Source organism: Corynebacterium sp. HMSC08C04 (assembly GCF_001807495.1).
Taxonomy (GTDB): Bacteria; Actinomycetota; Actinomycetes; order Mycobacteriales; family Mycobacteriaceae; genus Corynebacterium; species Corynebacterium simulans.
The window spans coordinates 1-99,121 of the sequence record NZ_KV789231.1; the positions used below are offsets into that span (position 1 = coordinate 1).

At 59.4% G+C, this 99,121-nt stretch carries 106 protein-coding genes, 4 tRNA genes and 1 riboswitch; of the genes, 78 read left to right on the top strand and 32 right to left on the bottom strand.

Annotated elements, in window-relative coordinates; genetic code table 11:
• The coding region (locus HMPREF3169_RS13290) for a hypothetical protein (RefSeq protein ID WP_210387504.1) at window positions 1-260 on the top strand (260 nt) is incomplete at its 5' end.
• 266 nt (window positions 261-526) lie between these two features.
• Here the strand turns inward: HMPREF3169_RS13290 and HMPREF3169_RS12015 are convergent.
• The gene (locus HMPREF3169_RS12015) at window positions 527-1,417 is read right to left on the bottom strand and encodes a 1,4-dihydroxy-2-naphthoate polyprenyltransferase (protein WP_070456836.1); all 891 of its coding nucleotides are present in this window, start codon (window positions 1,415-1,417) and stop codon (window positions 527-529) included.
• A gap of 215 nt (window positions 1,418-1,632) precedes the next feature.
• Here HMPREF3169_RS12015 and HMPREF3169_RS12020 point away from each other — a divergent pair, with 215 nt between their 5' ends.
• The gene (locus HMPREF3169_RS12020) at window positions 1,633-2,304 is read left to right on the top strand and encodes a metal-dependent transcriptional regulator (protein ID WP_062039180.1); all 672 of its coding nucleotides are present in this window, start codon (window positions 1,633-1,635) and stop codon (window positions 2,302-2,304) included.
• On the opposite strand, the gene menE is transcribed toward HMPREF3169_RS12020, so the two are convergent.
• The 8 genes from menE to HMPREF3169_RS12055 form a co-directional block, all read right to left on the bottom strand.
• On the bottom strand, window positions 2,305-3,438 hold the full coding sequence (gene menE, locus HMPREF3169_RS12025; protein WP_070456838.1) for an o-succinylbenzoate--CoA ligase: 1,134 nt from the start codon (window positions 3,436-3,438) through the stop codon (window positions 2,305-2,307).
• Between the two features lie 56 nt (window positions 3,439-3,494).
• Entirely contained in the window at window positions 3,495-4,322 is an 828-nt protein-coding gene (locus HMPREF3169_RS12030; protein ID WP_023020499.1) for a metal ABC transporter permease, read from the bottom strand.
• Window positions 4,322-5,155, bottom strand: a complete 834-nt coding sequence (locus HMPREF3169_RS12035) for a metal ABC transporter permease (RefSeq protein WP_023020500.1) — start codon at window positions 5,153-5,155, stop codon at window positions 4,322-4,324. The genes HMPREF3169_RS12030 and HMPREF3169_RS12035 overlap by 1 nt, the downstream gene beginning before the upstream one ends.
• Complete coding sequence (locus tag HMPREF3169_RS12040) at window positions 5,152-5,838, bottom strand: metal ABC transporter ATP-binding protein (RefSeq protein ID WP_023020501.1); 687 nt, start codon at window positions 5,836-5,838, stop codon at window positions 5,152-5,154. Before HMPREF3169_RS12040 ends, HMPREF3169_RS12035 begins: the two co-directional genes overlap by 4 nt.
• A gap of 6 nt (window positions 5,839-5,844) precedes the next feature.
• The gene (locus HMPREF3169_RS12045) at window positions 5,845-7,011 is read right to left on the bottom strand and encodes a metal ABC transporter substrate-binding protein (protein WP_062035962.1); all 1,167 of its coding nucleotides are present in this window, start codon (window positions 7,009-7,011) and stop codon (window positions 5,845-5,847) included.
• Between the two features lie 376 nt (window positions 7,012-7,387).
• Complete coding sequence (locus tag HMPREF3169_RS13200) at window positions 7,388-7,537, bottom strand: hypothetical protein (protein WP_162839570.1); 150 nt, start codon at window positions 7,535-7,537, stop codon at window positions 7,388-7,390.
• Between the two features lie 15 nt (window positions 7,538-7,552).
• On the bottom strand, window positions 7,553-8,521 hold the full coding sequence (locus tag HMPREF3169_RS12050) for a 1,4-dihydroxy-2-naphthoyl-CoA synthase (protein ID WP_070456914.1): 969 nt from the start codon (window positions 8,519-8,521) through the stop codon (window positions 7,553-7,555).
• Between the two features lie 294 nt (window positions 8,522-8,815).
• Window positions 8,816-9,277: a DIP1984 family protein gene (locus HMPREF3169_RS12055; protein WP_070456840.1), complete on the bottom strand. Its 462-nt coding sequence runs from the start codon at window positions 9,275-9,277 to the stop codon at window positions 8,816-8,818.
• A gap of 76 nt (window positions 9,278-9,353) precedes the next feature.
• Here HMPREF3169_RS12055 and HMPREF3169_RS12060 point away from each other — a divergent pair, with 76 nt between their 5' ends.
• From HMPREF3169_RS12060 to HMPREF3169_RS12090, 7 genes are all read left to right on the top strand, one after another.
• Window positions 9,354-10,373, top strand: a complete 1,020-nt coding sequence (locus HMPREF3169_RS12060) for an o-succinylbenzoate synthase (RefSeq protein ID WP_070456843.1) — start codon at window positions 9,354-9,356, stop codon at window positions 10,371-10,373.
• A 148-nt stretch (window positions 10,374-10,521) separates the two neighbouring features.
• Complete coding sequence (locus HMPREF3169_RS12065; protein ID WP_070456846.1) at window positions 10,522-12,951, top strand: excinuclease ABC subunit UvrA; 2,430 nt, start codon at window positions 10,522-10,524, stop codon at window positions 12,949-12,951.
• Between the two features lie 60 nt (window positions 12,952-13,011).
• Window positions 13,012-13,677, top strand: a complete 666-nt coding sequence (locus tag HMPREF3169_RS12070; RefSeq protein WP_070456848.1) for a hypothetical protein — start codon at window positions 13,012-13,014, stop codon at window positions 13,675-13,677.
• Between the two features lie 33 nt (window positions 13,678-13,710).
• Window positions 13,711-15,336, top strand: a complete 1,626-nt coding sequence (gene menD, locus HMPREF3169_RS12075; RefSeq protein ID WP_070456851.1) for a 2-succinyl-5-enolpyruvyl-6-hydroxy-3-cyclohexene-1-carboxylic-acid synthase — start codon at window positions 13,711-13,713, stop codon at window positions 15,334-15,336.
• A gap of 15 nt (window positions 15,337-15,351) precedes the next feature.
• Window positions 15,352-15,876 (top strand): DUF3592 domain-containing protein, encoded by a 525-nt coding sequence (locus HMPREF3169_RS12080; protein ID WP_246815643.1) that lies wholly within the window; start codon window positions 15,352-15,354, stop codon window positions 15,874-15,876.
• 23 nt (window positions 15,877-15,899) lie between these two features.
• Complete coding sequence (locus HMPREF3169_RS12085) at window positions 15,900-17,096, top strand: glycosyltransferase family 4 protein (protein ID WP_061920433.1); 1,197 nt, start codon at window positions 15,900-15,902, stop codon at window positions 17,094-17,096.
• A gap of 11 nt (window positions 17,097-17,107) precedes the next feature.
• A complete protein-coding gene (locus tag HMPREF3169_RS12090; protein WP_061920436.1) occupies window positions 17,108-17,800 on the top strand; it encodes a demethylmenaquinone methyltransferase in 693 nt (230 codons plus the stop codon).
• Window positions 17,801-17,903: 103 nt separating this feature from the next.
• On the opposite strand, the gene HMPREF3169_RS12095 is transcribed toward HMPREF3169_RS12090, so the two are convergent.
• Window positions 17,904-19,163 carry a geranylgeranyl reductase family protein gene (locus tag HMPREF3169_RS12095; protein WP_061920438.1) on the bottom strand — a complete coding sequence of 420 codons (1,260 nt, stop codon included), beginning with the start codon at window positions 19,161-19,163 and terminating at the stop codon, window positions 17,904-17,906.
• Window positions 19,164-19,262: 99 nt separating this feature from the next.
• Between HMPREF3169_RS12095 and HMPREF3169_RS12100 the strand changes: the two genes are divergently transcribed.
• The 9 genes from HMPREF3169_RS12100 to rplA all read left to right on the top strand — a co-directional run bounded on the left by HMPREF3169_RS12100 (window position 19,263) and on the right by rplA (window position 23,998).
• Entirely contained in the window at window positions 19,263-20,267 is a 1,005-nt protein-coding gene (locus HMPREF3169_RS12100; RefSeq protein WP_062035937.1) for a polyprenyl synthetase family protein, read from the top strand.
• 86 nt (window positions 20,268-20,353) lie between these two features.
• A tRNA-Tyr gene (locus HMPREF3169_RS12105) sits at window positions 20,354-20,435 on the top strand.
• A gap of 251 nt (window positions 20,436-20,686) precedes the next feature.
• Window positions 20,687-20,762 (top strand) — tRNA-Thr (locus HMPREF3169_RS12110).
• A gap of 30 nt (window positions 20,763-20,792) precedes the next feature.
• Window positions 20,793-20,864: transfer RNA gene (locus HMPREF3169_RS12115), tRNA-Met, on the top strand.
• A 129-nt stretch (window positions 20,865-20,993) separates the two neighbouring features.
• Window positions 20,994-21,069, top strand: a tRNA-Trp gene (locus HMPREF3169_RS12120).
• A gap of 25 nt (window positions 21,070-21,094) precedes the next feature.
• On the top strand, window positions 21,095-21,427 hold the full coding sequence (secE, locus tag HMPREF3169_RS12125) for a preprotein translocase subunit SecE (RefSeq protein WP_062035935.1): 333 nt from the start codon (window positions 21,095-21,097) through the stop codon (window positions 21,425-21,427).
• A 195-nt stretch (window positions 21,428-21,622) separates the two neighbouring features.
• Complete coding sequence (nusG, locus tag HMPREF3169_RS12130) at window positions 21,623-22,537, top strand: transcription termination/antitermination protein NusG (RefSeq protein ID WP_062042342.1); 915 nt, start codon at window positions 21,623-21,625, stop codon at window positions 22,535-22,537.
• Between the two features lie 209 nt (window positions 22,538-22,746).
• Window positions 22,747-23,190 (top strand): 50S ribosomal protein L11, encoded by a 444-nt coding sequence (gene rplK, locus HMPREF3169_RS12135; protein WP_061920442.1) that lies wholly within the window; start codon window positions 22,747-22,749, stop codon window positions 23,188-23,190.
• A 103-nt stretch (window positions 23,191-23,293) separates the two neighbouring features.
• Window positions 23,294-23,998, top strand: coding sequence for a 50S ribosomal protein L1 (rplA, locus tag HMPREF3169_RS12140; protein WP_070456854.1), 705 nt, complete (start codon window positions 23,294-23,296; stop codon window positions 23,996-23,998).
• 377 nt (window positions 23,999-24,375) lie between these two features.
• Here rplA and HMPREF3169_RS12145 read toward each other — a convergent pair whose 3' ends face one another.
• Together HMPREF3169_RS12145 and HMPREF3169_RS12150 are read right to left on the bottom strand one after the other, a co-directional pair.
• A complete protein-coding gene (locus HMPREF3169_RS12145) occupies window positions 24,376-25,713 on the bottom strand; it encodes a cryptochrome/photolyase family protein (protein ID WP_070456857.1) in 1,338 nt (445 codons plus the stop codon).
• Between the two features lie 72 nt (window positions 25,714-25,785).
• Window positions 25,786-26,628 carry a siderophore-interacting protein gene (locus HMPREF3169_RS12150; protein WP_371441023.1) on the bottom strand — a complete coding sequence of 281 codons (843 nt, stop codon included), beginning with the start codon at window positions 26,626-26,628 and terminating at the stop codon, window positions 25,786-25,788.
• A 73-nt stretch (window positions 26,629-26,701) separates the two neighbouring features.
• On the opposite strand from HMPREF3169_RS12150, the gene HMPREF3169_RS12155 reads away from it, so the two are divergent.
• From HMPREF3169_RS12155 to HMPREF3169_RS12215, 13 genes are all read left to right on the top strand, one after another.
• Window positions 26,702-27,646 (top strand): ABC transporter substrate-binding protein, encoded by a 945-nt coding sequence (locus HMPREF3169_RS12155; protein WP_062042331.1) that lies wholly within the window; start codon window positions 26,702-26,704, stop codon window positions 27,644-27,646.
• The gene (locus HMPREF3169_RS12160) at window positions 27,647-28,714 is read left to right on the top strand and encodes a FecCD family ABC transporter permease (protein ID WP_083286131.1); all 1,068 of its coding nucleotides are present in this window, start codon (window positions 27,647-27,649) and stop codon (window positions 28,712-28,714) included.
• Window positions 28,711-29,763 (top strand): FecCD family ABC transporter permease, encoded by a 1,053-nt coding sequence (locus HMPREF3169_RS12165; protein WP_070456860.1) that lies wholly within the window; start codon window positions 28,711-28,713, stop codon window positions 29,761-29,763. Before HMPREF3169_RS12160 ends, HMPREF3169_RS12165 begins: the two co-directional genes overlap by 4 nt.
• Before the next feature lie 6 nt (window positions 29,764-29,769).
• Window positions 29,770-30,564: an ABC transporter ATP-binding protein gene (locus HMPREF3169_RS12170; RefSeq protein WP_061920452.1), complete on the top strand. Its 795-nt coding sequence runs from the start codon at window positions 29,770-29,772 to the stop codon at window positions 30,562-30,564.
• Window positions 30,565-30,882: 318 nt separating this feature from the next.
• Complete coding sequence (gene rplJ, locus HMPREF3169_RS12175; protein ID WP_061920454.1) at window positions 30,883-31,404, top strand: 50S ribosomal protein L10; 522 nt, start codon at window positions 30,883-30,885, stop codon at window positions 31,402-31,404.
• 79 nt (window positions 31,405-31,483) lie between these two features.
• On the top strand, window positions 31,484-31,870 hold the full coding sequence (gene rplL, locus HMPREF3169_RS12180; protein WP_061920813.1) for a 50S ribosomal protein L7/L12: 387 nt from the start codon (window positions 31,484-31,486) through the stop codon (window positions 31,868-31,870).
• A gap of 128 nt (window positions 31,871-31,998) precedes the next feature.
• Window positions 31,999-32,955, top strand: a complete 957-nt coding sequence (locus HMPREF3169_RS12185) for a cell envelope lipid trafficking protein PgfA (protein WP_070456863.1) — start codon at window positions 31,999-32,001, stop codon at window positions 32,953-32,955.
• Window positions 32,956-33,183: 228 nt separating this feature from the next.
• Window positions 33,184-36,678, top strand: a complete 3,495-nt coding sequence (locus HMPREF3169_RS12190; protein ID WP_070456866.1) for a DNA-directed RNA polymerase subunit beta — start codon at window positions 33,184-33,186, stop codon at window positions 36,676-36,678.
• 136 nt (window positions 36,679-36,814) lie between these two features.
• Window positions 36,815-40,807: a DNA-directed RNA polymerase subunit beta' gene (locus HMPREF3169_RS12195; protein WP_070432540.1), complete on the top strand. Its 3,993-nt coding sequence runs from the start codon at window positions 36,815-36,817 to the stop codon at window positions 40,805-40,807.
• 189 nt (window positions 40,808-40,996) lie between these two features.
• Window positions 40,997-41,094, top strand: a riboswitch (TPP riboswitch).
• Window positions 41,083-41,706: an ECF transporter S component gene (locus HMPREF3169_RS12200; protein WP_070456869.1), complete on the top strand. Its 624-nt coding sequence runs from the start codon at window positions 41,083-41,085 to the stop codon at window positions 41,704-41,706. Its footprint overlaps the riboswitch before it by 12 nt.
• A gap of 15 nt (window positions 41,707-41,721) precedes the next feature.
• Window positions 41,722-43,134 carry an ABC transporter ATP-binding protein gene (locus HMPREF3169_RS12205; RefSeq protein ID WP_070456872.1) on the top strand — a complete coding sequence of 471 codons (1,413 nt, stop codon included), beginning with the start codon at window positions 41,722-41,724 and terminating at the stop codon, window positions 43,132-43,134.
• Window positions 43,127-43,897, top strand: coding sequence for an energy-coupling factor transporter transmembrane component T family protein (locus tag HMPREF3169_RS12210; RefSeq protein WP_070456875.1), 771 nt, complete (start codon window positions 43,127-43,129; stop codon window positions 43,895-43,897). The genes HMPREF3169_RS12205 and HMPREF3169_RS12210 overlap by 8 nt, the downstream gene beginning before the upstream one ends.
• 19 nt (window positions 43,898-43,916) lie before the next feature.
• Window positions 43,917-44,468, top strand: a complete 552-nt coding sequence (locus HMPREF3169_RS12215) for a nucleoside/nucleotide kinase family protein (RefSeq protein WP_062042310.1) — start codon at window positions 43,917-43,919, stop codon at window positions 44,466-44,468.
• Here the strand turns inward: HMPREF3169_RS12215 and HMPREF3169_RS12220 are convergent.
• Together HMPREF3169_RS12220 and HMPREF3169_RS12225 are read right to left on the bottom strand one after the other, a co-directional pair.
• Window positions 44,449-45,189 carry an anaerobic ribonucleoside-triphosphate reductase activating protein gene (locus HMPREF3169_RS12220; protein ID WP_179294251.1) on the bottom strand — a complete coding sequence of 247 codons (741 nt, stop codon included), beginning with the start codon at window positions 45,187-45,189 and terminating at the stop codon, window positions 44,449-44,451. The genes HMPREF3169_RS12215 and HMPREF3169_RS12220 overlap by 20 nt on opposite strands.
• Window positions 45,146-46,939 (bottom strand): ribonucleoside triphosphate reductase, encoded by a 1,794-nt coding sequence (locus HMPREF3169_RS12225; protein WP_070456878.1) that lies wholly within the window; start codon window positions 46,937-46,939, stop codon window positions 45,146-45,148. Before HMPREF3169_RS12225 ends, HMPREF3169_RS12220 begins: the two co-directional genes overlap by 44 nt.
• A 672-nt stretch (window positions 46,940-47,611) precedes the next feature.
• Here HMPREF3169_RS12225 and rpsL point away from each other — a divergent pair.
• The 5 genes from rpsL (at window position 47,612) to HMPREF3169_RS12250 (ending at window position 53,376) form a co-directional block, all read left to right on the top strand.
• Complete coding sequence (gene rpsL, locus HMPREF3169_RS12230) at window positions 47,612-47,983, top strand: 30S ribosomal protein S12 (protein WP_046646811.1); 372 nt, start codon at window positions 47,612-47,614, stop codon at window positions 47,981-47,983.
• 6 nt (window positions 47,984-47,989) lie between these two features.
• Window positions 47,990-48,457 (top strand): 30S ribosomal protein S7, encoded by a 468-nt coding sequence (rpsG, locus tag HMPREF3169_RS12235; RefSeq protein WP_042529270.1) that lies wholly within the window; start codon window positions 47,990-47,992, stop codon window positions 48,455-48,457.
• Window positions 48,458-48,805: 348 nt separating this feature from the next.
• Window positions 48,806-50,935, top strand: a complete 2,130-nt coding sequence (gene fusA / locus HMPREF3169_RS12240; protein ID WP_062035900.1) for an elongation factor G — start codon at window positions 48,806-48,808, stop codon at window positions 50,933-50,935.
• Between the two features lie 418 nt (window positions 50,936-51,353).
• On the top strand, window positions 51,354-52,544 hold the full coding sequence (gene tuf / locus HMPREF3169_RS12245; RefSeq protein ID WP_070456879.1) for an elongation factor Tu: 1,191 nt from the start codon (window positions 51,354-51,356) through the stop codon (window positions 52,542-52,544).
• A gap of 112 nt (window positions 52,545-52,656) precedes the next feature.
• Window positions 52,657-53,376: a hypothetical protein gene (locus HMPREF3169_RS12250; protein WP_070456882.1), complete on the top strand. Its 720-nt coding sequence runs from the start codon at window positions 52,657-52,659 to the stop codon at window positions 53,374-53,376.
• Here HMPREF3169_RS12250 and HMPREF3169_RS12255 read toward each other — a convergent pair.
• Genes HMPREF3169_RS12255 through HMPREF3169_RS12280 form a run of 6 tightly spaced genes read right to left on the bottom strand, consistent with a single transcriptional unit; the run spans window position 53,373 to window position 56,437 of the window.
• On the bottom strand, window positions 53,373-53,939 hold the full coding sequence (locus HMPREF3169_RS12255) for an Asp23/Gls24 family envelope stress response protein (protein ID WP_070456885.1): 567 nt from the start codon (window positions 53,937-53,939) through the stop codon (window positions 53,373-53,375). The genes HMPREF3169_RS12250 and HMPREF3169_RS12255 overlap by 4 nt on opposite strands.
• A complete protein-coding gene (locus tag HMPREF3169_RS12260) occupies window positions 53,932-54,507 on the bottom strand; it encodes a DUF6286 domain-containing protein (protein ID WP_070456886.1) in 576 nt (191 codons plus the stop codon). Before HMPREF3169_RS12260 ends, HMPREF3169_RS12255 begins: the two co-directional genes overlap by 8 nt.
• Window positions 54,500-55,336: an Asp23/Gls24 family envelope stress response protein gene (locus tag HMPREF3169_RS12265; protein ID WP_070456889.1), complete on the bottom strand. Its 837-nt coding sequence runs from the start codon at window positions 55,334-55,336 to the stop codon at window positions 54,500-54,502. The genes HMPREF3169_RS12260 and HMPREF3169_RS12265 overlap by 8 nt, the downstream gene beginning before the upstream one ends.
• Window positions 55,336-55,530: a DUF2273 domain-containing protein gene (locus HMPREF3169_RS12270; RefSeq protein ID WP_061920486.1), complete on the bottom strand. Its 195-nt coding sequence runs from the start codon at window positions 55,528-55,530 to the stop codon at window positions 55,336-55,338. Before HMPREF3169_RS12270 ends, HMPREF3169_RS12265 begins: the two co-directional genes overlap by 1 nt.
• A gap of 11 nt (window positions 55,531-55,541) precedes the next feature.
• A complete protein-coding gene (locus tag HMPREF3169_RS12275; RefSeq protein WP_235590995.1) occupies window positions 55,542-55,880 on the bottom strand; it encodes a hypothetical protein in 339 nt (112 codons plus the stop codon).
• A 29-nt stretch (window positions 55,881-55,909) separates the two neighbouring features.
• Window positions 55,910-56,437, bottom strand: coding sequence for an Asp23/Gls24 family envelope stress response protein (locus HMPREF3169_RS12280; protein WP_061920488.1), 528 nt, complete (start codon window positions 56,435-56,437; stop codon window positions 55,910-55,912).
• A gap of 678 nt (window positions 56,438-57,115) precedes the next feature.
• Between HMPREF3169_RS12280 and rpsJ the strand changes: the two genes are divergently transcribed.
• Genes rpsJ through rpsQ form a run of 11 tightly spaced genes read left to right on the top strand, consistent with a single transcriptional unit; the run spans window position 57,116 to window position 62,294 of the window.
• On the top strand, window positions 57,116-57,421 hold the full coding sequence (rpsJ, locus tag HMPREF3169_RS12285; RefSeq protein ID WP_003848085.1) for a 30S ribosomal protein S10: 306 nt from the start codon (window positions 57,116-57,118) through the stop codon (window positions 57,419-57,421).
• A gap of 42 nt (window positions 57,422-57,463) precedes the next feature.
• Window positions 57,464-58,120 (top strand): 50S ribosomal protein L3, encoded by a 657-nt coding sequence (gene rplC, locus HMPREF3169_RS12290; RefSeq protein WP_061920490.1) that lies wholly within the window; start codon window positions 57,464-57,466, stop codon window positions 58,118-58,120.
• Window positions 58,117-58,779 (top strand): 50S ribosomal protein L4, encoded by a 663-nt coding sequence (rplD, locus tag HMPREF3169_RS12295; protein WP_061920492.1) that lies wholly within the window; start codon window positions 58,117-58,119, stop codon window positions 58,777-58,779. Before rplC ends, rplD begins: the two co-directional genes overlap by 4 nt.
• Window positions 58,779-59,081, top strand: coding sequence for a 50S ribosomal protein L23 (gene rplW / locus HMPREF3169_RS12300; RefSeq protein ID WP_061920494.1), 303 nt, complete (start codon window positions 58,779-58,781; stop codon window positions 59,079-59,081). The genes rplD and rplW overlap by 1 nt, the downstream gene beginning before the upstream one ends.
• 35 nt (window positions 59,082-59,116) lie before the next feature.
• Entirely contained in the window at window positions 59,117-59,953 is an 837-nt protein-coding gene (gene rplB / locus HMPREF3169_RS12305) for a 50S ribosomal protein L2 (RefSeq protein WP_061920496.1), read from the top strand.
• Between the two features lie 13 nt (window positions 59,954-59,966).
• Window positions 59,967-60,245 carry a 30S ribosomal protein S19 gene (gene rpsS, locus HMPREF3169_RS12310; protein WP_005527741.1) on the top strand — a complete coding sequence of 93 codons (279 nt, stop codon included), beginning with the start codon at window positions 59,967-59,969 and terminating at the stop codon, window positions 60,243-60,245.
• Between the two features lie 3 nt (window positions 60,246-60,248).
• Window positions 60,249-60,611, top strand: a complete 363-nt coding sequence (rplV, locus tag HMPREF3169_RS12315) for a 50S ribosomal protein L22 (protein ID WP_061920498.1) — start codon at window positions 60,249-60,251, stop codon at window positions 60,609-60,611.
• The gene (rpsC, locus tag HMPREF3169_RS12320; RefSeq protein WP_061920500.1) at window positions 60,611-61,357 is read left to right on the top strand and encodes a 30S ribosomal protein S3; all 747 of its coding nucleotides are present in this window, start codon (window positions 60,611-60,613) and stop codon (window positions 61,355-61,357) included. The genes rplV and rpsC overlap by 1 nt, the downstream gene beginning before the upstream one ends.
• A 3-nt stretch (window positions 61,358-61,360) precedes the next feature.
• A complete protein-coding gene (gene rplP, locus HMPREF3169_RS12325; protein ID WP_061920502.1) occupies window positions 61,361-61,777 on the top strand; it encodes a 50S ribosomal protein L16 in 417 nt (138 codons plus the stop codon).
• Window positions 61,777-62,007: a 50S ribosomal protein L29 gene (gene rpmC / locus HMPREF3169_RS12330; protein ID WP_061920505.1), complete on the top strand. Its 231-nt coding sequence runs from the start codon at window positions 61,777-61,779 to the stop codon at window positions 62,005-62,007. The genes rplP and rpmC overlap by 1 nt, the downstream gene beginning before the upstream one ends.
• Before the next feature lie 2 nt (window positions 62,008-62,009).
• Entirely contained in the window at window positions 62,010-62,294 is a 285-nt protein-coding gene (gene rpsQ, locus HMPREF3169_RS12335) for a 30S ribosomal protein S17 (protein ID WP_061920507.1), read from the top strand.
• Between the two features lie 18 nt (window positions 62,295-62,312).
• On the opposite strand, the gene HMPREF3169_RS12340 is transcribed toward rpsQ, so the two are convergent.
• Complete coding sequence (locus HMPREF3169_RS12340) at window positions 62,313-62,924, bottom strand: GNAT family N-acetyltransferase (protein WP_061920509.1); 612 nt, start codon at window positions 62,922-62,924, stop codon at window positions 62,313-62,315.
• A 43-nt stretch (window positions 62,925-62,967) separates the two neighbouring features.
• Between HMPREF3169_RS12340 and HMPREF3169_RS12345 the strand changes: the two genes are divergently transcribed.
• Window positions 62,968-64,350 carry an MFS transporter gene (locus HMPREF3169_RS12345; RefSeq protein ID WP_061920511.1) on the top strand — a complete coding sequence of 461 codons (1,383 nt, stop codon included), beginning with the start codon at window positions 62,968-62,970 and terminating at the stop codon, window positions 64,348-64,350.
• An 81-nt stretch (window positions 64,351-64,431) separates the two neighbouring features.
• A complete protein-coding gene (locus tag HMPREF3169_RS12350; protein ID WP_235590996.1) occupies window positions 64,432-64,965 on the top strand; it encodes a TetR/AcrR family transcriptional regulator in 534 nt (177 codons plus the stop codon).
• A 48-nt stretch (window positions 64,966-65,013) separates the two neighbouring features.
• Here HMPREF3169_RS12350 and HMPREF3169_RS12355 read toward each other — a convergent pair whose 3' ends face one another.
• Together HMPREF3169_RS12355 and HMPREF3169_RS13470 are read right to left on the bottom strand one after the other, a co-directional pair.
• Window positions 65,014-65,436 carry a metallophosphoesterase family protein gene (locus HMPREF3169_RS12355; protein ID WP_162492721.1) on the bottom strand — a complete coding sequence of 141 codons (423 nt, stop codon included), beginning with the start codon at window positions 65,434-65,436 and terminating at the stop codon, window positions 65,014-65,016.
• 54 nt (window positions 65,437-65,490) lie between these two features.
• Window positions 65,491-65,715, bottom strand: a complete 225-nt coding sequence (locus HMPREF3169_RS13470) for an ABC transporter permease subunit (RefSeq protein ID WP_235590997.1) — start codon at window positions 65,713-65,715, stop codon at window positions 65,491-65,493.
• Window positions 65,716-65,786: 71 nt separating this feature from the next.
• Between HMPREF3169_RS13470 and HMPREF3169_RS12360 the strand changes: the two genes are divergently transcribed.
• Entirely contained in the window at window positions 65,787-66,344 is a 558-nt protein-coding gene (locus tag HMPREF3169_RS12360) for a hypothetical protein (protein WP_141741016.1), read from the top strand.
• A 79-nt stretch (window positions 66,345-66,423) separates the two neighbouring features.
• Here the strand turns inward: HMPREF3169_RS12360 and HMPREF3169_RS12365 are convergent, their stop codons facing one another.
• Window positions 66,424-66,843, bottom strand: a complete 420-nt coding sequence (locus HMPREF3169_RS12365) for a hypothetical protein (RefSeq protein WP_061920519.1) — start codon at window positions 66,841-66,843, stop codon at window positions 66,424-66,426.
• Window positions 66,844-67,752, bottom strand: coding sequence for a carbohydrate kinase family protein (locus HMPREF3169_RS12370; protein ID WP_070456892.1), 909 nt, complete (start codon window positions 67,750-67,752; stop codon window positions 66,844-66,846). It abuts the gene before it with no gap.
• 21 nt (window positions 67,753-67,773) lie between these two features.
• Here HMPREF3169_RS12370 and HMPREF3169_RS12375 point away from each other — a divergent pair, with 21 nt between their 5' ends.
• Together HMPREF3169_RS12375 and HMPREF3169_RS12380 are read left to right on the top strand one after the other, a co-directional pair.
• Window positions 67,774-69,099 carry a glycoside hydrolase family 32 protein gene (locus HMPREF3169_RS12375; RefSeq protein WP_070456895.1) on the top strand — a complete coding sequence of 442 codons (1,326 nt, stop codon included), beginning with the start codon at window positions 67,774-67,776 and terminating at the stop codon, window positions 69,097-69,099.
• Between the two features lie 130 nt (window positions 69,100-69,229).
• Window positions 69,230-71,281 (top strand): sucrose-specific PTS transporter subunit IIBC, encoded by a 2,052-nt coding sequence (locus HMPREF3169_RS12380; RefSeq protein ID WP_070432548.1) that lies wholly within the window; start codon window positions 69,230-69,232, stop codon window positions 71,279-71,281.
• A 218-nt stretch (window positions 71,282-71,499) separates the two neighbouring features.
• Here the strand turns inward: HMPREF3169_RS12380 and HMPREF3169_RS12385 are convergent, their stop codons facing one another.
• Window positions 71,500-72,429, bottom strand: coding sequence for a hypothetical protein (locus HMPREF3169_RS12385; protein ID WP_070456898.1), 930 nt, complete (start codon window positions 72,427-72,429; stop codon window positions 71,500-71,502).
• Between the two features lie 531 nt (window positions 72,430-72,960).
• Here HMPREF3169_RS12385 and rplN point away from each other — a divergent pair.
• The 3 genes from rplN to rplE are packed head-to-tail and all read left to right on the top strand — an operon-like array spanning window position 72,961 to window position 74,202.
• Window positions 72,961-73,329 carry a 50S ribosomal protein L14 gene (rplN, locus tag HMPREF3169_RS12390; protein ID WP_061920530.1) on the top strand — a complete coding sequence of 123 codons (369 nt, stop codon included), beginning with the start codon at window positions 72,961-72,963 and terminating at the stop codon, window positions 73,327-73,329.
• A 4-nt stretch (window positions 73,330-73,333) separates the two neighbouring features.
• Window positions 73,334-73,648, top strand: a complete 315-nt coding sequence (rplX, locus tag HMPREF3169_RS12395) for a 50S ribosomal protein L24 (RefSeq protein WP_005527724.1) — start codon at window positions 73,334-73,336, stop codon at window positions 73,646-73,648.
• A 2-nt stretch (window positions 73,649-73,650) separates the two neighbouring features.
• Window positions 73,651-74,202, top strand: coding sequence for a 50S ribosomal protein L5 (gene rplE, locus HMPREF3169_RS12400; protein WP_046646792.1), 552 nt, complete (start codon window positions 73,651-73,653; stop codon window positions 74,200-74,202).
• A gap of 57 nt (window positions 74,203-74,259) precedes the next feature.
• Here the strand turns inward: rplE and HMPREF3169_RS13475 are convergent, their stop codons facing one another.
• Complete coding sequence (locus HMPREF3169_RS13475; RefSeq protein ID WP_246815644.1) at window positions 74,260-75,282, bottom strand: sortase family protein; 1,023 nt, start codon at window positions 75,280-75,282, stop codon at window positions 74,260-74,262.
• 194 nt (window positions 75,283-75,476) lie between these two features.
• On the opposite strand from HMPREF3169_RS13475, the gene HMPREF3169_RS12410 reads away from it, so the two are divergent.
• Entirely contained in the window at window positions 75,477-76,262 is a 786-nt protein-coding gene (locus HMPREF3169_RS12410; RefSeq protein ID WP_062035873.1) for a formate/nitrite transporter family protein, read from the top strand.
• On the opposite strand, the gene HMPREF3169_RS12415 is transcribed toward HMPREF3169_RS12410, so the two are convergent.
• From HMPREF3169_RS12415 to HMPREF3169_RS12425, 3 genes are read right to left on the bottom strand one after another with little or no spacing between them, the layout of a single operon-like run.
• The gene (locus HMPREF3169_RS12415) at window positions 76,259-77,011 is read right to left on the bottom strand and encodes a B3/B4 domain-containing protein (RefSeq protein WP_070456901.1); all 753 of its coding nucleotides are present in this window, start codon (window positions 77,009-77,011) and stop codon (window positions 76,259-76,261) included. The genes HMPREF3169_RS12410 and HMPREF3169_RS12415 overlap by 4 nt on opposite strands.
• Window positions 77,008-77,850: a formate dehydrogenase accessory sulfurtransferase FdhD gene (fdhD, locus tag HMPREF3169_RS12420; protein ID WP_061920540.1), complete on the bottom strand. Its 843-nt coding sequence runs from the start codon at window positions 77,848-77,850 to the stop codon at window positions 77,008-77,010. The genes HMPREF3169_RS12415 and fdhD overlap by 4 nt, the downstream gene beginning before the upstream one ends.
• Complete coding sequence (locus HMPREF3169_RS12425) at window positions 77,850-78,095, bottom strand: DUF6457 domain-containing protein (protein WP_061920542.1); 246 nt, start codon at window positions 78,093-78,095, stop codon at window positions 77,850-77,852. Before HMPREF3169_RS12425 ends, fdhD begins: the two co-directional genes overlap by 1 nt.
• A 353-nt stretch (window positions 78,096-78,448) precedes the next feature.
• Between HMPREF3169_RS12425 and rpsH the strand changes: the two genes are divergently transcribed.
• The 19 genes from rpsH (at window position 78,449) to eccB (ending at window position 91,901) form a co-directional block, all read left to right on the top strand.
• Window positions 78,449-78,832 (top strand): 30S ribosomal protein S8, encoded by a 384-nt coding sequence (gene rpsH, locus HMPREF3169_RS12430; protein ID WP_061920544.1) that lies wholly within the window; start codon window positions 78,449-78,451, stop codon window positions 78,830-78,832.
• Window positions 78,833-78,846: 14 nt separating this feature from the next.
• Window positions 78,847-79,383, top strand: coding sequence for a 50S ribosomal protein L6 (gene rplF, locus HMPREF3169_RS12435; RefSeq protein ID WP_061920547.1), 537 nt, complete (start codon window positions 78,847-78,849; stop codon window positions 79,381-79,383).
• Window positions 79,384-79,386: 3 nt separating this feature from the next.
• A complete protein-coding gene (gene rplR / locus HMPREF3169_RS12440) occupies window positions 79,387-79,788 on the top strand; it encodes a 50S ribosomal protein L18 (RefSeq protein ID WP_061920549.1) in 402 nt (133 codons plus the stop codon).
• 40 nt (window positions 79,789-79,828) lie between these two features.
• Entirely contained in the window at window positions 79,829-80,455 is a 627-nt protein-coding gene (gene rpsE / locus HMPREF3169_RS12445) for a 30S ribosomal protein S5 (RefSeq protein WP_005527787.1), read from the top strand.
• 3 nt (window positions 80,456-80,458) lie between these two features.
• Window positions 80,459-80,644, top strand: a complete 186-nt coding sequence (gene rpmD, locus HMPREF3169_RS12450) for a 50S ribosomal protein L30 (RefSeq protein WP_061920551.1) — start codon at window positions 80,459-80,461, stop codon at window positions 80,642-80,644.
• Between the two features lie 3 nt (window positions 80,645-80,647).
• On the top strand, window positions 80,648-81,097 hold the full coding sequence (gene rplO / locus HMPREF3169_RS12455) for a 50S ribosomal protein L15 (RefSeq protein WP_061920553.1): 450 nt from the start codon (window positions 80,648-80,650) through the stop codon (window positions 81,095-81,097).
• A 247-nt stretch (window positions 81,098-81,344) separates the two neighbouring features.
• Complete coding sequence (gene secY, locus HMPREF3169_RS12460; RefSeq protein ID WP_061920555.1) at window positions 81,345-82,670, top strand: preprotein translocase subunit SecY; 1,326 nt, start codon at window positions 81,345-81,347, stop codon at window positions 82,668-82,670.
• Window positions 82,670-83,215 carry an adenylate kinase gene (locus HMPREF3169_RS12465; protein ID WP_061920557.1) on the top strand — a complete coding sequence of 182 codons (546 nt, stop codon included), beginning with the start codon at window positions 82,670-82,672 and terminating at the stop codon, window positions 83,213-83,215. Before secY ends, HMPREF3169_RS12465 begins: the two co-directional genes overlap by 1 nt.
• Before the next feature lie 6 nt (window positions 83,216-83,221).
• A complete protein-coding gene (map, locus tag HMPREF3169_RS12470; protein ID WP_061920561.1) occupies window positions 83,222-84,016 on the top strand; it encodes a type I methionyl aminopeptidase in 795 nt (264 codons plus the stop codon).
• Window positions 84,017-84,088: 72 nt separating this feature from the next.
• Window positions 84,089-84,925 (top strand): L,D-transpeptidase, encoded by an 837-nt coding sequence (locus tag HMPREF3169_RS12475; RefSeq protein ID WP_070456904.1) that lies wholly within the window; start codon window positions 84,089-84,091, stop codon window positions 84,923-84,925.
• 266 nt (window positions 84,926-85,191) lie between these two features.
• Complete coding sequence (infA, locus tag HMPREF3169_RS12480; RefSeq protein ID WP_004566852.1) at window positions 85,192-85,410, top strand: translation initiation factor IF-1; 219 nt, start codon at window positions 85,192-85,194, stop codon at window positions 85,408-85,410.
• A gap of 181 nt (window positions 85,411-85,591) precedes the next feature.
• Entirely contained in the window at window positions 85,592-85,960 is a 369-nt protein-coding gene (gene rpsM / locus HMPREF3169_RS12485; RefSeq protein ID WP_034656519.1) for a 30S ribosomal protein S13, read from the top strand.
• Window positions 85,961-85,963: 3 nt separating this feature from the next.
• Window positions 85,964-86,368 carry a 30S ribosomal protein S11 gene (gene rpsK / locus HMPREF3169_RS12490; protein WP_034656521.1) on the top strand — a complete coding sequence of 135 codons (405 nt, stop codon included), beginning with the start codon at window positions 85,964-85,966 and terminating at the stop codon, window positions 86,366-86,368.
• A gap of 21 nt (window positions 86,369-86,389) precedes the next feature.
• On the top strand, window positions 86,390-86,995 hold the full coding sequence (gene rpsD, locus HMPREF3169_RS12495; protein ID WP_061920567.1) for a 30S ribosomal protein S4: 606 nt from the start codon (window positions 86,390-86,392) through the stop codon (window positions 86,993-86,995).
• Between the two features lie 114 nt (window positions 86,996-87,109).
• Window positions 87,110-88,120 carry a DNA-directed RNA polymerase subunit alpha gene (locus HMPREF3169_RS12500; protein WP_061920569.1) on the top strand — a complete coding sequence of 337 codons (1,011 nt, stop codon included), beginning with the start codon at window positions 87,110-87,112 and terminating at the stop codon, window positions 88,118-88,120.
• A gap of 73 nt (window positions 88,121-88,193) precedes the next feature.
• Complete coding sequence (rplQ, locus tag HMPREF3169_RS12505) at window positions 88,194-88,679, top strand: 50S ribosomal protein L17 (protein WP_061920571.1); 486 nt, start codon at window positions 88,194-88,196, stop codon at window positions 88,677-88,679.
• Window positions 88,680-88,857: 178 nt separating this feature from the next.
• Window positions 88,858-89,670 carry a trimeric intracellular cation channel family protein gene (locus HMPREF3169_RS12510; RefSeq protein ID WP_061920572.1) on the top strand — a complete coding sequence of 271 codons (813 nt, stop codon included), beginning with the start codon at window positions 88,858-88,860 and terminating at the stop codon, window positions 89,668-89,670.
• Between the two features lie 6 nt (window positions 89,671-89,676).
• On the top strand, window positions 89,677-90,525 hold the full coding sequence (gene truA, locus HMPREF3169_RS12515; protein ID WP_070456907.1) for a tRNA pseudouridine(38-40) synthase TruA: 849 nt from the start codon (window positions 89,677-89,679) through the stop codon (window positions 90,523-90,525).
• Between the two features lie 65 nt (window positions 90,526-90,590).
• The gene (gene eccB, locus HMPREF3169_RS12520) at window positions 90,591-91,901 is read left to right on the top strand and encodes a type VII secretion protein EccB (RefSeq protein WP_070432557.1); all 1,311 of its coding nucleotides are present in this window, start codon (window positions 90,591-90,593) and stop codon (window positions 91,899-91,901) included.
• An 18-nt stretch (window positions 91,902-91,919) separates the two neighbouring features.
• Here eccB and HMPREF3169_RS12525 read toward each other — a convergent pair whose 3' ends face one another.
• Window positions 91,920-93,134, bottom strand: coding sequence for a S8 family serine peptidase (locus HMPREF3169_RS12525; protein WP_062035851.1), 1,215 nt, complete (start codon window positions 93,132-93,134; stop codon window positions 91,920-91,922).
• Window positions 93,135-93,141: 7 nt separating this feature from the next.
• The gene (gene eccD, locus HMPREF3169_RS12530; protein WP_070432571.1) at window positions 93,142-94,545 is read right to left on the bottom strand and encodes a type VII secretion integral membrane protein EccD; all 1,404 of its coding nucleotides are present in this window, start codon (window positions 94,543-94,545) and stop codon (window positions 93,142-93,144) included.
• Window positions 94,546-94,780: 235 nt separating this feature from the next.
• Here eccD and HMPREF3169_RS12535 point away from each other — a divergent pair, with 235 nt between their 5' ends.
• From HMPREF3169_RS12535 to HMPREF3169_RS12545, 3 genes are all read left to right on the top strand, one after another.
• Complete coding sequence (locus tag HMPREF3169_RS12535; protein ID WP_246815645.1) at window positions 94,781-96,154, top strand: cell division protein FtsK; 1,374 nt, start codon at window positions 94,781-94,783, stop codon at window positions 96,152-96,154.
• Entirely contained in the window at window positions 96,133-97,635 is a 1,503-nt protein-coding gene (locus tag HMPREF3169_RS12540) for a recombinase family protein (RefSeq protein WP_070432559.1), read from the top strand. The genes HMPREF3169_RS12535 and HMPREF3169_RS12540 overlap by 22 nt, the downstream gene beginning before the upstream one ends.
• 224 nt (window positions 97,636-97,859) lie before the next feature.
• Entirely contained in the window at window positions 97,860-99,104 is a 1,245-nt protein-coding gene (locus HMPREF3169_RS12545) for a hypothetical protein (protein WP_246815646.1), read from the top strand.
• Window positions 99,105-99,121 lie beyond the last annotated feature (17 nt).

The window sequence follows — 99,121 nt, forward strand, 5'->3', positions numbered from 1 at the left end:
GCAACACCCCTACCAACAAGCCGCTCTCAGCAGGTTGTCGCGGAAACTGTCTTTCTTTTCTAAGAAAAATTCCAAGTCATACCAAGAAACGCCAAAGTGAACACATGCGCTACCGTCGTCGAATGACTCGCTTAAAACGAATTGCCAATCGTAGGGGCCGCCTGGTCTATTCGGGCCCATTTTTGCAAGTCTTTGGTCAGAAATTTCAAGCTGTCGGAGACACTTTTCCAGACTTACGGCATTGGGCAGTTGGATTGTGACCTTACTCTCGGCCACAGCCTCTCGCCCTCTTACCCGTGATGGGGTAGACCCCCAACAGATTCGATTTTTGGAATCTCATCGAAAATAAACAACTTTCGACCTTTCTGTGCGGACAGATAAAACGAAGTGAGTGAAGTGTATCACTCTGAGTAATGTTTGTGATTTAAATTTCAGAAAATTTTAAATCGGCAACTTTTAACTTCGCTTGGAGGTCTTGCCCTTCGGCGTACGTTTTCCCTACGGGGAAGGCTGACAGTAAGAATTTTTAGACGAGAAAAAGAGCAATCGCGCTGACCAGCGCCCATACCAGCATTGCGCGGCCAGTGATGCCGAGCACCGGGATGAGCTGGGGGCCGCGGGCGCCGCGGTTGACGGTGCGCACCGCCTGTAGTGCGAACGGGAAGTAAACCAACGCCGCGAGCGCTAGCCAGGAATCGAATGCGATGACAATGGTCAGCAGGACCGGGATGAGCAGCAGCCACATGAACAGGTTGCGTGACTTTTTATCGCCCAAGCGCACGGCCAAGGTAATCTTGCCGGCCTCAGTGTCGGAGGGGATGTCGCGAATGTTGTTGGCTAAGTTGACCGCAGAGCTCATTCCACCAATACCCACTGCGAGCGCAAGACCCGTCAGCGTGATGTGGCCTGCCTGTGTGAATTGGGTACCCAGTACCGCCACCAATCCGAAGAAGATGAAGATAGCGACCTCACCGAGGCCACGGTAACCGTACGGATTCTTGCCACCGGTATAAAACCATGCGCCAGCAATACAAAGCGCGCCTACCAAGATGAACCACGCGGCGTTCGCTACCAAAGACAACGCAATGCCAGCCATGGCAGCAACTGCGAACGAAGCAAAGGCCGCGTACTTCACGTGCTGCGGCTTCGCCAGCCCACCGCCGGTTAGACGCTGCGGGCCGGTGCGGTCGTCGTCGGTGCCGCGGATGCCGTCGGAGTAGTCATTGGCGTAATTGACGCCGATGATGAGCGCCCACGCCACAATGAGTGCGAGAAAGGCGCGGCCCCAGTGCGCGCCGTCGGCAGCCGCGGCGGCGCCAGTACCAGCGATGACTGGGGCGAAAGCATTTGCCCATGTATGCGGGCGAGCGCCTTGGAACCAGTCTTTGGCAGTTGCGGGATAGGCAGAAAGTGACATGTCAGTTATTGTGCCACGCCACCGCGGACATGCTGTGCACAAGGGACGCACACGGCGGACATATAAAAGCCACGGGTATGGCAAAAGCGCGTCGTACATACCCAAGAAAGGACGGCTGTGGGCCACACCCGTGACAAAAGTTCAACGCGTTGAACTTTCCTAAAAGTTATCATGTGAATCGCTCGCGGGGCAAGGCCTTTACTACGATGAATGTCATGCACTTAAGCGATCTCCCTGAACGTACCCAGGACTACCTCAAAGCCCTGTGGGACCTCTCCGAGCACTCTGGCGGCGCGCCCATCGCGCTCAAAGAACTGGCGGGGCGATTGAACCAAAAGGTGCCCACGGCGTCCGAAGCCGTAAAGCGTCTCGTTGCCCAAGGGCTGGTGGAACACGAGCGCTACGCTGGCGTTTCGCTGACCCCAGAGGGGCAGGCACTGTCCATGGGCATGGTCCGCCGCCATCGTCTCCTCGAGACCTTCCTGGTTAAAGAACTGGGGTACACCTGGGACGAGGTTCACGAGGACGCCGATCTCCTCGAGCATGCATGCTCCGATCGCTTCATCGATCGCCTCGATCAGCACCTGGGCCATCCTCAGCGCGATCCCCACGGCGATCCCATCCCCGATGCGCAGGGCAGCATCGAGGACCTTGGCACGCTCACGCTTGACGACGTCCCCCTTCACACCCCTGTCACCATCGAGCGGGTATGCGACGGGGACACCGAGCTGTTGCGCTACCTCGACAGCCACGGCGTCGGCTTGGGCGTCGAGGTCGTAGTTGATTCCCGCGTTGCGGGCCTGCTCAACCTGCACGCAGGGGACAAGGAGTTCTCCCTTGCGGAAGTCGCGGCCGCCGACGTGACAGTGCGCGCTAACGAAACCTAATCAGTTCTTAAAGAGCCCTGCGACACCACGACGGTCCACCTTGCCGGGGCCGGTCAGCGGCATCTCAGCAATGCGGATAATCTCGCGCGGAATCTGCCACCGAGGCAGGTCATCGAGCGCTTCGAGGATGTCGGTGCGCGAAGCCCAGCCGGTGTAAGCTGCGGCGATCATCTGACCAAGACGCGGATCAGGGATGCCCACCACGCATGCACTGTCGACGCCCGGAACCTGCAACAAGAGCTGTTCCAGCTGTTCTGGGTGCAACTTCAGGCCGCCCGAATTGATGATGTTGTCCAGACGTCCAGTGACGGTGAGCTGACCGTGGGCGTCGAGCTCTCCGGCGTCGGAAGTGGCGAACCAGCCATCGACGAAGTCGCGCGATTCCACATTGCGGTAGCCCTGCGCAATGGTCGGCCCGCCCAGGAAAATGCGGTTATCGTCCCCGATGCGCACCTCGGTGCCGGGCAGGGGAGTGCCGTTGTAGACGCAACCGCCCGCAGTCTCCGAGGAGCCATAGGTGGTTACCACGGTGATGTCGAGCTTGCGCGCAGATTCTAATAGCTGGGGATGCGGCGCTGCTCCACCCACCAGGATGGAGTTGAAGCGGCGCAGTGCTTGGATGCCGTCCAGTGAATCGAGTGCCTTGTGCAGCTGCATCGGCGTGAGCGCGGTGTACATGCGGTCTTCGGTGTGAGCGAGTTCTTCTGCTGCGCGGGCGAACTCGGCGATGTTAAAGCCTTGAGACAGGTCGAGGCACAGTGGCTCCACACCCGCCACCAACGAACGCACGAGCACCTGGATGCCCGCGATGTGATGGGCGGGCATGGCCAGTAGCCATTGGCCGGGTCCACCCAGGAAAGAATGGGTGGCATCCGCACTCGCCACCAGGTTAAGCGGGCTTAGCTGCGCACCCTTCGGTGTGCCCGTGGAACCCGAGGTAGCCACCACCAAAGCAATGTCCTCAGCAATCGATTCGCCCGCGCGCATGTGGTTGCGCAGCAATTCCGCCCGCGTGCGGTCCGCTGCGGGAAGGGGTAAGAGCGTGGTCTGCCCAGCGATGGCTCTCTCGAGCTCATCCAAAATACCTGCGGGATTGTGGGGATCGACTGGGAGTGGGGCGAGGATATGAGTCACGAATAATCAGGTTACCCGGGCATATCGCTCGTCCCGGGAGGCGGCGCGCCGGGCGTTTAGAGCAAGGCGCGCAGCCCCATGCTGAGCAAATAGAACACACCCGCCAGCACCGCGATGCAGCCGCCCGCCGACAAACTGAGTGCGGCCGCCAGCCAGAGCCCGCCGCATGCCAGCGCAATGCCCGCGATACCGGCACCGAGCATGAGCTGGGTCGGGCGCTTGATCCACGGCTGCAACGCCGCCGCCGGGGCTACCAGCAGCGCCAGGGACAAGATAGTGCCCACTGCGGGAATCACCACCACCATGGTCACGCTGATAAGCGTGAGGGTAAGCAAGTCATAGCGGCCGGGCTTTCCGCCTTGTGCGCGGAAGGACGTCTGGTCGAAGTAGAAGGAGACTAACGTCCGGCGAAATGCCACCAGCACGCCAAGGCTGACCACCACCAGCGCGCCGACAAACCAGACATCCTGCGCATTGACAGTGGTCAGCGAGCCCACGAGAAAGCTATCCACGTGGATAGGTAGCGGTTGGAACCAGCGCAGCAACAAGATGCCCAGGGAAAATCCTAGGGTGAGCGTCACGCCGGCGGCAGCGGTCGAAGAAATGCCCTCGACGGTACTCAACCACCGCATAAGCCAGGCCAAAGGCAGGCAGAACAGTGCCGCGCCTACCATCAAACCCGTGGAGAGATCCAAGCTCAGAAGGTTGGCCACCACTACACCGAGCACCGCGCCGGGGAAGATTCCGTGCGACAGGCTCTCAGCGAAAAAGACGCGCTTGCCCATGACCATCAAGGTTCCAACCAAGCCAGATAAACATCCCACAGCGATGGCCTCAAGGAGGGGCATCCGCAGGATCTCTGGATCAAGATGAGACAGTCCCATTAGCTAAATACCCCCTTCAAGCCCGCTAGCGGCACGGTGGCAACCAGCATCAAGCTGACGATTGCCTGCGGCGAAATCTGGTGCGTGGTTTGGGACAGCATGATGGCAAATCCAACCACCACTGCCAGCGTGGACAAACCCGCAGCCCAGAAGCACATGCTGCGCGGGGATCCTGCGATCAAGCGCGCCGAGAGGCCTGGAATGACAATAAAACCGATAACCAGCAACACACCCACTGCCGAGCTAGCCGCCACCACGATTAGGCCAACCGCGATATTCGCAATGAGCTCATAAGCCGCCACGTTGATGCCCATGGCGCGGGCCGCTGTGGTATCGAAAGCGACGAGAATCTGCATGCGCCAGGTTGTCAGGATGAGTAGTGCCGCAATCACGCAGAGCGTGACGGAGGTTGCCAGCCTGGACTGCGTGACGTCGAGAAGCCGGCCAAACATGAGGGCCTCCAGCTGCCCGGACTTGTCGCCATAGGCCAAACTGATGACCACGCCGATGCCGTACATAAAGGTCAGCACCACGGCCGTTCCGGCTTCCATATCCAGCTTCTGCGCTGACTGGCCCTGCCCAGAACCCAGAGAAGCCAGCACCAGCACCGTCACCGTGGCCACCGCGGCCGCACCCGGCACGATGCCCGGGATGCCGCCCACGATGAGCCCTACCACGATGCCCGGAAAAACCGAGTGCACGAGGGCTTCCACCGTAAATTCCATGCGGCGGAGATTAACGAGGACGCTAATGGCAGCTCCCGCAATCGATAGGCACAGCAGGAAGAGGAAAGCATTGCGCAGGTACGGGGCGAAGAGAATCTGCTCTATCACAGTCGCGCGCCTTGCTCCATATAGGTTTCCACTGCTTCCTCGGTTCCCATGGTGCGGACCTTGCCGTCGATCACAAACGCCGCCCAGTCGCAGGTGTGCTGCGCCAAGATGGGGTCGTGAGTGGAGACGAGCAGGGCGATTCCTGCTTCCTTGAGATCCGCAATGATCTGAATCAGGATTCGGCGACTTTCTTGATCAAGCCCGTTGAAGGGTTCGTCGAGAAGCACCAGCTCCGGGGCCGAAACCAACGCGCGCGCGATGAGCACGCGCTGGCGTTGCCCACCCGAGAGCTGGCCAAACCGCGTCTCGGCGAGGTGCTCCATCCCCACTTGTCGCAGGGCATTGAGTACGCAGTCGCGGTAGCTACGCATGCTCGTGCACCTGTGCCACCAGCTCACTGAGGGCAAAAGGCCCATTTCCACGACCTTGTAAGCCGTGACGGGAAAGCTCAGGTCGGAGTCTTGGTACTGCGGGACGTATCCGAGCGAGGCGTCGATGGTGGCCATGCCGCGCAAGGCAGCCAGGCCAGTGATTGCCTTGAGCAGGGTAGATTTGCCCGCGCCGTTGGAACCTAGGAGCGCCACGGCCTCGCCCGCGCGGATCTCAAGGTCAACGTCGGTGAGGATATCCCGGGCGCCATAGCCGCAGGTGGCATTGTGCAGAGTGACTAATGGGGAAGACATAAAGAGCTACTTGCGCTTGGCGAAGTCGAATTCCTGCAGCGATTCTGGCAACGGTTGCTGCTTGGAGTCCCAGGCGCTGACCAGGGTGTTGATGTTGTGGACGATGGATCCGATGTAGGTCTCGCCCTCACTGCCTGGCACACCTAGCGAGTCGCCGTACAAAGCGTCGTCGGATGTAACCGCCTTGACGCCTGCGGCGCGGGCGATGGCCTCGATGGACTTCGAGTTGTTGGAATTCTCCGCAAAGATGGCCTTGGCGCCGGACTCGCGGACCTTCTTTACCTGCTCATCGATGTGGCTCGAGGTGGCGTCCTGCTGGTGGTTGAAGTCAGACAGTGCGGAGCCGATGAATTTCACGCCATACTCGTTAGAGAAGTAGCCGAAGGCGTCGTGGGAAGAGAAGAGCACGCGGTCTTGCTCAGGAACTGCGGACATGGAATCGCTGGCCCACTTGTCGAGGTCCTCCAGCTGGTCGGTGTACTTCTTGCCGGCGGCGGTGAAGGCGTCCTTGGCCTGCGGGGAGGCCTGGGACAACGTGTTGACGATGTTGTCGACCTGAATCTTGGCCTGCTTCGGGGAGGTCCACACGTGCGGGTCGTACTTGAATTCTGGGGCCTCGCCGTCCTCCCCCGGGAAAGGCCACGGGCGCGGGCTCACGTGTTCGATGCCCTCGTCGATGGTGTACTTGCCGTTGCCATCGCTCATGCCTTCGCTCTTGACGCCCGAGGTCACGGCCATGACGCCGTGGAAGCCGGAGGAGTCCACGGCTTGGTCGAGGAAGTGCTCGAGGTCGACTCCGTTGACGAACATGTAGTCGGCCTGGGAGAGCGCCTGCATCTGCTGTGGGGTCATCTCGTGCTCGTGGGCGCTGGCGTTGGGGGCGAGCAAACAGGTGAGGTCGAGGGTCACTGGGCCCTCGCCGGAGGTGGTCTCTGCACCTTGGGAGTCGACCTTGTGGAGCTTGACGCCGCCGGCGGCTATCTGGGTGAGGTAGTCGCAGATCTGGGTAGTCGTGGCCACGGCCTTGACGGTGTCGCCGTCCTTCGGTTTTGCGGCGTCGGTGGATTCTTTCGAGGCGCTGCAAGCGGCGAGGCTGGCGCCGAGTGCTAGGGCGCAGGTGCCTGCGAGAATGCGCTGTAGGGGCCGGCGTGGGGTGCTGTGATTTGAGCTCATCATGAACTTCCTTTGCATTGGGAGAAGTGAACTCAACAAACACTAGCACCCTTGAACTAGATTGTTCAATATTATGAACTTAGGCAGTCCTATCTCCTCTTTTAGCTGCTAAAACTTAAAAATCCTCTCACTTCAATAGATGAGGTGAGAGGTTGGGAAGCGGTGGCCTTAGTTGGCTACTTTTGTCTTCTTGCTGAAGAGAAGCTGGTCCAGGGAGTGCATGCCGGGGCCGGCGGCGACGAGCATGACGAATGAGTTGCTGAGTTTCATGCTCAACACTTTACGTATGAACTATGGACATGTCCACAAAAGTTTATGATGTCTCACCTTGGTCCCAGAGATGCCTCACGACATTCCCCGCAGCGTCTATGCCTTCCTACATGTACGGATTGCGCGGGGTGTCCTCCTGATCGAAGGGACGCTCCCCACGCCTTTCGGCGTCTTTGATGTGGCGAAGCATCCATACGCGCGAGCCGATGACGCCCGCCAGCGCAAGTGTGGCCAAGCCGATGGCGAAAATCCACATCGTGCCAACTCCTGACTAGTAGTAGTACGGGAACTGCTCCCACTGTGGATCACGCTTTTCGAGGAATGCCTCCTTGCCCTCGACGGCCTCGTCAGTCATGTATGCCAGGCGGGTCGCCTCGCCGGCGAAGACCTGCTGGCCCATGAGGCCGTCATCGGTCAGGTTGAAGGCGAACTTCAGCATGCGCTGGGCCGTCGGGGACTTGCCGTTGATTTCGCGGCCCATCTGGATGGCGGCATCTTCCAAGTCGGCGTGATCGACGACCTCGTTGACGGCGCCCATCTCGTACATGCGCTGGGCGTCGTAAGTGCGACCCAGGAAGAAGATTTCGCGGGCATACTTTTGGCCCACCATCTTGGCCAAGTAGGCCGAGCCATAACCGGCGTCGAAGGATCCGACGTCGGCGTCGGTCTGCTTGAAACGCGCCTCTTGGCGGGAAGCGATGGTCATGTCGCAGACTACGTGCAGGGAATGCCCGCCGCCGGCCGCCCACCCATTGACCACGGCGATGACCACCTTGGGCATGGTGCGGATAAGGCGCTGGACCTCGAGGATATGTAGGCGGCCGCCTTCGACCTTCTCGCGGGCGGTGTCCACGGTGGATTCATCAGCGGTGGCATCATCGTGGGCGTGCTCGGTGGCGTAGCGGTACCCGGAGCGGCCGCGAATGCGCTGGTCGCCGCCCGAACAAAAAGCCCAGCCGCCATCCTTTTCGGACGGACCATTGCCGGTGAGCAAAATCGTGCCCACATCCGGCGTGCGGCGGGCGTGGTCAAGGGCGCGGTAGAGCTCATCCACCGTGTGCGGGCGGAACGCGTTGCGCACCTCCGGGCGGTCAAACGCGATGCGGACGATGCCGTCCTCGCGCTTGTCTCCGATGAGCCGGTGGTAGGTGATATCCGTGAGGTCTTCAAACCCCTCTACGGAATGCCACAATTCCGGCCGAAAGGGATTATCGGTGCTGTATTTTTTCTGCTCGCTCATAACGGCCAGCTTAGTGGCAAAAGAAGAATAGTCCCCATTCCCAACCCTCACCCACACGCGCTGCCCAGCAGGCTGGTAATAATCAATACGTGATACTGCGAGGTTGTTGCCCCGCACAATACCCGTGTACGCCATACCAGCGCGGTACTCCATGCTGTGGGGAGACTCGAACTCCCCGCCCCTTAAAGCGCTAAAGGGGGCCTGCATTCCCTGAACTTTCCCCTCCAGGGTGGGGGCCTGCTCGCTGCAGGCGTGTGGGCTACCATCGCGCGCTTTAAGCAGCGCGCGATATGACTATCCGTTCTTCAGTTCGGTATTCCAGTTCAGTTGCTGGATGCGGGTATCCAGCTCGCGGTACTGCTTAGACAGATCGTCGACACGCTTGCGCATATCCGCCACCGAGATAGTGGAGACAAACTTAATCTCGTTGCGGGAATAACGATCCGAGCGTGTGCCCGCCCGCTGCGCCAAGTCGTGGTAGATGCGGCGCTTGCGCACAAGGCCGTCCCGCAGAGCGAGGGCCTCCATTAAGTTCATCTTCTCATCGAAGGCGGTGGCGATATTTGTCGCATTAATGGCCTGCACCAGCTCATCGATGCGCTCGGTCACGCCGTCGAGCTCGCGCAGCAGCTCCTGCGGATCCTCCTCCGGGGTATCGCCCTCCTGCACGCGAACCACGGCGAGCAGCCGCTCGTGCAGGCTATTGAGACGCTCTTGCGCCTGGGCGCGCTCCGCCAATGCCTCAGCTAGCAGCATAATTCCTCCTTTATTGGTATAGGTTCCCAAAAATAGCGCAGAGCGGGGAGGGGGTCAATGGTCTGAGGGCGCTACCATGAAAGCCATGCATATCGATGACGTCCTATCCCGCGCCCATGTTGTCTCATTGCCGCTTGCCGTGAAGTTTCGTGGGATAACAACCCGCGAAGCATTGCTTATCGAGGGTCCTGCAGGCTGGGGCGAGTTCTCACCTTTCCTGGAATACGGCCCAGCCGAGTCGGCACATTGGTTGGCAGCCGGCTTGGAGGCGGCTTATGAAGGCTTCCCGGAACCAGTCCGCGATCTCATCGAGGTCAACGGCACCATCCCCGCCGTGCCTGCCAGCGAGGTTCCTGCCGTGATGGAGTGCTACCCAGGCTGCCGCACCTTCAAGATCAAGGTTGCAGAGAAGGGCCAGACGCTTGCCGACGACATCGCGCGCGTCACCGCCGTGCGCAACTACATCACCGAGCGCGGACGCGTCCCCGTCCTTCGCGTCGACGCCAACGGCGGCTGGAGCGTTGAGCAGGCAGTCGAGGCAGCCAAGGCTTTGATGCCGTTGGACTATATGGAACAGCCTTGCGCGAGCGCAGAAGAACTCGCGGAGGTGCGTCGCCAGCTGATGCGCAACGGGCTTTTCGTACGCGTTGCGGCCGATGAGTCTATCCGCAAGGTCGAGGACCCGTACCGCGTGGCTGATCTGCAGGCAGCCGACGTCGCGGTGGTAAAGCCGGCGCCTTTGGGCGGAGTGCGCAGGGTGCTCGACGTCGCCAAGCATCTACGTTCTCGCCACATGGATATTACGGTGGCTTCGGCCTTGGATACCTCGGTGGGAATCGGCATGGGGCTGGCCACTGTCGCGGCGCTGCCGAAGATTCTTGATGACGAAGACGTCGACGTCACTCCTGCCGCCGCTGGGCTGGCCACGGGCTCTTTGTTCCTCGAAGACGTCACGGAGCCGCGCCAACTGATTGACGGGCACCTTGCCGCCACCCCGCTCCTACCGGATCCGGCGCGCTTGTCCGACCTGGCGGCCGCGCCCGAGCGCCGGGATTGGTGGTTTGCGCGCGTGCGTGAGTGTTGGCAGTTCCTTTAGGGTTTTTATTTCTATCTGCAACGGCGTTTGTGCGGCGTGGAAAACCGCACAATTTGCCAATTAGCGCCTGGAAAACGCCAGGATCCCCGCCACTAATTGGCAAAATGTGCACTGTTGGCCTGAGTTTGTGCGCGGTAGGCTGGCGGCCATGACTGGCATGATTAGCGTCCGCGACGCCCACCTTCATAACCTGCGCAACGTCGACGTCGATATTCCGCGCGGCAAGGTCGTCGCCGTGACTGGCGTTTCAGGCTCCGGTAAGTCTTCCCTTGCTTTCGGCACCATCCACGGAGAAGGCCAGCGCCGCTACCTCGAATCCGTCGCACCTTTTGCACGCCGCCTCATCGGCTCCGCCGTGGATCCGCAGGTCAGCCAGATTGAAGGCCTTCCACCCACAGTGGCCCTCGAGCAGTCCACTTCAGCGGGCGGCGCACGCTCGACCGTCGGCACGATTTCCGCCATCTCCAATTCCGTGCGTCTGCTCTATTCGCGCGCCGGGGATAACCCGGAAGGCCTGTATTCCGATTCCTTTTCGCCGAATACGCCCGAGGGGATGTGTCCGGAGTGTCAGGGCACGGGCGTGGTGCATGTGGCGACCGAGGAGTCGATGGTTCCCGACCAGTCCTTGAGCATCGAGGAGGGCGCCATCGCCGCTTGGCCCGGTGCATGGGCAGGCAAGAACTTCCATGACATCCTCATGACTTTGGGCTATGACATGGATTCCCCGTGGCGCGAGCTCCCGCGCGCAGACCGAGACTGGATCCTCTTCACCGAGGAACGCCCCGTGGTCACCGTCAAGCCACTGCGCGGCGCTGACCAGATTCAGCGCAACTACGAAGGCACGTGGCGCTCGGTGGCCAGCTACCTCAACAAGACTCTCGCGGAAACGCAGTCCGAGAGCGTGCGCAAGCGCACGCTCCAGTACATGGAGTCACACACCTGCCCCACCTGCCAGGGCCGCCGGCTGAATCCGCGCGCGCTGCAGGTCACTTACGCGGGCCTGCCAATCGACACCCTCAACGACCTGCCCTTGGATGCGCTCCACGAGTTGCTTGCCAAGCAGAAACCGGAAGAAAACAGCGCCGAGGATCTCTTACTCAAACAGGTTATTCCTGCCTTGACCTCCGCCCTGGAACTCGGCCTGGCGCACCTGAGCCTAGGCCGCCCCACGGAGACGCTTTCGGCCGGCGAATTACAAAGAATCCGCCTCGCCGCGCAGCTGCGCTCGGGGCTCTTCGGCGTCACCTACGTGCTGGACGAGCCCTCCGCTGGCCTGCACCCAGAGGAGCGCACAGCCGTCATGGACATCTGCCGCCGCTTCGTCGCCGCCGGCAACACCGTCCTGCTGGTTGAGCACGACATGGATTTGGTCGCACAAGCTGACTGGCTTGTCGACGTCGGCCCTCACGCCGGCGAAGGCGGCGGCCAGGTACTGTACTCCGGCCCAGTCGCCGACTATGTTGCCGATACCCCGACCAGTAAGGCGCTGGCGCGGCGTCGTTTGGCATTGAATGAGACCCCACGAAAGAGCGAGAAACAACTGCACTTACGCGGCATTAAGGCGCGCAATCTGCGCGGGCTCGACGTGGACTTTGCGCTAGGCGCCTTCACTGCAGTCACGGGTGTCTCCGGTTCGGGAAAGTCCACGTTGGTCTCGACGGTTCTTGCAGGTCTGTTGCGCGAGCAGGCTACTGCCGTGACCGACGCCGAGGAACAACCCGACGGCGCGGCCCGGCAGTGGAGCGTCGAAAACACAGAAAATCTCGGTGAAGTCACCCGCCTGGTGCAAATCACTCAGAAGCCCATTGGCCGCACGCCGCGCTCGACACTCGCGACCTATACCGGCCTCTTTGACCACGTCCGCAAGCTTTTTGCCAACACGCAAGAAGCCAAGCAGCGCAAGTGGACGGTCTCGCGCTTTTCCTACAACGTCAAGCAAGGGCAGTGCCCTACCTGCGGCGGTGCGGGGCAGATCGAGGTTGAGTTGGTCTTCCTTCCCGGTTCTTACACGCTATGCCCGGATTGCCAGGGCAAACGCTATAACCCTGAAACACTCGAGGTGACGTGGGACGGGCGCACGATTGCGCAGATCCTAGAGTTAAGCGTTGACGACGCCCACGAGGTATTCGCCGCCGCTGAAGGCTCCGCGCAGGTCACCGCAATCATGCGCGCGCTGGAGACCCTCCAGGCCGTGGGGCTGGGCTACCTGCGCTTAGGCCAGGGCGCGCCCGAGCTTTCCGGCGGTGAGGCTCAGCGCATCAAGTTGGCCACCGAGCTGCAGCGCTCGCGCAATTCCCACCGCGGGCACACGGTTTACCTCCTCGATGAGCCAACCACTGGTCTGCACCCAGCGGACATCGCCTTGCTGAATGCGGAGCTGCACAAGCTTGTCGACGCCGGGCAGACCGTCGTCGTGGTCGAGCACAATCTCTCGGTTATCGCGGAGGCAGATACGGTCATCGAGCTGGGCCCTGGTGCCGGTGCGGCAGGAGGAAAGATTGTGGCTACCGGCACGCCAGGCGAGGTTGCCAAGCAGGACAGTCCAACTGGCAGCGCGCTGGCTGCAGCTGCAAGTTAATAAGGCGGCTTGCGGGTTTCTGCCTGTGTTTCTACAGGAAAATAGGGTATTTCTAGGAGCATGGCTAATAACTTTGGAAATAATTCCGGCGGCTACTCTGACGATGAAACCCGGCAGATTGGTCGCGTGACTGGGTATGGGCCGGGCTCCAACTCGGGCTTCGGTAGCAACGACGCTACCCGTCAATTCGGCGCGTCAGAGGAGCGGCCGCGTCAGGTATTTCCTGGCCAGGGCGCGCAACAGTCTCCGGCGCCTCAAGCAAGCCCCGGCGGATATGGTCAGCCTAGCGGCTATGGCTCTGGCTATGAATCCGGCTACGAGCCGGTGCCCTCCAGCTATGAGGTGGAGCCGGAACGCAAGCGTAAGAGCGGCGGTTCTGGGTTGACCAGCGTCTTCGCTGCTATTGCGGCCCTGGCAGTTATCGCGGCCGGCGCACTGTTTTTCATGTGGCGCAACGCCAGCTCCGAGGCGGATTCCCAGCCGGAGACGGTAACTTCCACCGCAACGGTTACTGAGGAAAAGCCCACCACCGTTACTGAAACGGTCACCGAGGAAGCACCACAGAGTGAAAACCCGATCGACCAGCTGCCAACCGATCTTCCGCCAGACGTACAGGATCAACTGGATCAGGGTGGCGAGGACCTAGAGAGTCTACTGAACGACCTACTGGGCGGCGGAAACGGCAATGGGAATGGCAACGGTAACGGCAACTCCCAGGGAGCTTAAGCCCCTAAACGCCAGCTAGTACTATGGAGCACCATGACTGACTCCATGAAGCTGGCGGAGGCGGTGGCTGCGCAATTGGCGCGCCACCTGTCTGACGTCATTATCTGCCCAGGCTCCCGCAACGCGCCGCTTTCTTTGGCGCTGTTGGCTCGCGAGGATATCCGCGTTCACACTCGTTTGGATGAGCGCTCCGCGGCCTTTACTGCCCTGGGCATGGCGCGCGTGCAGCGCCGCCACGTTGGCGTTGTGATGACGTCTGGCACTGCCGTGGCTAACGCATTGCCAGCGATGGTGGAGGCAGCCCACTCGCATACCCCGCTGGCTGTCATCAGCGCCGATCGTCCCGCACGCTTGGTGGGCACGGGCGCTTCTCAGACCATTCAGCAGCAGGGCATTTTCGGCGTCTACGCTGCGACCACCCAGGTGGCTGAGGAAGCAGACATTCCGCAGGTTGCGCAGCGTTTTACTCGTGACCTGCAGGTGCACATCAACGTTGCCTTTGACGTTCCACTTCTCCACGAGTCACTGCCGGAAAAGCCGTCTGATCACACCTCCCGCAAGGCGCCTACGCCGCGGCCTGTCAACCACGGCGAGGTCGAGGTTGACTTGAGCAAGAACACGCTCGTTATCGCCGGCGACGAAGCTTGGGAGGTCCAAGGCCTCGAGGACGTTCCGACCATCGCCGAGCCCACTGCGCCGGCACCATTCCACCCGGTGCACCCAGCGGCGGCTCATATCTTCCGCCGCGCGCAGGTCTCGGCTAACGATTACGTGGTTAACACCAAGGTCGAGCAGGTCATCGTGGTGGGCCATCCTACGCTGCACCGCGGCGTCATGGCGCTCATCAACGACCCAGATATCGAGCTCTTCGTTCTTTCCCGCAGCGCCGATTTCACCAATCCGCGTGGCGAGCAAGCCACCTTGGGTACCACGGTCAAGACCACCGGCGAGCCGAGCCGCGAGTGGCTGAAGATCTGCGAGGGCGCCGCTGAGATGGCTTCCTCCGGGGTGCGCGAGGTCCTTGAGGACGAGGAGCTTGGTTTCACCGGCCTGCACGTCGCCGCCGCGGTGGGGGATACCCTCTCCGTCGAAGACACCTTGGTCCTAGGCGCCTCGAACCCGGTCCGCGATGCCTCGCTGGTAGGCCTGCCTTTCGACGGCGTGGATACCTTCTCACCCCGCGGCGCCGCCGGCATCGACGGCACCATCGCACAGGCCATGGGCATCGCGCTGGCCACCCAATCCCGCGAAGCTGATGCATGGCGCGCCCCGCGCGTTATCGCATTGCTTGGCGATGTCACCTTCCTCCACGACGCCACCTCACTTCTTGTTCCAGAAGGCGAGGCCCGCCCGGAAAATCTCACTATCGTGGTGGCCAATGATGACGGCTGCGGCATCTTCGAGCTCCTGGAACAGGGCGCAGAGCCGTTCCGCCCCTCCTTCGAAAAGGCCTTCGGCACCCCGCACGGAATGAAACTGGAACAGGTGGCGGAAGCCTTCGGTGCCGAGTACCGCGCGGCGAATACACCACAGGAGCTTCTCGATACGCTCGCCGAGCTGAAGGAATACTCCACCGGAGTTACCATCGTCGAAGCACACACCACCCGTGAGACCCGCCGCCAGCTGCAGGCGGAGCTGACTGCAAAGGTCGGCCAGTAGGTGGGCGCATTTCCGGTGCGGCCGCCCAAGGCGCCGAAGACGGCAGTGGCCCCGCGCTACACGCCTGTCGTGTATCGCCGGCGCCTGCATCAGCTCATCATTGCGTTGTACGCGGCGTCGATTGTCGCGATGCTGGGGATGATGGTGGGGGCTTTCCTAAACGATCGCTCCATCGAGTCCAATCCGGGCCGCGCGCTGGCGACGGTCACGGACGTAGGAATCACAAGAACCTACGTCGATTTCCAGGACTCCGAAGGCATCTACCAATCCCCGCAATCCGGCCTGCTTTATCCCACCGGGCTGGGGGAGGGCCAACAGGTTTGGGTGCTCTACTCGCAAAGTGACCCTGACCTAGTAAAGGTCGAGGGCCGCGAATGGACGCTGTCTATCCTCCCGGCGCTTTCCTCGATGGTCGTGGCCAGCCTGATTGCCGCGGCAGCATGGTGGACGGTGGGATTGAGCACGCGGGCGGCGGAGCGGCGTCGCCAAGCAAATGAAAGTGTTAACCAAAATTTTCCGCAGGCTTCACCGGAATCCTAGGCAAATAGGGGATTATTGAACCCATGCGTGTTGCGATTGTGGCAGAGTCCTTCCTTCCCAACGTCAATGGAGTGACCAACTCCGTGCTGCGTGTGCTTGAGCACCTGGCAGAAACCGGGCACGAGGCCCTGGTCATTGCCCCCGGTGCGCGCGAGGGCCAGGAGGAAATCGCGGATTACTTAGGCTTTCCCATCGTGCGGGTTCCCACCGTGCGCATCCCGTTGATTGATTCGCTGCCTGTCGGCGTACCAACCACTGCCGTGGACGAGGCACTGCGGCAGTTCAAGCCCGACATCATCCACCTGGCCAGCCCCTTTGTTCTGGGTGCTGCCGGGGCCTTCTCCGCCCGTCAGCAACGCATTCCGTCGGTGGCGCTCTACCAAACTGACGTCGCCGGTTTCGCTACCAAGTACCACGCTTCCGCGCTGGCTTATGCCACCTGGGAGTGGCTGCGCACCATCCACAACGCCTGCCAGATGACGCTCGCGCCTTCCTCGTTGACCATCCGCGATTTGGAAGATCACAACATCAAAAATGTGCGCCACTGGGGCCGCGGTGTGGATGCGGAGCGTTTCCACCCGTCTAAGCGCTCCGCGCAGTTGCGCAAGCAGTGGGGCGCAGACGGCAAGAAGGTCGTGGGTTTCGTTGGCCGTCTTGCTGCAGAAAAGGGCGTGCACCGTCTGGCTGCGCTGAATGATCGCTCCGATATTCAGCTGGTCATCGTTGGCGATGGCCCAGAGCGTCCACTGCTGGAGGCACAGCTGCCCAACGCTTACTTCACGGGCGCGCTCGGCGGCGACGAATTGGCCCAAGCTTATGCCTCTCTCGACGTCTTCGTTCACGCGGGCGAATTCGAAACCTTCTGCCAGGCCATTCAGGAGGCGCAGGCTTCCGGCGTCCCCACGATTGGGCCGCGCGCCGGAGGCCCAGTGGATCTCATTCAGGAGGGCTACAACGGGCTGCTTCTCGAAGTCGCGACCTTCGTCGAGGATCTCCCCAACGCCGTCGATGCGCTGCTGAACCCAGAAATCCACGAGGAGTTGCGTGCGAATGCCCGTGAGTCGATTTCTTCCAAGACGTGGAAGGCGCTGTGTGAGCAGCTTCTGGGCTACTACGAGGAGGTCTTGGAAGATACTCGCCGCGTGCCGCTGACCATCCTGGGTCAGCGCCCTGAGCTGCCGCGGTGGGCGGCGCGTGCCCTCGGTGCACGCGTGGCCTAAACTAGCTACTTATGTCAAAGGCAGATCTCGATAAGAAGCCCTTCGACGTTGCGCGCATGTTCGACGCCGTCGGTGCCAAGTATGACATCACTAACACGGTGCTGTCCTTTGGCCAGGATAAGACCTGGCGTAAGCGCACCCGTGAACGCTTGGACTTGCGGCCGGGGGAGAAAGTCCTCGACTTGGCGGCGGGCACGGCTGTGTCGACTGAGGAGCTCGCCAAGTCCGGCGCGTGGTGCGTGGCCTGCGACTTCTCCCGCGGCATGCTGGCCGCCGGTGCACAGCGCGATGTGCCGAAGGTTGCCGGCGACGGCATGCAGTTGCCCTTCGCAGACGAGACCTTCGACGCCGTAACAATCTCTTATGGCCTGCGCAATATCCACGATTTCGAGCTGGGGCTGCGTGAGATGGCTCGCGTAACTAAGCCGGGCGGCCGTATTGCAGTGGCGGAGTTTTCCAAGCCCATCATCCCGGTCTTCGGCACGGTCTACAAGGAATACTTAACCCGCCTGCTGCCGCCGATTGCGAAGCTAGTTTCGTCGAACCCGGAGGCTTATGTCTATCTCGCTGACTCGATTCGCGCCTGGCCCGACCAAGAGGAACTTGCCGCAGCCATCAACCGCAATGGGTGGGAAGGCGCGGGCTGGAAGAACATGACGCTCGGCATCGTGGCGCTGCACTCGGCGACGAAGCCGTTGCGCTAGGCCCAGCAACGCTGGCTCCGGCCCTGCTGAGCACTCACCGAGCCCTCTGCCGAGCTTTGGCCAGGCTCCCCGCAAAAGGGACCATCTGGAAAGGCACGCGGGCTTAGAGCGAGTTCCACAGCGGCGTATTGCGCCGCGCCGCCGCTACGCCGCGGCCAGCCAGGCGCCACGCGCGAGCGATGAGGTCGCGGTCTTCTTCTGTGACCAAGTTGCCCATGAGCCGGGCTGCCGCCGGCATCAGCATCCGGCCGACCGGCCCGCGCAGCGCAACTGGGCCCGCGAAAGGCAGGAACTGTGGGTAAGTCAGTAAGCGCGCGGCCGTGCGCGCCAAGACGAAAGCCTCGCCGTACTGCGTCTGCAACAGATCTGGCCAGGCCAGTGTGAAGTCCTTGGTGCCCAACAACTCGACTGCAAGCTTTGCGGTCTCCAAACCATAGTCGATGCCCTCGCCATTGAGCGGGTTCACGCAAGCCGCGGCGTCACCAATGAGCATCCAGTTGGCACCGGCCACGTTTGAGACCGCACCGCCCATAGGCAGCAGAGCTGAGGCTACGCGGGTGATTTCGCCTAAGCCCCAGTCCGCGCGCTGCTGCTGCGCGTAGTGAGAAAGCAGCTTCTTGGTGTTGATACGGGCCGGACGCTGCGCCGTTGAAAGCGCGCCAAGTCCGATGTTGACCTCACCGATTTCCGCACCCAGCGGAAAAATCCAGCCATAGCCCGGTTGCACCTCGCCGGTCTCCGACTTCAGCTCCACATGCGAGTGCATCCACGGCTCCGCTGCGTGCGTGGAAGTCGCATAACTGCGCGCAGCGATGCCATAGACCTCGTCTTGGTGCCAAGCGCGTCCTAGCTGCTTGCCAAAGGTCGAGCGCACGCCGTCGGCCACGATCACCCACTTGGAACGCACTTCGCGCTCACCAACGCGGAAACTGGTGAGAGACCCGTTTTCCACCACTGGGGCGGTCGCAGGCGTACCGGTCCACGTCTTTGCACCTGCAGCCTGTGCGGCCGCAAAGACGAGATTGTCGAACTCGTGGCGCGGCAAAGCCGTACCCACCGAAGTCGGGTAGCTGGAGGGCCACGGCGCGGTTACTGAGCCGCCATAACCGTGTAGCTTCAAGCCCTTATTGCGATATTGCGCATTAATGTCCAGCCCCAATAGATTCAGCTGATGCATCGCGCGCGGGGTGAGCCCGTCGCCGCAGGTTTTGTCACGGGGGAAAGACGCGGCGTCGATAAGCAGCGTTTCGTAGCCCGCCTTAACTGCGTGAATAGCGGCGGCGGAACCTGCCGGCCCTGCGCCGATGATGGCTACGTCTACAAGTTCTGGGTTATCGATCTGCTGCGACATGGGCACTATCATTGCACGCGTTGGCCACCTTGAGTGTGTTTAGGGCCGTGGTATGGACTACGGTAAGTAGCTGATTATCACTGCCATTTTTGAGTTAAAGGAACGCTGTTAATGTCTCACGGCCAGACTCATGCCACTCATGTGGACTTGGGTGACCCGCAGCTAAGCGAGCGCATTGGCGCTGGAATGGCTGCCGTTGAGGAATTGCTGCACCATGAAATTGATCGTGGGCAGGACTTCGTAAAAGAGAAGGTCAGCCACCTTTCGAGTGCAGGCGGAAAGCGCTTTCGCCCAATGATGGCTTTGCTCGCCTCCGAGTTTGGCCAGCGCCCAGCTTCTGCTGAGGTCATTAAAGCCGCCACGGTGGTTGAAATGGTGCACGTCGCAACGCTTTATCACGATGACGTGATGGATGAGGCTGAGCGTCGCCGCGGCGTCGAGTCCGCCAATTTCCGCTGGACCAACTCCGTGGCAATTTTGGCTGGCGACGCCCTCTTGGCGCATGCTTCCCGCCTGATGTCCCAGCTTGATACCCACACGGTTGGACACTTCGCGGAGACTTTCGAGGAGCTGGTCACCGGCCAGATGCGTGAGACCATCGGCGCGGGCGAGGCTAATGCGGTGGATCACTACATGGCGGTTATCCGTGAGAAGACGGCCGTGCTCATTGCGTCTGCTGGCTACCTGGGCGCTTATCATTCCGGTGCTACCTCTGAACAGGCCGCCGCGCTGCGTCAGATTGGCGGTGCAATCGGCATGATATTCCAAATCGTCGACGACATCATTGACATTTTCTCCGACCCGAACGAATCCGGTAAGACCCCGGGCACCGATCTCCGCGAGGGTGTATTTACCCTGCCGGTCCTCTACGCCCTGGAGGAGGAAGGCCCAGTGGGCGACGAACTGCGTGCGCTTTTGACAGGCCCGCTTGCCGACGACGCGTCTGTTGATCACGCCATCGACCTTCTGCGTCGCTCGGGCGGCCGCGAGAAGGCTATGAACGATGTGCATGGCTACCTGCGTGTTGTGGAGGAGCAGCTTTCGGTGCTGCCGGAGTGTGCAGCTAGCGAGGCGCTGCGCCAGTTGGCGGATTACACGGTTCGCCGGGTTGGCTAAGCAGGCACTAAAAGGACTTGTGTCCTGCCGATTTGCATGCCGGTGGGCACTTCGTAGTAAAGTACCTAATCGCACCTCGAGTGCAAGCCAGGTTGCCCGAGCGGCCAAAGGGAGCGGACTGTAAATCCGCCGGCATTGCCTTCAGAAGTTCGAATCTTCTACCTGGCACAATCTAAACCCCGTGGTTTCGACCACGGGGTTTCTTCGTTTTCGCGTCGTGGGTGAAATCTAGCGGTCGTGTTCTTCAAGCTCGCCTCACTCTGCCCCTTGGGCTAAAGGTGTGCGAAAACGTGCGTTTGAAAGAGCTCAAAAACGCAGAGTGAACTGGCGATTTGTGTAATTAGACTAAATCGGGTTAACCTTTTCAAGGCTTCAACGAGAGCACAGCGAACAAAAAGTTCGTTACTCAACGAGGCTGTGCCCCCTTAGCTCAGTCGGCAGAGCGTTTCCATGGTAAGGAAAAGGTCGACAGTTCGATTCTGTCAGGGGGCTCCAATCATGTCTGCATCTAGTGCACATGATTATGGCGGTGTAGCTCAGTGGTAGAGCAAGCGACTCATAATCGCTGTGTCGCGAGTTCAATTCTCGCCATCGCTACCGGGAAAGGAAAGTGCCCCACAACGCGGGCGCTTTTTTACTACCGACTCCGGCCCAAGGGCTGGCGGTTTAGAAGTAAATCGCAGTTCTGGTAGGGTTGTGCATGCTGTCTTTGACAGTTACATGCATAGGGGCGTGGCGCAATTGGTAGCGCAACGGTCTCCAAAACCGTAGGTTGCAGGTTCGAGTCCTGTCGCCCCTGCCAAAACTTTTCCAAGGAGGAACCAGCTGTGAGCGATGAACAGCAGCCGATTAAGTCAGGCGCTTCACGCCCCACCGGTAAGCGCCAGCTCTCCGGTGCAGCTACCACCTCATCGCAGGCGTACACCGACAAGCGAGTTGTACGCGTAGAGGACAAAAAAGATGATGCAACCGTCGGCGGCGGTGTAGCCGCTTTCCCAAGCGAGGTTGCTTCCGAAATGAAGAAGGTCGTCTGGCCAACCGCAAAGGAAATGGTTCAGTACACCGTTATTACCTTCGCCTTCCTCATCGTCCTGACTGCCCTTGTCTGGGGAGTTGACACCCTGTCCGGTCTGGGAGTTGAGAAGATTCTGACTCCTTAGTAGTCTTTTAATACAAGCTTTTATCCCGCTGATTTCACTCGCGAGGCGAGGGAAACGGCGGGATACTTTTTGCCCTAGTGGCTTGGCGGGGCGGCGTTCGTTTAGGGGCCGCAACGCAGGTAGGCTAGGGCGCAGAAAATTCTTGAAGCGCCTGCTTCTTTAAAGCTCGCGCGCGAACGGATGGAGTAAAAGACCATGAGCGACGAGAACAACGTCGAAACGCCAGAAACCTCCCTCGAAGCGGCCCTCATCGGCAACGTACAGGACCAGGCAGCCGAAGCTGTGGCTGATTCCGAGTCCGCCACCGAAGAGGCTTACACCGAAGCCGGCATGGAGGCGCCACAGTTCAGCGAGGCCGAGTCCGCGGACGCACCTGCCGCGGAAGGTGCAGAAGCCGCTGAAGGCGCATCTAACGCTGCAGACGCAGAGGCTGCAAGCGCCGCTGAAGCTGAGGGATCCGAGGACGATGACTACCGCCGTCGCTTGCGCCAGTTCACCCGCGAGCTGAAGAAGCAGCCGGGCCAGTGGTACATCATCCAGTGCTACTCCGGCTACGAGAACAAGGTGAAGACCAACCTCGACATGCGCGCCCAGACCCTTGAGGTCGAGGATTCCATCTTCGAGGTTGTCGTTCCGGTCGAGCAGATTCTGGAAAACAAGGACGGCAAGAAGAAGATCGTCAAGCGCAAGCTGCTGCCGGGCTACGTCTTGGTCCGCATGGAGCTTAACGACGCCGCCTGGTCCGTCGTTCGCGAAACCCCTGGTGTGACCTCCTTCGTGGGTAATGAGGGCAATGCGACCCCGGTCAAGATCCGCGACGTCGCCAAGTTCCTCATGCCGAACGAGGCTGCACCGGAGTCCAAGCAAAACGCTGGCGACCAAGACGGCGAGCAGGTCGTCGCAATGCCGGAGAAGGCTGCTGCGAAGGCTTACGCGCACGACTTCGAGGTCGGCGAGGCAGTTACCATCCTCTCCGGCCCGCTGGCATCCGTTTCTGCAACGATCTCCGAGATCGACCCAGAGACCGGTAAGATGCAGGGCCTGGTTTCCATCTTCGGCCGCGAGACTCCAGTCGAGCTTTCCCCGACCGAAATCGAGCGCGTCTCCTAAACCCACTTGGCGCGTAGCCTGGGAAAATGGCAGGCTATGCGATTTGGTAGCAGGGCGCACGGTGTTCTAAGATAAAACGCCGTGCGCCTTTTTGCGTGCACAGACAACTAAACGTTTCTCCCCCGGTGGCCCACTTGAGGTGAGCATCCGGACGGGGCGCTGTTATTCATCGTGGCAGCGCACCGGTAACACAGGAAAGAGGTAATTCGATGGCTCCGAAGAAGAAGGTTTCTGGCTTCATCAAGCTGCAGATCGAGGCTGGCGCTGCTAACCCGGCTCCGCCGGTTGGTCCGGCACTGGGTGCCCACGGCGTCAACATCATGGAGTTCTGCAAGGCTTACAACGCTGCGACTGAGTCCCAGCGCGGCAACGTTGTGCCTGTTGAGATCACCGTTTACGAGGATCGCTCCTTCGATTTCAAGCTGAAGACCCCGCCGGCAGCGAAGCTGCTGTTGAAGGCCGCTGGCATCAAGAAGGGCTCCGGCGTTCCTCACACCGACAAGGTCGGTTCCGTGACCTGGGATCAGTGCAAGGAGATTGCACAGACCAAGTTCGAGGATCTGAACGCTCGCGACATCGAGAACGGTGCTCGCATCATCGCCGGCACTGCTCGTTCCATGGGCATCACCGTCGACGGCATCCCAGCCAAGTAAACAACTTCATCAAAAAATGAGCGGCCATCTCGTGTGGGCGCTCGTGGTAGGGCCAGCTACGGCCCGCCAAGACCACACCAATCCAAGAAAAGGAATTGCTTAAATGAGCACCAACTCTAAGGCTTACAAGGCGGCTGCTGAGCTCGTCGACAAGTCCCGTCAGTACTCTCCGCTGGAGGCTGCAAAGCTCGCCAAGGAGACCTCCTCCAAGAACTTCGACGCTACTGTCGACGTCGTTTTCCGCCTGGGCGTTGACCCACGCAAGGCTGACCAGCTGGTTCGCGGCACCGTTTCCCTGCCTAACGGCACCGGTAAGGACGTTCGCGTAGCCGTCTTCGCAGAGGGCGAGAAGGCTGAGGCAGCTAAGGCTGCAGGCGCTGACATCGTCGGCACCGACGAGCTGATCTCCGCTATCAACGAGGGCAACATCGACTTCGACGTTGCAATCGCTACCCCGGACCAGATGGCTAAGGTCGGCCGCGTTGCACGTGTCCTCGGCCCACGTGGTCTGATGCCGAACCCGAAGACCGGCACCGTCACCGCTGACGTTGCGAAGGCTATCTCCGACGTCAAGGGCGGCAAGATCTCCTTCCGTGTTGACAAGGCTTCCAACCTGCACGCAATCCTGGGCAAGGCTTCCTTCGAGGCTGAGAAGCTGGCTGAGAACTACGGCGCTCTCTACGACGAGATCCTGCGTCTGAAGCCATCCTCCGCTAAGGGCCAGTACGTCAAGAAGGTAACCATCTCCACGACCTCCGGTCCTGGCATCCCGGTTGACGCTTCTGTTCAGAAGAACTACGCAGAGTAATTTCTGCTTCTGTTAGTGGTTCGCTTTAAGCGCCGCTGATGGTTCGCCCCGACCGCGTCGCGGTTGGGGCATTCTTTTGCCTTCTTGCCGTTTTCTAAATTTCAGGAAATTGGCAGGAACGCACAGGGGACTTGCAGGTTGAATTCATTGTCTCGCAAGTTCCATGCCCCATACTTATGTTGTGCGTTTGAGAGAGGCGCATGAGAGATAGAGAGAACACCCTGAGCTTTGCAGGGCGCAGCGGCTTGAGACCCCGCAGCGATATCCAAAGCGCATAGAGAGACATCGAGGGCCCCGGCCGTAAGGCTGGGGCCCTCGATGTTTTCCTGTTGCCTCGCCGGCCGTCTTGCATGACCGTGTTAGAACACGCGGCGGGCCTAGCAGATTTCCTGGTATGCGTCCAAGGCGGCTTGCCGCGACTGCTTAAGGTCCACGATGGGCGGTGGGCTAAGCGGTGGTGCCCACTGGCGCACGTAGGTGCCGTCGGGATCGAACTTGCTGGCTTGCAGCTGCGGGTTGAAGATGCGGAAGAACGGCGAGGCGTCATCGCCGCAGCCAGCGACCCATTGCCAATTGAAGGGATTGGAAGCAGGATCGGCGTCGACAAGCGTGTCCCAGAACCACTCTTCGCCGTGGCGCCAGTGGATGCCGAGGTTCTTCGTCAAAAAGGAGCCCACCACCATGCGCACGCGGTTATGCATGTAGCCGGTGTGCCAGAGCTCGCGCATTCCGGCGTCGACAAGCGGAATGCCGGTCTCGCCCGTGCGCCAGGCTTCTAGTTCCGGCAGGGGATGCGGGCGCGGGTCCTTTCCGGAGGTGTCGATTCCGCCGCCGTCCCAATACCAATCGAAGTCGCGGAACTTGTCTCGCACAGGCTCTGTTGCGAGGTCTGGCACGTGGTACAGGCGATGCCAGGCGAAGTCGCGCCAGAGCAGCTCGGAGCCGAAGCTGGAGGCATCACAGGGCAGCTCGCTGGCGGCCTGCCAGACTTCGCGGACCGAGATTTCGCCGAAGCGCAGGTGCGGTGAGAGCCGGGAGGTAGCCGGCCGGGCGAAGAAGTCACGGTCGCGGTCATAGTGGTCAAGCTCGAGGCCGGCCACCGTTTCCCGGGCGGCGAGTTCGCCGGGGTCCCAGTAGTCCGCGAGACGCTGTTGCCAAGGGAGCGGGGCTTCATCGGGGAAGGGCTCGGAAAGCTCGGCAAAGGCCTGCGCGCCTGGGCCACTAAGCGCAGGGGTGGGCACGGGATCGCCGAGAGGATGGTCATCAAGGTGCTGGCGTGCTGCGCGGGCGAAGGGAGTGTAGCCTTTATAAGGCCTGATGGCGGTGGGCTCAACGAGGAGGTGGCCGGCAAAGGAGTGAGTAGCGATGCCGGACGAGGTGAGGGACTCTTTTACTGCTGCGTCGACATCCCGCACGTGATAGCGGCGGTTCCAGAGCACCGCATCTGGGCCAATCTGGTGGGCAAGGCGGGGAATGGCCGTGCGGGCATCAGCGTCTAGGCGCAACAGTGGAATGTCATGCTCGGCGAGACGGGTGCGCAATTGTGCCAGGGAGCGCTCGCGCCACCACGCCGCCGCACTTCCGAGCGGGCGCGAGCCTGGATAGGCAGGCTCGTCGAGGACGCAGGCAACAACCTCGCCCCGGGAAGCAGCCCAGGTGAGTGCGGGGTTATCGCAAAGGCGCAGGTCATCGCGAAACCAAACAAGGGTGGTCATGGTATCCCAGCATACGGATGCACGGTGAGCGGGCAGAGAGATTGCCATGTAGCGTAGATGCGTGCGAAGGAATTAAGGCCGCGGCTTGCCTTTCATCCAGTACACGGACCAGATAACGTCTTCGCGCGGTACACCCCAGTCATGCACGGCTATCGAGCGCACTGCTTTGGCCAGGTCTCCTTCGCCTGACACCCACACCGAATCCGGCGCTGTATCCGCGGAGAATCGGGATCCAAGAAGCTGGCTAGCGCGCGTGCTGTGTTCCTCGTGCGGGGCGGTGATCATGGCGAGTGAGCGAACCTTGTCGCGCCACGTTTCCTCAAAGCCGTCTTCAACTTCAGCGTCGTCTGCGATCATGGCAACGACGTCGACTGCACCCAAGGTTTCCGGTGACAAGGCTTCGTAGTGCTCGAGGATGTGCCACAGCGCCGGAAGGGCAGAGGCATCTGCGAGCAATAGTTGTGACTTCTTAGGCGCTTGCCACCGCACTTGCCCGGTATATATTCCGGCGGTATCCCCGGGGTGGGCATTGAGGATCCAGCGTGAGCCCGGGCCATTATCGCCATGGGTCACAACGTCGACATCGATGGTGCACGCTTCTTGGTTGAGCTTGCGAATTGTGTACCAGCGCAATGCTGGGCGTATGCCGTCGGGCAATCCGTTGACGGCAGCACGAACATTGGCATCTTCGACTGGGAGAGGGGAGAACTTCTGCCCGTCTTGGGGCATGAGGAGCCCAAAATACTCGTCAGGCCCGGCTAGGGGGTAGTCACTAAAAGCCGGCGAGTGAAAAGTTAAACGGTGCAGCCGCGGCTTGAGGCGGGTGTTCCCGGTGAGGGTAACGGGCAATAAGCGGTGATTCGTCAAGGGAATTGTTCCTAGGTAAAAGAGAAATTTGAATCCATCATAAAGCAAAGGGTAGGCTAGCCTCAAATAGGTTAGGGGTGCGAATGCTTGCGTGCTCGTTCCCGTTGAAGGAAAGGTTTTCATGGTTGCTATCAGCCGGCGCGCAAAAGGCGTGCTCGCTATTGTCTCAGTGGCAGCGATTGCTCTGACAGGGTGCTCGCGCGGAAGTGGCGAGGACAGTACGGGTGCGGACAGCGCTGAGGAGGTGCGCGTTGCCAGCCTAGGGCTGGGTGATGCCGATACCGTGCTGGCACTCGGAATCACTCCGGTTGCCGTAGCACCATGGGGTGCGCAAGGCGACGGTGATGGCTCTGGCGTTGGCCCATGGGCGAAGGAGCTTCTGGGAGATGCCCAGCCCGAGGTGATCTATAACACCGCTTCCGGTTTCACGGCAGAGGTACTTGAGCAGGTCACTGCCTCGGATCCCACACAGATCATCGCCGTGAACCAAGCTGTGGACCAGGAAGCGAAGAAATCCCTCGAGGATATCGCCCCGCTGACCGTGAAGCCCGAAGGTTTCGAAGACTGGCAGATTCCCTGGGAGGAACAAGTCAAGACCATCGCCTCAGCCGTGGACAAGGAAGAGGAGGGGGAGAAGCTCATTGACCAGGCGGAGGACGCCTTCGAGCAGTTCAAGGACTCCCACCCGGAGCTGCAGGGCAAGCGAGCAGCCATCGTCATGCCCTATGAGGGGAAGCTGGGCCTCTACACAGCAGAGGACGGCCGCGGCCAGTTCATTGAGAACCTCGGCTTTGAGATTCCGCAGGAATTGCAGGGTGATGGTTCCAGCTTCTTCGTGGACTATGCCCCGGAAAACTACTCCCAGCTCAACAACGTGGACTACCTGTTCGTCTTGGACTACAACGGCGCGGTCGATGAACTCAAGAAGGATTCCACGTTCCAAGGCCTCGACGTGGTCAAGGATGGCCGCGTTCGCTACCTGGACACGGACACCGGCAATGCGATGAGCATTCCGAACCCGCTGACGATCCCGTGGGCCGTCGACAAGTTCGAAGAGAAGCTCTAAATGCTCGCACTACCGAGGAAGGCTGATGCTATCCACGGTGCTGCGGGTGCGCGCCACGGCGGTGAAGCAGCCGCATTGGATTCGCGGGGAAGAAGCCGCGCACTGCTCACCACGGCCCTAGTTGTGTCGACCCTCCTCCTTTTGCTGTGCTCGCCGGTAGTGGGGTCAAGGACTATCCCGTTTCCGGATCTGTTCGCTGCCCTCCTCCACGGGGGCGAGGCAGATATCGAGAATATCGTGTGGGATTTACGCATCCCCCGCACGTTCGTGGCCTACTTCGCGGGAGCTGCCATCGCGGTATCGGGTGTTATCGCTCAGTCCTGGACTAGAAACCCCTTGGCCGATCCGGGCTTCATTGGTATTACTGCGGGAGCCTCGTTCCTTGTTGCCCTCGGGACAACACTAGGGATCGCCACCTCAACCGGGATGCGGACAGCGCTCGCCCTCCTCGGCGCCGGCTTGGCCACGGCATTAGTGCTGGGTGTGTCCCGCAGGTTTCAGGATCCTTTGACGCTGGTCTTGGTCGGCGCAGGCGTTGCTGCTGCCTTGAGCTCTAGCGCCATGTTGATCGGCCTGTACTCCACGGATGTTCTCGACAGCATGCGCCGGTGGACCATCGGCTCCACGTTTGGGCGCGGCCCAGAGGATGTCGCCATTGCAGGTGTTGGGTTGCTAATCGGGCTTATCATCGCCGCACGAGTGGCGCGCCCGCTCGACCTTTTAGCCATGGGTGAGGAATCCTCGGTGGCACTAGGCGGCTCGCCCACGCTGACGCGGCGCGGTGCTGCCTTGAGTATCGTTGTGCTAGCAGGATGCGCTACCGCGGCGACGGGGCCCATTGCCTTCGTTGGTTTTGCCATCCCCCATCTGCTGCGCCGGTTCACGGGGCCAGAAGTTACCGCGATGGTTGCGCCAGCCGCCTTACTCGGTGGCTGCTCCGTACTCGTTGCGGATATTCTGGGCCGCCTCATCGTGGGTCCCTCCGAGCTGGAGATGTCCATCGTCTTGGCCTTTGTGGGCGCACCATTTCTCATCTGGGCCGTACACCGTGGGGAGCACGAGCTATGAGGGGGTTGCAGAAGGGGGACGTCGTCAAGCATCTGCGTTCCCAAGAGCGGCAGCGCCGGACATGGATATGGGCAGCGACCTGCTTCTTTGTTGTGGTCGCCGCAAGCTCCTATGTCCTCATGCTAGGGCAGGGCCCTGTGGCCTTGAGCCCGGGGCAGGTCCTGGAGATTCTCAACGGCGGGGGAAGCCGCAGCGAAATTCGCGTTGTGTGGGACCTGCGCATACCGGTAGCGCTAGCGACGCTCATCGTGGGTGCCGCGCTCGGACTGGCGGGGTCGTGGACGCAGTCGATGTCGCGCAATCCGCTGGCCTCTCCCGATATCCTTGGCGTGACTGGTGGTGCGTCCGTCATGGTGGTTCTCGGAACGGTGCTCTCCCGGCCTGTGCTTGCCGAAGGGCTCTCCATGTTCTGGTGGCGGGTCGGGCTCGCGTTGCTGGGTGCCGTGCTAGCAGCCATCCTGCTGGTAGCGCTTGGGGGAATCGGCACGAGCAACCGCATCGTTATCGTCGGAATCGCGCTCTCGCTGCTGTTTCAAGCGCTGGTGGCGTATCTCTTGCGCGCCGCCGAGCTCCTTCGCGCGGCGCAATCGCAGCTGTGGCTGGCGGGAACCACGGGCTTCGTGCGGATGGAGGTCATTGCTCCTCTTCTCGTGGGGTTGACTCCTTTCGTGGTGCTTGGTCTGTGGTGTGCCAGGGAGTTGCCACTTCTTGCGCATGATGATCTCTCGGCCCTTTCCCTCGGAGTTAACATCACGCGAACACGCGCGTTCCTGCTGGTCGCTGCTACGGGAATCTGCGCGGTGACTGTATCCGTGGCCGGCCCCATTGGTTTCATCGCGCTTCTCGCCCCGCATGTGGGGCGCATTGTTGCCCGGACGCCCACGCCTGTGCCGTTGGTTTCTTGCGCTGCTGGCGCCGCCTTGTTGAGTGCGTGCGCTGTGATTGCTGGAGCGTTGCCAATGGACGCTCCAGTGGGTGCAGTCTCCTCCATCATCGGAGGATGTGCCCTGGTCATCTTGGTGTGGAATGTCGCACGGCGGAGAGGATAAAAGCTAGTGAAAGACAGAGAAATTACGGCCACCGGTATCCATGCCGGCTATAAGGACGGGGACGACATCCTGTCCGGCGTTGACTTGGTGGCCCACCCGGGTGAAATCACCACGCTCATTGGGCCTAATGGCTGCGGCAAGTCCACGTTGCTGAAGACCTTGTCTAAAATTCTTCGCCCGCGGCAGGGGAGCGTGCATATCGGCGAGCTAGACGTACATGGCATGAGCCCGAAAGAAGCAGCTACCCACGTGGCGCTTCTTCCACAGCAGCCGACGGCGCCGGACGGGCTGCGGGTGGGCGAGCTTGTAGCGCGCGGGCGCTACCCGCACCTGGGCCGCGGTCGGGGACTGTCTGCGAAGGACCGCGACATCATCGCGCAGGCCTGCGTGGAGACGGGCATTACGGACTTCATCGACCGTGATATCGCGGCGCTCTCGGGTGGCCAACGCCAACGGGTGTGGCTGGCGCTTGCTCTGGCGCAGGACACGCCAGTGCTGCTTCTCGACGAACCCACAACCTTCCTCGACCCAGCCCACGCCATGAGCGTTTTGGAGCTCGTGCGCAAACAGGCCGACGCCGGGAAAACGGTGGTCGTTGTGCTGCACGATCTCATGCTGGCCGGCCAGTACTCCGACACCATGGTGGTCATGAACAACGGCGAGGTCATCGCGCAGGGAACTCCCCAGCAGGCGTTGACGAAAGAAGTGCTGGCAGCCGCCTATGGCATCGACGTCGAGATCTGGGATGACCCGCGAAGCGACGCCCCCGTCATCGTTCCGCGCGGGGTGCTCAGGGACTAAGAATTCTCGTTGGGTGAAACAGGGAGAAGGAAGCCCCGAGAGCCGCGATTTGGAGTTGGCTAGCGTGGCTTGTATAGTTCCTAGCGAAGTTTGAACGGCCTGAAAGGTCGAGTCAAAGTTCACCGAAGACCGTCGGTCATCCGGGAGTCCGGATCGAAGGTTCCTCATCCTAGGGGACGGCCCACGCAGGAGACACTTTGCGATTAATCGCGGCATTCTCTTATGCTGCGCGCCCTGTGCTCTTGCACGGGGCATTTTTTATTGAAGATGTCTCGACGGAAAATCACAGAGATGTTTTGAAAGGAGGCGAAGTAGAACATGGCAAACCCAAAGAACACCGCAGATCTCGCGGAGCTCAAGGAGAAGCTCGCTGGCTCTGAGTCCATCGTGCTGACCGAGTACCGTGGTCTGACCGTTGCACAGCTCCAGGAGCTGCGTAACAACCTGGGCTTTGACGTTGAGTACTCCGTCGCCAAGAACACCCTCTTCAAGATCGCCGCTAACGAGGCTGGCATCGAAGGTCTTGACGATAAGCTGACTGGCCCGACCGCAATTGCGTTCATCAAGGGCGAGGCAGTGGATGCCGCTAAGGTCATCAAGAAGTTCGCTGATGACAACAAGGCATTCGTCGTCAAGGGCGGCTACATGGATGGCAACGCTCTGTCCGCAGAGCAGGTTGCTGCCATCGCCGAGCTGGACAACCGCGAGACCACTCTCGCAAAGCTTGCCGGCGCTATGAAGGGTTCTATGGCAAAGGCTGCGGCTGCATTCAACGCTCCTGCTACCAAGATGGTCCGCACCGCTGCGGCCCTGCAGGACAAGAAGTCTGCCGAGGCTTAAAGTCGCCAATCAAGGCGCATAAAAATCAACACAAACACAATCTGGGTTGCATGCCAGCCCAAAAGAAAGGATGGCCATCATGGCTAAGCTCACCAAGGACGAGCTCATTGAAGCTTTCAAGGAAATGACCCTCATCGAGCTCTCCGAGTTCGTTAAGGAATTCGAAGAGGTCTTCGACGTTGAGGCTGCTGCTCCGGTTGCAGTTGCAGCTGCAGGCGCACCGGCTGCTGGTGGCGCTGCTGAGGAAGAGAAGGACGAGTTCGACGTCGTTCTGACCGACGCTGGCGCAAAGAAGATCGGCGTCATCAAGGCTGTCCGCGAGATCGTCTCCGGCCTGGGCCTGAAGGAAGCTAAGGAGCTCGTTGAGGGCGCACCGAAGGCTATCCTCGAGGGTGCTTCCAAGGACGATGCTGAGGCTGCTAAGGCTAAGCTGGAAGAGGCTGGCGCTTCTGTCGAGCTCAAGTAATTTTACTTGGCTTACAACCCCGTTTCCCGCTGGGAGACGGGGTTGTTCCCGTTTTGGAGGTGTTTGTCCTTCCCCGCCCCGCGTGCAGATTCCAGTCTCCGCGCCCGCGACCTGTAGAATAATCCACCATGCTGCCCAAGTCCCGAATCTTTTCTGTCCTGCTTCTAGGCCTCGGCGTTGCGCTAATGGCTGCAGGTATCGCGGCGCCGAAGTTCTTGAGCTTCGAACCGCGCATGCCTTTGGATTTGCAGCACACCACCTGGACCCTGCACGACGATTCCGCCAAGTCTCAGGTAGTGACAGGGGAGGGCACGAGTCCTTACGAGGGGCCAATGACTTATCAGCTCAACATGGACATTCAAGATCCTTCAGATGAAGAGCAGGCCACGCTCCGCATCGGTGAGTCGGCCATGCGCGGCGATAGCGGCAAGGTGGAGGATCTTTCCATGGCGCGCGTGTGGAGCTACCCCATGGACCGCCTGAGCGGTGACGCGCTTGGCGACGCCTCCCTTACCCACACCCTGGGCAGCCCTACCGCGCAGGTCACCGTCGATGGTGTGTGGCTAAAGTTCCCGGCAGCAACCGAGCAGACTACGTACCCAGTCTTTGACCCCTATCTGCGCAAGGCTGCCGATGCCGTCTTCGAGGAGGAGATGGAAATCCAGGGGCGCACCGTCTATCGCTTCCATCAAGAAGTTGAGCCGACTAATCTTGCGACCTTGTACCCAGGGCAGACCACTACCACCTTGCACAATGAAGATGATTCGACCGAGCAGGGTTACCTATTCCACAAGGCGACACGCGACTTCTACGTCGATCAGGTAACCGGCATGGTGGTAGGAATGGACGTGGCCATCGATGACTATTGGGGAGACCGCAGTGGTGCCGGCCGCGAAACCCAATTCATGTTCGAGGGCAAGACCTCTGACGAGGATCGTGCCGCCTTCCTCGCACAAGCCGCGGAATTCCCAAAGCCCGCCTTTGCCACCATGGTTCGCTGGGCCGTCTTGGGCCTAGGCGCGGTGCTGACTCTCATCGGTTTGGCTGGGGCATTGGGTGCCTTCCAGAAGCGCCGCCGCAAGTAACATGCTGATTTCGCCTTTACACGGTGGGAACTTTCCTATAAGCTATATCGTTGCGCTGGAATCTGGATCTTCGGTGCACATTTAGCCTTTCAAGTAGGTGATGGCAAAACCGACTTGACAAGGTGATTTTGTGCTTTCTGAACCCAGACAATCTACAGCAGACCGAATGCTAAATTTACCAGCGGTTTTGCACCTCGTCGGCCAGGGCGGGGAGGCAATCCGCGTGAGGTGCTGGAAGGACCCATCTTGGCAGTCTCCCGCCAGACCAAGTCAGTGGCCAATATCCCTGGAGCCCCGAAGCGATACTCGTTCGCGAAAATCAACGAGCCTATCGCCGTCCCGGGCCTCCTCGATCTACAACTCGATTCCTTCGCATGGCTGATCGGCTCGCCAGAGTGGCGCGAGCGCGAGCAGGCTGAGCGCGGTCCCGAGGCTCGCGTCACCAGCGGCCTCGAGGACATCCTTGAGGAACTGTCTCCGATTCAGGACTACTCGGGCAACATGTCCCTGTCCCTGTCGGAGCCTCGCTTCGAGCCGGTGAAAAACACCGTCGACGAGTGCAAGGAAAAGGACATCAACTACTCCGCGCCGCTGTACGTGACCGCAGAGTTCATCAACAACGACACCCAGGAGATCAAGTCTCAGACCGTCTTCATCGGTGACTTCCCGATGATGACTGACAAGGGTACGTTCATCGTTAACGGTACCGAGCGTGTCGTCGTTTCCCAGCTCGTTCGCTCCCCGGGCGTCTACTTCGATCAGACCATCGATAAGTCCACCGAGCGTCCGCTGCACTCCGTGAAGGTGATTCCTTCCCGTGGTGCATGGCTGGAATTCGACGTCGACAAGCGCGATACCGTCGGCGTCCGCATCGACCGTAAGCGCCGCCAGCCGGTAACCGTGCTGCTCAAGGCCCTTGGTTGGTCCGAGGAGCAGATCCGCGAGCGCTTCGGCTTCTCCGAGCTGATGATGTCCACCCTCGAGTCCGATGGTGTGGCAAACACTGACGAGGCTTTGTTGGAGATCTACCGCAAGCAGCGTCCGGGCGAGCAGCCAACCCGCGAGCTCGCGCAGTCCCTGCTGGATAACTCCTTCTTCCGTGCAAAGCGCTACGACCTCGCAAAGGTGGGCCGTTACAAGGTCAACCGCAAGCTGGGTCTGGGCGGTGACCACGACGGTCTGATGACCCTGACCGAGGAAGACATCGCTGTCACCCTCGAGTACCTGGTACGCCTGCACGTAGGCGAGCGTGAGATGACCGCTCCGAACGGCGAGACCATCGCCATCCACACTGACGACATCGACCACTTTGGTAACCGTCGTCTGCGTACCGTCGGCGAGCTCATCCAGAACCAGGTCCGCGTTGGCCTGTCCCGTATGGAGCGCGTCGTCCGCGAGCGCATGACTACTCAGGATGCGGAGTCCATCACTCCGACCTCCCTTATCAACGTGCGTCCGGTTTCTGCTGCTATCCGCGAGTTCTTCGGTACCTCGCAGCTATCACAGTTCATGGACCACAACAACTCCCTGTCTGGTCTGACCCACAAGCGCCGTCTGTCTGCGCTGGGCCCAGGCGGTCTGTCCCGCGAGCGCGCTGGCATTGAGGTCCGAGACGTGCACGCTTCTCACTACGGCCGTATGTGCCCGATTGAGACTCCGGAGGGCCCGAACATTGGTCTGATTGGCTCCCTGGCCTCCTACGCTCGCGTCAATGCTTTCGGCTTCATCGAGACCCCGTACCGCAAGGTTGTTGACGGCAAGGTCACCGACGAGGTCGAGTACCTCACCGCTGATGAGGAAGATAAGTACGCAATTGCGCAGGCGGAAATCGAGAAGGAAGCTGACGGCACCATCGTCGGCACCCGTATCGAGGTCCGCCTGAAGGACGGCGATATCGGAGTTACCGACGCTTCCGGCGTCGACTACGTTGACGTTTCCCCACGCCAGATGGTTTCCGTGGCAACCGCCATGATTCCGTTCTTGGAGCACGACGATGCTAACCGTGCGCTGATGGGCGCTAACATGCAGCGCCAGGCAGTGCCGCTGGTGCGCTCCGAGGCACCTTTCGTTGGTACCGGTATGGAGCAGCGCGCTGCATACGACGCCGGCGACCTCATCATCACCCCGAAGGCTGGCGTTGTAGAAAACGTCACCGCTGATCTCATCACCATCATGGATGACGAGGGCCAGCGTGACACCTACATGTTGCGTAAGTTTGAGCGCACCAACCAGGGCACCAACTACAACCAAACCCCGCTCGTCGAGCTGGGCCAGCGCGTAGAGGCCGGCCAGGTTCTGGCTGACGGCCCGGGTACCCACAACGGCGAGATGTCCCTGGGCCGCAACCTGTTGGTTGCCTTCATGCCTTGGGAAGGCCACAACTACGAGGATGCAATCATCCTGAACCAGCGCATCGTCGAGGACGATGTTCTGACCTCCATCCACATCGAGGAGCACGAGATCGATGCTCGCGATACCAAGCTGGGTGCCGAGGAAATCACCCGCGAGATCCCGAACGTCTCTGACGATGTTCTGCGCGACCTGGATGAGCGAGGCATCGTTCGCATTGGTGCGGACGTTCGCGCAGGCGACATTCTCGTCGGTAAGGTCACCCCGAAGGGTGAGACCGAGCTGACCCCGGAGGAGCGCTTGCTGCGCGCCATCTTCGGTGAGAAGGCACGTGAGGTTCGCGATACCTCCATGAAGGTTCCTCACGGTGAGAACGGCAAGGTCATTGGCGTTGCTCGCTTCTCTCGCGAAGACGACGACGATCTGGCACCGGGCGTCAACGAGATGATCCGCGTTTACGTCGCTCAGAAGCGCAAGATCCAGGATGGCGATAAGCTCGCTGGCCGTCACGGCAACAAGGGTGTCGTGGGCAAGATCCTGCCGCCGGAGGACATGCCATTCATGGCTGACGGCACGCCTGTCGACGTCATCTTGAACACCCACGGTGTTCCGCGTCGTATGAACATCGGCCAGGTCCTCGAGGTCCACCTTGGCTGGCTGGCCCACGCCGGCTGGAAGGTCGACGTTGATGACCCAGCTAACGCTGAGCTGCTCAAGACCCTGCCGGAAGAGCTTTACGACGTCCCGGCTGGTTCCCTGACCGCAACCCCGGTATTCGACGGTGCTTCCAACGAGGAGATCGGCCGCCTGCTGGCTTCCTCCCGCCCGAACCGCGACGGTGACGTCATGGTTGACGAGCACGGCAAGGCACAGCTTTTCGACGGCCGTTCTGGCGAGCCGTACAAGTACCCGGTTTCCGTCGGCTACATGTACATGCTCAAGCTGCACCACCTGGTCGACGAAAAGATTCACGCTCGTTCCACCGGCCCTTACTCCATGATTACCCAGCAGCCGCTGGGTGGTAAGGCGCAGTTCGGTGGCCAGCGCTTCGGCGAGATGGAGGTGTGGGCAATGCAGGCTTATGGCGCTGCCTACACCCTGCAGGAGCTGCTGACCATCAAGTCTGACGACGTCGTCGGCCGTGTGAAGGTCTACGAGGCAATCGTGAAGGGTGACAACATCCCGGATCCAGGTATCCCGGAGTCCTTCAAGGTCCTCCTCAAGGAGCTGCAGTCGCTGTGTCTGAACGTGGAGGTTCTCTCCACCGACGGCACGCCGATGGAGCTGTCTGGCTCTGACGATGACGACATGGATAGCCCGTCGCTGGGTATTAACCTTTCGCGCGACGAGCGCGCTGACGCCGACATCGCATAGCACGCTTGAGCTCAAGCGTGAAAGCTTACGGTCCTAGCTGGTAGCTCCCGAACTACCAGCAGGGCACACTATTTGAGAATTTTTTAAAGCCATCAACGTTCCCCACACTCGCGTGGGGATGAAAGGGAGACATTACGTGTTTGACGTAAATCTCTTCGACGAGCTCCGCATCGGTCTGGCCACTGCCGATGACATTCGCCGTTGGTCCAAGGGCGAGGTTAAAAAGCCTGAGACCATCAACTACCGCACCCTGAAGCCGGAAAAGGACGGCCTGTTCTGCGAGCGCATCTTCGGCCCAACCCGTGACTGGGAGTGCGCTTGCGGTAAGTACAAGCGTGTTCGCTACAAGGGCATCATCTGTGAGCGCTGCGGCGTCGAGGTCACCAAGTCCAAGGTTCGCCGTGAGCGCATGGGCCACATCGAGCTGGCTGCTCCGGTAACCCACATCTGGTACTTCAAGGGCGTTCCTTCCCGCCTGGGTTACCTTCTGGACCTTGCTCCGAAGGACCTGGAGCGCATCATCTACTTCGCAGCCAACATCATCACCTCTGTTGATGAAGAGGCTCGCCACAACGACCAGTCCACCCTTGAAGCAGAGATGCTTCTGGAGAAGAAGGACGTCGAGGAAGACACCGAGTCTGAGATCGCAGAGCGCGCTGCCAAACTCGAGCAGGATCTGGCTGAGCTGGAGGCTGCTGGCGCAAAGGCTGACGCACGCCGCAAGGTCCAGAACGCTGCTGACAAGGAGATGCAGCACATCCGTGAGCGCGGCGAGCGCGAGGTCGCACGACTGGATGAAATCTGGAACACCTTCCTGAAGCTGGCTCCGAAGCAGATGATCATCGACGAGACCATCTACGAAGAGCTCGTTGATCGCTACGAGGATTACTTCACCGGCGGCATGGGTGCTGAGGCTATCCAGACCCTTATCCGTAACTTCGATCTCGAGGCTGAGGCCGAAGAGCTGCGCGAAGTCATCAACAATGGCAAGGGCCAGAAGAAGATGCGCGCGCTGAAGCGTCTGAAGGTCGTAGCAGCCTTCCTGCGCTCCGGTAACGACCCGGCAGGCATGGTCCTGGACGCGATCCCGGTTATCCCGCCGGAGCTGCGCCCGATGGTTCAGCTCGACGGTGGCCGTTTTGCCACCTCCGACCTGAACGACCTGTACCGCCGCGTTATCAACCGCAACAACCGCCTGAAGCGCATGATCGATCTCGGCGCTCCTGAGATCATCGTTAACAACGAGAAGCGCATGCTGCAGGAGTCTGTTGACGCGCTCTTCGACAACGGCCGTCGCGGCCGCCCGGTCACCGGACCTGGCAACCGTCCGCTGAAGTCTCTGTCTGACTTGCTCAAGGGCAAGCAGGGCCGTTTCCGTCAGAACCTGCTGGGTAAGCGTGTTGACTACTCCGGCCGTTCCGTTATTATCGTCGGCCCGCAGCTGAAGCTCCACGAGTGTGGTTTGCCGAAGCTGATGGCTCTCGAGCTGTTCAAGCCTTTCGTCATGAAGCGCTTGGTCGAAAACGACTACGCACAGAACATCAAGTCTGCAAAGCGCATGGTTGAGCGCCAGCGCCCTGAGGTTTGGGACGTTCTGGAAGAGGCTATTTCCGAGCACCCGGTTATGCTCAACCGTGCACCTACGCTGCACCGTCTGGGTATCCAGGCCTTCGAGCCGAAGCTGGTCGAGGGTAAGGCAATTCAGCTGCACCCGCTGGCTTGCGAGGCGTTCAACGCTGACTTCGACGGTGACCAGATGGCAGTTCACCTGCCGCTGTCCGCAGAGGCACAGGCTGAGGCTCGTGTCCTCATGCTCGCTTCCAACAACATTCTTTCCCCGGCATCCGGTAAGCCGCTGGCTATGCCGCGTCTGGATATGGTCACCGGTCTTTACTACCTGACCATGGACAAGGCAGAGGGCGAGATCGGCGGCGAGGGCCGCTACACCGAGGCGACCGAAAACGGCCCCGCAACCGGTGTTTACTCCTCCTACGCCGAGGCCATCATGGCTCGCGACCGCGGCGTTCTGGGCCTGCAGGCACCAATCAAGGTCCGCATCTCCCACCTGCGTCCGCCGGCTGAGATCGAGGCTGAGCAGTTCCCTGATGGTTGGCAGAAGGGCCAGGCTTGGATGGCGCAGACCACCCTTGGCCGCATCATGTTCAACGACTTGCTGCCGTGGAACTACCCGTACCTCGAGGGCGTCATGGTCCGTAAGGGCGGCGCCAAGAACTCCGTACTGCTCGGTGACGTCATTAACGACCTCGCTGCTAAGTACCCGATGATCACCGTTGCCCAGGTTCTGGACAAGATGAAGGATGCCGGTTTCTACTGGGCAACCCGCTCTGGCGTGACCATCACCATGGACGACGTTCTGGTCCTTCCGAACAAGACCGAGGTTCTCGAGTCTTACGAGAAGGAAGCACAGCGCATCGAGCGCAAGTACTGGGAGCAGGGTGCGCTGACCGAGCGTGAGCGTTACGACCGCCTGGTTGAGCTCTGGAAGGACGCTACCGACACCGTTGGTAAGGCAGTCGAGGATCTCTACCCGGATGACAACCCGATTCCGATGATCGTTAAGTCTGGTGCAGCGGGTAACATGCGTCAGATCTGGACCCTGGCCGGCATGAAGGGCATGGTCGTGAACTCCAAGGGTGACTACATCACCCGTCCGATTAAGACCTCCTTCCGTGAGGGTCTGTCGGTCTTGGAGTACTTCAACAACTCGCACGGTTCCCGTAAGGGCCTAGCCGATACCGCACTGCGTACCGCGGACTCCGGCTACCTCACCCGTCGTCTCGTTGACGTGGCACAGGACGTCATCGTCCGTGAAGAGGACTGTGGCACCCGCCAGGGCGTCCGCGTTCCGCTGGGCGAGTGGGCCGGCGACAAGCTGGTTCAACACGAGCTGTGGGAGACTTCCGCATCCGGCCGCGTTGTCGCGTCCGATGTGAAGGCTGAAGATGGCACCGTCGTTGCAGAGGCAGGCTCTGACCTGACCGAGGAACTGACCGAGAAGATCCTGGCTGCCGGCATCGCCGAGGTCAAGGTTCGCTCCGTCCTTACCTGCCAGACCCCAGCCGGCGTTTGTGCGAAGTGCTACGGCAAGTCCATGGCCTCCGGCCAGCTTGTCGACATCGGCGAGGCAGTCGGCATCGTGGCTGCACAGTCCATTGGTGAGCCGGGTACCCAGCTGACCATGCGTACGTTCCACCAGGGTGGTGTCGGTGGCGACATTACCGGCGGTCTGCCACGTGTGCAGGAGCTGTTCGAAGCACGTAATCCGAAGAACCGTGCGCCGATCGCATCCGTTGACGGCACCGTGTCCCTGTCCGATGAGGGCAACTTCTGGACCCTGACCATCACTCCGGATGACGGTTCCGACAACGTCGTCTACGAGAAGCTGTCGAAGCGCCAGGGCCTGGCACAGGTCCGCCGCCCGATGGAGTCCAACCCGGACGCAATGATCGAGCGTTCCCTGCGCGACGGTGACCACGTCACCACCGGCGAGCGCCTGATGCGTGGTGCGGCTGATCCGCACGACGTCCTCGAGGTCCTCGGTCGCCGCGGCGTCGAGAAGCACCTCATCGACGAGGTGCAGGCCGTTTACCGTACCCAGGGTGTTGCCATCCACGACAAGCACATCGAGATCATCATCCGCCAGATGCTGCGTCGCGGTACCGTCATTGACTCCGGCTCCACCGACTACCTGCCGGGCGTTCTGGTTGACCTCTCTGAGGCCAAGCAGGTCAACGCCGCACAGGTTGCCGAGGGCGGCGAGCCAGCTCAGCTGCGCTCCGAGATCATGGGTATCACCAAGGCATCGCTGGCTACCGAGTCCTGGCTGTCCGCGGCCTCCTTCCAGGAGACCACGCGCGTGCTTACCGACGCCGCTATTAACAAGCGCTCCGATCAGCTCATTGGCCTGAAGGAGAACGTCATCATCGGTAAGCTCATCCCTGCTGGTACCGGTATCTCGCGTTACCGCAACATCTCCGTTAAGCCGACCGAGGCCGCACGCAACGCTGCGTACTCGATCCCGACTTACGGCGATTCCATCTACGGCGACGATGGATTCGGTGAGTTCACCGGCGCATCCGTCCCGCTGGATGAGGACTTCACGTTCTAAGTCCACCCCCGCGCGATGTCCCAGCTTTCTGGGTATAACGCTGCGGCTTTGAGAGGCTCCATGCTTTTAGGCATGGGGCCTTTTACTTTTGCTAGCATTAGTGGGTCCAAATTGACGAAGTCATCTAATTACACAGCGAACACGGGTGCTTTCTCCCTCCTTAGACCGAAACTCAGGAACAACAAACGCAGCATTTTGCGCGGGAGAAGGCTGAGACCCCCACATATGGGGAACCGTTGCACCTGATCCGGGTAATACCGGCGCGAGGGAGGAAAATGTCTACTACACCTGCATCTTCGGCACGCACTGCGCACAAGGCTGGAAAGCCCAACCGCCGCTGGCGCGTCGTCGACATCGTCGTGGCCGCGGTCTTGTCAGTGGCGTGTGGCCTGATTTTCTTGTTCTGGAACACCGCGGGCTATGCCGGCTACGAGGCTCTCGATGCCTTTACCCCTGGACTGGGCGGTTTGGCCTCTGGCATCTGGTTGCTGGGAGGCGTGCTCGGTGGGCTTATCATCCGCAAGCCAGGTGCGGCGCTCTTTGTGGAGCTGCTCGCTGCCTGCGTCTCCGCCGCTCTTGGCTCCCAGTGGGGCGCGGCAACCTTGCTCTCTGGCATCGCCCAGGGCATCGGCGTGGAGATTGTCTTCGCCATCTTTGCCTACCGTTCTTTTAACCTGCTTGTTGCCACCATCGCTGGCCTAGCCGCCGGCGTCGGTGCATGGACTTTGGAGCTCTTCACTGCCGGCCACCTAGCCCGTTCCGTTGAATACAACATCATCTACTTGGTGTGCACCTGCCTTTCCGGCGCAATCCTCGCCGGTGTGCTGGGCTACTTCACGGTCAAGGCGCTCGCGGCCACTGGCGCGCTCGACCGCTTTGCTGCAGGCCGCGAGTCTTAAGAAGCATTTTCAAGAATGGTTTCTGGAACAGGCATCCGCGTTAAAGGTTTTGGCTGGACTCATGCCGGGCGCGCAGAGCCGGCGCTGCGGGATGTTGCTTTCCACGTCGAGCCCGGCGAACGAATTCTGCTGTGCGGTGACTCCGGTTCTGGCAAGTCCACGCTCTTGGCGGCTCTTGCCGGAGTGCTCGGCGGCGACGAGGAAGGTGAGCAGGTAGGAGAGATCCAGCTCTTCGGAGCTGATACCGCGGGCAATGGTGAGTGGCCTGGTGAAGGCATGCCAGTGGGGCTGGTCCTGCAGGATCCTGATTCCCAAGTAATTTCCTCGCGAGTGGGCGACGACGTTGCTTTCGGCTGCGAGAACCTTGGCCTCGAACGCTCTGAGATTTGGCGCCGCGTCGACCAAGCCTTGGAGCTGGTGGGTCTTGACCTTCCACGTGACTATCCCACCGCTCGGCTTTCCGGCGGCCAGAAGCAACGCTTGGCTTTGGCGGGCGTGATGGCGATGGGCGCAGGACTGATCTTGCTGGATGAGCCCACGGCGAACCTCGACCCAGAGGGTGCCGATTCGGTGGTCCGCGCAGTAACCCAGCTGGTGGAGCGTACCGGCGCCACGCTCGTCGTGGTTGAGCACCAGCCAGATAGATGGCGTCACCTGCTGCAACGCGGACTACTCATCGAGGATGGGCAGGCTGCGCTTGACGCTTCCATGGGCGAGGTGCTGGAAGCACGCGCCCAGGCGATGCCCACGCTGCCACAGGCTCGCGTTCAACAAGACGTATCCAGCCTTGAACCAGCAATGTGGTCGAAGGACCTGCTGACTCGTTTTGGTCCGCCGCGTACCTTTGAGCTTCCTACGGGAGCTTCGACCGTGGTGACTGGCCCCAATGGTGCTGGCAAGACCACCTGGCTGGAAACCATGGCCGGGCTGTTGCCGTATACGTCGGGTGAGGTGGACGTCGCCGAGCACGTGCGCCGCGGCTTTAAAGGAGACCCGGCAACGTGGAAGTCGCGGGAGCTCGCGCATCGCATTGGGTACGTGTTTCAGAACCCAGAACATCAATTCGTTGCGCGCAGCGTTGCCGATGAACTGCGCGTGGGACCCCGAGTGATGGGCGAGGAGATCCCAGAAAAGCGCATCGCGGAACTAGTGGAGCGCCTGCGTTTGGGGCAGCTGCTTGGCGCCAATCCCTTCACCCTTTCGGGCGGAGAGAAACGGCGCCTTTCGGTGGCGACAGCATTGGTGAGCGCGCCGGCGGTGCTGTTGCTTGATGAGCCGACGTTTGGCCAGGATCCGCAGACCTTCGCGGAACTGGTGTGGATGCTGCGCGAGTTAAGCGATGAGGGAGTGACCATTGCCTCGGTAACCCACGATCCCCTCTTCATCGCGGCTCTCGGTGACCACCGCGTGGAGGTGCCACGTGCCTAATATCTTGTCCGGCGTAAACCCATTGACGCGGGTTTACCTTATGCTGGCGCTGACCTTGCCGTTGTTTCTCTCGGTGGATTGGGTCTCCGCCGCGGTTTCTTTGGTCATCACCTTCGTATTTGCGCCGCTGTGTGGAGTCAGCTGGGGAAAGCTCATAAGGAGCGGATGGTTCCTGTTTATCCTCGCCGCTCTGTCTGGCGTTTCGATGTTGCTGTATGGCGCCGAGGGCGGGGAGGTTTACTTCCGGCTTTGGCTCATCGTGGTTTCGGAGAACTCGGTGCGCCTTTCGGTGGCGATGATGCTGCGCGTACTCGCGGTAGCGCTGCCAATGATTGTCCTCGCGCGCGACATTGATTCCACACGCTTAGGCGACGCCCTGGCGCAGAACCTTCGCCTGCCTTCGCGTTTTGTTATTGGCGCGGTCGCTGGTGTGCGCATGGCGACGCTGTTTCGAGACGACTGGGATTCCATGGCGCGTGCCCGCCGCGCGCGGGGATTGGGCGACCGTGGCAAGGTCAAGCACTTGCTCACGATGTCCTTCGGACTCTTGGTTGTTGCGCTGCGCCGCGGAGGCAAGCTGGCGACGGCGATGGAGGCCCGTGGTTTCGGGCGCACGCCGTTGTATTCGCCGGCGCGCACGTGGGCGCGCGAGTCGCGTGTGAGCCGGATAGATTGGCTGATTATGTTAGCCGGTTCACTTTTGGCAGCTGTGCCGGTGGTAGCGTCGGTAGTTACAGATTCCTGGAGATTCTTCGGTCTATAAGACGAAAGGGCCACGAAGCATGGACTTCGACAGTCAGCTCGACCGCCTCATCGAGGATGTCATCAAGGCTGCCGCGACGCGCAAGAAACCTTTCAAGCCGGTGACGGTGCTCATCGATGGGCCATCGGGAGCAGGCAAGACGTGGGCCTGCGCCGCCCTCGCCGATAGAGCAGGCTGGCGTGTGGTGCACCTGGACGAGTTCTATCCTGGTTGGCACGGGCTTGAGCAGGGCTCCCAGATGGTTGCCGAACAGGTGCTGCGCGGGACCAATCCTGGCTACTGGCGCTGGGATTGGGAAGCCAATGCGCCCGGTGAGTGGGCGAGTTTGGACGCGCGCGATGACCTTATCGTGGAGGGAGTCGGTGCGGTTACCCCAGAAAATATCGCCGCCGCTCAGGAGCGCGGCACCGTGATTACGGTGGGCCTCGACGGCCCGCGCGAAAAGCGCTATGAGCGAGCCATCGAGCGAGATCCGGACTACGCAGAGTGGTTCGAGACCTGGGAGGCACAGGAGAAGGTTTACTTCTCCGAGCACGCCACCGACGCCGAATTTACGTGGGTTTGGCAGTAGCTTCCGCCCCGCGGTAGACGCCGTGCTTGTCGACGTCGTGTGCCCACTGGCGCACGAGCTTAAGTCCTTGTTGTGCAACGCGTTCTTCCAGCTCGGGAAGCCGTGCCTCTATGCAGGAGCCGGGCCACAAAGTGGTGCGGGCCTGTAGTTTTAGCCGCCCTGCCCGGGCGTTTTCTGCCAACAGATAAAAGGACTCCCACATCCGCTGCGCTTGGGCGCGGCTGCAGCCGGTGACCTGTGGCAGATCATCTGGCAAGGCCTTGACATCGATGCCTATCCATTCTGGCCGCGTCAGGGGGTTATCCACGAGCTTTTCCAACCTGCTCGGCAGGTATCCGCTCGTGTGGAGACCAACCTTAAAGCCAGCCGCGTGGGCTTCGGCTATCGCTTGCGGCAGCCCGGGCGCGGAAAGTGGCTCGCCGCCGGAAAAGACTACGCCGTCGAGAAGCCCACGGCGCTTGGATAGCAAGGAAAACGCGTCCTGCCAGCTATAGTTTCCCGGCCCAAAGGCCTGCAGCTGCGGGTTATGGCAGTAGCTGCAGCGCAGCGGGCAGCCGTTGAGGAATAACGTCATGGTCAGGTGGTCCGGCCAATCCGAAGCCGAGAAGGGGATAAGCCCGCCAATCGGCAGCTGCGTTCTGGAACTTAGCTTCGGCTCTTGCAACGAAGGTGCAGTCTTAGACGCTGGCCGCAAGCCTCTCGTCGAAGTACTGGCGCTCATGGAACTCTCCCTTCTTGCCCGTGTTGAAGCTAGAGACTGGCCGGAAATAGCCCATCACGCGCGTCCACATCTCGGTGGTGGAGCCGCAGTCGGGGCAGTGCGGATGCTCGCCGGATATGTATCCGTGGGAGCTACAAATGGAGAAAGTCGGCGTGATGGTGACATAGGGCAGGCGGAACTTTTCCAGCGAGCGGCGCACCAGGGTCGCACAAGCCTTGCCGGTCGACATCGCCGAACCCATGTAGAGATGCAGCACCGTTCCGCCGGTGTATTGGGTCTGCAGGTCCTCTTGGGCTGCAAGTGCGGTGAAAGGATCGGGAGTGTGCGCGACGGGCAGTTGCGAGGAATTGGTGTAATATGGTTCTTCTGCGGTGCCGGCATGCAGTATGTCTGGATAACGCTTCAGATCTTCGCGGGCGAAGCGGTACGTAGCGCCCTCGGCGGGTGAAGCCTCGAGGTTATAAAGGTGCCCGGTCTTCTCCTGGGCGTCGACAAGCAGTGCGCGAACCCGCTCGAGCAGACGCAGAACCTGTGCGTGGCCGCGCGTATCGGTGAGATCGTAGGCATTGGAAGTGAAGTTGCGGATCATCTCGTTGCAGCCGTTGACCCCGATGGTGGAGAAGTGGTTATCCAAGCTGGGTAGCCAACGCTTGGTATAGGGGAAAAGACCTTTGTCCAAGCACTCGTTAACAAAGGCGCGGCGGCGCTCGAGCGTGTCGACGCCGAGATCTACCAGCTCTGCGACGCGCGCCAATAGCGCCTCCTCGTCGCCGCGGTAGAGGTAGCCCAGGCGTGCGCAGTTGAGCGTGACCACGCCGATGGAGCCGGTCAACTCGGCCGAGCCGAACAAGCCATTGCCGCGCTTTAATAGCTCGCGCAGGTCCAGCTGCAGCCGGCAGCACATGGAACGAATCATGCCTGGGTCTAGATCAGAGTTGAGGAAGTTCTGGAAGTAGGGCAGCCCGTACTTCGCGGTCATACTAAACAACGCCTCGGCGTTCTCGCTGTCCCAATCGAAGTCCGGGGTGATGTTGTAGGTGGGGATAGGAAAGGTGAAAGGCCTACCGTCCGCGTCGCCGGCGGACATCACCTCGATGAAGGCACGGTTGATGATGACCATCTCCGCCTCCAAGTCGCCGTAACAGAAGTCGACGGGCTCGCCGCCGATGAGCGGTACCTGGTCGCGTAAGTCGGCAGGGCAGTGCCAATCGAAAGTGAGGTTTGTAAATGGCGTCTGCGTGCCCCAGCGGGAAGGCACGTTCAAGTTGAAGATGAACTCCTGCATGTGCTGGAGCACCTGGCCGTAGCTGAGGCTATCCAGCCTCACGAAAGGCGCCATGTAGGTATCGAAGCTGGAGAAGGCCTGCGCGCCTGCCCACTCGTTTTGCAGAGTGCCCAGGAAGTTGACGATCTGTCCGCACGCGGAGGAAAAGTGCTTCGGTGGTGCTGAAGCGATAGTGCCTGGAACGCCACCGAATCCCTCTTCTAGAACTCGGCGCAGTGACCAGCCAGCGCAATAGCCGCTGAGCATGTCTAGATCATGGATGTGAATATCACCGGCTCGGTGTGCATTTCCCGCGGCTGGCGTAAAGACCTCATCTAGCCAGTAATTGGCGGTTACTTTGCCAGCGTTGTTAAGAATCAACCCTCCTAGCGAGAAATCCTGATTGGCATTGGCGTTGATGCGCCAATCGCGCCGGCTCAAGTACTCTTCGATGGAATCTGCGACGTTAATGGTCCGTGAACCCATGTAGTTCTTCCCTTCGTTATGAAAATGGAGCGCTGGTACAGCGAAAAGCTCGCTGCCTTTCCAGCTCTGATGGCATGCCCAGGCGTGTATGTGGGGAATTAGGTGGCAACTGCAGTCATGTGGGAGGACTTGCGGCAAGCCGGGATGCCAAAAAGCCACCACGCAGCGCCGGGCGACACGAAATAACATAGCTGTAATTTCTGCCGGGGCGAGCAACTAAAACACGAGATATTCGCACTAATGGGTTTATCGTTTCTATATATAGTGGTTCGAATGTTGAAACGCCGACGGGGCGTGTGCCTATTTAGTGGATGTGATTGTTGTCCCTATAGGCCTCGCCTAATGCCCGATTTTGGGTGGGGATCAAAGTTCCGGGGAATTTGTCACAGGCGGGCTTGGGTGGGGTGTGGCGTCGTCAAGCGTTGTGTAATTGACTGCCTGCGGTGATGGAAAGAATAGCCAGGTAGATGGAATTTGGATGTTTTGCGTGTCGCTGCTATTCTTCGAAGAGGTTTCGCCTTCATGTGGGGCGAAAAGTCTGATCGATTAATCGGCTTGAATGGCTGATTGATGTTCTGGACATGCGGAAGGGCCCCGGAAAAGAGCCCCTATTTTTGCGTGTTTGGGCAGCATCGGTCAGTTCAGCCGAAGTCATACAGAAAGACTAGATTTATGCCAACTATTCAGCAGCTGGTCCGTAAGGGCCGCCATGATAAGCGCTCCAAGGTCGCAACCGCAGCGCTGAAGGGCTCCCCTCAGCGTCGTGGCGTTTGCACCCGCGTTTACACCACCACCCCGAAGAAGCCGAACTCTGCACTGCGTAAGGTCGCTCGTGTTCGCCTGACCTCCGGTATCGAGGTTTCCGCGTACATCCCAGGCGAGGGCCACAACCTGCAGGAGCACTCCATGGTGCTCGTCCGCGGCGGTCGTGTTAAGGACCTCCCGGGTGTTCGTTACAAGATTATCCGTGGCGCACTGGATACCCAGGGCGTTAAGGACCGCAAGCAGGCTCGTTCCCGCTACGGTGCAAAGAAGGGACAGTAATCAACAATGCGTAAGAATGCTGCTCCGAAGCGTCCTGTAGTTAAGGACCCGGTATACAACTCCGAGCAGGTCACCATGCTCGTGAACAAGATCCTCCTCGATGGCAAGAAGTCCACCGCAGAGCGCATCGTCTACGGTGCACTCGAGGCTTGCCGTGAGAAGACCGGTACCGACCCAGTCGGCACCCTGGAGAAGGCTCTGGGCAACATCCGCCCGGACCTCGAGGTTCGCTCCCGCCGTGTCGGTGGTGCTACCTACCAGGTGCCAGTTGAGGTTAAGCCGGCTCGCGCTAACACCCTCGCTCTGCGTTGGTTGGTGACTTTCACCCGCCAGCGTCGTGAGAACACCATGATCGAGCGTCTCGCTAACGAGATCCTGGATGCATCCAACGGTCTTGGTGCTTCCGTGAAGCGTCGTGAAGATACCCACAAGATGGCTGAGGCAAACCGCGCCTTCGCACACTACCGCTGGTAATTTTCCAGCGTATGCCTATGGTCCGAGCAACGTAATAGTTTTGCTGAACAGTTCCACCCGCTTTCTGCGGTTGAAACTGCAAACATAACTTCATATCGTTGCTCGGGCCATTTTTCTAAGCTGGTGTCTTCTCCTTGTGGGCAGACGGCTAGCTTGGGGAGGCGGGCTACATAAAGGTGTATTAAGGTGCACCGCTGGAAGTTTTAGTAGCCCTGCGGCTGCTAAGACGGCCGAGACGTGGCAAAATTAATAAAGACCTATCCATGCGGACGGATTGGTGCTGGAACCTCGCTTTGAAAGCGGGGAACCGGCGCGAAGCGTCCACGATAAATAAGTTGGGGTAAAACCGTGGCACAAGAAGTGCTTAAGGACCTTCACAAGGTCCGCAACATCGGCATCATGGCTCACATCGATGCTGGTAAGACCACCACCACCGAGCGTATTCTCTTCTACACCGGTATTAACCGTAAGGTCGGCGAGACGCACGATGGCGCATCCACCACTGACTGGATGGAGCAGGAGAAGGAGCGCGGTATCACCATTACCTCCGCTGCTGTTACCTGTTTCTGGGACAACAACCAGATCAACATCATCGACACCCCGGGTCACGTTGACTTCACCGTTGAGGTCGAGCGTTCCCTGCGTGTCCTGGATGGCGCTGTTGCTGTCTTCGACGGCAAGGAAGGCGTTGAGCCGCAGTCCGAGCAGGTGTGGCGTCAGGCTGCTAAGTACGACGTTCCGCGTATCTGCTTTGTCAACAAGATGGACAAGCTGGGCGCTGACTTCTACTTCACCGTTCAGACCATTATCGATCGCCTCGGCGCTAAGCCACTGGTTCTGCAGCTGCCAATCGGCGCTGAGGACGACTTCGACGGTGTCGTTGACCTGCTGAACATGCGTGCCATCACCTGGCGCGGCAAGGTCGAGACCGGTGCTGAGCCGACCATCGAGGAGATCCCTGCTGACCTGCAGGAGAAGGCTGAAGAGTACCGCGAGAAGCTGCTCGAGGCTGTTGCTGAGTCTGACGAAGAGCTCATGGAGAAGTACTTCGGCGGCGAGGAGCTGACTCTTGACGAGATCAAGGCAGCCATCCGCAAGATGACCATCAACTCCGAGATCTACCCGGTTCTGTGTGGTACCGCTTACCGCAACAAGGGCGTTCAGCCGCTGCTCGACGCAGTCGTTGACTTCCTTCCGAGCCCGCTGGACGTCGGCGAGGTCATTGGCCACGCTGTTGGCAACGAGGAAGAGCAGGTTACTCGTAAGCCGGCTGTTTCTTCCCCGTTCTCCGCACTGTCCTTCAAGATTGCTGCACACCCGTTCTTCGGCCAGCTGAACTTCGTTCGCGTTTACTCCGGCCAGGTCTTCCCAGGCACCGAGGTGCTCAACTCCACCAAGGGTAAGAAGGAGCGCATCGGTAAGCTGTTCCAGATGCACGCCAACAAGGAGAACCCTGTTGAGCAGGCTGACGCAGGTAACATCTACGCAGTTATCGGCCTGAAGGAAACCACCACGGGCGACACCCTGTGCGACAAGGACAACCCAATCATCCTCGAGTCCATGGACTTCCCGGAGCCGGTTATCAAGGTTTCCATCGAGCCAAAGACCAAGGCTGACCAGGAGAAGCTGGGTACCGCTATCCAGAAGCTCGCTGCTGAGGACCCAACCTTCACCGTCGAGCTGGATGAAGAGACCGGCCAGACCGTTATCGGCGGCATGGGCGAGCTCCACCTCGACGTTCTGGTTGACCGTATGAAGCGCGAGTTCAAGGTCGAGGCAAACATCGGTAACCCACAGGTTGCTTACCGCGAGACCATCCGCAAGACGGTTCAGTCCCTGGACTACACCCACAAGAAGCAGACCGGTGGTTCTGGTCAGTTCGCAAAGGTCATCGTCACCATCGAGCCTTACAACCCGGACCCAGAGACGCTGGAGGAGGGCGAGTCCGCAACCTACAAGTTCGAGAACGCCGTCACCGGTGGTCGCGTTCCGAAGGAGTACATCCCTTCCGTCGACGCTGGTATCCAGGACGCAATGCAGTACGGCTACCTCGCAGGCTTCCCGCTGGTTAACATCAAGGCAACCCTCGAGGACGGCGCTTACCACGACGTCGACTCCTCCGAGATGGCCTTCAAGCTCGCTGGCTCCCAGGTTCTGAAGGAAGCTGTTGCTAAGGCAAAGCCAGTCCTTCTTGAGCCGGTCATGGCCGTTGAGGTTGTTACCCCTGAGGAGTACATGGGCACCGTTAACGGTGACATCAGCTCCCGTCGTGGCCAGGTCTTCGCTATGGAAGACCGCTCCGGCGCAAAGGTTGTCAAGGCAAAGGTTCCGCTGTCCGAGATGTTCGGTTACATCGGCGACCTGCGTTCTTCCACCGCTGGCCGCGCAAATTTCACCATGGTCTTCGATTCCTACGCTGAGGTTCCTTCCTCCGTTGCAACCGAGATCATCGAAGAGCGCACCGGCAACAAGGCCTAACTAGCCTTAAGGCAATCGCCACCCCCTCACGCTTCAGCCCCGCATACGGCTGGTAGTCTTTGCCAGTAGATTCCAGTTGCGGGGCGGGGCAAGAGCTTGCAGCTTTTCTCCCGCGTGAGGCAACTGGTTGGGTAGCGGTTGGCTGAACTTGCACTTGCAAAAAGTGTTGGTTGAGCCGGCCGTTACCCTCCCAGGATCCGTTATCAGATTCTTGTCGAGGGTCAACGACCGCACAACATGCGCGGGGTTACCTCCTATTTAGGCGGTTTGAAAAAACTGCGGCATAAATCTAGGATCGTGTAACTGGCACGTAAAGAAAGCGTCATTAGCGCTTCGGAGTTTTCGTTCCAAGTGCCAATGACATTAACCAACCACGTGGCTGCCTATGCAGCCGCCATAGAGTCCAGGAGGACAAACAGTGGCAAAGGAGAAGTTCGAGCGTACGAAGCCGCATGTTAACATCGGCACCATCGGACACGTCGACCACGGCAAGACCACCACCACCGCAGCGATCACCAAGGTTCTGGCTGACCAGTACCCTGAGGAGAACACCGCTTTCGCATTCGACATGATCGATAAGGCTCCTGAGGAGAAGGAGCGCGGTATTACCATCAACATCTCCCACGTTGAGTACTCCACCCCGAAGCGCCACTACGCACACGTTGACGCTCCGGGCCACGCCGACTACATCAAGAACATGATTACCGGTGCTGCTCAGATGGACGGCGCTATCCTGGTTGTTGCTGCACCCGATGGCCCGATGCCGCAGACCCGCGAGCACGTTCTTCTGGCTCGCCAGGTTGGCGTTCCTTACATCCTCGTTGCACTGAACAAGTGCGACATGGTTGACGACGAGGAAATCATCGAGCTCGTCGAGATGGAGATCCGCGAGCTGCTCGCTGAGCAGGACTACGACGAGGAAGCTCCGATCGTTCACATCTCCGCTCTGAAGGCTCTTGAGGGCGACGAGAAGTGGGTACAGGCTGTTGTCGACCTCATGCAGGCTTGCGATGACTCCATCCCGGATCCGGAGCGCGAGCTGGACAAGCCGTTCCTGATGCCTATCGAGGACATCTTCACCATCACCGGCCGCGGTACCGTTGTTACCGGCCGTGTTGAGCGTGGCTCCCTGAACGTCAACGAGGACGTTGAGATCATCGGTATCCAGGAGAAGTCCATCTCCACCACCGTTACCGGTATCGAGATGTTCCGCAAGATGATGGACTACACCGAGGCTGGCGACAACTGTGGCCTGCTTCTGCGTGGTACCAAGCGTGAAGAGGTTGAGCGTGGCCAGGTTGTTATCAAGCCGGGCGCTTACACCCCTCACACCCAGTTCGAGGGTTCCGTCTACGTCCTGAAGAAGGAAGAGGGCGGCCGCCACACCCCGTTCATGGACAACTACCGTCCGCAGTTCTACTTCCGCACCACCGACGTTACCGGCGTCATCAAGCTGCCTGAGGGCACCGAGATGGTTATGCCTGGCGACAACGTCGAGATGTCCGTCGAGCTGATCCAGCCGGTCGCTATGGACGAGGGCCTGCGCTTCGCTATCCGCGAGGGCTCCCGCACCGTCGGCGCTGGCCGCGTTACCAAGATCATCAAGTAAGAGCATTTGCTTGAGCGTTTAAAGTAACGCCCTTTAAAGCCACCGCTTTCCCTTTCCGGGAAGGCGGTGGCTTTTTGCGTGTTTTGCTCCCGCGCCAGTTAAGCTATGAGCCATGCTTGATCCCACACGCATCGACCGCACCCTGCAGGCTCTGAAAGCTGCGTGGGAAGGTCAGCCGGAGCTGCCCTTGGGCACGCTGTTTGCAATGCTGGCCAACCAAGGCCTCGGATGGGGTGCTGACGACGCGGATATGGTTCGTGCGTTGGAGCAAATGGCGCGGTTGCATCCACCGACACTGCCGCTTGGCGACGGCCGCGTGGAGGAAGGATTGTGGCTACTCGTCACCCAGCGTGAGCGCGTGACTATTGGCGAGGAAAATGTGGTCATTCGCCGTACCGGCGATGATGGTCCCCGGCAGCCGGTGGCGTGGAAGTACTCGGCTGTTCGGCCAGTGGGACCTGGTCGACCTCTTGTTATCAAGGACTCGGAGTCCATCGAACATCGCTTTGGCGTAGTGGAGTCAATTACCCGCCTAAAGCAAGATTCACGCCAGCTCAGCGGGTTGAAAAGGCGCAACGTAGGGGAGCGGGCGTGGCTTATCCGCACCGAGCTGGAAACCATCCTTTTGGACCACGGCTTACATGCATTTAAAATTGCACGGCGCTGCCTGCAACGTGCTGACTATTCCTGGAAGCAGATTCTGCAGTGTAGTCCCGGGAAGCCTTTGCAAGTATCGCTGTCACGCGGGGTTACGCATGAATTTGGGGCGGTCACCGAGGTGCTCCTCGCTGAATCCGCCCCAGATATCGCCGTCGATGGCTACATTGACTAGTCCTTCAGTGTCTTAACCTGGCTAAAGTGCAGCTTGTACACGGTATCTAGATTGGCGTCGGGAAAGGCTGTGCGGAAGTCCTTCTCGCTGGTTTCGACTGCCTTGGTTAGCTCATCTAGTGGCATATCCGCGCTGGCTTCTATCTTGTATTGCAAGGTCGGCCGCGCACGGTCATAGGCCACCAACCGGTGAACCTTCTCGACTCCGTCGAGAGCATCAAAGCTTTTGGCCACGGCACCAGCAATAGCTTGCATATTGGTGGAAATGGCGCCTTCATCATTCGAAGAATCGGATGCGACGTTGTTGAAGCGCCGGTGGCGTAGGTTCGCCACGATGAGCCAGATGCCGGCTACCGCTAGGAGCATGGTGGCTGCACCCAGCGCTACCGGCCACCAACTAGAGCTAGGCAGTGCTGCCCAAGCGTCGTGATCAACCCAGCGCGCCAGGGAAGTGGCGAAGGGAACCTCAAAATGGATGAGGATCGGCCAAATCCCTAGCACAATGAGGACTACGGCGATGAGGAATAACAAGAAACGGTCGAATGCTGCCAAGCCCTTAGACATGATTATCGACCTCCGGGAGATTTTCTGCCTTTACTTTTAGCTGTGGGGCGCGCTCCAACGAGGAAAGGGCTTGCGATACAGCCTCTTCCACGCGGCTGACCAATAGTTTGTCCTTAGTGTCGCCGTTGACGGTGATATCGACGCCGATCTTCTTCTTGCTGATTACTGCGCGGCTACGGGCAGCACTGACGCCGGGCACGCGGCGCGCAGCGGCTGAGGCTGCGCGCGCGATGTCTACCGAGCGCAGCCACATCGAGGCGGTGTCGGAGGAGAGCCTGGTATGTGTCTTTTTGCGTGGTTTGAACACCGCAATGAGCAAGATAAGGCCAATGGCAATAGCGATGCCGCCGCCTATCAGCATCCAGGTTTCGACCGCGTCCTGTGACATCACGTCGATGAAAGGCTGCAGCCAGGAATTGGCTTTAGTGCTGACAGCCCACGTTTCCCTTCCGAGAAAAGCTGCGGCGCCCAAGCAAACCATTCCGAGGACAACGGCCCATTTACGGGCTGCAGGGGATGCCGCCGGCCTTTGGCCAAAGCCCTGCGGGAGAGCATCTTTCTTATCCATCCTGGCCCCCTCTGTACATCGGGTTGATTGTGATTTCGCGCAGTGGCTGTGGACGGGGCGCTACAACATGCCGAACCGGCGCGGTACCTTGCAGTGAGGCCTGGCGGACAGGTGCTGGCTTGGGTACGCGGACTGTGCGCAGCGCAACCGGGCGGGGAGCACTTACCGGACGCGGCTGCAGCGGCCGAGGAACGGCCACGCTGCGCACGGCGACGGGATTGGGAGCGGTGACAGGGCGGACGTGGTTAGGCGTGGGCGCCGTTACCTGCAAAAGCCTAGTTGGCTCCGGGGCGCGTACGGACGCGACCTGAAGCGGAGCGCTGTCAGCGTCGATAGAGCGCACCGGTTGCGGGGCAGGCGCATCTATATTGCGTATTGGCACCGTATGGTTGGTGGTTATCGGTTTAAGCTGGCGCTCCGGAAGTGACCGCGGAGTGATTGCCCGTGGCGTTTGTCGCGCGTCGACGGCAGGGCCTGACACGCGCTCGCCCGGTACTGCTGCGGCAACGGTGACGTTGACGCGGGTGGTGCGGTAGCCGGTGTAGGCCGCAACCCATTCCTCGATGGCTTTGCGGGTCGACTTCGCTACGTCCGTGACAGGACTCGGCCAGGTCACCGCGATCGAGGCATCCACCGCTAGCACCTCGGAAGCAGGATCGCTCTGGATAAGCAGGCGCGGAAATGCGCGCCCAGCTAAGCCGGCGAGCTTGGCGTCGATGGCTTTGGTCCCGGGGACGGAAGCGATGGCGCTAGTGACAATGTGTTCGAGAGCCTTGTGCGTAAACCGCAAGGTGCCATCAGTGCGCTGTTGTGGCGTGGCAGATGGCATTATCCCTGCCCTTTATCCTTGCCGATAATTCCATACCACACGGCGGTGAGGTCGATACGGCCGTCGAAGTGCGCACCTACAACACCACCGATGGCGGCAAGCAGGATGGCCAACACCGTGGGCCACAGGCCAAGGTGGATGAAAAAGGCCAAAACCAGACCGGCAACAATGCCCAGCGTGGAGTAGTTCTTCATAATTTTCCTTCTTAATCTTCCAGTGCGCTGCTTAAAGCATCAGCCACGACGACATCAACGCGTTGCAGTCCCGGGCAGGCCTCGAGCGCCGCGGTGCGGGCGGCGTCCGCGATTGTGGCAACCGGAATGCGCTTCGCGACGTCGATTACAAGGTGTACCTCGATATGGCTATCGTCGCGCGGACTCGGGCGCTTTATGCCGCCGATGCGCTTGCCGGGGTAAAGCAACGCAACTTCGCCGAAAGAACCGGGATGCAGCTTGGCGACGCCCTGGATGCCTGCTACTGAGTCGACGATGCGATGTGCAGCAGCGGCATCTAGTTCAAAGCGCTCCGGAGTGGACTCCATCATTTAAATAACTGCCTTAGTCTTTGAAAGGCCTATTCCTGGCCCTGTGCCAAAGCGTTGTTGGAGGCCTGCTCGCTGGCAGTGTCTTCCTTTGGCAGTTTGACGTCGTGGACCACAACGTCAACGCGCTCAACGCCCAGGCCGGTCATGCGCTCGACAGCATTCATGATGTTGCGGCGGATAGCCTCAGCCAGCTCGTGGATAGCAACACCGTACTCGGCGATGATGGCAACTTCGATGGTGGCAACAGCGTTGTTGACCTGAACCGTTACGCCCTGGCGTACATCCTCGGATGCGCCGAAGGACTCACGGATGGATCCCATCATGCGTGCGCCGCCACCGCCCAGTGCGGCAACGCCGGAAACCTCGCGGGCGGCGATGCCAGCGATCTTGGAAACCACGGCGTCGTCGATAGTGGTGGTGCCGTACTCGGTTTCCAGGTTCTTGTTGACCTCCGGGGCAGCAGCGGCGGTGTTTGCCTGCTCGGTGGAAGTTGCTGCGTTCTGTGCGGTGTTCTGGGCAGCGTTCTGATCAGTATTCGCTGGGGTATTAGCGGTCATTGTGCTTATTCCTTATCTATAGGGACTTGATTGCGGGAAGTTTCGCCTTAACAAGAAAGCTACCTTTCCGAGCCTATATCTGAATGCGGACATTGTGGGGTGCTGAGGTGCAATCTTTTGGAAAACGTGACTTTGCACACGGTTTGGAAAAAAGTTTGGAAAACGCGCGATTACATGCTTAAATACAAGGGTTGCTTTAACACAACGGCGTTTGGAAATCGTGGGTGAAACACCCCCGATATTCAACAAAGTTGCTGGTAAAGCGAACATGACACCTTCGCAGGTGGGCACTTTTTAAGTGTGTGCCGAGAAGGTCATTCAATCGGGCTAGGTCCGCGTTTAGTAGAGACATCCCGAGCGAATGGACCGGAGAAGGGGCATGGCAAATAAACAGCGGCAGTATATGAATTGGATTTGTGCCTCCACGTGTAATGCGTGAGGAACCGTCCTCTTTCTATAGAACTTTGACTTACGGGTCTTGTACCCCGTCGAAAGCACTGCAACCAGGTTTATTGCCAGGTCGCAACTTTTGGTCGTCATGGCAGTCAGACAACTGGCGTTGCGCCCAGGCCCTAGAGTCCGGACAACGTTATAGAGAAATCGAGAAGCAATTCCCACCGCTTCACGCCCCGGATACGCCGGGAATGTGAATGTGGGGTAGCGAGGAAGAGGATAAGCGTGGCGGGACAAAAAATCCGCATTCGGCTGAAGGCCTATGATCACGAGGCTATCGACGCTTCTGCAAAGAAGATCGTCGAGACCGTTACCCGTACGGGTGCTCGTGTTGTTGGCCCAGTGCCGCTCCCAACCGAGAAGAACGTATACGCCGTTATTCGTTCTCCGCACAAGTACAAGGACTCTCGCGAGCACTTCGAGATGCGCACTCACAAGCGCCTCATCGACATTCTCGACCCGACCCCGAAGACCGTTGACGCTTTGATGCGCATCGACCTTCCGGCCAGCGTCGACGTAAACATTCAGTAGTGTAAAGCGATCGACGAATAGATATTTGGTGGAGAACTAACAATGAGTGAAAACGAGATCAAGGGCATTCTGGGCAAGAAGCTCGGCATGACCCAGATCTTCGACGAGGAAAACCGCGTAGTACCGGTTACCGTCGTTGAAGCTGGGCCGTGCGTTGTTACCCAGATTCGCACCGCAGAAACCGATGGCTACAACGCCATCCAGATCGCATTTGGCGAAATCGACCCACGCAAGGCAAACAAGCCTGCCGCAGGTCACTTCAAGAAGGCTGGCGTAACCCCACGTCGCCACGTTGCCGAAATCCGCATGGATGACACCTCTGCTTACGAGGTTGGCCAGGAAGTTACCGCTGACATCTTCGAGGGCATCACCTTCGTTGACGTCACCGGCACGACCAAGGGTCACGGCTACGCTGGCGCCATGAAGCGCCACGGCTTCGCAGGTCAGGGCGCTGCCCACGGTAACCAGGCTGCTCACCGCCGCGTCGGCGGCATCGGCGCCTGCGCTACCCCGGCTCGCGTCTTCAAGGGCACCCGCATGGCTGGCCGCATGGGCCACGACCGTGTGACCACCCAGAACCTGAAGATTCAGAAGATCGATGCCGAGTCCAACCTGCTGCTCATCAAGGGTGCTATCCCTGGTGCACGCGGTGGCCTCGTCACCGTTAAGACCGCAGTGAAGGGCGGTGCACACGCATGAGCAACCTCAAGCTAGACGTCCAGACCGCTGAGGGTAAGACCAACGGCTCTGTCGAGCTGCCAGCAGAGATCTTTGACACCGAGGCATCCATCGCTTTGATGCACCAGGTTGTCAACGCTCAGCTTGCTGCTGCGCGCCAGGGCACCCACAAGGCAAAGACCCGTGGCGAGGTTTCCGGTGGTGGCCGTAAGCCTTTCCGCCAGAAGGGCACCGGTCGTGCACGCCAGGGCTCGATCCGCGCACCGCACTACGCAGGTGGCGGCATCTCCCACGGCCCGGTTCCGCGCGACTACGCACAGCGCACCCCTAAGAAGATGATCAAGGCTGCTCTCTTCGGTGCACTGTCCGACCGCGCTCGTAACGAGCGTATCCACGTAATCGAAGAGCTCGTCCCGGGCCAGACCCCGTCCACCAAGGCGGCTAAGGCTTTCATCGAGCGTCTGACCGAGCGCAAGAACGTGCTGCTCGTTGTTGGTCGCGAGGACATCAACGCTCGCCGCAGCGCCAACAACCTGCCTAACGTCCAGATCCTGGACGCAGGCCAGCTGAACACCTACGACGTCCTTTACTCTGACGACGTTGTGTTCTCCGTTGAGGCTCTGCACACCTTCGTCGCTCGCGCTCAGGGTGCGAACGAGGAAGTTAAGGAGGAGAAGTAATGGCTAAGCTCGCTAACCCGCGTGACATTGTCATCGCACCGGTTGTTTCCGAGAAGTCCTACGGCCTGATGGAGCAGAACGTTTACACGTTCTACGTCTCCACGGACTCCAACAAGACCCAGATCAAAGATGCCATCGAGCAGATCTTCGGCGTAAAGGTTGACTCCGTGAACACCGTCAACCGTGCAGGTAAGCGTAAGCGCACCCGCACCGGTTTCGGTCAGCGTAAGTCCACCAAGCGCGCTTATGTGACGCTTCGCGAAGGCAGCGACTCCATCGACATCTTCGGCGGCGGCGCTTAAGCGCCACCGGAGAGCCGAAAGGAAAAGGAAGAATTATGGCTATTCGTAAGTACAAGCCGACAACTCCGGGTCGCCGCGCATCCTCCGTGTCCGAGTTCGAGGAGATCACTCGTTCCACTCCGGAGAAGTCCCTGCTGCGCCCGCTGACCAAGACTGGTGGTCGTAACAACTACGGCCGCATCACCACCCGCCACATCGGCGGTGGCCATAAACGTCGTTACCGTCTGATCGACTTCCGTCGTACGGACAAGGACGGTATCCCGGCAAAGGTTGCTCACATCGAGTACGACCCGAACCGCACCGCAAACATCGCTCTTCTGCACTACGCAGATGGCGAGAAGCGCTACATCATCGCCCCTAAGGGCCTGAAGCAGGGCACCATCGTTGAGGCCGGCGCTAACGCCGACATCAAGGTTGGTAACAACCTGCCGCTGCGCAACATCCCAACCGGTACCACCATCCACGCTGTGGAGCTCAAGCCGGGCGCAGGCGCTAAGCTTGCTCGCTCCGCTGGTGCTTCCATCCAGCTGCTGGGTAAGGAAGGCAAGTACGCAATCCTGCGTATGCCGTCCTCCGAGATCCGCCGCGTCGACATCCGTTGCCGCGCAACCGTGGGTGAGGTCGGCAACGCTGACCAGATGAACATCCGTTGGGGTAAGGCCGGCCGTATGCGCTGGAAGGGCGTTCGCCCGACCGTCCGTGGTGTCGTCATGAACCCGGTTGACCACCCACACGGTGGTGGTGAGGGTAAGACCTCCGGTGGTCGCCACCCTGTGTCCCCATGGGGTAAGAAGGAGGGTCGCACCCGCAACCCGAACCGTTACTCGAACAACATGATCGTGCGCCGTCGTCGCCCGAACAAGAAGCGCTAAGAGGAGGTAAACAATGCCACGCAGCCTTAAGAAAGGCCCGTTCGTCGATGAGCACCTCCTCAACAAGGTGGATGCTCAGAACGAGGCTGGCACCAAGCAGGTCATCAAGACCTGGTCTCGCCGCTCGACCATTCTGCCTGACTTCATCGGTCACACCTTCGCCGTCCATGACGGCCGTAAGCACGTGCCGGTGTTCGTAGAGGACTCCATGGTCGGCCACAAGCTCGGTGAGTTCGCACCAACCAAGACCTTCAAGGGTCACATCAAGGACGATAAGAAGGGACGTCGATAAGCGATGAGTGAAACCATCACCTCCGCATCCGCAACGGCCCGCTACGTCCGCGTTACTCCGATGAAGGCACGCCGTGTCATCGATCTGGTTCGCGGCAAGTCCGTAGCCGAGGCACTTGCAATCCTGAAGTACGCTCCGCAGGGCGCTGCTAAGCCAGTCGCTAAGGTTGTTGCTTCTGCAGCTGCTAACGCTGAGAACAACTTCGGTCTGGACCCACGCACCCTGGTCGTCTCCGAGGCATACGCCAACGAGGGCCCGACCATGCGTCGTTTCCAGCCACGCGCACAGGGCCGTGCATTCATGATTCGTAAGCGCACCAGCCACATCACCGTGGTGGTCGAGAGCCAGAAGGAAGGGGCCAAGTAATGGGCCAGAAAATCCATCCTCACGGCCTACGTTTGGGCATCACTTCCGACTGGAAGACCCACTGGTTCGCCGATAAGGACTACGCGAACTACGTAGCCGAAGACATCAAGATCCGTCAGTACCTCGAGAAGGGCCTCGACCGCGCCGGCATTGCCGACGTCGTTATCGAGCGCACCCGTGACCGCGTACGCGTCGACATTCACACCGCCCGCCCAGGCATCGTGATCGGCCGCCGCGGTGCTGAGGCAGACCGCATCCGCCGCGAGCTCGAGAAGCTCACCGGCAAGATGGTCGCCCTCAACATTCTCGAGGTCAAGCAGGTCGACGCAAACGCAACCCTCGTTGCTCAGTCCGTCGCCGAGCAGCTGGTTAACCGTGTTGCATTCCGTCGTGCAATGCGCAAGGCTATCCAGTCCGCTATGCGCCAGCCGCAGGTCAAGGGTATTAAGATCCTCTTGAACGGTCGTCTGGGCGGCGCCGAGATGTCCCGTACCGAGCGCTACCACGAGGGTCGCGTTCCGCTGCACACTCTTCGCGCCGAGATCGACTACGGCACCGCAGAGGCTCACACCACCTTCGGCCGCATTGGCATCAAGGTGTGGATCTACAAGGGTGACGTCGTCGGTGGCGTACGCGAATCCGAACTGAACGCTCCGGCGCAGGGCCGTGGCCGCGGTGACCGTAACGGTCGTCCGCGCCGTGGTGGCCAGCGTCGTCAGCGCGCACAGCAGAAGCAGGAGGGCTAATCCATGCTGATTCCTAAGCGCGTTAAGTACCGCCGCCAGCACCGTCCTACCCGTACCGGTGTTTCCAAGGGCGGTAACCGCATCAACTTTGGTGATTACGCAATCCAGGCTCTCGAGCCGGCTTACATCACCAACCGTCAGATTGAGGCCGCACGTATTGCCATCAACCGCCACGTCAAGCGTGGTGGCAAGGTGTGGATCAACATCTTCCCGGACCGTCCGTTGACCCAGAAGCCGCTCGGCGTTCGTATGGGTTCCGGTAAGGGCCCGGTTGAGAAGTGGGTCGCCAACGTTAAGCCGGGCCGCGTCCTCTTCGAGATGTCCTACCCGAACGAGGCCACCGCAATTGAGGCACTGCGCCGCGCAGGCCAGAAGCTTCCTTGCAAGGTCCGCATCATCAAGAAGGAGGACCAGTTCTAATGGCAACCGGTACCCCCGCCCACGAGTTCCGTGAGCTCGACAACGCTGAGCTGGAAAAGCGTCTGCAGGATGCGAAGGAAGAGCTGTTCAACCTTCGTTTCCAGAAGGCTACCGGCCAGCTGACCAACAACCGCCGCATCGGCACGGTTAAGCGCGACATTGCCCGCATCTACACCGTTCTTCGCGAGCGCGAGCTGGGCCTGTCCGTAGTTCCGGGAGCTGAGGCTTAATCATGAGTGAGGCAAACGTGAACGAAGTAAAGAAGGAGCGCGGTGCTCGCAAGACCCGCATCGGTATCGTAGTTTCCGACAAGATGGATAAGACCATCGTCGTCGAGCTCGAGGATCGCAAGCAGCACGCGCTTTACGGCAAGATCATGCGCTCTAACAAGAAGGTTAAGGCACATGACGAGAACGAGACCGCCGGCGTCGGCGACCGCGTTCTGATCGCCGAGACCCGCCCGCTGTCTAAGGACAAGCACTTCCGTCTCGTCGAGGTCGTTGAGAAGGCTAAGTAAAACCTAGCTTTTCAACACTTAAGCCGGCCGAGCTTTTCCTCCTTTAGGAAGAAGGCTCGGCCGGCTTTTCATATGCGCGTATTTTTTAAGCGTTCGTCGCGCTGCCCGGTATAGCAACGTATCTAGCGTGGTCTCCCAGTAGACAGTGTCGATGCCGACACCGCGGTCGTCGCAAAGCGTGTCTGCTCTATCGGCATAGCGGGATAGTGCCGTCATACTCTGCTTGTTGGTAGACCAAGTCTTGGCCAGGATGGGGCATTTCAACCGCATTGCGGCGGTGCAGATATGGCGCACATACGCGTTAGTGAGTCCGTGCTTGCGCCATTCGGGCGCGGTGACCGCGGTGCTCACGTATAGGTAGCTTTGGCCCTGCCATTGATAGGGATAGTAATAAGCGCAGAACCCTGCCAACTTGTTGTTGCGGGTGACCGTGATGATGGTGGCCTTTTCGATCAACGACTCGTAATAGTCTTTGATTCCCGTATTCGCTCCCTGGCTGTCCCAGTCGGTCTGTCCAACGGCCGCGCGCTGCGAGAGCGGGGGAGTGAAGTCCTTGTCGCAACGAGTTAGAAGTTCGAAGAGTTCTTTTGCTTCGCCGACGGGAATCTGTCCTGGTTTGTAGTGGCCCATTAGCGTAGTCTCCAATCTCTTTAAAAGTGGTAGTTTGTAACGCATGGTAGAGACTATCGCTAAAACGCATTGGTCGCATCTATTAACACTGTGTGCCGGAATTATGACGTTGTATATGAATACGACCATGGTTGCGGTTGCCCTGCCAGCATTGACGAACTCACTAGGTGCGAGCCCTGCGGAAGCCGCATGGGTTGTCTCCGCATACAATGTCGCCTTCCTTGCGGTATTGCTGCCGTGCGGGCTCTTCGGCGACAGGCTCGGACATAAACGTCTACTCCTCTTAGGAAGCATGGTCTTTCTTGTATCAGCGCTCGTGTGCGCGCTTGCTCCGTCGGCCATCTGGCTCATTGTCGGACGTGCGGGCATGGGACTTGCGGCCTCGGTGTTTACGCCGATGTCGCTGGCCCTTTTGCCCACGGTGATAGAGCCTTCCGACATGGCACTGGCCAATAGTTTGTGGACCGCCGCCGGTGGTGTTGGCGCTCCTTTAGGTCCGCTCCTGGGTGGCTGGATTATTCATGCTTTAGGCTGGCGTGGCATCTTCTGGCTTGACGTCGTTGTCATCGCCCTTGTCTTTTTCGGCTGTAGCCGACTGCCGAAGGCAAGGGCTGTTCCTTCCCATCCGGTGCTGCCTTGGGTACAGATCTTGCTCTCTGCCTTTGGTTTCCTTGTTCTCACGGTTGGCATGATTAACGTCGGCGGCAAGGTCTCATTTAGTGCGGTTTGGTTACCAATTCTGATTGGGTTGGCTGCTTTGGCACTGGCCCTGGTCTTCGGCGGAAGGAGCGATCAAGCGCTCGTGGACTTGGGGCTTTTGAACAATCCGCGCTTCCTCGTGAATACTGTGACCCTGTTCTTTATCAACTTGGTGCTTTTCGGGCTGCTTTATGTCACTCCGCACTACCTGCAGAATATCTTGGGCAACTCGCCTGCCCGGGGTGGCTTGATGCTTATGCCTTTGGCCGGCACTGCCATCGTTGGCGCCTTGGCAGCCGGGCTGTTGGTGCGGCGAAGCAAGATTGGGCGGTGGCTTCTGCCTAGCTCGATTTTCCTCGTCGCCGGGGGGCTGCTGGTTGGTGCGTTGACGAGTCCATCCAGCGGATATGGATATTTGGCCGCGGGGTTAAGCCTTGCCGGCTTTGGTGTGGGGGCGGGTCAATCCTTGGCTTTGCAGGAGGCGATGGCGCAGGTTCACCCGGAGCGCCGGGGAAGTGGTGCCTCGTTGGTTAATACAATTCGGCAGCTTGGCTCGCTCCTAGGCGTTGCTTTCATCGCCTCACTCGTAATTAACTTGGCAGGCGAGCCGGCTAGCGACGCCTCCTATATCCATGCGATGGATAGCGTCTTTGTCCTGTGTAGCGCTGCTTGTGTTTTAACGGGATTTGCGTTGTTATTCATGCACACGAGGCAGCAGAAATTATAGAGTTAAGGCATGGTGTCACGTCCTTTAGAATCTTCGTCTTCGGACAATCTTGGGCTTAATCGTCGCGACCGAAAGAAACTTATGACGCGGCGCGCGATCCGAAGTGCGGCGCTCGAGCTTTTTGCAGAGCGTGGATATGACGACGTCACCGTGGCTGAAATTACCGAAGCCGCTGATGTCTCAGCGATGACCTTCTACCGCCACTTTGGCACGAAAGAAGCCGTTATCACCAGTGTCATCATCAGCCCCGAAGCAACAAAGGTTCTGGTGGACATCGCGCAGATGACTGATTATAAGAACTTGGAGGCAGCGCTCCGCGAACTCTTCAGCGATGCCGATGCGTGGGGAGGACAGCTCGCAGATCGAGTCCTTCTGTTGCGTGAAAATCCTTCGTTGCTGGGCCATATCTGGCAGCACTCGGACCAGTGGGTGGACTGCGTCCTAGCTGAGACGGGCACCAGCATTATCGACCGCACCCGTGCCCGCAGTCTGATCGGCATCTTCATCGAATGCATCGCAGGTTGGTCCGAGCGCAGGGATTTTCCAAAGAAAGCCGGCCTCAAAGAGCTTTTAATTCAGACCATCCCAGCAACTCTCGCGCCGCATCCGAGTTAACGACCCCCGAGCGGTCTCTGCTCGCAAAGACAACCTTTGAAATAGTCTTTAAGAAAACCTGCTCACCGCGGAAGTCGTCGGGTCGTAGTGCACGCCGGCACGCATTCCCGTCCAACCAATGAACGGTTCTGCGCTTAGCGTGATGGGCTTGTGCACGTGCCCAAGCACCCACGTCGCACCGCTTTCTTGCAGATCCTCTAGCTTGCACGGCAGGCAAGGCTTACGGCTGAATTCACCGTGCACAGAGGTGTGAAGCAGTCCCAGGCCATTGAAGCTGGGGATTTCGATCTCTCGTGGGTCAGGGTCGGTGGCCACGCCGCAGGTCCACGCCTGCACACCGTCGATTTCGAAGAAGTGCGGTTCGGTCCCGTGCGCGATGATTCCTTCGGGCCATTTATAGTCATGGTGATCATGCGCGTTCCTTTTGTTGCCAGGAAGTGACGAGTACGAGGACGATAATTGAAGTTCCAACCCCCATAAGGGTCATTGCCATGGCCTCGGCGCGGTGGCCTTGATCGAATTGGTTCATGATCCAGGACGCGAGCAGGTTGATGTTGTTCCGGCGCACCAGCGAAGAATCACGAGTTCACGGAATCCTGCGAAGAAAGCCAGAATCCAGCCTGCTGCGATACCCGGTGTAAGCAAAGGCAGCGTGATCCGGAAGAAGGTCTGGTGCCCCTTGGCACCGGAGACCTTCGCCGCTTCGTAGACGGTGTGGGAGACCGCCGCGGCAGATTCGCCGATTTCCACAATCCTCACCGCCCCAGGGCGTTAAGCTAAAACGCTGTCTCCTATTTCCTTATGTGTTTTGAGGTCCAATCATGCGCCGCTATGTTTCCTTACTCTGTGTTGCAGCCCTAGCGCTTTCTGGCTGCAGTAATTCCGGAAAAAACGACTCCGCTAAAGAAACAGAGAAGATGTTCAATACGATGGCGCCACAAAGTTCAGCAGAGGCGGATTCCCAAGAATCCAAGGCGTCAGAAGAATCGAAGAAACCAGCGGTGGTCATTGAAGACGGCATCTTGAAGATGACGGGCAAGGTTGTAAAGAAGAAAGGTCGTGAGACCCTAGGCTCGCAGCCTGAATCCGGATTCCCTGAAAGCGAGCTCAACGGCGACTATTGGATCCTCGAATTTGATGCTCCGGGGGAGGTCACCGGGAACAGGGCAAATTACAAGGAAACCCGTTGGATCGATAGCGGCTTGCTTGCATCGCACTACAGCACGCACGAGGAAAGCCGCGAAAAGGCAGAGCCGTGGGTGGGCAAGCATGTGACAGTGTCGATCGCTGCTGACAAAGTTGGTTGGCAAAATGATGCCTCTTTGCCGAACGGCCCGCTTCGTCTGGGCACCAGCTTTGAAATCGAAGCTGCTGAATAACAAGAACTCCTTGTGGCTGCGCAGAGCTACTACAAGGAGTTCTTGATGTCTTTCGGGGAGCCAAAGGCAGTTTTGCCGATTAATGCTTGACCGGAGTAACGCGGCCAGCCCGCCAATCCAGGAAGGCCATGGCGGCGCAGAAGATGTTGAGCACGGCGCTGGTGCCCAGGGTGAAGGTACCTACCTTGTACATGGTGGTGCCGGCGGCGTCGAAGTTGTTGAAGATGATAAGCCAGCAGATCCAGCCGATGAGCGCGGTCAACGCAGCGAGGGCGGAAAGTGCGCGCAGGCCACGTGCGGGGCGTTCAGGTGGGGCGAAGGCTTTGTGCGCGGCGTCGACAAGAATGGCGAGCGCAACGAGGATACTCACGATGCCGGATAGCCACGTGGGCAGCAGGGCAGAAGTGCCCAGGACTACCGGGAAGATGAAAGACAACGCCACGAAGATGAACGCCACGGTGTGAAGTATGGCGCTACGGCCCTGGTAGGAAGAAAACATTTAGGCCTCTTTCTTCTGAACATCTGCTTGCATGGCAAGCACTTCTGCGCGGTGCGGTGGCTGTGCGCCCTTGCGAGAGACGGTAATCGCAGCGGCTGCCGCGGCGAATTCCAAAATCTTTTTCCAGTCGTATTCGCTCAAGTGAGTGAGCTCTTCGGCCGTGAGGTTGCGGCGGGCGATCTCTGTGAGCAGCGCGCCCATGATGGTATCGCCCGCGCCGATGGTGTCGGCGACGTCGACCTTGGCGGAAGGCACATCGAACCGGGTCGTGCCAGCGCGCAACGTGAGGCCCTCGCTGCTGCGGGTAACCACCACGACGGGAACCTGCTTGAGGGCCTGCTTGCCCAGGAATTCCACTTCTTCCTCAGAAAGCTTCAGCACGGTCACGTGAGAAAGCAGCTCGTTGAGGAAGGCCTTGTGCTCATCGTTGGCATAGAACGGGCGGATATTCGGATCGAGCGCCACGATGCTGCCCTTAGCTGCGAATTGCTTGAGCAGTTCGCCATAGCGCGAAGCACCTGGCTCCAACGCGAGGGAAACAGTGCCGAAGCAGGCAATCTCGGCGTCGGAAAGCGTGGGCTCAACCAACCTATCTGCCGTGCCCTCCGTGTAGAAGGTATAAGACGCCGAACCATCATCACCGATGCTGGTCACGGCCAAAGTGGTGGGCTCTGGACCGCGCTGGACCATAGACGTGTCCACGCCTTCTTGTTCCAGCCTTTCCACCAGCGCGTTACCGAAACCGTCGGTGGAAAGGCGCGACTGGAAGCTGACCTCGCCGCCCAGACGCGCCGCCGCGATGGCCACATTGAAAGGCCCGCCGCCCAAAGCCGGCGTGAGGTCTTGCAAGCTACCTGGGCTGACGGGGACGAGATCGACGAGTCCTTCGCCACACACATGGATTCTCATGGATTCCATAGTATCGGTGATATGAACTACCGTCCGAACTTCCACATCGCGCCCCCGTATGGCCGTCTCAACGATCCAAATGGCGTCTTTCTAGATGGCGACACCATGCACGTCTATTACCAACATGACCCTTGCTTCCCGCACGCGCCGAAGCGAACAGGGTGGGCGCATGCTTCGGCGAAGTACTCAGTGGCAGGCCCCTGGCGGCATCATCCGGACGTGCTTTCGCCTGACCTGCCCTATGACAAGGACGGCTGTTACTCCGGCGGTGCCGTGGTCGATGGCACCGACGTGTGGCTGTTTTATACGGGCAACCTCAAGGTGGATGGCAAGCGCATTCCTTCCCAGAACCGCGTGCGCGTTCTCGACCCTTCCGGCCCTGAGGGCGGCATTTATTATCGCGATGCCGCGAACCCGCTGATTCCCGATAGCGAGGAAGGCTTTACCGGGCACTTCCGCGATCCGCAGATTTCCCGGGATGAGCAAGGCTGGCGCATGGTCATCGGCGCGCAACGTGAGGACGAGAACGCTGCGGTGGTGCTCTACCGCTCGCAGGACCTTAAGAACTGGGACTTTGAGGGAGCACTGGATTTCGCGCTTGACGACGCCGCGCCGGGGCTTAGCCCCGAACTCCTACCGGGCGGATATATGTGGGAGTGCCCAAACCTTGTGACCTTGACTGATAAGGCGACCGGTGAGTCTAAGGACGTCCTGGTCTTTTGCCCGCAGGGGCTTGAACCCATCAAGGTAGATGGGCAAACGCACTACGCTTCTTCCGACCAGTGCGGCTACCTGGTGGGCAAGCTGGACGGCAACACCTTCCACGTCGAGCGTGGTTTCAGCGAGCTGGACTATGGACACGAGTTTTACGCCCCGCAGCTGGTTGGCATGAGCGATGGCCAGGCGCTGCTGCTCGGCTGGATGGGCCTTCCTGCTCAAGATGACAAGCCCACTGTGGAGGAGGGCTGGGTGCACACCCTGACCTTGCCGCGCCGGGTATGGCTGGAAGACGGCGTGCTTTATCAATGGCCGGTGTGGGAGACGATTCCCGATGCTGCTGGTAGGGAGGGCTTCGGCAGCACGGTGAGCCTGAACTCTTCGCGTGGCGGCAGCTATAGCCTCGTGGATGATGAAGGTAGGGAACACCTGCGCTTTACCGCAGGCGAAGGACTGCTGCGCGTGAGTGTGGGCGATGACGAGCGCGTGATTGCTTGCCCAGAAGGCGAGGTCATGGCCATTGCCGATGGCTGCGCCGTGGAAATTTTCGCTGGCGGTGGACGAATTGCGGCGTCGGCAAGCGTATTTGGCGAAGGCGGAGCGCGATGGAGCGGCTGGGTTAAGAACTAGGTGACCGTTCAAACGGCAAAACTTGGTGAATTTTCCCTCAAATATGTCCGATCTCTTGGCTTTTTGTCTGAAAGCTGTATCTAATGGTTCTAGGTTGATTAGCTCGTGAAAAAGAAAGGGAGCTTTGCCTATGGACCATAAGGAAGTTGCCGCACGGACCCTGCGTGCACTTGGCGGCGAAGAAAACATCATCGGCTTGGCGCACTGCGCAACGCGCCTGCGCATGGTGCTGAAGGATACGAAGAAGGTCGATACCAAGGCCTTAGAGGCTGACCCTGACCTCAAGGGAATCTTTGAAGCCGGTGGAATGTTCCAGGTCATCGTTGGTCCAGGTGACGTCAACGTTGTTTATAGGGAATTGAACGGCATGATCCACAAGGACGTTGCCGTTTCCACCGAAGAGCTCAAAGACATTGCCGCTAATTCCGGCAACTGGTTCTCCCGCGCCGTCAAGGTGCTCGCGGATATCTTCGTGCCGCTCATCCCGATTCTGGTCGGCGGCGGTTTGCTCATGGCACTGAACAACGTCTTGTCGGCTGAAGGGCTGTTCGGTGAGAAAGCGGCCATTGAAATGGTGCCGGCACTCAAAGATGTCGCTGGACTTATCAACCTGCTGGCTTCTGCCCCCTTTGCCTTCCTGCCCATTTTGGTGGGCTTTACTGCCACCAAGCGCTTTGGCGGCAATGAGTTTTTGGGCGCGGGTATGGCCATGGCAATGGTTATGCCGGACCTAGTCAACGGCTACAACGTGGCTGAGACCATCGAGGCCGGCGACATGGAGTATTGGAACATCTTTGGCCTCGATGTCGCACAGGCCGGTTACCAGGGTTCCATCCTGCCGATTCTGGTTATTGCGTGGATCCTGGCCACGATTGAGAAGTTCCTCCACCGCCACCTAAAGGGCACGGTGGACTTCATGCTCACGCCGTTGATTACCCTGCTGGTCACCGGCTTTATCACTTTCGCTGCCATTGGCCCGTTCCTGCGCACTGCCGGTGAGTGGTTGGGCGTTGGCTTGGCCAATTTGTATGACTTTGCAGGCCCTGTCGGCGGCTTCCTTTTTGGCTTGGTTTACTCGCCAATCGTCATCACCGGCCTGCACCAATCCTTCCCACCAATCGAATACATGCTGTGGGATCAAGGCGGATCTTTCATCTTCGCCACGGCAGCGATGGCGAATATTGCCCAAGGTGGCGCAGCCCTCGCGGTCTACTTCCTGGCGCGTAGCGAAAAGCTCAAGGGCTTGGCTGGTGCTTCCGGTACCTCGGCACTATTCGGTATCACTGAGCCTGCCATCTTCGGTGTGAATCTGCGCTTGCGCTGGCCTTTCTACATCGGCATGGCTGCCTCTGCAGTGGCCTCGACTCTCATTGCCATCTTCGACGTGAAGGCAACGGCACTCGGCGCGGCCGGCATCATCGGTTTCGTTTCGATGCGCCCGGAGGATTACAGTCAGTTCTTTATCTGTGCTGCAATCGCACTCGCGGGTTCCTTCATCGGCGCCTACCTGTATGGCCGCTACCTAGCCCGCAAGAACGGCTCCATTGATCCGGATGAGGTGAATCCTCCGGCGGCCGAGGCTCAAGCCGCCGCTGCCACCCCAGCTGCGGTAGCAGCCGAGGATGCCTGCACTATCTTCTCCCCATTGGAGGGCACCGCCGTGCCACTGTCTCAGGTCAGCGATCCTATGTTTGCCGGCGGCAAGCTAGGCCAGGGCGTGGCTATCGAGCCGACCGTGGGCAAACTGGTTGCGCCTGCCGACGGCAAAATCACCGTTACCTTCCCTTCCCACCATGCCTACGCCATTCGCACCAAGGACCCAGTGGTGGGCAATATCGATATCCTCATGCATATTGGCTTCGATACGGTAAACCTTAAAGGCAAGCACTTCACCTCCCACGTCACCAAGGGCGATGAGGTCGGGCGGGGCGATGTCCTCGCCGAATTTGATATCGACGCCATCAAGGCCGCCGGCCTTCCCGTAACTACCCCGGTGGTCGTCTCGAATTCGAAGAAGACCGGCCCTGTTCTTCCTACCGCGGCTTTCCGCCCGGGTGAACTCACTGGCTTCGGTACCGATATCTTTACTGTGGATCCCAAGCCCGTTCCAGCATCCGCACCAACCACTGGCCATGCAGCTACTCCTGCATCCACTGACGAGCCTGCAGGCACAACCCGTTAGCTTGAAAGAACAAAGGCCGAACTGAGGAAAACTCCTTCCCAGTTCGGCCTTTAACGGTTTAGCAATAGCGGCGCTCTCTGGGGCGAAGGCTCACCTTGAGTCCAAGCAAACTGTGACGCACCAGGGTGCCTATAGCAAAAAGCTGCGCCAGCCGGACCGAAGCCCGACCGGCGCAGCCAGTCTCAATTCAGTTTCCTACTTGGTAGGAAGGCTCTTGCTTAAGCGAAGAACTTGCGGCGTGCAGCGAAAGCGCCTGCGGCAACCATCGCAGCTACAGCCAGTGCGGCCAAAGCCTGTGCAACGGAGTTGGAGCCGGTCTCAGCGGACATACCACGTGCGGCTGCCGGGGCAGCGTTGCCCTCAGCGAGCTTACCGCCCTGGGCGATAACCGCATCCTTGTTAGCGTTCAGCATCTGCTCGGAAGCAGCCTTTTCCTCGGCGGTCGGTTCCTGGTTCTTGCGTGCCTCGTCCTTGACGTAGGTCTTGCCGTCCTGGGACAGGTACCAGGTGATGCCACCAATCACCAGGGCTGCCGGAAGAGCCAACCATGCGAGCTTCTTCTTGTCGAATTCAGGCTTCGCAGCTTCAGAAGGGAATGCCTTTGCGTAAGCGTCACGCATCTCGGCGGTAACTTCCACGTTGACCAGGGCCGGATCGTTGACGTAAACGCTCGGATCCTTCATGCTCTGGTACCAAGTGTTGCCCTCAGCGTCCATCTTGGTGGCAGGAGCAGGAATTGCGGAGGTGTCCTGCTGCTCCTTCACGAACTTTTCTGCCTGCTCAGGAGTCAAGCGAACAGGATCGCCTGCGACCGGCTTGGACAGCCAAGAACCGTCTTCCTGCTTGAAGTACTCGACACCATCGACGGTAATCGGATCAGCAGCGACGTCGTGGCGTTCGACTTCACCGGCGCTTTCTTCGTTGGTGTTCGGCTCTTCAGTGCTTTCCTCGCCCTCTTCATTGGACGGATTGTAGTTCTCAGCACCTGGTACATAGTTGTCAGTACGAGTTGTGAGAGTAGATCCATCACCGTGCTCAGTGAACTGATTCGATTCGTTGTTGTCCTGAGCCTGAGCAACAGCTGCGCCACCAAAGGCGAGCGCGCCGGTCAGTACAGCAGCGGTCAGGGTCTGTGGCAAACGCTTCATGTGTTTCTCCTTCGGGAAATATGGGAAAGCGCAAAAATGTCTTTCGCGACGCAAACAACAATAGTCATATAATTCACAGTTGTCACGCGGAAATCAGAAGTTAACTGTAATTTTCATGCGTTACAGCTGTGGAAGAATTGGATTATTAGAATGTTCGTGCGACCTGATTTGCACTGAGGAACGCTAAGGTGAGGTTTATATGTGCAGAGTGTGCCGATAGTTTTGGAGACTGTTTGTGTGTCGGTGCAATCGAAATAAAGGGCTAAGGGGTACGCGGGTGTACTGGCGAAAATAAATGTGGAGGTAGGGGGCGTCGACAGCCGTCGAGCAGCGTTTTGGTAAGGGCGCTGGCGTGTGGTTGAATGTATAGGTTGCAAAAGCTGGTCGGCCCGTAGCGGTGCGTTTCCGAACCGCCGGTCCGAGACCCTTCGGTGTAATCCGTTGTCAAGGCTTGAGCATCGCAAGTTTGTAGACCGCGTGCGGTAAGGACGGAAATCTTACCGCACATCAATCCAGGTCAGGAGACCCATAGTGATTCAGCAAGAATCCCGTCTGCGCGTCGCCGACAACTCTGGTGCACGTGAGATTCTGTGCATCCGCGTTCTCGGTGGCTCCGTTCGACGCTTCGCTGGCATCGGTGACGTAATCGTCGCCACTGTCAAGGATGCTGTCCCAGGCGGCAACGTTAAGGAAGGCGACGTCGTTAAGGCTGTCGTCGTCCGTGCAAAGAAGGAGACCCGTCGTCCGGACGGTTCTTACATTCGCTTCGATGAGAATGCTGCAGTCATTCTCAAGGGCGACAACGAGCCACGTGGTACCCGTATCTTCGGCCCAGTTGCTCGCGAGCTTCGTGACAAGAAGTTCATGAAGATCGTTTCTCTCGCACCGGAGGTGATCTAGTCTTATGAAGATTCATAAGGGCGATATGGTGATTGTTATTTCGGGTCCTGACAAGGGCGCGAAGGGCAAGGTCATCGAAGCATACCCGAAGCGCGACAAGGTCCTCGTTGAGGGCGTCAACCGCGTGAAGAAGCACGTTGCTAACTCCGCTACCGAGCGTGGCGCCGAGTCCGGCGGAATCGTTACCCAGGAAGCTCCGATCCACGTTTCTAACGTTGCAATCGTTGACTCCGAGGGCAATCCGACCCGCGTGGGCTACCGTTTCGATGAAAACGGCAAGAAGGTCCGCATCGCACGTAGCAACGGGAAGGACATCTAATCATGAGCGAGAACTACACTCCGCGTCTGAAGACCCGCTACCGCGAGGAAATCAAGAAGACCCTGAACGACGAGTTCAACTACGACAACGTCATGCAGATCCCAGGTGTCACCAAGGTTGTTGTCAACATGGGTGTTGGCGACGCTGCACGTGACTCCAAGCTGATCAACGGCGCTCTCGAGGACCTCACCGCGATCACCGGCCAGAAGCCGCAGCTGCGTCGCGCAAAGAAGTCCATCGCGAACTTCAAGCTGCGTGAGGGTATGCCAATCGGCGCCCGCGTCACCCTGCGTGGCGACCGCATGTGGGAGTTCCTGGACCGCCTGCTGACCATCGCGCTGCCGCGTATTCGCGACTTCCGCGGTCTGTCCGATCAGCAGTTCGACGGCCACGGCAACTACACCTTCGGTCTCACCGAGCAGACCATGTTCTACGAGATCGACATCGACAAGGTTGACCGCCCACGTGGTATGGACATCACCGTTGTCACCACCGCTACCAACGACGAAGAAGGCCGCCGCCTCCTCAAGGAGCTCGGCTTCCCGTTCAAGTAAAGCGGCTTAAGCTTTTCACCCTCACCTTTTGGTGAGGGCGTTTGGCGTTTTGTATGCCTACTCTGCCGGTGGGGTAACGGTCGTGACGCCTTCGTATTGCCAGCCCACCACTGCATTGCGCACGGAGGCTTCAAGGAGGTTGAGCGGCTGAATGCAGCTGATGGTGAGAAGGCGGCCTGGCATGGGGCCTTCGCCCCAGATTGTGGTGTCTTCGGCGAGGCCTTCTTTTACTGGGTCGTGCATGTCGGTGGCGCTGTAGACCAGCCAGTTGTCGCCGGAGTTTGCAGTGCGCAGGTAGAGCTTGTCGCCGAGGGCGACCTTGTGCTTGTTTGCGCCGCCGTCGTAGAGGTTGTTGAAGACACCGGGAACGCCGGCGCCGGTGTGTCCGGCGATGACGGTGATGTCTGGCGCATTAGTGCCTGGCAGCGAATACGGACGGTCCGCAGCGGTATAAGTGCAGGCCTCCGTCATCGTATCCGGGTTAATCGCGCCGTCTTTGACGCGGCAGGAGCCATCTTCAAATTCGGCATGGACCTCGATTGCAGGGATGAACATCTCAACTGCGGCGGAGGGCTCAATGACTGGAGCAGCTGCCACAGGGACTTGGTTGCTTTCTAGTCCTTCAGGAGGATCGACCACGTGATGCATCGTGGCGGCAAGAGCCACACTTGCAAGGACCGCACTTGCAAGGACACCAACCGTAATACGGAACTTGCCCGAGCTGGACCACAATTCCAGCGCGCGAGTATGGAGCGCCGGCGTGGTCGTTTCTGGCGCGCGGTGGCGGCCACCCGTGCTTTGCGACTTTGGCTGGGGGCTGCGCTTTTGGCGGTTAGGTAGTGGCTTCGGCGCTGCCGCTGCTGATGTTGGTGGCCTCGGCGTCGTTGGCGTTGGGGGAGTGCGCCGCACGTAGGTGCGCTCGCCGTCGGGGTTGCCGTTGCCGGCGCGGCGGGTATCGATGGGTCTGCTATTGATGGGGCGGCGCTGTGTACTGGCGCTGGTGCTGCTGGTCCTGGCTGCCCGGGGGCGCGTGTGATCTGCGCTGTGATCTGGCAGATCGTGAGGATAACGCGGGGGCATGGGCGGCGGCTCCAGGGGGTGAGGGAGGTGGGTTCTAAAAGTAAGTGAATTTTCTAACTAACTTTAATCCTTGGCAGGCGTTAGCAACAATAACCGCGGAAAATACCCACGTGTGGTGGGCATAAAGTTGTTGGCGCAGCCTGGAACTTCGCTGTAGTGTTATCGCAGTTATAACTCTAGGTAAAGGAAGCTTCGTGTCTCTCAACGAATCTGCTGCAGCAGCAATTAAGAAGAAAGTGACTCTGCTCGACGAGTCCTTCGCCCGCTTCGCGGTACGTGCAATCCTGGCCGGCGTCTATCTCGCCATCGGTACCGGTTTCGCGGCCGTCGTAGGTCAGGCCGTCGACAAGCACGCAAAGGGCCTGGGTGCACCAGTCTTCGCCATGCTTTTCGGCCTTGGACTTTTCGCCATCGTCATCCTCGGCGCGGAGCTTGCTACCGGCAGCATGATGTACGTCGTCTACGGTGCCATCAATAAACAGGTGGGCTGGGGCAAGGGCTTTTGGCTGCTCATCGTCACCACATTCTTCAACTTTGTTGGTGCCGTACTCTTCGCCGCTGCCATGGGTGTTTCCGCGAAGCTGGGGCACATTGACCCATCGCACCTCATCGCAACGCTGTCCATGGGCAAACTAGAAAAGGGCCCAGGCGGCCTGCTGGTTGAGGGCATCCTCGCAAACTTCGTGGTCAACATGGCCATCGTCGGTGCTGTCTTTGCCAAGGACATCGTCTCGAAGTTCTTCGTCATCGTGCCGATCATCGCCTGCTTCGTGGGCCTTAGCCTCGAGCACGTCATCGCAAACTTCTGCTTGATGACGCTGACCTTCTTCTGCTCTAACCCACTGCCGGATGGCTTTACCCTGGGCGCTGTTCTCACCAACTGGTCGCTGGTTTGGGTGGGCAACGTCATCGGCGGCGGCTTCCTCATTGGTGGCGTTTACGCTTGGCTCAACAAGGGCCCTGAGGCTTACCGCGACTAATCATTATCTTCTGCGCGCAGGATGCGCATTGCAACGACGAGTTCCGAGGAATACTCCCGGAGCTCGTCGATTAGGTTTTCACCCACAGCGCGCAGCTCGACGTCGTCGACAGGTTCCAGTGCATCGAGGATGAACAGCGCCGCAGTGGTGTCGTCGTGCAGCGCCGTGCGGGTGCACTGGCGCCAATTCCAGCGGCGGCATGTGACCCCGTTCGCATCGAGCCAGACCACCTCGCCCGGTTCAGGATGCTCGGTTACAGGCTCGCCTTTGTCCATAGTGGCGAAGTTCTCAGCACCAGTAGCTCGCACCAGCTGTGGAGCGGATACATAGGCGTTCAGGTCTTCGCCGCCGAAGGGGATCTCGTAAGTCACGGACAGCGAGTTATAGATGTCCGTGAGGCGGTTGATGCGAGGCAGCCCCTTTTCCGCGCGGCGTATGAGCGCCTCCGTGCTGTTGCGGGTTCGCGATGGCTTCGCGCCGAATCCTTGATAAGCCTTGCGCCATGCTGCGATGTGCGGGAAGTCCGTGACGGCGCACTTGCCCAAGCGTGCGCGGGCAACGTCTTCGGCGTTGCGCAAGAGCTGCTCCGAGTGGGCGTCGGAAGGCGCAGGCGTGATGCCATCGACGGCGATGAGCAGCGCGCGGTAGTCGGGACGTAAGGCCGCGACCTCGGGGCTGATGCTGGCGTCAGCAAGGAACTCGATGAGTTCCCCAGTACTGCGGATCTTTTTTGAAGAGTGGTTGCTCATCGCTTGAGTTCTCCTGGCTTGAGTTCACCTGCGTAGATGTTGAAACGATCGCCGCGGGCAAACCCTACCAAAGCCATGCCAGTCTCCCGGGCAGTCTCCACAGCGAGCGAGGAAGCCGCGCTAACAGCAACGAGCATACCGAACCCGGCCATTGCTGCCTTTTGTACAAGCTCGAAGCTGGCGCGGGAGCTCATAACCAAAATAAGGTCGTCTGCGGGCAGGCGATCTTCAAGGAGCAGGTGCCCGATGACCTTGTCTGCTGCGTTGTGCCTGCCGACGTCCTCTCGCACAACGATGGGCTTGCCGTCTAAGGTGAATGCGCCGGCGGCGTGGATACCACCGGTCTTGCGGAAGAGCTTTTGCTCGGCGCGCAGCTTTTCGGGCAGCTGCGCAACCACGGCTGGGTCAATCTGGATGTTGGGGAGCGCGTAGCGCGATTTCTTGTTTAAATCCTCGATGGAGCTGGTGCCGCATACGCCGCACGCGGAGTTGGTGAGCGTAAGCCGCAGATCTTTTAGCCCAATGACATTCTTCTGGGCCAGATCGATATCCAGCAGGTTATAGGTGTTCATACCGTCCACGGTGGAACCAGCGCAGTAGCGGGCTTCGGAGACGTCGGCAAGCGTGGCGATATGGCCCTCAGAATGCAAAAAGCCATGAGCTAGCTCAATATCATGGCCCGGAGTGCGCATGGTGGTGGTCAGGGTCTGCCCGCCGACACGAATCTCCAGCGGCTCCTCGCCAGTGACGATGTCGGCGCGGGTATCCACCTGGGTTACCTCCGTGCCATCCAAGTGAACCTTGGTAACAGCAAAGGACTTTGTTGCCCGGCCCGCCACTAGTTCAGCTCCGTCCGCAGTTTGGCGATGTTCGCGCGCGCCTCGTCCGAGTCCCGCGAGGCCAACCCAACCAAATATGCCGTCAGGGGAGCGGCCGGGCGCGAGGTGCTGTGTGCGACGTCGCGGGTAAGGTCGAGCAGCTCACGGGTCAAGGCAGTGGCATCTTGCTTGTCGACGCCGATTAGTTCTGCCGCTTCCTCCAACCACTGGTGGGCGGAGTGGATAGGGTCATTTTCTGCAGTCATGACGGCCACTCTAGTCCTCGAGAGTGACATGCAGCTTCGACGCTAAAAAAGATTTGGAAAACTGCAGGTTAGCGGGTAGTGTTGCAGTTCGGACTCACGTCGAGGCTGTAGTGTGCCCAGATGGCAAATGAAATCTAGCCCTACAAGCTGCAGAAACGTAGAGCCTGAATCAAGAACTGAACATCATCAACTTTGTTGTAGGCCCCCCGCCGTTTTCGGCGGCCCGTTGTATGTATCAAAGGGTGGCGAGCGCCTTACGGTATTGACCGTGAGGAGCGTGAGTAGCCCGAAATCACACGGAAAACGCTTTGGTGGGTACGGGAACCGCAACGAGAAAGGTAACGGTCACTCACATGACCATGACTGATCCTATCGCCGACATGCTGTCGCGCGTGCGCAACGCAAGCCATGCGCACCACGACACCGTGTCGATGCCGACCTCCAAGATCAAGGCAAACATCGCCGACATCTTGAAGCAGGAAGGCTACATCGCTGACTACTCCGTTGAGGGCCGCGAGCTCGAGCTCACCCTCAAGTACAACAACCGTGAGCGCTCCATCTCTGGTCTGCGTCGCGTGTCTAAGCCGGGTCTGCGTGTGTACGCAAAGTCCACCAATCTGCCGAAGGTCCTTGGCGGCCTGGGCGTGGCTATCATCTCCACGTCTCAGGGTCTGCTGACCGACCGTCAGGCTCAGGAGAAGGGCGTAGGCGGAGAAGTTCTCGCCTACGTCTGGTAAGGGAGGATTGACACATGTCTCGTATCGGTCTAGCACCAATCGCCGTACCATCCGGCGTTGAAATCAAGGTAAACGGCCAGGAGGTCGAGGTTAAGGGTTCCAAGGGTACCCAGACCGTCGTTCTGCCAGAGCCAATCACCATCGCAGTCGAGGATTCCGTAATCACGGTTTCCCGTCCAGATGATGACCGCAAGAACCGCGCTCTGCACGGCCTGTCTCGCTCTCTCGTCAACAACGCAGTTATTGGCGTGACCGAGGGCTACACCATCAAGATGGAAATCTTCGGTGTCGGCTACCGTGTTCAGCAGAAGGGTAGCGACCTCGAGTTTTCTCTGGGTTACTCCCACCCGATCCTCATCAAGGCTCCGGAGGGCATCACCTTCGCTGTGGATGGCGCAACCAAGCTCTCCGTATCTGGTATTGACAAGCAAAAGGTCGGACAGGTCGCCGCTAACATTCGCCGCCTGCGTAAGGACGATCCTTACAAGGGCAAGGGCATTCGTTACGAAGGCGAGCAGGTCCGCCGCAAGGTCGGAAAGACGGGTAAGTAAGCAATGGCTAACACTGAAAACGCAAAGCGCACCCCAATCGGCAAGGACATCTCCTCCCGCCGTCGCGAAGCACGCGCACGCCGTCACTTCCGCATCCGTAAGACCCTGCGCGGCACCCCTGAGGCACCGCGTCTGGTCGTTCACCGCTCTTCCCGCCACATGCACGTCCAGGTCATCGACGACCTGGCTGGCCACACCTTGGTCGCAGCTTCCTCCATGGAAGCTGACGTTCGTGCGCTCGAGGGCGACAAGAAGGCAAAGGCCGCAAAGGTTGGCGCCTTGATCGCTGAGCGCGCCAAGGCTGCTGGCATCGAGGCAGTTGTCTTCGACCGTGCTGGCTACAAGTACCACGGTCGCGTTGCCGCTCTCGCAGAGGCAGCTCGTGAAGGTGGTCTGAAGTTCTAATGATCATGGCAAACGGAAACATCAACGGAAGGAACGCCTAATGTCGGACCGTGAAAAGCGTGACGGCGGACGCTCCGCCGAGAACGGTCGTAATAACGACCGCAACAATGGCGGTCGTCGCAACGATCGTCGTAATCAGCAGGACAACGAGCGCGATAAGTACATCGAGCGCGTAGTCACCATCAATCGCGTCTCCAAGACCGTTAAGGGTGGCCGCAACATGTCCTTTACCGCTCTCGTCGTCGTAGGCGATGGCCAGGGCATGGTTGGCGTTGGCTACGGCAAGGCTAAGGAAGTCCCTGCCGCAATTCAGAAGGGTGCAGAAGAGGCTCGCAAGAACTTCTTCCGCGTCCCGATGATCGCCGGCACCATCACCCACCCGGTCGAGGGTCGCGACGCAGCTGGCATCGTCATGATGAAGCCTGCCGCACCTGGTACCGGTGTTATTGCCGGTGGTGCTGCACGTCCGGTGCTCGAGTGCGCTGGTGTGCAGGACATTCTGTCGAAGTCCCTCGGCTCCGACAACGCCCTCAACGTCGTCCGCGCTACCGTGGACGGCCTCAAGCAGCTGGTTCGCCCTGAAGAGGTTGCCGCACGTCGTGGCAAGTCCCTCGAAGAGGTTGCTCCGGCCCAGATGCTGCGTAAGCGCGCAGGTCAGGAGGCATAAGCAATGGCTCTGAAGATTACTCAGGTAAAGGGCCTGGTGGGTACCAAGCCGAATCACCGCAAGAACATTGAGGCTCTCGGCCTCAAGAAGATCGGCCAGTCTGTTGTAAAGCAGGACACCCCGATCATCCGCGGCATGGTTCAGAAGGTACGCCACTTGGTCACCGTCGAAGAAGTGGCAGGGGAGTAAACCATGGCTGATATCATCAAGCTGCACGACCTGCGCCCATCCGCAGGAGCAAACAAGCCTAAGACCCGCGTCGGCCGCGGTGAGGCTTCCAAGGGTAAGACCGCTGGTCGCGGTACCAAGGGCACCAAGGCTCGTAAGCAGGTTTCCGCTGCTTTCGAGGGTGGCCAGATGCCGATCCACATGCGTCTGCCGAAGCTGAAGGGCTTCAAGAACCCGAACCACGTTGAGTACCAAGTAGTCAACGTTGCAGACCTCGCAGAGGCATTCGCTAACGGTGGCGACGTCACCGTTGCAGATCTCGTCTCCGCAGGCCTGGTTCGTAAGAACCAGCCGGTCAAGGTTCTGGGCAACGGCGACATCAACGTCAAGCTGAATGTCACCGCTGACAAGTTCTCTAAGTCCGCTGTTGAGAAGATTGAGGCTGCTGGCGGCACCGCCACCGCAACCAAGTAATCAACTGCGTTACTTAAAGCATTAAAGCGCCCGCTTTCCCGAGTGATCGGGAGGCGGGCGCTTTCCTTATTAGTTGGCTGGCAATCCTTACCTTAAATGTGGCTAAATAGCGCGTGGCTGGTAGGCTTGCATGGTCATAAGTGTTCAACCTTCCCCATGTTAGGGGACAGATGAGTTCCACCTCCGAGCGTTGTCACCTATTTTCCCTTAAATGTTGATAGCGCCGGAAGGCCAGGAGGATTTTGTAGTGTCCGCCATTTTGCAGGCTTTTAAGGACGCCGACCTGCGTAAGAAGATCATCTTCACTATCTTGATGATTATTGCTTACCGCATTGGCGCCCAGATTCCATCCCCGGGCGTTGATTACGCTTCGATCTCCGGTCGTTTGCGTTCTCTGACGGAGGAGTCCGGCAATCTGTATTCCGTGATTAACCTGTTTTCAGGTGGCGCGCTTTTGCAGTTGTCTATCTTCGCCATCGGCATCATGCCGTATATTACGGCTTCGATCATCGTCCAGCTGCTGACCGTTGTCATCCCGCACTTTGAGCAGCTGAAGAAGGAAGGCCAGTCCGGTCAGGCCAAGATGACGCAGTACACGCGTTACCTCACGCTCGCGCTGGCGTTGCTGCAGTCTTCCGGCATCGTGGCCCTGGCGGACCGCGAGCAGCTGCTGGGCCAGGGCGTTCCGGTTCTGGCTGAAGACCGTAACTTCTTTACCCTTATCGTTCTGGTCATCACCATGACCGCGGGCGCCATCCTCGTTATGTGGATGGGCGAGCTCATTACTGAAAAGGGCATCGGCAACGGCATGTCCCTGATGATCTTCGCCGGCATTGCAACGCGCTTGCCAACCGACGGCGTGGGCATCATGCAGAACAACGGCGGTCTGGTCTTCGCCATGGTCGCCGCGGGTCTTATCGTGTTGGTCGTTGGCATTACCTTTATCGAGCAGGGCCAGCGCCGCATCCCAGTACAGTACGCAAAGCGCATGGTTGGTCGCCGCCAGTACGGTGGCTCCTCCACCTACCTGCCGCTGAAGGTCAACCAGGCCGGCGTTATCCCGGTTATCTTTGCGTCCTCGCTAATCTATATGCCGGTGCTTATCACCCAGATCGTTAACTCTGGTTCCGGTAACGTGCCGGATAACTGGTGGCAGCGTAACGTGATTGCGCACCTGCAGTCCCCGAGCTCCTGGCAGTACATCGTCTTGTACTTCGTGCTGACCATCTTCTTCTCTTACTTCTATGTCTCGGTGCAGTATGACCCTGCCGAGCAGGCAGACAACATGAAGAAGTATGGTGGTTTCATCCCGGGTATTCGTCCGGGCCGCCCAACCGCACAGTACCTCGGCTTCGTAATGAACCGTCTGCTGTTCGTAGGCTCCCTATACCTTGCGTTGATCGCTATTCTGCCGAATATCCTGCTGGATCTCGGCGTTGGCCATTCTTCCGCAAACGGCACCTCCGCTTTCGGCGGTACCGCTATTCTGATTATGGTCTCGGTTGCTCTGACTACCGTCAAGCAGATTGAGTCCCAGCTCCTACAATCCAACTACGAAGGACTTCTCAAGTAATGCGTTACGTACTCCTCGGCCCTCCCGGTGCCGGCAAAGGCACCCAAGCAGCAATCCTGAGCGAGAAGCTGTCTGTTCCGCACATCTCCACCGGTGACCTGTTCCGCGCCAACATTGGTGAGGGCACCCCGCTGGGCGTTGAGGCAAAGTCCTACATTGATGCCGGCAAGCTCGTTCCGACCGACGTCACCGCGCGCATGGTTGAAGATCGCCTTAACCAGGACGACGCTGCAAACGGCTTCCTGCTGGACGGCTTCCCACGCACCGTGGAGCAGGCTGGCATTCTGGCCGAGCTGCTCGAGAAGAAGGGCGTCAAGCTCGACGGAGTTATCAACTTCGAGGTTTCCGAGGACGTCGTCGTCGAGCGCATGCTGGCCCGTGGCCGCGCTGATGACAACGAGGAGACCATCCGCACCCGACTCGGCGTCTACCGCGACGAGACTTTCCCGCTCATCCAGCACTACGGCGATGAAATCATCAACGTCAAGGCTGAGGGCACCGTTGAGGAAATCAACGAGCGTACCCTGAAGGCTATGGGCAAGTAATACGCCATGGGATTTAGACGCCGCAGCAAAACCATTCCCGCACGCACCCCAGGTGAACTGGACGCGATGCAGGCCGCCGGAGAAATCGTCGGCAAAGCATTGCAAGCCGTGCGCGCCGCTGCGGCGTCTGGCGTATCTACGCTCGAGCTCGATGAAGTAGCCGAGCAAACAATCAGGGACTTGGGCGCTACCCCTACCTTCAAGGGATACGAGGGCTTCCCGGGTTCCATATGTGCCTCCGTCAACGATGTCATCGTGCACGGCATTCCGGGCAAAGACATCGTGTTGGCGGAAGGTGACTTGGTCTCCATCGACTGCGGCGCAACGCTCGACGGTTGGGTAGGAGACAGCGCGTGGACCTTCGGCGTGGGCAAGCTGGCCCCCGAAGCAACCGCGCTTAACGACGCCACGGCATGGGTTTTGGCTGAAGGGCTCAAGGCGATGGTCCCGGGAAACCGCTTGACGGATGTTTCGCACGCTCTTGAGCAAGCAACCTACCGCGCTGAAGATAAGTTCGGCGTTGATCTTTTCATTGTGGATGGCTACGGCGGCCACGGCATTGGCCACACCATGCACGAAGAACCTTATCTCGCGAACGAAGGAAAGCCGGGCCGCGGTCCGCTCATTCAAGAAGGTTCCGTTCTCGCGATTGAGCCGATGCTTACCCTGGGTACGGAAGATAACGCCGTGCTTGACGACGATTGGACTGTGGTCACCCTTGACGGCAGCCTCGCCGCTCACTGGGAACACACCGTAGCCGCGACCGCTAACGGCCCGCGAATCCTTACTCGTCGCTATTAGCTGAAAATCACGGGGGAGGACTGGGGTCGCGTCGAGTATGCGGATTCCACGTGAGGGTCTATACTCGTTGCCATGTCTAAACTTCGCCCCCGCAACGTGTCCTCTAAGGCACGTCGTGCCCTAGTTGCCCCTATGACCGCCGGCGTCATGACCGTCTCCGTCTTGGCAGGCGCCCCAGCTGCTTCCGCACAGACCGTTCCTTCCATCGAGTCCATGAGCTCCGATGCGCAGGCACAGATTGATGCCCTGACCGCGGACGCCCGCGCACAGATCGATAACTTCGTCGGTCAGTCCCGCGAGCAGGCTTGGAACACGCGTAATCAGATTCTCGATCAGGTCAAGGTTTTAAACCCTGCTGCGGCAGATGCTATTCAGCCGGCTGTTGACGCTGCAGTCAACGCTATCTTCCCAGGCCTGATTGACCAAAAGAACGCGGAAGCACGTGCGGCACGTGAGGCGCAGGAGCGTGCGCACGCAGAGCAGGTTGCACGCGAACATGCTGCGGCTGAGGCGGCTGCACGTGAGGCCGAAGCACAGCGCAAGCGCAACGAGTTTGACCGCGGCCCTTGCCCGGCGGATGCACGCGTCTGCGTTGACCTGAACGGCAAGCGCACCTGGCTGCAGGACAACGGCAACGTTTCTTACGTAGCATCTGCGATGTCTGCTGGCATGGCAGGTCAGGAAACCCCGCGCGGCACTTTCTACATCAACCGCAAGATCAAAGACGAGATCTCCCGCGAGTTCGGTAACGCGCCGATGCCTTACTCCATGTACTTCACCAACTCCGGCCACGCCTTCCACGAGGGTTCCCCGGCTTACGAGTCCAACGGCTGCATCCACCTGTCGCATCAGGATGCTGTTCGCTTCTGGAACGATGTGCCAGTCGGCTCCAAGGTTTTCATCTACTAAGCATCCAAAGCGCAGACGCTTTTAATCTCTTTCAAAGAGAATTCTCCCCGTGGAAGATAATTCCCCGGGGAGAATTTTTGCTTTATTGCCGCTTTGGCGCGTGTCTCTAAGAGTGCGCAGGTAGAGGAGTTTGTTTATTGCTCGCACGCAGCGTATGCTAAAGCGCTGGTGTATGTTTGCGGTCTTATTTACCGCGACGTCGCCAAGCAGTAGACACCAAACATGCAGGTGACACTCACTTGAAGTCACCTAGAAAAGTAGAGGTTATGGCTAAGGAAGGCGCAATCGAGGTCGAGGGTCGTATTATCGAGCCTTTGCCAAACGCAATGTTCCGCGTCGAGCTCGACAACGGACACAAAGTTCTTGCACACATTTCTGGCAAGATGCGTCAGCACTACATTCGCATCCTCCCAGAGGATCGCGTGGTTGTAGAGCTGTCCCCTTATGACCTAACCCGCGGACGCATCGTCTACCGCTACAAGTAAACACTGTAAGCCTCCTTACCCTCTGACATAGCGGCGCTATGTCTAGCCCACCTCAGGCTGCGATGGCCTGAGCCCGCACTGGTAAGTAGCCCACAGATCCGGCATCGGCCCGGGCGAAGTGCTGCATGGAGCGGGGCGGATAGGGAGAAAACCATCGTAACAACCCGAAAGGACACGCCACATGGCACGTCTAGCTGGTGTTGACCTTCCACGCAACAAGCGTATGGAGGTCGCTCTCACCTACATCTACGGCATCGGTCCAACCCGTGCCAAGGAATTGCTGGAAAAGACTGGCATTTCTCCTGACCTGCGCACCGACAACCTCGACGATGATCAGCTGTCGGCGCTGCGTGACGTAATCGAAGCTACCTGGAAGGTCGAGGGTGACCTCCGCCGCCAGGTTCAGGCTGACATCCGTCGCAAGATTGAAATTGGTTGCTACCAGGGCATTCGCCACCGTCGTGGCCTGCCGGTTCGTGGTCAGCGCACCAAGACCAACGCTCGTACCCGCAAGGGCCCGAAGAAGACGATCGCAGGAAAGAAGAAGTAATTCATGCCTCCAAAGACTCGCTCCGGCGCGCGTCGTACTGGCCGTCGCGTCGTAAAGAAGAATGTGGCCGCAGGCCACGCTTACATCAAGTCCACCTTCAACAACACCATCGTGTCTATCACTGACCCGTCCGGTGCTGTTATCTCTTGGGCATCCTCCGGCCACGTTGGCTTCAAGGGTTCCCGTAAGTCCACTCCGTTCGCTGCACAAATGGCTGCTGAGAACGCTGCTCGTAAGGCAATGGAGCACGGCATGAAGAAGGTCGACGTATTTGTTAAGGGTCCGGGCTCCGGCCGCGAGACCGCCATCCGTTCCCTGCAGGCTGCAGGCCTCGAGGTTTCCTCGATCACGGATGCAACCCCACAGCCGCACAACGGCTGCCGTCCAACCAAGCGCCGCAAGGTTTAAGGGAAAGGAAGAGGTAAGAAAATGGCTCGTTACACTGGCCCCGCTACCCGCGTATCCCGCCGTCTGCGCGTCGACTTGGTCGGCGGCGACATGGCATTCGAGCGCCGCCCGTACCCACCGGGACAAGCTGGCCGCAACCGCATCAAGGAATCCGAGTACTTGCTGCAGCTGCAGGAGAAGCAGAAGGCTAAGTACACCTACGGTGTTCTTGAGCGTCAGTTCCGTCGTTACTACGCCGAGGCTAACCGCCGCCCGGGCAAGACCGGTGACAACCTGGTCGTTCTGCTCGAGTCCCGCCTCGACAACGTCGTCTACCGCGCTGGCCTGGCAAACACCCGTCGCCAGGCTCGCCAGCTTGTCTCCCACGGTCACTTCACCGTGAACGGCAAGAAGATCAACGTTCCTTCCTTCCAGGTTTCGCAGTACGACATCATCGATGTTCGTGAGCGTTCCCAGAAGATGGAATGGTTCGAAGACGCTCAGGACCGCCTGGTCGATGCCAACGTACCGGCATGGCTGCAGGTTGTTCCTGAGACCCTGCGCATCCTCGTGCACCAGCTGCCCGAGCGCGCTCAGATCGACGTTCCGCTGCAGGAGCAGCTCATCGTCGAGCTTTACTCGAAGTAAACTTAGTAACCGAGTGCCCCGTTTGTGGCATTCGGAGAAGAGTGAATCTTCGAAACCTCAATCTTTACCCCTTCTACCGACGTCAAATAGCGGGCGTCGACAAGGAGATATTCAATGCTCATTTCCCAGCGTCCTCAGCTCACCGAGGAATTCATCGAGCCGTCTCGTTCCAAGTTCGTCATCGAACCGCTCGAGCCGGGCTTTGGTTACACCCTCGGTAACTCCCTTCGTCGTACCCTGCTGTCCTCCATCCCGGGTGCAGCAGTAACTTCCATCAAGATCGATGGTGTTCTCCACGAGTTCACCACCATCAACGGTGTGAAGGAAGACGTCTCTGAGATCATCCTCAACATCAAGGGCTTGGTTCTGTCCTCCGACTCTGACGAGCCGGTTGTTATGTACCTGAGCAAGGAAGGCCCAGGTGTTGTTACCGCGGGCGATATCCAGCCGCCGGCTGGCGTGGAGATCCACAACCCGGATCTGCACATCGCATCCCTGAACGACACCGCCAAGCTGGACATGGAGCTCGTCGTCGAGCGTGGCCGCGGCTACGTTCCAGCAGCACCGACCTCTGGTGAAATCGGACGCATTCCGGTTGACCAGATTTACTCCCCGGTTCTGCAGGTCTCTTACAAGGTCGAGGCAACTCGTGTTGAGCAGCGCACCGACTTTGACAAGCTGATCATCGACGTCGAAACCAAGAACTCGATTTCTGCCCGCGACGCCCTGGCTTCCGCCGGCGGCACCCTGGTCGAACTCTTCGGCCTGGCTCGCGAGCTGAACAATGCTGCTGAGGGCATCGAGATTGGCCCGTCCCCGCAGGAGACGGAGTACATCGCGGCCTACAGCATGCCTATCGAGGACCTGAACTTCTCCGTTCGTTCCTACAACTGCCTGAAGCGTCAGGAGATCCACACCGTTGGTGAGCTCGCAGAGTGCACCGAGTCGGACCTGCTGGATATCCGCAACTTCGGCCAGAAGTCGATTAACGAGGTAAAGATCAAGCTGGCTAACCTGGGCCTGGCTCTCAAGGACACCCCTGAGGACTTCGACCCAACCCAGCTTGAGGGTTACGACGCAGAAACCGGTGACTTCAAGGATCCGTCTGCGGACGATTCCGAGTAAAGCACCACACTGACCTGCGGCCCGAGCTTATGCTCGCCGCGCGCTCACTTTATCCGCACACGAGGAGTACATAATGCCAACCCCTAAGAAGGGTGCCCGTCTCGGCGGCTCCGCTACCCAGCAGGCTCACCTGCTGAGCAACCTGGCTGCTAGCCTGTTCGAGCACGGCGCAATCAAGACCACCGATGCTAAGGCGAAGATGCTTCGTCCTTACGCTGAGAAGATCATCACCAAGGCTAAGTCCGGCACCCTTGCTGACCGCCGCGCAGTGCTGAAGCTCATCCCGCACAAGGATGTTGTTGCGCACCTGTTCGACGAGCTGGGCCCGAAGTTCGAAGGCCGTGAGGGCGGCTACACCCGCACCATCAAGCTGGAGAACCGTACCGGCGACAACGCCCCGATGTCCCAGATCTCCCTCGTTCTCGAGGAGACCGTGACCTCCGAGGCAACCCGCGCTACCCGCGCAGCCGCTTCCAAGCAGGCTGAGGCTGAAGAAGCTAAGGCTGAGGAAGCACAGGCAGAAAACACCGAGGCTTCCTCCGAGGAGTCCGCAGAGTAGTTCTGCCTAATCCTTAAAAGGCCGCACCGCCGCGCCATCTTTTCCAGCCCGTTAGAGTTGGGGGAGACTGGCAAGGGGTGCGGCTTTTGCCGTATTCGGCTTTGTTAAACTGGGCAGTCGCTAAAATGCAACAACCCTAATACTCCTAATACTGCAGAAAGGTCCCAAATCTCTCGAAATGACTCCACTGTTTTCCGTTCTGTACGTCATCGGCATTACCGCTGAGTCGATGACCGCCGCCCTTTCTGCGGGCCGGCAGAAGCTAGATCTGTTTGGCGTGATGCTCATAGCGTCGATTACTGCTCTAGGCGGCGGAACGGTGCGTGACATTGTCTTGGGTGCTTATCCCTTGACCTGGGTGGGCGAGCCGATGTATCTCCTAGTGGTGCTCGCCGCATCGATTGTCACGGTGTCCATGTCATTTTTGATGCACTACTTTAGGCACCTTTTCTTGCTTCTCGACGCCCTAGGCCTTGCTGTATTCAGCGTGCTCGGCGCCCAGAAGGCTTTGCATTTGGGCCATGGTTTCTTGATTGCAGCAACAGCGGCAGTAATCACCGGTGTCTTTGGCGGCATCCTGCGTGACCTGCTTTCGGACCGCGTCCCGCTCGTATTTTCTGGCGAGTTCTACGCCTCGATTTCGCTGCTCGCGGTCTGCGTCTACATGGGCCTGCTTCACGTTGATGTTGGTGAGCACAACGCCGCGATCATCACCGTTGTCGTTGCCTTCTTGGCGCGCATCGCGTCGATGTATTACGGCAAGGGGCTGCCGGTTTTCGAATACAGAGGCGCAGATCAGCCCATCGACCCGCGAATTCGCCTATCTGCGCGCATGGTCAAAGCGGGTGCGCGAAAGGCAAAGCGGACCCTGCACTTAGATCGGGCTAGCTACGTCGCGATGAGCAAGCTGCGCCCGCCGATGCGCTTGCGCATGACGCGCAATAAACAAGACTGGGATCTCAACAGTGATGGCCCTGGACAAGGGAGTTAATTAAGCATGCGTCTGCGTATCGATCTGTCCTATGACGGCACGGATTTTCATGGCTGGGCCCGGCAGAAGGGCGAGCTGCGTACGGTGCAGCAGGTTCTCGAAGACAATCTTTCGATGATCCTGCGCCATGAGGTCGAACTGACCGTGGCAGGGCGCACGGATGCCGGTGTGCATGCGGCAGGCCAGGTCGCGCACTTCGATATTTCAGCTAGTGCACTCGAACAGCGATCGATTGATGGGGATCCGGTAAAGCTCGTGCGTCGCCTAGCGAAGCTCCTTCCGGAAGACGTTCGCGTACATGACTGCCAGCAAGCACCAGAGGGCTTTGACGCGCGCTTTTCGGCCCTTGAGCGCCACTACGTTTACCGCATCACCACGCATCCGCGCGGGGCATTGCCGACGCGCGCCCGCGACACCGCCGTCTGGCCGAAGCCGGTGGACATCGAGGCAATGCAGCAAGCCGCGGAGCAGTTGGTTGGCTTGCATGACTTCGCCGCCTTTTGTAAGGCAAAGCCGCATGCCACGACAATTCGCGACCTTTTGTCTTTTGAGTGGGTCGATGTATCTACCCCGAGCGAGCCGCAGCTTTATGAAGCCCGCGTGGGCGCCGACGCCTTTTGCTGGTCGATGGTTCGCTCACTCGTGGGTTGCTGCTTGCGGGTAGGCGAGGGCTCCCGGGGAATCGACTTTGCCGCGGAGATGCTCGCTTTGAACTCTCGTTCTTCCCACATTCCGCTAGCGCCGGCAAAGGGGCTGAGCCTGGTCCAGGTGGACTATCCGGCAGATGCTGATTTGGCGGCGCGCGCTGCGCAGACCCGTGACCGTCGCACTGCGGATGAGCTTTCGCTGGGTTAAGCTAACGCGTGGAATGACAAAACTAGGGCAGTAGGGGTGCTGCCTTGTTTGAGGGGGAATTCTGCATGTCACGTCCAATGCCGACGACGAAAGCACAGGTATCCGGGCATAAATTTTTGCAGCGCCGCGTGGAGCATGGCCTGGTACTCGGCGATATTCGCATGATTCATGATCCTTTAGCGAGCCGGCGCCGCGCCCTCATCTTTGGGATCATCGCAGTGTCGTTTCTGGCTATTGGTTCGGGAATGCTCGCGTGGCTCCAGCCCAATCCCAATCCGGGCGATGCACCCATCGTTCGCTCGCAGCAAGGCCAGCTTTTCGTTCTGGTTAATGAGTCCTATCATCCGGTGAGCAATTTGGCCTCCGCGCGCCTTATCGCGGGAGAGCCGGCGGCGCCCCAGGCCATGGGCAATGAGTTCTTGAGCAATGCGCGGCTTGGCACTCCGCTAGGAATTGCCGATGCCCCAGATTACTTGGCTGATCCTGCAACCCCGGCACAAGGCTGGGCGGCCTGTTATGCGGCCGCAGCTGACGAGGACAAAGAAAATCCCACCACGATTGACGGGGAAGGCAGCCGACCCGGGGAGACTGTGGTACTGGCCAACGCCAAGGTTGAGCACCTCCGCAGTGCGGAGGCGGCGTTGGTTTCCACAGGTGGCAAGGAATGGCTATTGACTTCGGCAGGGCGCGTAGAGCTGCCTTCTGCTGCCTCGACACAGGGCCGCGTGCTGCGCCGCGGCATTGGCGTGCGCGATGATTCCTATGTGTGGCAGATCCCGGAGGATCTGCTGAATGCCTACGCGGAGCTTCCGCCGCTGCGCTTTCCTGAGCAAACCCCGCAGATTTTAGACACCGGCGATGATCTGTGGGTGCGCGTAGGCGCAGGCGATGAGCAGGGTGTTGCCTCGATTACTCCCACGCAGGCAGAGATGCTGGCAGGCATGGGCGCCTCGCGCGAATCGGTCGATGGCGCCGAAGTCGCCGCGCTTTCCGACGCCGCGTTACCCTTCAACCTGCCCGCCAATTCATATGATTTCCTGTCTCCAGGTCGTGGTTGGCTCTGCGCGGATGAGCGGGGCGGAACGGTCTTTAGCCCCGCGGTTGAGGCTACTGTGTCTATTGCCGGCAAGGCCACTGCTGATCGGTTCGCTGGCTTGGAAGCTGGCGGTGTAGGCATAGACAGCGGCCACGGTTTCCATGTGGTTTCGGCGACGGGTATCAGGCACTCCGTGGCACAAGGTGCACTGGTCGAAGCACTGGGCACGACCACGCAGGCAAAAGTCCCGTGGGAAATCTTGCGGTTGCTGCCGGAGGGCTCGCCTCTAGACCGCGAAAGCGCCTTGGCGAGCCAGGGCGGCGATGAGGGAACCGAGTAGAGCGCCAGCTTCTAATTTCTAGTGCTGCTTGGCGCGCCGCAGCGTTGCGGCGATAACGCCAGCAAGGCCGAGCAGGCCAAGCAAAGTCATAAGCCGGGTTGGTGCCTGGCTGCGATGCACGGCAGCTGGGTAGACGGTGACTGTCTTTTCTTCGTCTTCTGCCTCAGCGTTTTTGTCATCGTCTTGTGACCGGTGAATGGTGAGGGCTTGCAGCGGATCGATGAAGCCGTGGCCTGGCTCGGCGGCGGCATAGATACGCTCGCGCAGCTGCGCCGCTGAATCGTGCGGATAGCGTTGGGCGAGTAGTGCCACGGTTCCCGTGACCACTGGCGCTGCAAAAGAAGTGCCGTGGAACGCGGCAGTCTGCTTGCCATCGGTGCTTTTGGCTTCTGCCCACTGATTACCCGGTGCAAGGGCGAGCGGGACGTGGCCTTCGGCGCTTAGCTCTGGTGCTCCATTGCGGGCAGGGATGGAATAGTCCGCGACCTCGTGCGCGGTAGAAAGCGCGCCCACTGCGAGAACGGTATCCGCATGTGCTGGATAGACGGTGTCTTCTTTGGTGCATCCATCGGAAGAAGCATTGCCCGATGCCGCAACGATGACCGTTCCTTCGTGCTCTGCGCGTTGGAGCGCGGCGTCGAGATCGCGAGTGTCGACGCGGTCCGCGGCGTCGCTTGGAATGCAGGAAACCACCGAGATGTTGATGACCTTGGCCTGTTCATCCAAGGCGCGGTTTAATGCGGCGGCCAAAGTCTCCAGCGTGCCGGAGGTACTTTCTGAGTCGGCAGCGCGGTGCCGATAGTGCGCGCTGGTTTGCCGGATGGATAAAATCTCCGCCCGCGGCGCAATGCCGATGTCATAGCCTGCGATGACGCCCGCAACCGCGGTGCCATGTACATCGCAGTCCCGCAAAGGATCTGGTTCTTCGGGCGTGACAAAGTCATCCACGCCGCGCAAAGCACGCAGCTGCGGGTGTGGGCTGACACCAGTATCGATGACGGCAACTTTGATTCCCTCGCCCGTGGCAAAGGAATGCAACCGCGCCCGATATGCGCTTTGCTCCGCTGAGGTATCCGGTGACTGCGCTGCGGCAATCGGCTGTGCACAGGCGACGTCGGGTTCACGCGCCGACGCTAGGGTCGGCGCGGTAAATGCAGAAATTGCTGCTGCCGAGGGAAATCCCGCTAGCAGTAGTGCGGCGAGCTTTTTCTGGACGTTTTTTGACTTCACCATGCTGGACCTATCCCAGTCCGCGGATGAGGAAGAACAAGCCTGCCACATGCGCGGCGAGCGGCAAGCACGCGGCCACCGCGATGGTTTCGGCGCGTTCGTACCAGGCAATCGTGGTGGGCTCAGCCGCTGCAACCTTGTGCGACCACAGTGGGGTAGAGGCCATCGCCGCCACAATGATGAACCCAAGCACACTCATCACCCACAGGCTCCACGGAGCTGGGTGAGCAAGCTCTTGCCAACCCCGGCCCACTAGCACCACAGCGGCGGTAGCAGCCGTCAGCGCACACGTGGAAAGCGCCCAACTGGAGACCACCCGGGCGTGCCGCACAGAATGCAATACCGTAGCACCGGCTAAGGCCAGGCATAAAAGCTGTGCGAATAATGCGGCTATGGCGTCCGAACGGCTCAACGGCATTCCTGCTACAACCATGAGGCTGGGAATGCCGGCGATAGCTGCGCCGATGCAGATGCCCTCATATGCAAGCCCGGCGCGCTGTGCCCGCGCATCGACGTCGCTTTGTACCGAGTCGGAGACGTTGAGGCTTTGCCCAGCGGTGGGAAGTTGCGGGACCTTGAGCCCTGCTAAATGGGTGGACAGTGAGGCGGCGTTCGCCAAGGCAAAGACCATGGCCAGCAACAAACACGCAGCACCGGCAGCAGGTACAACTTCGGGGGCTGTGGGACCAGCGAGTCCGGCGGACTGCGCGCCGGGTAGATAGCTGCCGGCCGCGCCAATTGCGAAAAGCATCGTGGCGGAGATCGTCAACATGGCCAGTCGGGTTCCGCCGAGTCGCGCCATATGGCAGGCGCATAAAGCTAGAAGTGCGCCGGCGCAGGCGGCCCATATTCCCCACGGCATTTCATCTTGAGCAGGCGCAACAAAAAGCCAGCCCGCTGTACTAGCAGCGAGGATGAAAAGGCTCGTTATAAGCGTCGAACGCGTCCATAGCGCGAGGGCGAATGCGCCAAGGGCACACGCAGCTGCCGCCGCTGCGAGACCTGCGAGTGCCGCGATGATGCAGCTGGCGCCGAGCAAACCACAACTTGCCCACAGCGTGGCAGTGCGCGCGGGTTTAGCATCGGCGGCATCGTGTGCAAGTGCTTCTGCCGCATCGCGCACGATGGGCGCAGGCTTGTCAGTGACTTGCTCGATGAGAAGCAGACTGCCATCGTGCAGTGGCGTGCGCTCCAGAGCCGTGCTCAGCGCAATGGCCTTTCCACCAGCGGTGCTGGCTTGGAGCGGGACGGTGAAGATAGGGGCGTCGACAAGCAGCAAAAGCTCGCCCAATGCCTCCCCGATACTGACGTTTAAGGGCAAACAAACGTCAGCCTCTTTGCGGAATTCACCGATGTTGAATCGAACCGTAAGCCGCACAGATTGTGTGGGCGCGATGCTTGGCGCATGCCTCATGTGCAAAAATCCTCCCCCGAGAATCCTGAAGGCGCCAAAATTATTGGCTTTTGCCTTCTCCCCCTTGCCTATAGGCACACATTGTGGCTTACTAGTGGCAACGTGTCCACCGCAGTCAGCATTTTGGTGTCTGCGTGTTTGGCCACGAAGGTAGCTGGGGTGCTGCCTCGTGGTTTAGATAGGCAGGAAAAGCGTGTGGGCGCGGCACAAAAATCGGAGGGATTTTATTGGGGGAATGATGTTCATTCTTGGGCTTTCGCGCGAGAAAATTGTCGAACCTTTAGACAGCGCACTTCGCGAGCCGGCTCCGCCGCTTCCGCAGGCAGGCATTGATGCAGAGCCAGTTCCGGAGGCCGTACGTCCGCAGCCTATGCCGCTGCTTAGGCTGCTCATGCCGATTGTCATGGTGGCCGCAATGCTGGGCATGGTCGCTCTCATGGTGTTGGGAGCAGGGCCTAGCCGCCGCATTAGCCCGATGAGCTTGATGTTCCCGCTCATGATGCTGGCCTCTGTGTTCATGATGATAAATCCGCAGGGTGGCTCCCAGGATCCGGATGAGACGCGGCGGACTTACTTGCGGCATTTGAAAGCGCTGCGGGAGAAGGTTCTTGAGGTCTCTGCCGCGCAGCGCGCGCATGAGGAACATCGCAACCCAGCGCCGGCTCAGGTCGCGGCGTTGGTGGGAAGCTACCGGATGTGGGAGCGCAATGCCGATGCCCCGGATGCATTGGAGGTGCGGGTAGGAACTGGCCCGATGTCGTTGTGCGTGCTTATCAACGTGCCGGACTCAGGAGCTACGGAAGACCTTGACCCAGTCTGTGCGGTCAGCGTGCGCCATACGGTCAATGCTTTGCGCACGTTGGCGCAGATGCCGGTGGTCATACAGATTCAGGCTTTCAATTACCTGGGGCTTAGCGGAGAAAATGCCGCTGGGGTAGCGCGCGCTATGGTGACGCATTTGGCTGTGGCACATGGCCCGGAAACGCGGGGAATTGAGGTTTATCCGCAAGCCAGTGGGCAGTGGGAATGGGTGAAGTGGTTGCCCCATGCACGTGCACCGAAAAAGGCGCGCTTTCGCATCGTGCTTGTCGACGCCACCGCAATCCCACCGCATGAGGACCTTTGGGCAAAAGAGGAAATAACGGCCTATATCTGTGTAGGAGTGCAACGCTTTACGCCGCTTGGTCAAAGGGCCGAAGAAGACGGCATCTTCTTGGTGGCCGATGAAAAGCTACAGGTAGTAACCGCCGCCGGGGAGGAAGTTCTCGGTGTGCCGGACACGGTTTCGGCGCCCGATGTTTTATTGCTTGCCCGAAATTTAGCGCGCTTTCGCAGGCCAGATTCTTATCGCGGGATTAAGACTCGCAAGCACAAAAATGACCTTCTGGATCTGGTCGGGGTGCGTGATGTGGATGAGCTTGCTGCCAGCGGGATGTGGCATGGCCGCGCCGGGGAGCAGCGGCTGAAAGTGCCGATTGGCTTGGACGAGGCTGGGCAGCCGGTCTTTCTCGATTTGAAAGAATCCGCCCAGGGCGGAATGGGCCCACACGGGCTATGTATCGGCGCCACTGGCAGCGGCAATAGGGAATGTGGGTTTGGGGTACGATAGGGCGTATGACAGCGACTACAGCACAGCGTGCGGCGATTTACGCACGTATTTCGTTGGATAAGCAGGAAGAAGCCGGTGTGAAGCGGCAAATTCACCTCGCCACTAAGCACGCTGAGGCTGACGAGGCTAAGGTGGTCGCCACCTACGTGGACAACAACATCTCCGCCTTCTCTGGCGACCCTCGCCCTGATTACAACAAGCTTATTCACGCCATCGAGAACCGCGAGATTGACGTTGTTTACGTCTACGCACTCGACAGGCTGACCCGTCGCACCAAAGACACACTGGCGCTCTTTGAGTTGTGCGAGAAGCACAACGTCACCGTCAAAGCGAACCGTGGCTACAACATTGACCCTTCAGACCCTGCATCGCGGCTCACTATCGTGATTCTTGGTCTGATTGCTGAGCAGGAGTCTATTGATCGTGCTGCACGTATCCGAGCTGCCTACGAAGACCGGGCCCGGACAGGGCGGCCTAAGACAGGCGGGCGGCGTATGTTCGGCTACGAGGCTGACGCTGAGACCATCATCGACGAAGAGGCCAAGGCTATTCTCGACGCCGCCGCGATGGTCATTGCTGGAAAGACTCTGCGCGAAACCGTGCGCGAGGTCTTTCATGCACGCAGTCTTACTGCGACTTCAGGCAGGCCTATGTCGGCGCCAACGCTGCGAGACATTTTACTCAACCCACGCGTGCGCGGCTTGAGTACGTTCAACCCAACTGACCCGGATACGGGGAAACGTCTTGTTAAAGATCGCAAAATCATTGGTAAAGGCAACTGGTCTGCGATTATCGACGAGGTTACAGGTGAAAAGCTCGATGCAATCTTGCGCGACCCGTCGCGGCGGCTCTCACATAGCGGTAACGCACCGCGCTATTTCCTCGCTTCTGTCCTGACCTGCACCTGCGGAGAACCGATGTATTCGCGTAGTCGGCGGAACAAGGATGGTAAACCTCGTCGTTTCTATACCTGCAAGCGCTCTGAGCCGGGCGGTACCCATGTCTCTATCGGTGCTGAGGTTGATGATCTTATCGAAGCTGTCATTCTTAAACGCATGGAGCAACCTGACGCCGTGGATGCCTTGCGTAAGGCCTTGGCGCCAGAGAACAACACCCTTACCGAACGACTCCTAGAACTTTCAGGACGGCGAAACGCGTTGTTGGCCAAGCGTGAGCAGATTGAAAATTCTGCTATCGATGAAGAGATTGACATGCCAACATTCGTGCGAATGTCAAAGAAAATTGAAGCTCAGATTGCAGGTCTTGATGGAAAAATGCGTGAACTAACGACCAGTCATGCTGCTGACCCCCTTGCTGTAGAACTTGCCGACGTGCCGGACTTTGCCAAATGGTGGGGCGGTGCCTCTGTTGAGGATAAGCGACGGCTGACTCGGCTGCTAATGGAAATTCACATCCTGCCTGGCAAGCCTGGCGCTAAGAAATTCGACCCGTACCGTGTGAAGATCACCTGGCTACAGTAGCTGTCTGTGAAGCGCTTCTACGAGGGAGTGCTGCGAGAGCTGGCAACCAATCTGTCCATGCTCCTCGGGGGCGGCACTGCTCAACCGTAGCGTTTTGGGAAAAATTAGACACAACTCTCGCAGCCTCGCATGTCGAGCGCTGGAAGGAATATCTTAACTGTCCGATATTGTTAATTTCTTAATGGGGTTACGCTGCTACCGTCCACCGCGCCCAGCGCAGCACCGTGGACTGTACCCGCGCCGTTATCGACCACCACGTCGATGGGGCCGGGCTGTATGTGGCGCTGACACGCGGTAAAATCGCCAACCACATCTATGCTGTCACCGAACATCAGCTAGATGAACTTGCTGAGGAAGGCTACTACCACTACCAAGGCATAGACCACACCCCAAGTACTAGGGACGTCTTTAATAAGGCAATTTCGCGCGATACCACCCCGAAGGCCGCACGTGAGGTCATCGCCGAAGTTGTAGACGAGCAAACCTCACCCGATCGCATGATGGGCCTGTGGCTTATGGGCAAAGACGAAGCCACCAACGACTTCATCGACTCCTACCTCCCCGACTGGATCGACACCCTACCCGGCGACCTTGCCCGAAAGATTGAAACCAGTAACGACGGCGCAGAACCAATCCGCCACGGTTGGGCGAAACTCATTGACGCGGGCATTGATCCGCGCACCGTCATGGACGCTGCTACCCGCAATATTGACAACGCCCACGATCCGGCACGTCTTATCCGCTACCGTCTAGATGAACAGCTCCGCCTGCGCGATACCGGAAAGCGCAACCAATTGCCTCCTGTATCTGGTCAGACAGATATAGAACTCGATACGTGGCTGCGCACCCACAACCCTTACGACCGCGCGGAAACTGCTCGCCTTACTGGAAAGGAAGGAAACCTCAACCAGCTCAACCAAACTGTGCTGGCAGAGCACGCACGCTTTGCCCGCTCGAAGGTCGAGTCGCTGACTTGGCAGGAGGCAAGTATTACTACTCGCCTACACGAGGACAAAGACGCAGCCCTCAACGAGGTACAGGCCGACTACCAGCAGATATGCCTTGATGCTGGGCGCATTCGCGCCTACGAGCAGGCCATGGCAGACATTGAGCACCAACGCCTGCTTAAAGAGGACTACACCCGCCCGGTAGCCGAGCGGGCTTACGACCATGACGCTGCAGGCTATGGCACGTACCAACAGCGCATAGACCATGCACATAAGCGTCTTGAACAGGCGCAACAGCGCCGCAGCCTAGCTCAGCAAGCTATTGAAGAGGCCGGATGTAGCTTGCCGGAGACAGGTCTGTGGGATGAAATCTGCTACCGCGCCGACGACACAGAAGAATGGGACAAGCGCCTAAACGCTGCCGCACAACACGACAGCGAGCACGCCCACAATCTTCAACAACGCCTCGATTCGATTCGCCGAGAGAAGACGGACTGGGCTGACCGTGCCGTTTCGGCGTAGTTGGTAGGGGCAATCCG

Coding starts and splice junctions, on each gene's coding strand:
- HMPREF3169_RS12365 (WP_061920519.1), bottom strand. CDS start 66,843: ATGTTTTCTTCCTACCAGGGCCGTAGCGCCATACTTCACACCGTGGCG.
- HMPREF3169_RS12360 (WP_141741016.1), top strand. CDS start 65,787: ATGCGCCGCTATGTTTCCTTACTCTGTGTTGCAGCCCTAGCGCTTTCT.
- HMPREF3169_RS12540 (WP_070432559.1), top strand. CDS start 96,133: ATGTGGGTTTGGGGTACGATAGGGCGTATGACAGCGACTACAGCACAG.
- HMPREF3169_RS12065 (WP_070456846.1), top strand. CDS start 10,522: ATGACTGGCATGATTAGCGTCCGCGACGCCCACCTTCATAACCTGCGC.
- rpsL (WP_046646811.1), top strand. CDS start 47,612: ATGCCAACTATTCAGCAGCTGGTCCGTAAGGGCCGCCATGATAAGCGC.
- rplD (WP_061920492.1), top strand. CDS start 58,117: ATGAGCAACCTCAAGCTAGACGTCCAGACCGCTGAGGGTAAGACCAAC.
- HMPREF3169_RS12380 (WP_070432548.1), top strand. CDS start 69,230: ATGGACCATAAGGAAGTTGCCGCACGGACCCTGCGTGCACTTGGCGGC.
- rpsC (WP_061920500.1), top strand. CDS start 60,611: ATGGGCCAGAAAATCCATCCTCACGGCCTACGTTTGGGCATCACTTCC.
- HMPREF3169_RS12155 (WP_062042331.1), top strand. CDS start 26,702: ATGGTTGCTATCAGCCGGCGCGCAAAAGGCGTGCTCGCTATTGTCTCA.
- HMPREF3169_RS12270 (WP_061920486.1), bottom strand. CDS start 55,530: ATGAAGAACTACTCCACGCTGGGCATTGTTGCCGGTCTGGTTTTGGCC.
- HMPREF3169_RS12145 (WP_070456857.1), bottom strand. CDS start 25,713: ATGACCACCCTTGTTTGGTTTCGCGATGACCTGCGCCTTTGCGATAAC.
- rpsE (WP_005527787.1), top strand. CDS start 79,829: ATGTCGGACCGTGAAAAGCGTGACGGCGGACGCTCCGCCGAGAACGGT.
- rpsG (WP_042529270.1), top strand. CDS start 47,990: ATGCGTAAGAATGCTGCTCCGAAGCGTCCTGTAGTTAAGGACCCGGTA.
- HMPREF3169_RS12060 (WP_070456843.1), top strand. CDS start 9,354: ATGAAAGCCATGCATATCGATGACGTCCTATCCCGCGCCCATGTTGTC.
- HMPREF3169_RS12375 (WP_070456895.1), top strand. CDS start 67,774: ATGAACTACCGTCCGAACTTCCACATCGCGCCCCCGTATGGCCGTCTC.
- nusG (WP_062042342.1), top strand. CDS start 21,623: ATGAGCGACGAGAACAACGTCGAAACGCCAGAAACCTCCCTCGAAGCG.
- HMPREF3169_RS12045 (WP_062035962.1), bottom strand. CDS start 7,011: ATGAGCTCAAATCACAGCACCCCACGCCGGCCCCTACAGCGCATTCTC.
- rpsM (WP_034656519.1), top strand. CDS start 85,592: ATGGCACGTCTAGCTGGTGTTGACCTTCCACGCAACAAGCGTATGGAG.
- HMPREF3169_RS12050 (WP_070456914.1), bottom strand. CDS start 8,521: ATGAGCGAGCAGAAAAAATACAGCACCGATAATCCCTTTCGGCCGGAA.
- HMPREF3169_RS12535 (WP_246815645.1), top strand. CDS start 94,781: ATGATGTTCATTCTTGGGCTTTCGCGCGAGAAAATTGTCGAACCTTTA.
- HMPREF3169_RS12085 (WP_061920433.1), top strand. CDS start 15,900: ATGCGTGTTGCGATTGTGGCAGAGTCCTTCCTTCCCAACGTCAATGGA.
- HMPREF3169_RS12100 (WP_062035937.1), top strand. CDS start 19,263: ATGTCTCACGGCCAGACTCATGCCACTCATGTGGACTTGGGTGACCCG.
- HMPREF3169_RS13475 (WP_246815644.1), bottom strand. CDS start 75,282: ATGCCCCCGCGTTATCCTCACGATCTGCCAGATCACAGCGCAGATCAC.
- eccB (WP_070432557.1), top strand. CDS start 90,591: ATGTCACGTCCAATGCCGACGACGAAAGCACAGGTATCCGGGCATAAA.
- HMPREF3169_RS12015 (WP_070456836.1), bottom strand. CDS start 1,417: ATGTCACTTTCTGCCTATCCCGCAACTGCCAAAGACTGGTTCCAAGGC.
- HMPREF3169_RS12260 (WP_070456886.1), bottom strand. CDS start 54,507: ATGGATAAGAAAGATGCTCTCCCGCAGGGCTTTGGCCAAAGGCCGGCG.
- HMPREF3169_RS12500 (WP_061920569.1), top strand. CDS start 87,110: ATGCTCATTTCCCAGCGTCCTCAGCTCACCGAGGAATTCATCGAGCCG.
- HMPREF3169_RS12425 (WP_061920542.1), bottom strand. CDS start 78,095: ATGACTGCAGAAAATGACCCTATCCACTCCGCCCACCAGTGGTTGGAG.
- HMPREF3169_RS12220 (WP_179294251.1), bottom strand. CDS start 45,189: ATGAGCGCCAGTACTTCGACGAGAGGCTTGCGGCCAGCGTCTAAGACT.
- HMPREF3169_RS12215 (WP_062042310.1), top strand. CDS start 43,917: ATGGACTTCGACAGTCAGCTCGACCGCCTCATCGAGGATGTCATCAAG.
- HMPREF3169_RS12465 (WP_061920557.1), top strand. CDS start 82,670: ATGCGTTACGTACTCCTCGGCCCTCCCGGTGCCGGCAAAGGCACCCAA.
- HMPREF3169_RS12280 (WP_061920488.1), bottom strand. CDS start 56,437: ATGACCGCTAATACCCCAGCGAATACTGATCAGAACGCTGCCCAGAAC.
- rplV (WP_061920498.1), top strand. CDS start 60,249: ATGAGTGAAACCATCACCTCCGCATCCGCAACGGCCCGCTACGTCCGC.
- HMPREF3169_RS12345 (WP_061920511.1), top strand. CDS start 62,968: ATGGTAGAGACTATCGCTAAAACGCATTGGTCGCATCTATTAACACTG.
- HMPREF3169_RS12340 (WP_061920509.1), bottom strand. CDS start 62,924: ATGGGCCACTACAAACCAGGACAGATTCCCGTCGGCGAAGCAAAAGAA.
- truA (WP_070456907.1), top strand. CDS start 89,677: ATGCGTCTGCGTATCGATCTGTCCTATGACGGCACGGATTTTCATGGC.
- rplR (WP_061920549.1), top strand. CDS start 79,387: ATGGCTAACACTGAAAACGCAAAGCGCACCCCAATCGGCAAGGACATC.
- rplX (WP_005527724.1), top strand. CDS start 73,334: ATGAAGATTCATAAGGGCGATATGGTGATTGTTATTTCGGGTCCTGAC.
- rplF (WP_061920547.1), top strand. CDS start 78,847: ATGTCTCGTATCGGTCTAGCACCAATCGCCGTACCATCCGGCGTTGAA.
- HMPREF3169_RS12265 (WP_070456889.1), bottom strand. CDS start 55,336: ATGCCATCTGCCACGCCACAACAGCGCACTGATGGCACCTTGCGGTTT.
- rplJ (WP_061920454.1), top strand. CDS start 30,883: ATGGCAAACCCAAAGAACACCGCAGATCTCGCGGAGCTCAAGGAGAAG.
- rpsS (WP_005527741.1), top strand. CDS start 59,967: ATGCCACGCAGCCTTAAGAAAGGCCCGTTCGTCGATGAGCACCTCCTC.
- HMPREF3169_RS12055 (WP_070456840.1), bottom strand. CDS start 9,277: ATGCTGCTAGCTGAGGCATTGGCGGAGCGCGCCCAGGCGCAAGAGCGT.
- HMPREF3169_RS12275 (WP_235590995.1), bottom strand. CDS start 55,880: ATGATGGAGTCCACTCCGGAGCGCTTTGAACTAGATGCCGCTGCTGCA.
- rplP (WP_061920502.1), top strand. CDS start 61,361: ATGCTGATTCCTAAGCGCGTTAAGTACCGCCGCCAGCACCGTCCTACC.
- infA (WP_004566852.1), top strand. CDS start 85,192: ATGGCTAAGGAAGGCGCAATCGAGGTCGAGGGTCGTATTATCGAGCCT.
- HMPREF3169_RS12185 (WP_070456863.1), top strand. CDS start 31,999: ATGCTGCCCAAGTCCCGAATCTTTTCTGTCCTGCTTCTAGGCCTCGGC.
- rplL (WP_061920813.1), top strand. CDS start 31,484: ATGGCTAAGCTCACCAAGGACGAGCTCATTGAAGCTTTCAAGGAAATG.
- rpmC (WP_061920505.1), top strand. CDS start 61,777: ATGGCAACCGGTACCCCCGCCCACGAGTTCCGTGAGCTCGACAACGCT.
- rplO (WP_061920553.1), top strand. CDS start 80,648: ATGGCTGATATCATCAAGCTGCACGACCTGCGCCCATCCGCAGGAGCA.
- rpsD (WP_061920567.1), top strand. CDS start 86,390: ATGGCTCGTTACACTGGCCCCGCTACCCGCGTATCCCGCCGTCTGCGC.
- rplW (WP_061920494.1), top strand. CDS start 58,779: ATGGCTAAGCTCGCTAACCCGCGTGACATTGTCATCGCACCGGTTGTT.
- HMPREF3169_RS12510 (WP_061920572.1), top strand. CDS start 88,858: ATGACTCCACTGTTTTCCGTTCTGTACGTCATCGGCATTACCGCTGAG.
- HMPREF3169_RS12385 (WP_070456898.1), bottom strand. CDS start 72,429: ATGAAGCGTTTGCCACAGACCCTGACCGCTGCTGTACTGACCGGCGCG.
- HMPREF3169_RS12350 (WP_235590996.1), top strand. CDS start 64,432: ATGACGCGGCGCGCGATCCGAAGTGCGGCGCTCGAGCTTTTTGCAGAG.
- HMPREF3169_RS12475 (WP_070456904.1), top strand. CDS start 84,089: ATGTCTAAACTTCGCCCCCGCAACGTGTCCTCTAAGGCACGTCGTGCC.
- rpmD (WP_061920551.1), top strand. CDS start 80,459: ATGGCTCTGAAGATTACTCAGGTAAAGGGCCTGGTGGGTACCAAGCCG.
- HMPREF3169_RS12090 (WP_061920436.1), top strand. CDS start 17,108: ATGTCAAAGGCAGATCTCGATAAGAAGCCCTTCGACGTTGCGCGCATG.
- HMPREF3169_RS12250 (WP_070456882.1), top strand. CDS start 52,657: ATGCTTGATCCCACACGCATCGACCGCACCCTGCAGGCTCTGAAAGCT.
- HMPREF3169_RS12070 (WP_070456848.1), top strand. CDS start 13,012: ATGGCTAATAACTTTGGAAATAATTCCGGCGGCTACTCTGACGATGAA.
- HMPREF3169_RS12040 (WP_023020501.1), bottom strand. CDS start 5,838: ATGTCTTCCCCATTAGTCACTCTGCACAATGCCACCTGCGGCTATGGC.
- HMPREF3169_RS12225 (WP_070456878.1), bottom strand. CDS start 46,939: ATGGGTTCACGGACCATTAACGTCGCAGATTCCATCGAAGAGTACTTG.
- HMPREF3169_RS13200 (WP_162839570.1), bottom strand. CDS start 7,537: ATGTGGATTTTCGCCATCGGCTTGGCCACACTTGCGCTGGCGGGCGTC.
- rplB (WP_061920496.1), top strand. CDS start 59,117: ATGGCTATTCGTAAGTACAAGCCGACAACTCCGGGTCGCCGCGCATCC.
- map (WP_061920561.1), top strand. CDS start 83,222: ATGGGATTTAGACGCCGCAGCAAAACCATTCCCGCACGCACCCCAGGT.
- rplC (WP_061920490.1), top strand. CDS start 57,464: ATGAGTGAAAACGAGATCAAGGGCATTCTGGGCAAGAAGCTCGGCATG.
- HMPREF3169_RS12525 (WP_062035851.1), bottom strand. CDS start 93,134: ATGGTGAAGTCAAAAAACGTCCAGAAAAAGCTCGCCGCACTACTGCTA.
- HMPREF3169_RS12255 (WP_070456885.1), bottom strand. CDS start 53,939: ATGTCTAAGGGCTTGGCAGCATTCGACCGTTTCTTGTTATTCCTCATC.
- eccD (WP_070432571.1), bottom strand. CDS start 94,545: ATGAGGCATGCGCCAAGCATCGCGCCCACACAATCTGTGCGGCTTACG.
- rpsK (WP_034656521.1), top strand. CDS start 85,964: ATGCCTCCAAAGACTCGCTCCGGCGCGCGTCGTACTGGCCGTCGCGTC.
- menD (WP_070456851.1), top strand. CDS start 13,711: ATGACTGACTCCATGAAGCTGGCGGAGGCGGTGGCTGCGCAATTGGCG.
- HMPREF3169_RS12095 (WP_061920438.1), bottom strand. CDS start 19,163: ATGATAGTGCCCATGTCGCAGCAGATCGATAACCCAGAACTTGTAGAC.
- rplE (WP_046646792.1), top strand. CDS start 73,651: ATGAGCGAGAACTACACTCCGCGTCTGAAGACCCGCTACCGCGAGGAA.
- rplK (WP_061920442.1), top strand. CDS start 22,747: ATGGCTCCGAAGAAGAAGGTTTCTGGCTTCATCAAGCTGCAGATCGAG.
- HMPREF3169_RS12020 (WP_062039180.1), top strand. CDS start 1,633: ATGCACTTAAGCGATCTCCCTGAACGTACCCAGGACTACCTCAAAGCC.
- HMPREF3169_RS12030 (WP_023020499.1), bottom strand. CDS start 4,322: ATGGGACTGTCTCATCTTGATCCAGAGATCCTGCGGATGCCCCTCCTT.
- HMPREF3169_RS12200 (WP_070456869.1), top strand. CDS start 41,083: ATGTCTACTACACCTGCATCTTCGGCACGCACTGCGCACAAGGCTGGA.
- HMPREF3169_RS12165 (WP_070456860.1), top strand. CDS start 28,711: ATGAGGGGGTTGCAGAAGGGGGACGTCGTCAAGCATCTGCGTTCCCAA.
- HMPREF3169_RS12205 (WP_070456872.1), top strand. CDS start 41,722: ATGGTTTCTGGAACAGGCATCCGCGTTAAAGGTTTTGGCTGGACTCAT.
- rpsQ (WP_061920507.1), top strand. CDS start 62,010: ATGAGTGAGGCAAACGTGAACGAAGTAAAGAAGGAGCGCGGTGCTCGC.
- HMPREF3169_RS12370 (WP_070456892.1), bottom strand. CDS start 67,752: ATGAGAATCCATGTGTGTGGCGAAGGACTCGTCGATCTCGTCCCCGTC.
- rplQ (WP_061920571.1), top strand. CDS start 88,194: ATGCCAACCCCTAAGAAGGGTGCCCGTCTCGGCGGCTCCGCTACCCAG.
- rplA (WP_070456854.1), top strand. CDS start 23,294: ATGAGCACCAACTCTAAGGCTTACAAGGCGGCTGCTGAGCTCGTCGAC.
- rpsH (WP_061920544.1), top strand. CDS start 78,449: ATGACCATGACTGATCCTATCGCCGACATGCTGTCGCGCGTGCGCAAC.
- HMPREF3169_RS12415 (WP_070456901.1), bottom strand. CDS start 77,011: ATGAGCAACCACTCTTCAAAAAAGATCCGCAGTACTGGGGAACTCATC.
- HMPREF3169_RS12160 (WP_083286131.1), top strand. CDS start 27,647: ATGCTCGCACTACCGAGGAAGGCTGATGCTATCCACGGTGCTGCGGGT.